The sequence below is a fragment of the Winogradskyella arenosi genome, assembly GCF_003337305.1.
GTDB lineage: Bacteria > Bacteroidota > Bacteroidia > Flavobacteriales > Flavobacteriaceae > Winogradskyella > Winogradskyella arenosi.
Map to the genome: position 1 here is coordinate 173014 of NZ_QPJO01000001.1, position 115343 is coordinate 288356.

Annotated in this window: 92 protein-coding genes and 1 tRNA gene (2 of these 93 only partly in view); 51 read left to right on the forward strand and 42 right to left on the reverse strand. The window is 36.8% G+C overall.

Features of this window, described 5'->3' with window-relative positions; translation table 11 throughout:
- The 11 genes from DFQ08_RS00705 to DFQ08_RS00755 all read right to left on the reverse strand — a co-directional run.
- A protein-coding gene (locus tag DFQ08_RS00705; protein WP_114307884.1) for a RagB/SusD family nutrient uptake outer membrane protein crosses the window boundary here: on the reverse strand, nucleotides 1–1109 show its 5' portion. The gene continues 328 nt to the left of window position 1, outside the view; 1109 of the gene's 1437 nt are visible here — the first part of the coding sequence; the start codon lies at nucleotides 1107–1109; its stop codon lies off the left edge, out of view.
- A gap of 30 nt (nucleotides 1110–1139) precedes the next feature.
- On the reverse strand, nucleotides 1140–4262 hold the full coding sequence (locus DFQ08_RS00710) for a SusC/RagA family TonB-linked outer membrane protein (protein ID WP_114307885.1): 3123 nt from the start codon (nucleotides 4260–4262) through the stop codon (nucleotides 1140–1142).
- 226 nt (nucleotides 4263–4488) lie between these two features.
- On the reverse strand, nucleotides 4489–4836 hold the full coding sequence (locus DFQ08_RS00715; protein WP_114307886.1) for a cupin domain-containing protein: 348 nt from the start codon (nucleotides 4834–4836) through the stop codon (nucleotides 4489–4491).
- Between the two features lie 32 nt (nucleotides 4837–4868).
- A complete protein-coding gene (locus DFQ08_RS00720) occupies nucleotides 4869–7142 on the reverse strand; it encodes an alginate lyase family protein (protein ID WP_114307887.1) in 2274 nt (757 codons plus the stop codon).
- Nucleotides 7143–7179: 37 nt separating this feature from the next.
- Nucleotides 7180–9405, reverse strand: a complete 2226-nt coding sequence (locus tag DFQ08_RS00725; RefSeq protein ID WP_114307888.1) for a heparinase II/III family protein — start codon at nucleotides 9403–9405, stop codon at nucleotides 7180–7182.
- 4 nt (nucleotides 9406–9409) lie between these two features.
- The gene (locus DFQ08_RS00730; protein ID WP_114308633.1) at nucleotides 9410–11716 is read right to left on the reverse strand and encodes a chondroitinase-B domain-containing protein; all 2307 of its coding nucleotides are present in this window, start codon (nucleotides 11714–11716) and stop codon (nucleotides 9410–9412) included.
- A gap of 11 nt (nucleotides 11717–11727) precedes the next feature.
- Nucleotides 11728–12651, reverse strand: coding sequence for a polysaccharide lyase family 7 protein (locus tag DFQ08_RS00735; RefSeq protein ID WP_114307889.1), 924 nt, complete (start codon nucleotides 12649–12651; stop codon nucleotides 11728–11730).
- Nucleotides 12652–12954: 303 nt separating this feature from the next.
- Nucleotides 12955–13341: a hypothetical protein gene (locus tag DFQ08_RS00740; RefSeq protein ID WP_114307890.1), complete on the reverse strand. Its 387-nt coding sequence runs from the start codon at nucleotides 13339–13341 to the stop codon at nucleotides 12955–12957.
- Between the two features lie 12 nt (nucleotides 13342–13353).
- A complete protein-coding gene (locus DFQ08_RS00745) occupies nucleotides 13354–14193 on the reverse strand; it encodes a universal stress protein (RefSeq protein ID WP_114307891.1) in 840 nt (279 codons plus the stop codon).
- Between the two features lie 90 nt (nucleotides 14194–14283).
- Nucleotides 14284–15336, reverse strand: coding sequence for a response regulator (locus tag DFQ08_RS00750; RefSeq protein ID WP_114307892.1), 1053 nt, complete (start codon nucleotides 15334–15336; stop codon nucleotides 14284–14286).
- A complete protein-coding gene (locus DFQ08_RS00755; protein WP_114307893.1) occupies nucleotides 15333–16838 on the reverse strand; it encodes a sensor histidine kinase in 1506 nt (501 codons plus the stop codon). Before DFQ08_RS00755 ends, DFQ08_RS00750 begins: the two co-directional genes overlap by 4 nt.
- A 391-nt stretch (nucleotides 16839–17229) precedes the next feature.
- Between DFQ08_RS00755 and cls the strand changes: the two genes are divergently transcribed.
- Nucleotides 17230–18660 carry a cardiolipin synthase gene (gene cls / locus DFQ08_RS00760; protein WP_114307894.1) on the forward strand — a complete coding sequence of 477 codons (1431 nt, stop codon included), beginning with the start codon at nucleotides 17230–17232 and terminating at the stop codon, nucleotides 18658–18660.
- Between the two features lie 67 nt (nucleotides 18661–18727).
- Nucleotides 18728–19510 carry a patatin-like phospholipase family protein gene (locus DFQ08_RS00765; RefSeq protein WP_114307895.1) on the forward strand — a complete coding sequence of 261 codons (783 nt, stop codon included), beginning with the start codon at nucleotides 18728–18730 and terminating at the stop codon, nucleotides 19508–19510.
- 86 nt (nucleotides 19511–19596) lie between these two features.
- On the opposite strand, the gene DFQ08_RS00770 is transcribed toward DFQ08_RS00765, so the two are convergent.
- A tRNA-Leu gene (locus tag DFQ08_RS00770) sits at nucleotides 19597–19678 on the reverse strand.
- Between the two features lie 144 nt (nucleotides 19679–19822).
- Here DFQ08_RS00770 and DFQ08_RS00775 point away from each other — a divergent pair.
- A complete protein-coding gene (locus DFQ08_RS00775) occupies nucleotides 19823–20764 on the forward strand; it encodes a ribose-phosphate pyrophosphokinase (RefSeq protein ID WP_114308634.1) in 942 nt (313 codons plus the stop codon).
- Nucleotides 20765–20929: 165 nt separating this feature from the next.
- Entirely contained in the window at nucleotides 20930–21541 is a 612-nt protein-coding gene (locus DFQ08_RS00780; protein WP_114307896.1) for a 50S ribosomal protein L25/general stress protein Ctc, read from the forward strand.
- A 67-nt stretch (nucleotides 21542–21608) separates the two neighbouring features.
- Here DFQ08_RS00780 and DFQ08_RS00785 read toward each other — a convergent pair whose 3' ends face one another.
- A complete protein-coding gene (locus DFQ08_RS00785) occupies nucleotides 21609–23846 on the reverse strand; it encodes a patatin-like phospholipase family protein (protein ID WP_114307897.1) in 2238 nt (745 codons plus the stop codon).
- A gap of 50 nt (nucleotides 23847–23896) precedes the next feature.
- Nucleotides 23897–25690, reverse strand: coding sequence for an excinuclease ABC subunit UvrC (uvrC, locus tag DFQ08_RS00790; RefSeq protein ID WP_114307898.1), 1794 nt, complete (start codon nucleotides 25688–25690; stop codon nucleotides 23897–23899).
- A 78-nt stretch (nucleotides 25691–25768) separates the two neighbouring features.
- Here uvrC and DFQ08_RS00795 point away from each other — a divergent pair, with 78 nt between their 5' ends.
- The 4 genes from DFQ08_RS00795 to DFQ08_RS00810 are packed head-to-tail and all read left to right on the forward strand — an operon-like array spanning nucleotide 25769 to nucleotide 28622.
- A complete protein-coding gene (locus tag DFQ08_RS00795) occupies nucleotides 25769–26197 on the forward strand; it encodes an ATP-dependent zinc protease family protein (protein WP_114307899.1) in 429 nt (142 codons plus the stop codon).
- Nucleotides 26194–27069, forward strand: coding sequence for a 30S ribosomal protein S6--L-glutamate ligase (rimK, locus tag DFQ08_RS00800; protein ID WP_114307900.1), 876 nt, complete (start codon nucleotides 26194–26196; stop codon nucleotides 27067–27069). The genes DFQ08_RS00795 and rimK overlap by 4 nt, the downstream gene beginning before the upstream one ends.
- A 24-nt stretch (nucleotides 27070–27093) precedes the next feature.
- Nucleotides 27094–28062: a succinylglutamate desuccinylase/aspartoacylase family protein gene (locus tag DFQ08_RS00805; protein WP_114307901.1), complete on the forward strand. Its 969-nt coding sequence runs from the start codon at nucleotides 27094–27096 to the stop codon at nucleotides 28060–28062.
- Nucleotides 28059–28622 carry a 5-formyltetrahydrofolate cyclo-ligase gene (locus DFQ08_RS00810; RefSeq protein ID WP_114307902.1) on the forward strand — a complete coding sequence of 188 codons (564 nt, stop codon included), beginning with the start codon at nucleotides 28059–28061 and terminating at the stop codon, nucleotides 28620–28622. The genes DFQ08_RS00805 and DFQ08_RS00810 overlap by 4 nt, the downstream gene beginning before the upstream one ends.
- On the opposite strand, the gene DFQ08_RS00815 is transcribed toward DFQ08_RS00810, so the two are convergent.
- From DFQ08_RS00815 to panC, 10 genes are all read right to left on the reverse strand, one after another.
- Entirely contained in the window at nucleotides 28576–29241 is a 666-nt protein-coding gene (locus DFQ08_RS00815; protein ID WP_114307903.1) for a lipoprotein signal peptidase, read from the reverse strand. The two genes, DFQ08_RS00810 and DFQ08_RS00815, sit on opposite strands and share 47 nt — an antisense overlap.
- Nucleotides 29242–29273: 32 nt before the next feature.
- Complete coding sequence (locus tag DFQ08_RS00820) at nucleotides 29274–29939, reverse strand: DUF4097 family beta strand repeat-containing protein (protein WP_114307904.1); 666 nt, start codon at nucleotides 29937–29939, stop codon at nucleotides 29274–29276.
- Nucleotides 29940–30022: 83 nt separating this feature from the next.
- Nucleotides 30023–30403, reverse strand: a complete 381-nt coding sequence (locus tag DFQ08_RS00825; RefSeq protein WP_114308635.1) for a TraR/DksA family transcriptional regulator — start codon at nucleotides 30401–30403, stop codon at nucleotides 30023–30025.
- Nucleotides 30404–30407: 4 nt separating this feature from the next.
- On the reverse strand, nucleotides 30408–33812 hold the full coding sequence (ileS, locus tag DFQ08_RS00830; RefSeq protein WP_114307905.1) for an isoleucine--tRNA ligase: 3405 nt from the start codon (nucleotides 33810–33812) through the stop codon (nucleotides 30408–30410).
- Between the two features lie 136 nt (nucleotides 33813–33948).
- Nucleotides 33949–35307, reverse strand: a complete 1359-nt coding sequence (gene radA / locus DFQ08_RS00835) for a DNA repair protein RadA (protein WP_114307906.1) — start codon at nucleotides 35305–35307, stop codon at nucleotides 33949–33951.
- A gap of 200 nt (nucleotides 35308–35507) precedes the next feature.
- Nucleotides 35508–36695, reverse strand: coding sequence for an alpha/beta hydrolase (locus DFQ08_RS00840; protein ID WP_114307907.1), 1188 nt, complete (start codon nucleotides 36693–36695; stop codon nucleotides 35508–35510).
- Nucleotides 36696–36782: 87 nt separating this feature from the next.
- Nucleotides 36783–37892 carry an alpha/beta hydrolase gene (locus DFQ08_RS00845; RefSeq protein ID WP_245935341.1) on the reverse strand — a complete coding sequence of 370 codons (1110 nt, stop codon included), beginning with the start codon at nucleotides 37890–37892 and terminating at the stop codon, nucleotides 36783–36785.
- An 81-nt stretch (nucleotides 37893–37973) separates the two neighbouring features.
- Complete coding sequence (locus tag DFQ08_RS00850) at nucleotides 37974–38930, reverse strand: lysylphosphatidylglycerol synthase transmembrane domain-containing protein (RefSeq protein WP_114307909.1); 957 nt, start codon at nucleotides 38928–38930, stop codon at nucleotides 37974–37976.
- Between the two features lie 4 nt (nucleotides 38931–38934).
- Entirely contained in the window at nucleotides 38935–39285 is a 351-nt protein-coding gene (panD, locus tag DFQ08_RS00855) for an aspartate 1-decarboxylase (RefSeq protein WP_114307910.1), read from the reverse strand.
- Between the two features lie 13 nt (nucleotides 39286–39298).
- Nucleotides 39299–40150, reverse strand: coding sequence for a pantoate--beta-alanine ligase (panC, locus tag DFQ08_RS00860; RefSeq protein ID WP_114307911.1), 852 nt, complete (start codon nucleotides 40148–40150; stop codon nucleotides 39299–39301).
- Nucleotides 40151–40259: 109 nt separating this feature from the next.
- Between panC and DFQ08_RS00865 the strand changes: the two genes are divergently transcribed.
- From DFQ08_RS00865 to DFQ08_RS00895, 7 genes are all read left to right on the forward strand, one after another.
- Complete coding sequence (locus DFQ08_RS00865; protein WP_114307912.1) at nucleotides 40260–41072, forward strand: glycogen/starch synthase; 813 nt, start codon at nucleotides 40260–40262, stop codon at nucleotides 41070–41072.
- Nucleotides 41073–41080: 8 nt separating this feature from the next.
- Nucleotides 41081–42802: a DUF4270 domain-containing protein gene (locus DFQ08_RS00870; RefSeq protein WP_114307913.1), complete on the forward strand. Its 1722-nt coding sequence runs from the start codon at nucleotides 41081–41083 to the stop codon at nucleotides 42800–42802.
- Nucleotides 42803–42814: 12 nt separating this feature from the next.
- A complete protein-coding gene (gene glmS / locus DFQ08_RS00875; protein WP_114307914.1) occupies nucleotides 42815–44662 on the forward strand; it encodes a glutamine--fructose-6-phosphate transaminase (isomerizing) in 1848 nt (615 codons plus the stop codon).
- A gap of 308 nt (nucleotides 44663–44970) precedes the next feature.
- Entirely contained in the window at nucleotides 44971–47703 is a 2733-nt protein-coding gene (locus DFQ08_RS00880) for a TonB-dependent receptor (RefSeq protein ID WP_114307915.1), read from the forward strand.
- Between the two features lie 10 nt (nucleotides 47704–47713).
- The gene (locus tag DFQ08_RS00885; RefSeq protein ID WP_114308636.1) at nucleotides 47714–49333 is read left to right on the forward strand and encodes an SGNH/GDSL hydrolase family protein; all 1620 of its coding nucleotides are present in this window, start codon (nucleotides 47714–47716) and stop codon (nucleotides 49331–49333) included.
- A gap of 192 nt (nucleotides 49334–49525) precedes the next feature.
- Nucleotides 49526–51034 (forward strand): F0F1 ATP synthase subunit beta, encoded by a 1509-nt coding sequence (gene atpD, locus DFQ08_RS00890; protein WP_114307916.1) that lies wholly within the window; start codon nucleotides 49526–49528, stop codon nucleotides 51032–51034.
- A 76-nt stretch (nucleotides 51035–51110) separates the two neighbouring features.
- Complete coding sequence (locus tag DFQ08_RS00895) at nucleotides 51111–51389, forward strand: F0F1 ATP synthase subunit epsilon (RefSeq protein WP_114307917.1); 279 nt, start codon at nucleotides 51111–51113, stop codon at nucleotides 51387–51389.
- Between the two features lie 72 nt (nucleotides 51390–51461).
- On the opposite strand, the gene DFQ08_RS00900 is transcribed toward DFQ08_RS00895, so the two are convergent.
- Nucleotides 51462–52436 (reverse strand): Gfo/Idh/MocA family protein, encoded by a 975-nt coding sequence (locus DFQ08_RS00900; RefSeq protein WP_114307918.1) that lies wholly within the window; start codon nucleotides 52434–52436, stop codon nucleotides 51462–51464.
- 3 nt (nucleotides 52437–52439) lie between these two features.
- A complete protein-coding gene (locus DFQ08_RS00905) occupies nucleotides 52440–53207 on the reverse strand; it encodes an XRE family transcriptional regulator (protein WP_114307919.1) in 768 nt (255 codons plus the stop codon).
- An 86-nt stretch (nucleotides 53208–53293) separates the two neighbouring features.
- Between DFQ08_RS00905 and DFQ08_RS00910 the strand changes: the two genes are divergently transcribed.
- Entirely contained in the window at nucleotides 53294–56278 is a 2985-nt protein-coding gene (locus DFQ08_RS00910; protein WP_114307920.1) for a DNA polymerase III subunit alpha, read from the forward strand.
- Nucleotides 56279–56579: 301 nt separating this feature from the next.
- Nucleotides 56580–57797: a DNA polymerase IV gene (dinB, locus tag DFQ08_RS00915; protein WP_114307921.1), complete on the forward strand. Its 1218-nt coding sequence runs from the start codon at nucleotides 56580–56582 to the stop codon at nucleotides 57795–57797.
- A gap of 112 nt (nucleotides 57798–57909) precedes the next feature.
- Here the strand turns inward: dinB and DFQ08_RS00920 are convergent, their stop codons facing one another.
- Both DFQ08_RS00920 and DFQ08_RS00925 read right to left on the reverse strand, forming a co-directional pair.
- Nucleotides 57910–58119 (reverse strand): helix-turn-helix domain-containing protein, encoded by a 210-nt coding sequence (locus DFQ08_RS00920; RefSeq protein WP_114307922.1) that lies wholly within the window; start codon nucleotides 58117–58119, stop codon nucleotides 57910–57912.
- Between the two features lie 2 nt (nucleotides 58120–58121).
- Nucleotides 58122–58631: a DUF2975 domain-containing protein gene (locus DFQ08_RS00925; protein ID WP_114307923.1), complete on the reverse strand. Its 510-nt coding sequence runs from the start codon at nucleotides 58629–58631 to the stop codon at nucleotides 58122–58124.
- Between the two features lie 127 nt (nucleotides 58632–58758).
- On the opposite strand from DFQ08_RS00925, the gene DFQ08_RS00930 reads away from it, so the two are divergent.
- Nucleotides 58759–59307 (forward strand): hypothetical protein, encoded by a 549-nt coding sequence (locus DFQ08_RS00930; protein WP_114307924.1) that lies wholly within the window; start codon nucleotides 58759–58761, stop codon nucleotides 59305–59307.
- Between the two features lie 60 nt (nucleotides 59308–59367).
- Nucleotides 59368–59784 (forward strand): putative signal transducing protein, encoded by a 417-nt coding sequence (locus tag DFQ08_RS00935; protein WP_114307925.1) that lies wholly within the window; start codon nucleotides 59368–59370, stop codon nucleotides 59782–59784.
- On the opposite strand, the gene DFQ08_RS00940 is transcribed toward DFQ08_RS00935, so the two are convergent.
- Complete coding sequence (locus tag DFQ08_RS00940; protein WP_114307926.1) at nucleotides 59774–61270, reverse strand: aminotransferase-like domain-containing protein; 1497 nt, start codon at nucleotides 61268–61270, stop codon at nucleotides 59774–59776. The genes DFQ08_RS00935 and DFQ08_RS00940 overlap by 11 nt on opposite strands.
- 118 nt (nucleotides 61271–61388) lie before the next feature.
- On the opposite strand from DFQ08_RS00940, the gene DFQ08_RS00945 reads away from it, so the two are divergent.
- The 7 genes from DFQ08_RS00945 to DFQ08_RS00975 all read left to right on the forward strand — a co-directional run bounded on the left by DFQ08_RS00945 (nucleotide 61389) and on the right by DFQ08_RS00975 (nucleotide 73583).
- Nucleotides 61389–63215, forward strand: a complete 1827-nt coding sequence (locus tag DFQ08_RS00945; RefSeq protein ID WP_114307927.1) for a TonB-dependent receptor plug domain-containing protein — start codon at nucleotides 61389–61391, stop codon at nucleotides 63213–63215.
- A gap of 376 nt (nucleotides 63216–63591) precedes the next feature.
- A complete protein-coding gene (locus DFQ08_RS00950) occupies nucleotides 63592–64230 on the forward strand; it encodes a hypothetical protein (RefSeq protein WP_114307928.1) in 639 nt (212 codons plus the stop codon).
- A gap of 22 nt (nucleotides 64231–64252) precedes the next feature.
- Entirely contained in the window at nucleotides 64253–65683 is a 1431-nt protein-coding gene (locus tag DFQ08_RS00955; protein ID WP_114307929.1) for a flotillin family protein, read from the forward strand.
- A gap of 15 nt (nucleotides 65684–65698) precedes the next feature.
- Nucleotides 65699–66175, forward strand: a complete 477-nt coding sequence (locus DFQ08_RS00960; RefSeq protein WP_147269424.1) for a hypothetical protein — start codon at nucleotides 65699–65701, stop codon at nucleotides 66173–66175.
- Between the two features lie 957 nt (nucleotides 66176–67132).
- Nucleotides 67133–67993, forward strand: a complete 861-nt coding sequence (locus tag DFQ08_RS00965) for a cupin-like domain-containing protein (RefSeq protein ID WP_114307931.1) — start codon at nucleotides 67133–67135, stop codon at nucleotides 67991–67993.
- 60 nt (nucleotides 67994–68053) lie between these two features.
- Complete coding sequence (locus DFQ08_RS00970) at nucleotides 68054–68536, forward strand: DUF6646 family protein (protein WP_114308637.1); 483 nt, start codon at nucleotides 68054–68056, stop codon at nucleotides 68534–68536.
- 250 nt (nucleotides 68537–68786) lie between these two features.
- The gene (locus tag DFQ08_RS00975) at nucleotides 68787–73583 is read left to right on the forward strand and encodes an immunoglobulin domain-containing protein (RefSeq protein WP_114307932.1); all 4797 of its coding nucleotides are present in this window, start codon (nucleotides 68787–68789) and stop codon (nucleotides 73581–73583) included.
- Nucleotides 73584–73638: 55 nt separating this feature from the next.
- Here DFQ08_RS00975 and DFQ08_RS00980 read toward each other — a convergent pair whose 3' ends face one another.
- Nucleotides 73639–74112 carry a regulatory protein RecX gene (locus DFQ08_RS00980; RefSeq protein ID WP_114307933.1) on the reverse strand — a complete coding sequence of 158 codons (474 nt, stop codon included), beginning with the start codon at nucleotides 74110–74112 and terminating at the stop codon, nucleotides 73639–73641.
- A gap of 456 nt (nucleotides 74113–74568) precedes the next feature.
- Between DFQ08_RS00980 and DFQ08_RS00985 the strand changes: the two genes are divergently transcribed.
- Nucleotides 74569–81000: a GEVED domain-containing protein gene (locus tag DFQ08_RS00985; protein WP_114307934.1), complete on the forward strand. Its 6432-nt coding sequence runs from the start codon at nucleotides 74569–74571 to the stop codon at nucleotides 80998–81000.
- A gap of 129 nt (nucleotides 81001–81129) precedes the next feature.
- Here the strand turns inward: DFQ08_RS00985 and DFQ08_RS00990 are convergent, their stop codons facing one another.
- The 4 genes from DFQ08_RS00990 to gdhA all read right to left on the reverse strand — a co-directional run bounded on the left by DFQ08_RS00990 (nucleotide 81130) and on the right by gdhA (nucleotide 88167).
- Nucleotides 81130–83565: a TonB-dependent receptor gene (locus DFQ08_RS00990; RefSeq protein WP_114308638.1), complete on the reverse strand. Its 2436-nt coding sequence runs from the start codon at nucleotides 83563–83565 to the stop codon at nucleotides 81130–81132.
- A 29-nt stretch (nucleotides 83566–83594) separates the two neighbouring features.
- Entirely contained in the window at nucleotides 83595–84314 is a 720-nt protein-coding gene (gene recO, locus DFQ08_RS00995) for a DNA repair protein RecO (protein WP_114307935.1), read from the reverse strand.
- A gap of 4 nt (nucleotides 84315–84318) precedes the next feature.
- Nucleotides 84319–86700 (reverse strand): type IX secretion system anionic LPS delivery protein PorZ, encoded by a 2382-nt coding sequence (gene porZ, locus DFQ08_RS01000; protein WP_114307936.1) that lies wholly within the window; start codon nucleotides 86698–86700, stop codon nucleotides 84319–84321.
- Between the two features lie 123 nt (nucleotides 86701–86823).
- Nucleotides 86824–88167 (reverse strand): NADP-specific glutamate dehydrogenase, encoded by a 1344-nt coding sequence (gdhA, locus tag DFQ08_RS01005; protein ID WP_114307937.1) that lies wholly within the window; start codon nucleotides 88165–88167, stop codon nucleotides 86824–86826.
- Between the two features lie 317 nt (nucleotides 88168–88484).
- Between gdhA and DFQ08_RS01010 the strand changes: the two genes are divergently transcribed.
- Nucleotides 88485–89270: a THC0290_0291 family protein gene (locus DFQ08_RS01010; protein WP_114307938.1), complete on the forward strand. Its 786-nt coding sequence runs from the start codon at nucleotides 88485–88487 to the stop codon at nucleotides 89268–89270.
- A 55-nt stretch (nucleotides 89271–89325) separates the two neighbouring features.
- Here the strand turns inward: DFQ08_RS01010 and DFQ08_RS01015 are convergent, their stop codons facing one another.
- Entirely contained in the window at nucleotides 89326–90486 is a 1161-nt protein-coding gene (locus DFQ08_RS01015; RefSeq protein WP_317048372.1) for a cystathionine gamma-synthase, read from the reverse strand.
- 127 nt (nucleotides 90487–90613) lie between these two features.
- Here DFQ08_RS01015 and DFQ08_RS01020 point away from each other — a divergent pair, with 127 nt between their 5' ends.
- The gene (locus DFQ08_RS01020; RefSeq protein WP_220235568.1) at nucleotides 90614–91333 is read left to right on the forward strand and encodes a DUF3298 and DUF4163 domain-containing protein; all 720 of its coding nucleotides are present in this window, start codon (nucleotides 90614–90616) and stop codon (nucleotides 91331–91333) included.
- Here the strand turns inward: DFQ08_RS01020 and DFQ08_RS01025 are convergent.
- Both DFQ08_RS01025 and DFQ08_RS01030 read right to left on the reverse strand, forming a co-directional pair.
- Nucleotides 91330–92577 (reverse strand): cation:proton antiporter, encoded by a 1248-nt coding sequence (locus DFQ08_RS01025; RefSeq protein ID WP_114307941.1) that lies wholly within the window; start codon nucleotides 92575–92577, stop codon nucleotides 91330–91332. The two genes, DFQ08_RS01020 and DFQ08_RS01025, sit on opposite strands and share 4 nt — an antisense overlap.
- 4 nt (nucleotides 92578–92581) lie before the next feature.
- Nucleotides 92582–93037 (reverse strand): DinB family protein, encoded by a 456-nt coding sequence (locus tag DFQ08_RS01030; RefSeq protein WP_114307942.1) that lies wholly within the window; start codon nucleotides 93035–93037, stop codon nucleotides 92582–92584.
- Between the two features lie 82 nt (nucleotides 93038–93119).
- On the opposite strand from DFQ08_RS01030, the gene DFQ08_RS01035 reads away from it, so the two are divergent.
- A complete protein-coding gene (locus DFQ08_RS01035; protein ID WP_114307943.1) occupies nucleotides 93120–93473 on the forward strand; it encodes an arsenate reductase family protein in 354 nt (117 codons plus the stop codon).
- Nucleotides 93474–93536: 63 nt separating this feature from the next.
- Nucleotides 93537–94670, forward strand: a complete 1134-nt coding sequence (locus DFQ08_RS01040) for a peptidogalycan biosysnthesis protein (RefSeq protein WP_114307944.1) — start codon at nucleotides 93537–93539, stop codon at nucleotides 94668–94670.
- A gap of 161 nt (nucleotides 94671–94831) precedes the next feature.
- Here DFQ08_RS01040 and DFQ08_RS01045 read toward each other — a convergent pair whose 3' ends face one another.
- Entirely contained in the window at nucleotides 94832–95314 is a 483-nt protein-coding gene (locus DFQ08_RS01045; RefSeq protein ID WP_114307945.1) for an acyl-CoA thioesterase, read from the reverse strand.
- A gap of 131 nt (nucleotides 95315–95445) precedes the next feature.
- Between DFQ08_RS01045 and DFQ08_RS01050 the strand changes: the two genes are divergently transcribed.
- The 3 genes from DFQ08_RS01050 to nadD are packed head-to-tail and all read left to right on the forward strand — an operon-like array spanning nucleotide 95446 to nucleotide 97501.
- Nucleotides 95446–96303: a YicC/YloC family endoribonuclease gene (locus tag DFQ08_RS01050; protein ID WP_114307946.1), complete on the forward strand. Its 858-nt coding sequence runs from the start codon at nucleotides 95446–95448 to the stop codon at nucleotides 96301–96303.
- 27 nt (nucleotides 96304–96330) lie between these two features.
- Nucleotides 96331–96921: a guanylate kinase gene (gene gmk, locus DFQ08_RS01055; RefSeq protein WP_114307947.1), complete on the forward strand. Its 591-nt coding sequence runs from the start codon at nucleotides 96331–96333 to the stop codon at nucleotides 96919–96921.
- Nucleotide 96922: 1 nt separating this feature from the next.
- The gene (nadD, locus tag DFQ08_RS01060) at nucleotides 96923–97501 is read left to right on the forward strand and encodes a nicotinate (nicotinamide) nucleotide adenylyltransferase (RefSeq protein ID WP_114307948.1); all 579 of its coding nucleotides are present in this window, start codon (nucleotides 96923–96925) and stop codon (nucleotides 97499–97501) included.
- A gap of 114 nt (nucleotides 97502–97615) precedes the next feature.
- On the opposite strand, the gene DFQ08_RS01065 is transcribed toward nadD, so the two are convergent.
- Nucleotides 97616–97975 carry a YraN family protein gene (locus tag DFQ08_RS01065; RefSeq protein WP_114307949.1) on the reverse strand — a complete coding sequence of 120 codons (360 nt, stop codon included), beginning with the start codon at nucleotides 97973–97975 and terminating at the stop codon, nucleotides 97616–97618.
- Between the two features lie 179 nt (nucleotides 97976–98154).
- Here DFQ08_RS01065 and DFQ08_RS01070 point away from each other — a divergent pair, with 179 nt between their 5' ends.
- A complete protein-coding gene (locus DFQ08_RS01070) occupies nucleotides 98155–98457 on the forward strand; it encodes a hypothetical protein (protein WP_114307950.1) in 303 nt (100 codons plus the stop codon).
- A 400-nt stretch (nucleotides 98458–98857) separates the two neighbouring features.
- Here the strand turns inward: DFQ08_RS01070 and DFQ08_RS01080 are convergent, their stop codons facing one another.
- Nucleotides 98858–99826, reverse strand: coding sequence for a S66 peptidase family protein (locus tag DFQ08_RS01080; protein WP_245935342.1), 969 nt, complete (start codon nucleotides 99824–99826; stop codon nucleotides 98858–98860).
- 228 nt (nucleotides 99827–100054) lie between these two features.
- Nucleotides 100055–100654: a hypothetical protein gene (locus tag DFQ08_RS01085; RefSeq protein ID WP_114307953.1), complete on the reverse strand. Its 600-nt coding sequence runs from the start codon at nucleotides 100652–100654 to the stop codon at nucleotides 100055–100057.
- 115 nt (nucleotides 100655–100769) lie between these two features.
- Here DFQ08_RS01085 and metG point away from each other — a divergent pair, with 115 nt between their 5' ends.
- From metG to DFQ08_RS01150, 14 genes are all read left to right on the forward strand, one after another.
- Nucleotides 100770–102860: a methionine--tRNA ligase gene (metG, locus tag DFQ08_RS01090; RefSeq protein ID WP_114307954.1), complete on the forward strand. Its 2091-nt coding sequence runs from the start codon at nucleotides 100770–100772 to the stop codon at nucleotides 102858–102860.
- Between the two features lies 1 nt (nucleotide 102861).
- Entirely contained in the window at nucleotides 102862–104295 is a 1434-nt protein-coding gene (locus tag DFQ08_RS01095) for a hypothetical protein (RefSeq protein WP_147269425.1), read from the forward strand.
- A gap of 97 nt (nucleotides 104296–104392) precedes the next feature.
- A complete protein-coding gene (locus DFQ08_RS01100; protein WP_114307956.1) occupies nucleotides 104393–104863 on the forward strand; it encodes a lipocalin family protein in 471 nt (156 codons plus the stop codon).
- Nucleotides 104864–104925: 62 nt separating this feature from the next.
- On the forward strand, nucleotides 104926–105633 hold the full coding sequence (locus DFQ08_RS01105; RefSeq protein ID WP_114307957.1) for an OmpA family protein: 708 nt from the start codon (nucleotides 104926–104928) through the stop codon (nucleotides 105631–105633).
- Nucleotides 105634–105719: 86 nt separating this feature from the next.
- Nucleotides 105720–107840, forward strand: coding sequence for a Tex family protein (locus tag DFQ08_RS01110; RefSeq protein ID WP_394347166.1), 2121 nt, complete (start codon nucleotides 105720–105722; stop codon nucleotides 107838–107840).
- A complete protein-coding gene (locus tag DFQ08_RS01115; RefSeq protein ID WP_114307959.1) occupies nucleotides 107840–108742 on the forward strand; it encodes a histone deacetylase family protein in 903 nt (300 codons plus the stop codon). The genes DFQ08_RS01110 and DFQ08_RS01115 overlap by 1 nt, the downstream gene beginning before the upstream one ends.
- Before the next feature lie 86 nt (nucleotides 108743–108828).
- A complete protein-coding gene (locus tag DFQ08_RS01120) occupies nucleotides 108829–109347 on the forward strand; it encodes a ferritin (protein ID WP_114308639.1) in 519 nt (172 codons plus the stop codon).
- An 85-nt stretch (nucleotides 109348–109432) separates the two neighbouring features.
- Nucleotides 109433–109609 (forward strand): hypothetical protein, encoded by a 177-nt coding sequence (locus DFQ08_RS16055; protein ID WP_181858341.1) that lies wholly within the window; start codon nucleotides 109433–109435, stop codon nucleotides 109607–109609.
- A gap of 354 nt (nucleotides 109610–109963) precedes the next feature.
- Nucleotides 109964–110524, forward strand: coding sequence for a cupin domain-containing protein (locus DFQ08_RS01125; RefSeq protein WP_114307960.1), 561 nt, complete (start codon nucleotides 109964–109966; stop codon nucleotides 110522–110524).
- 229 nt (nucleotides 110525–110753) lie between these two features.
- Nucleotides 110754–111596 (forward strand): aldo/keto reductase, encoded by an 843-nt coding sequence (locus DFQ08_RS01130; RefSeq protein WP_114307961.1) that lies wholly within the window; start codon nucleotides 110754–110756, stop codon nucleotides 111594–111596.
- A gap of 50 nt (nucleotides 111597–111646) precedes the next feature.
- Nucleotides 111647–112081 carry a PH domain-containing protein gene (locus tag DFQ08_RS01135; RefSeq protein ID WP_114307962.1) on the forward strand — a complete coding sequence of 145 codons (435 nt, stop codon included), beginning with the start codon at nucleotides 111647–111649 and terminating at the stop codon, nucleotides 112079–112081.
- A gap of 211 nt (nucleotides 112082–112292) precedes the next feature.
- Nucleotides 112293–112568 (forward strand): hypothetical protein, encoded by a 276-nt coding sequence (locus tag DFQ08_RS01140; protein ID WP_114307963.1) that lies wholly within the window; start codon nucleotides 112293–112295, stop codon nucleotides 112566–112568.
- Between the two features lie 20 nt (nucleotides 112569–112588).
- The gene (locus tag DFQ08_RS01145; protein ID WP_114307964.1) at nucleotides 112589–113233 is read left to right on the forward strand and encodes a spermidine synthase; all 645 of its coding nucleotides are present in this window, start codon (nucleotides 112589–112591) and stop codon (nucleotides 113231–113233) included.
- A 39-nt stretch (nucleotides 113234–113272) separates the two neighbouring features.
- Complete coding sequence (locus DFQ08_RS01150; RefSeq protein WP_114307965.1) at nucleotides 113273–113623, forward strand: hypothetical protein; 351 nt, start codon at nucleotides 113273–113275, stop codon at nucleotides 113621–113623.
- Here the strand turns inward: DFQ08_RS01150 and DFQ08_RS01155 are convergent.
- Entirely contained in the window at nucleotides 113620–114105 is a 486-nt protein-coding gene (locus DFQ08_RS01155; RefSeq protein ID WP_114308640.1) for a CBS domain-containing protein, read from the reverse strand. The two genes, DFQ08_RS01150 and DFQ08_RS01155, sit on opposite strands and share 4 nt — an antisense overlap.
- Before the next feature lie 108 nt (nucleotides 114106–114213).
- Here DFQ08_RS01155 and DFQ08_RS01160 point away from each other — a divergent pair, with 108 nt between their 5' ends.
- Complete coding sequence (locus DFQ08_RS01160) at nucleotides 114214–115038, forward strand: Rossmann-fold NAD(P)-binding domain-containing protein (protein ID WP_114307966.1); 825 nt, start codon at nucleotides 114214–114216, stop codon at nucleotides 115036–115038.
- A 92-nt stretch (nucleotides 115039–115130) separates the two neighbouring features.
- A protein-coding gene (locus DFQ08_RS01165; RefSeq protein ID WP_114307967.1) for a hypothetical protein crosses the window boundary here: on the forward strand, nucleotides 115131–115343 show its 5' end (the start). 495 nt of this gene lie beyond the right edge of the window; 213 of the gene's 708 nt are visible here — the first part of the coding sequence; the start codon lies at nucleotides 115131–115133; its stop codon lies off the right edge, out of view.

Genomic DNA, 115343 nt, shown 5'->3' on the forward strand with positions numbered 1-115343 from the left:
AGTAATAAAATATCCGCATATCGAAGCACAATCCAATCGTTTCCGGCTAACTCTGGGTTGGTATCAAACTGGTGTGGGTTTGTGGTCCCACCATCTTCGCCATTAGGAAAATATTTAGCACACTGATAACGTACCGAAGTAAGGTGTAAAGGATCTTGTCTGTAAGAGTATTGCGTTCTTTCGCCTCCAAACTCATTAAGATCATCAACTAAATCATAGGTGGCGTAGTTTAATCCACTAGATACACCAACTTGGTTCATCCATTGTGCAGAAAAGGTTTGACTATCATTTACAGGTTCAAAACCAATAGCAAAGATAATTTCAGAATTTAACTCGTCATAAAACACATCGTAGTAATCTACTAAGCTAAAGTTTCCGCTGTTAATAATTTCTTCACACATTAACTGTGCATTTACATAATCTGGCTCTTCTAAAGACAAGTACACTTTGGCCAATAGCCCTTGAGCTGCGGCTTTAGAAGCTCTTGTTTTATAGGTATTATCTAAACCTGCTACGGCAGTTTGCAAATCAGTCACAATTAAGTCGTACACTAAGTTTTTATCCACTCTTATAAATTGTGTATCCGTTTCAGAAGGACTTAAAACATGGTCTACTAGAGGAATATCACCAAATAATCTTACCAAGTTAAAATAAGCATAAGCTCTAATGAATTTAGCTTCCGCTTCAATTGCAGAGGTATCGTCATCTACGTTAGATAAGTTTTCTAAAACCACATTGGCTCTAAAAATCACTTGATAGAAGCTTGAATAATAATTAGCAACAATACCATTTGTTGGAAGCACATTAAAGGCTTCAAATTGTCCTGAATCTGAAAAATCGTCTGGATCGGCAATTTTAGTCGCTGTATTTCCACTACGCATTTCAGTAATGTAAAATTCGTACTGCACACCGTGATTAGCATCCTTATCGTAATTTCCTTCGCCTTGAATAGCATCATAAGCTCCTACAAGAGCTGTTTCTAACTCATCTATAGTAGAATAATAATTTTCTGATGTGATTGCTGAACTTGGTTCTGGTTCAAGAAAATCGCTGCAAGACGTCGCTAAAACACCTACAACTACGACAGCTATATATTTTATAAATTTCATAATATGTTGTATTAAGTAATTATTTGTTTATTAAAAGTCTACGTCTAATCCTAAAGAAATTGTTCTGTAAATTGGCGAACCTCCTCTTTGGTATCCGTATTGCGTAGGACTTGTTTTATCTAAGGCTTCTGGGTTCCATCCTGTATAGCCGTCTGCTGTTCTATACAATAAGTTTTGTCCTGAAGCGTATACTCTTAATTTAGAGAACCCTAATTTTTCTAGTAATTCTGTTGGAAAGCTATACCCAATATTCACATTTCTTAAGGCGATGTAAGACGCATCTTGAATCATACTATTGGTTAAGTATTTGTCCACTAAGAATTCCGTTTCGTACCCGGCTTCTGCGGCAGCATCGTTTAAGGTTCTGTTATTGTTATGGCTAAATAAATAGTGATCACCTATATTTCTTACCTCAGCCCCATGAGATCCTTGGAACATGAAAGAGAAGTCTAAATTACCAATGGTAAAATCGTTAGATAAACTCCAAATTAACTCCGGGTAAGGATTACCTAAAATGGTTTTATCATCATCATCTAAAACACCATCACCATTTAAATCTTTTACTTTTACCCATCCAAATTCTGCACCAACATGTCTGTAAGGACGATCTCTATATTCAATAGGTACTTCAGATTCTACAACATAACCGTAAAATGATGAAATAGGCTGTCCTTCTTGGTTAATCCATTCTGCTGGACGACTTGGATCTATACTTGTAATTTGTCCGTTAGAATCGGCAAAATTTACTAAGGTATTTTCGTTGGTTGTTGCAATCAATGTTGACTGCCATGTAAAGTTTCTTTTATTAATGTTTCTTGTTCTTAATTCAAACTCAAAACCTTGATTTTTAACCTCTCCTAAGTTTACTAAGGCGGTATTAAAACCAGTTGTAGAAGACACTGGGTTGTTCAATAATAATTGATCACTTGTTCTTTGGTACCAATCTACAGATCCTGTAATTTTATTATTTAAAAATCCGAAATCGATCCCTGGGTTGATTTCAATTAAACGCTCCCATTTTAACTCTGGATTTGCAATATTTAAAGGCGAATATCCTGTAGATAAAGACCCGTCCACAACGTAAGACGTTAAGTCTAGTAATGATAAATGTGGATAATAATCTTGTAATACATTATCTGAACTTAATACCGAAGAGCTTCCTTGTGCATCTGGATTAACACTTCCTGTATTTAAACGGTCATTACCGGTAACCCCATAACTTGCTCTTAATTTAAGGCTAGAAATAATATTACTGTCTTTTAAGAAATTCTCTTTAGCGATGTTCCAACCGGCAGAAGCTGCTACAAAATTACCGTATTTAAAATCGCTACCAAAAATTGAACTTCCATCACGACGCATACTTAAAGACATTAAGTATTTATCATCATAAGCATAAGTAAATCTAGAGATGTAAGAGATGCCTCGTTTTTGCCATTCCATCCCAAAAGTTTCAGAAGCTACAATATTGGTGGCTCCAGAGATTTGTTGCACGATATCATTTTCATAACCGATACCTTTTATTGTAGAGAAGAAATAATCTCTTGTTTCTATAGAGTTACCAAGGGTAATCCCTAACTCATGTTTTCCGAAGCTTGTATTATAGTTTATGAAGTTATCAAAAATGTAATACTGTTCTTTTTGGTTGGTCTCTACCATGTAAGCATCACTTGTTTGCTCTCTTGCTAGTGTTCCTAAGTAATCGGTACGTTTGGTATCTTGAATAGATCCTGATAAGGTTGTGGTAAAGCTTAACCCATCAATAATTTTATACTTTCCGTTAACGCTACCAAACATTTTAAATTTCTTATCCATTCGGTTACGTTCAGTAACTCTTGCATATGGGTTTTGGTTGGTACTATTCCCGATGTTTTGAAGCACATCATTAATTTCACCATCACCGTCTAAATCAAAAATCGTAAAGTGATTTTGTCTTACGTAATCTCCAACTTCAAGACCAGAAAAATCATTAAGATCTACATGTTGTAAGGTTTCTTCTGTATGATAAATTGGCAACCAAGGTTGGTGTCTTGCCACGTTGTGTACCGACTCAGAAAAACGCTTACGTTCCGTATAAGAAGGTGATAAGTTAACCCCTATAGACACTTTATCACTAATTTTATTATCCACTTTTAATCGCGCACCATACTTAGAGTAGTTGTCTAGAAGTAACACCCCTTCATCATCAGAATAATTTAAACTTGCACTATATTTAGTATCCTTGTTTCCACCTCTAAATGATAAGGCATGGCTTGAAATGGTTCCTCCATCAAAGAATACATCTTGCCAAGAGCGGTCTGTACCGGTTTGTAATTGTGCTTGTGTAAAAACAGAAATTTCTCCGTTTCTTTCCATTTGCATATCGGCCCATTCTTGAGTTGTTGTTCCGTAAGCTTCACTTTTTCTAGCTTCCTTAAATCCGGTATACGTACTGTAAGTCACTCTCGTTTTCCCTTCTATACCCGATTTCATGGTAATCATAATGATACCATTAGACCCTTTAGATCCATAGATTGCAGCAGATGCGGCATCTTTAAGAATTTCAAAAGACTCCACATCATTCATATTTAAAGAGCCTAAAAAGTCTGAATCTACAATAACACCATCAACAACAATTAAAGGTGTTGAATCGCCTGCCATAGATCCTACACCACGAATTGTAATGGTTGGGGCAGCACCAGCCTCTCCGTCAGTGGCTTGTATATTTACCCCTGAAACCTGCCCTACTAAAGCATCATCTACACGCGATACGGCAATCTGACCTAAATCGTCATTAACAACTTTTGATATCGACCCTGTGGTATGACTTTTCTTTTGGGTTCCGTAACCAATCACAACAATTTCCTCTAAAGCACTAGCGTCTTCCACTAATGACACATCAATTGTTGTTTGCTCTTTAACGGTTATTAATTGGGTTGCAAAACCAAGGTAAGAGAATTGAAGAATATCACCTTTTTTGGCATTAAGTTGATAATATCCATCAAAATCTGTAGTGGTCCCTTTAGTTGTTCCTACAACTACAATGTTTACACCAGGAACTGGCATACCATCGGTTGTAGAAATCACCTGACCCTTAATAGACATTGCTTCTTGTGCGTTTAGCGAAAAGCACATTAAAACAAAAATAATCAAGGTTGATTTAATTTTTAATTTCATAATGAATTGTTGCTTATTTTAGAGTTATTTAGTTAAAGTGGCCTTCTGGAATTGAACCTCTTTTTTATTGGATGTTCCCCTTAGAATTAGCTCTAATTCTGTAAAAACAAGCACAAAAAAATTGGTTAACCAGATTGGTTAACCAAATATATATAAAATATTGTTAAATACAACGTTTTCGTAAAAGAAACTCTGTTAAAATTTTACTTCTAACAGAGTTAAATCTTTATTCCATAAAGTCCTCACGGATTGGACTAAAGACATCTATTAAGATTCCTGCCTTCGTACATTTAGCCCCATGAAGTACGTGAGGTGGGATATAAACTGAATCGCCATCTTTAACCGTTTTTGTTACACCACCAATGGTAAATTCCCATTCCCCACCAATTGCATAGGTCGCTTGAGAATGATGATGCTCGTGCTCATACCCAATAGCACCTTCTTCAAAATGTACCTTTACAAGCATAATTTTATCATCATAACCCATAATCTTTCTTTTTATACCGCCTCCTAAGACTTCCCATTCTTGGTTTTCGTCTAATAAGAACTCTTTACTTGATCCAAATGATTTCATAATTGTGTAATTTTTATTTGTGTGATTTTAATTTATTGGAAATAATAAGCACCTGTCCATTGGTAGTTATTAGCTCCGATTTTTAAGTTGTGTTCGGTTTCGTTATTGGGATCTAAATTAGATAAAATTAATAATTTAGAAGCACCAGAAGTCATTTTTAAGACGATTGCCGTATAGGCTTCTTCATCTAAAACAACCGTTACAGATTCAAATTGACTATAGGCATTATCTGCAGTTTCACTCACCGCGTTATAAACGCCATGTGGTTCTATAACCGATGCAAAAACGGCTGATGCGGTATTCTCTTTTCTTAAGATCATTGCTGGATCACGACGTAAATTAAACTCCGGATCATTGGCTCCTGTGCGTGCTAAAAGCACTTTATCCTTAGCATGGGTTGCCGAGGTGATGCTATAAAAAATTTGATTGTTTAACCATGTAAACTGAATATGATCTGCATTGGCCGTACTTTCAGCTTCTTTCCAAAGGTGTTGGTAACCATTTTTAGTTCCTAAAGGTTCTAAAGCTTTTGGCGCTTCAGTTTTAAAACTTGTTGCTACAATTTGCCCAAAATAATAATACGGTAAATCGTATTGATGTGCCGTATTTGAAAGCACTTTAAATACATCAATAATATAAGGCTTGGCTAAAGTAGAATCCTTCACCATAACCATGGTTCTATGAAAACTTGTATTTGGGTAGGCATTGTGTTCTTTTGCCCCCATAATTTGAATTTGTGGATTAGACGCATCAAAAACATAACGGTCTGAATGGTGACGACTTCCGGTAACAAAATCATAATCAAAATGCGACGTTTCATCCTGAATCACCGTATTATGAGCAATAGTATGCTTGGCAAAAGTTTTATTTTCTTTTAAATACCCACCACCATTTTTCTGTTCGACATTAACAAAACGCGATAAACCGTAATCTTGAAGCACCTCTTCTCCGTCTTCGTATAATGAAAAGGATAACTTATCATAGTGACCATGGCTTAAACCTTGCCCAGTATACTTCATCACTAAAGTCATTGCCGCATTGTCATCTTGGTGTCTTAAGATGCCAACAGCGCCTTCATCGCCATTACGCCCATCTGTAAGTTCCATAGATTTTTTAATAAAAGGCTGTTCTTTACCTTCTTTTAATCCAATAGCCACCGCTAATCCGGTCGCATCTAATTGCACCTTATTTTGTGCCTTGGCTACCGATAATAATTCTGGTCTTTGAGAACCGTAATAATAAGCGATATCTACAGCCGAAACTAAAGAGGCTGTGTAATACGACATCCCTTTTTGTCCGTCATTTAGCGGAAAAAATTCACCATCAGCATCGGTTAAATTAAGTAAGGCATCCACGGCTTTTAACAAAACGCCATCTTTATATTCAAAAATCTTTAATTCTGGTTTTTTATTGTGAAGTGCTTCAGCAAAAATCATAAACGGATACATTGCGTAACGTTGGTAATACGGCCCTTCTGTGTAAAATCCATCCGGAGAAAACGGACTGTCTAAATTGGCAAAAAAGCCCGCCTTCCCATCTTTATCTTTAATAACTCCACCGTCGTCATCTAACTCGTTAGGGTCTATATTATCGTCTTCTAAACCATATAACGCTCTGTCTAATAATTCATCATCATCCATAACTAAGGCAATCATCCCTACAGCCACATTTCCCCAAGTACTATGGTTATGTACACGGTTAAAAAACTTAGGCGTTTCTACCGATAGGAAATCGGCATAAGGTTTAAACAAGGTGCGGTTTAAATGATCGCTTTGTTCTTTTGGAAGCCAATCGTAAATACAATCGTAAGCCTGACTGGTATAAACTAACCAATTAGAATCGTTAAGACATTGCCAGAAAAACTTACCTCTAGAGTACGAACGCTCTTGTGGGTGACGCCCTAAAGTTGGAAAAAGTGCCGCATATTCTAACAGCATATCTCTAATATAAATGGCATATTTTTCATCGCCTAGCAATTGAAATAGTACACCTGCTTTTTGCATATGGTCGTAATTGGCTTTATGTTGAGTATGGGTATATCCCCCAGCCATATCTTTTGGAATTGGCACATCGATACCTTCTGCGATGGCCAAATCGACTTCTTCTTGAACTTTAGCCAGTGTTGCATCGAAAACCGGAATGCTCCCGAGGTGAGCCTTAATCTCGGCCACACTTTCTTGGGTTAAAATTAAATTAGGATGCGATTTTAAGGTTTCAGATTCTGACACCTCTGTCGTTTTTTCTTCTTCTTTACAAGACATAAAAATCAGTAATAAAAGCGGTATAAGTTTAGAGATTGTTTTCATTGTTTAGCTTAGAGTTTATTTAGTTTAGAGCAGTTTATTAGTTCATGTTGTTGGTCTCTACATGATAAGTTTTGGTTTTAGAGGTTCCTAATTGCGTTATAGTTACCGTCATCTCCTTATCGTGTAACGGCATCATTTTAAGTTCGTTTTTATCGTTTAGCCACACATCAGAGTGTTTGTTAAACGTTATTGTGGTATCTCCGTGTTGCAGTTGTTTTATGTTAAAAAAAATAGATTGTGAATTTTTAGATAAAGAAAGTGGTTGCTCGCCTGTCATTTTCCATTTTGAAGCATTGAGTTGCCAACCTTTAAGCTCTTGTATTGTTCCTGTTTCATCGATACGAGCATCATAAGTTTTAAAAGGAAATACTACCGTAATAAACTGGAAATTATTTTGCTGGTTTTTTGTAGCAATGGCCCACGTTTTTCCACGAGCACCATCGGTACTTACCGTATCAATCGGATGGAGTTGGTAGATATCTAATCCCGATCCATTTTTAAAACTAGACCGCAGTAAATTAGGGCGCTTTTCTAAACTATAATGCCCTTGCCAAATTTGTTTGTATGCATGCGCTTCTTCAGATTTAAAATTATCTTTTACAATCCAAAAGGCATTTTCAACATTTAAAACTTGTCGGCTATAATCTACTCCTATAGCTTCAAAACCATTATGACGGCCAACAAACAGCTCCAATTCTGGACCGGTTTTAAAAACCGTTACTTCCGGTTGTGGTAAACTTTTAAATTTTCCGAAGCCACTTCCACCTTTATTAGAGGTATAAGCTTTCCCTTGTAATTCATTATCGACTAAGGCTACATTTTTTGTCAGAGAGTTTTTAAACAGTTCTAAATCGTCTAAACTGTACCGCACCTGATAATTCGGTAACACAACCTGTCCGTTAGCCATGGCTTGGATTCCCAACATATCACCATGTTGGTGATCGGGTTTATTTTCATCTAAACCTGCTGAAATAACAAGCATGTGGTCCTGAGTCTCCCAACCTTCTCGCATTACATAGTAACCCGTATCTGGAAACGCCAAAGAGGTGTAGGTTGGCGTTTTTTTCTGAATATTTTCTAACTTAAGAAGTTCTGAGGCACTAACATTCCAATAAAACTTTGGACTAAGATCTGAGGTTGAAAAATAACCCATTTCAGGATCTTCAAATAAGAGGTAACCTAAAGTCATAGCACCAGAAATATCATTCTTTTCAGCCCACGGTGTATCGGTATCATCAGATAACACGGGTGCTGATTGATCTGGAAATGCGATTTTTGCCAAGGTTAAAAACATGGATTTCAATTTATTTTCCCAAGTGGCCTCAATGTTTAACTGATTTTTTTTAGCCAATTGGTACACATAGAAATAATTACCGATATCGCTGATATGATAATGAATAGTGCGCTCAAACTGAAACCCATCTGCATTGATCTCCTTATCTAGGTGTTCCCCTAAAAGGGTCATAGCATGCTGATACCATAGCTCTGCACCCTTAAAATCTTTAAGTAAAATAGCAACCATAGCTAAAGCCGATAGCCCGCGTGTTTGGTGATTTCCAAATTTGAAGGTTCTATTATGCTCATACAAATGCTGAGCATGCTGTAATAGTGTTGCTATGGTTTGTAATTGTGCTTCGTCGGAATATGCTTTTTCGCCTAAAAATAGGCTATGCAAATGCAACCAATTTAATATTCTATAACCCGATCGGAAGGCCTCATAGACCCCATTTCCATCTTCAAGTTTTTCATAATCGCCATTAGCAAAGGCCGTATTTAAAGACGCAAGTTGGGTTGTAAAATACTCTATAGAAGAACGCTCTTTTGCATTATAAAAATACGAATACCCAATATCAACCATTTTATGCTGTCTTGCCAAATGACGTAAGGCATACGCATTAACAGCTTCGCCATTTAAGTCCTTATACGGTAATTTCCATTGAGCCTGAGCCGGAAATATACTTCGGTGTGTTGCTGCCCGAGCAGCATGATGCGCTTTTAATGTTGGATAGCGTTTTTGATAATCCTGAAACCGTTGGTCTACCGTTTCCCAATTAAAAAAATAACGTGTTTTAAAGGCCCTTCTAAAATACAACGCGAGTTGCGCTACTGTTACCTCATCATTGCGCTCCATAGCCTCTTTTGCCTCTTCCGTAACGTAATGGCTTAACTCGTTTACCGTTAAAACACGACCCGACGGGATACCTTGAGCTCCTAACGGAGCACAACATATGAGACCAAGTAAAAAGGCTATAAAGTGGTTCATGTAATTAATAGACTAACTTCAATTTTAAATTCTGAACCACTTCAATTTTACCAGAGTTTTGCACGATATTATTTTCTGGCTTTTGGCCCTTTTCTCCCCAAAGTATGGCGGTAAATTTTACCGGATTGTTTTTAAATGTATTGTCTGCAAATTCTACATTGACAATACCTCTTGTTTTAATTAATATGTTTTCGTCATCATCCTGACCCGATTGCGTCACTGTATTTCCTTTAAACACAAGGTTTCCTCCAATAGTAGACTCGTCATAGCCTCCACGATAATAATTTAGCACATTGGCTTTAACATTTGTAAAGCTGTTGTTCTCTACATAGACAAATTCACTATTATAATCGCCTTTATCATTGGTTTCCTTATTAAGCTGAATACCACGTGCACAATCTTTAATAATTGAATTTTTAATAGAAATTGTATCGGCAAATGACCCTTTAGACACTTCTAAAACCTCACTAAAATTACTAATCTCAGTATTGTTTAACCAAAGCCCATAAGCGCTTCTCATGTTTTTATCTAAGGTTTTAAAGACCGCTTGTGTATGATCTCCTTGAAGACTCACATCTTCCATATGCAATACGCCATTAGGATTTAAAGTAAAGGCCGATGCTTTAGATGTAAATTGTAATTGAGCTTTATTTGCTTTGTCTGCAGACGTAACCGTTATATTTTTAGTTACCGGCAGTGTTTCTGTAATGTCGTACACCCCAGGATTAAGACGAATCGTATCTCCAGCATTCGCAGCAGCAAAAGCTTGACTTAATTCCGCTGCATTACTAACCGCAATCGTTTTCGTAACGGCTTCAATTTTTTCGCCATTATACCACGTTGTTCCATAATTAGACGTATCGTATAATTCTTTATGGTTTGTAGCATTAATAATCGCTCCTACAGTATTGTTTTCTGGAGTTCTTTCGGTTCCAAAAATATCGGTCTTTATGGTTTCAAAATCAAACCCTTTGTAGATATCACTTGAGTTTACTTTCGCCACTTTTAAAGCCTCTGTAATTTTTTCAACTTGCATGCTGCTAGTGATAAGCCCTTCAGGTTGAACTTTGCTTTTATTAGCACTATTGCTATAGTTGTTCTTAAATAAAACTCCATCGACCTCATCGTAATTTTCAATAGGAAAATCGAAAGGCGTTTCATTATATAACACATTATTAGCCACGATGGTTCTTGTTGGTCTTGCCGAACGAATTTCTGATTTTGGAAGCACCTCACTCTGACTTACGTTAGACCCCACACTAAAATGAAACGGTGTTTTACAGTCTACAAAAGAGTTGTAGGCAATAACAGCATCGGTAACTTGATTATAACGGTTTTGTGGTGATTTTGGAATACCGTTCATAACCGCTAAAGGCGCTCTAAACGTTTCTCCTTTCAGTTTATAAAAATAGTTATTGGTAATCCAATGTCCGGTATTTATCACTCTAATACCACCGATAAATTTAGAATTATCATTTCCTATAAAAATGTTTCCATCTATAGTCGCATAGTTTCCATGTCTAAGTACAAGAGAGCCTTCACTCTCAAAAAACACATTATTCTTAAAGACGTTATAGTTAGACTTGCTAGAGATAATCTCTACCTCTCCATTACAACGCTCAAACAAATTATTTTCAACATTGGTATGTGATGGTGTCATAGAAGTTCCGCTATCTCCAATTTGCATGGTTTCTCCATGTGGCCCTCCTTTTCTAGGACGTGGCCCAAAATGGTTATTAACAATTTGGTGAAAGTTTCTAATGTGCTCATTACCCTTTAGCATGACCATAATGGTTGGGCCGTAATTGGATTTTCCGGTAATGTAATTATGGCTGACTTCATTATGTCTTCCCCATAATTCTATCCAATGGTCTTTAACATCGCGATCGGGCTGCGTAAAATTTTCAATAACACAATTGGTCACTTTTGAATGATTTGCTACCGCATTATCACTCACTTTAAAACGAATAACCTGACGAGACGGTGTATAACCGTTTCTAAAGTGTAAACCTTCAACCACAAGATAATCACCACCAAGTTGTAAATTAGAAGCTCCTTCTATAAACACTTCCCCTGGCGTTTCTGCCTTTAAGGTAATAGGCTTTCCTTCCTCACCTTGTGCTGTAAATTTTATTTGAATATCCTTATAAACGCCGTTTTTTAAAATTAACTCATCACCTGGTTGCGCTTTTTCAATTGCTTCCTTTAAGGTTTGTGCATCTGCAATGGTTGTCTTTTCAATAACGACAGCAGACTCTTCACAAGCGAAGGTTAGTAAAAACAGACTGAAAATTAATAGATAGTTCTTCATATTGTTTATCATTAGTGGGTAACATTTAGTTCGTAATATTTTACTTTGGAAAAAGCATTATCTGCGGTAGAGCTCAGATAATTTCCAGCTTTGAAATAATTCTCATAAGGCCATTTTTCTAGACTTACATCTTCATAAACTACAGGCGTATTCGTATTAAGTTGCACTTCTAATCTTGCCTCTGACGCTGTGATCTTAAAATCGAAAGGTTCAAAACCAACATAACCCATATTGATTTTTTCATCGGCCCAAGTCGCACTCGAGGTTTCTAAGAGAGCATCTCCAGAAGTATTTTCATCAATTAAAGATTTTTTATAACACCACAAATCGCCATCAATCCACGTTATTTTAATTAAAGGCGGACCGTTATTAGAACTAAACCCATGTGTCTCCATATCTTCTATAGAAATAATACCATGAATTTGCATAACAATGGTACGGTGATAAGTTCGGTTCGTTTCCTGATCTTCGGAAATATCAACCACTTTTAGGCGCCCTTCTAGGATTCCGCCTTCTTGTAGTGACCAATTTTCTCTAGAGGTCGATGGATTTATTAACTCTCTTAATTCGGTTCTAGAATAAGAACTGTTAGTGGTAGAAACCCCCGGTAAGGTGTAGAATTCTATGGCCTGATCGTCTACATCGTCATACATAAAAGGTTGAATAGCGGCGTTGGTTCTGTATAAACCATCAATGAGTGCAGAAGGTTGGTACTCATCTGGACTCCCATTATTATCGGCATCTACGGGTAAGGTCAATTTCCAATTTGAAAAATTTATATCGGCAAAGTTTTCATCTGTAATGTCATCGTCCTCATCGTCGCTTGGGTCCACCACAGTTGTGGGTGCAGAATCTTCTGCATCACCCTCATCACTTGAGCAATTGTACGCAAGGATTGCGAGAAAAAAGAGTGCGTATACAAATTTGAACTTCATGTTATCATGGATATAAAAAAAATTGGTTAACCAGATTGGTTAACCAAAAATATAATAATTTTTCAATTAAAAAAAAGTTATTAAGGTAATTCTGTATACAATATAGTTAATTTTACAAATAAATATAAGCCTTACCCTCGTTAAACAGCCCGTAAACGCTATGATGACGGTAAAACTTTACGGCCCTTATTACAAACGTTAAAATGTTTGTTTTCTCTAAATCTAAAATTCTTGAGATGCTAATGAACGACACCTAACAGCTAGTCTTATCATGACCCCATTTTTATAAAGCGCATTACGCAATTATACCGGCACAATATGATATACTTCATTAAGTAAAAACAACCCAACAAAAAATAACAAGGTATAGATGACTTGCACCATTTTAATATTAAATAACACCAACCACTTTACCGTACGCTTCGGAAACATAAACAGGGCTAAACCAAGAAACAACGCTAACCAACCAATTAAGGTGACAATAAGCTTGTAATTAGGCTCCCAAATATTATGAAATAAGGTATTTAATAAGCCAATTATAATGGCTATAAATGAAAATAGAATGAGGAATTTTTCATCTTTTAAATCATTAAAAACCTGTTTTATGCGCTTCGGATTTAAACTCAATATCAAGAAGAAAATGATAAGATACCATCCCCAAAACTTTGCTAAAAAAATTGACGTATCCATAAGGCAAGGGTTTTATTCATGAAGTACCAAGAACGGAATATCCGTGTGGTAACTGATTTTTTCTACTTTAGAATGAAATAAGATGCTTTGAAAATAATTTAAATTTTTAGCCACCATAACCATCATATCAATAGCCTTAGTTTCTACAAAGGTTTGTATGGCATCTTCGACCTTTCTATTCTCAATATAATCAAAACTAGGGTTATAAGCATCAAAATAAGCTTTAAAAATATCAATATTATTTAATTGTTCTACGCTTAATTCTATATCCTTTTTATGAATATGAAGCATGCGCAAATTAGCTTTTGATGTTTTTAAAACCTCGGATAGCGGCTCTAAGGTTTGCAAATCATAAGACATATTAAAATCTGAAGGAAAGGCAATTTCTTTAAGTGGCCTATATGTGGCAGCCTCTGGAACCACTAAGGTGGTACACTTTACTTTTGTAATAACATCACCGGTATTACTCCCTACTATATATTGCTTAAGACCAGACGCTCCTTTTGTCCCCATTACCAACACATCTATTTTCTGCTCTAAAACCTGTTTTCTAATAGATTCTAGAAAGAACCCATATTCGGTTAGGGTAAAAAAGTGATGATTCTCGTTAATTTTTCCTTCGTCATTAAGCGTACTTAACACATTTGCTAAGCGTTGCTTAGAGGGTTTAACGTACAACTCTTCAATTTGGCTAGCCGTCGGTGTGGTACTACTATCCCCTGCCATAAAGCTATCCATAAGACAGACATTTAAGAGGTAAAAATTACATTTTACGGCTTTGTAAAAATCTATCGCATACGAAATGGCGTTTAAAGAATTTTCGGAAAAATCTGTAGGTAATAAAATATTCATCGCGTAACTTTTATTAGTCACCACAAATCTAGACCTCTGCGTGGTCTTAAAATATGATATTCGTCACTAATAAAAATTACGCCACTATAATTACTGGATATCTTGTAACTTTTGTAAGTCTAGAACCTTGACCGTGCGGCCTTCCATTTCAATGATTCCTAATTTTTTAAAATCGGACATCGTTCTAATTAAGGTTTCTGTAGCAATACCTGCCACACTGGCTAAATCACTTCTAGAAATTCTAATAGGGTCTTCTGGTTTAGCATTTATTTTTTCAGCAAACCTAAGAATAGTAGCCGCAGTTTTGCGTTTTACAGAACTATAAGCCATCTGTAACAATTGATCTTTAACACCTGTAATGTTTTCGGAAAGCAACTGAATAATTTCTAAAGTGATCTTATGATTTTTATCTAAGACCTCTTTTAATTCTGATTTAGACACCCCAACCATTTCCACATCTTTCATCGCTGTAGCACTCTCTTTATAGGGAATATTTTGAGTAAATGAGGTATAGCCAAAAATATCGTCTTCCTTATGAAGTGCCGTAGTCAGTTCTTTTCCATTTTCATCATATTTAAAACACTTTACAACACCTTGTAGAATGAGATAAACATAATTAGAGTTCTGCCCTTCTTGATAAATGGTTTCATTTTTTCTGAACTTAAAAACCGTTCCGTTATCATCAAAAAAGTTCTTTAAATCATTTAAAGTTCTTAATTCTTCTTCATTGTTTTGTGGTTGTACTTGGTGCGCCTCGCGTTCCTCTTTTAAAATAGCGGCTTTGGCAATTCGGCTTTCAATAGCACTTGTTAACTCTTCCTCACTAAAAGGTTTGGTAATGTAATCATCAGCACCGAGATCCATTCCTTTTCTAACATCGTGACGCTCTGTTTTGGCTGATAAAAAAATGAAGGGTATAAATTTCGTTGTACTGTCTTTAGATAGTGCTTCTAATACACCATACCCATCAAGTATAGGCATCATAATATCACAAACAATAACGTCTGGTAATGATTGCTTTGCCGTTTCTACCCCTAAGGCGCCATTAGCAGCCGTGATAACATTAAAGTCTGAAAGCTCTAATAATTCTGCTGTATTTTCTCTTAATACGGTATCGTCTTCTATCAGTAAAACTGTTTTCATAGCTGTGCTTTATTTGGTAATTCTATAATAAAAGTGGAGCCTACATTCTCAACACTTTCAAAAGTAATGCTTCCATTTAAATTTTCTAAATGGTCTTTCACAATGTTTAATCCTATTCCTGTGCCCTGCATTAATAAGGCATTTTCCGCTCTAAAATAACGGTTAAAAATATTTTTCTGATCTACAAGCGGAATCCCAATACCATTGTCTATAACCTTAAAGGTGGTTTTATGGGCATCTTGAAAAATTTCTATATCTATAATAGCATGTTCTGAAGAATATTTAATGGCATTATAAATTAGGTTAGATAAGGATAATTCAACAATTTTCTCATCTTGGTATAAGCTAATGTCATCTACATTTTCAGGATAATTAATATGCTGGCCATCTTTAAGCAACATATTAGCGTTATAAATTACTTCATTTAAGACCTTACTCAACTTAAAGGTGCTAAAATTATAATTAATTTTACCCTTCTCAAGTTTCTCTACAGATAAGAAATCTGTTAAAATAGAATTGAGATATTGTACCTTATCGGTAATGGTTCTTAAATGCTTTTCTCTATTCTCTTGTTGTTCTGTCAATTTATATTTACTCAATAATATAGTCGAGGTTAAAATACCGCTTAAAGGGGTTTTAAACTCATGAGAAACCATAGAAAGAAACTTCGTTTTTAAATCGTTTAGCTCCTTTTCTGCTGCCAAAGCTGTTTTAAGTTCTTCGGTTCTAACCTCTACAGTCTTTTCTAAAGTTTGGGTATAATTTTTTTGCTCTGTAATGTCTAAAATTATAGCCACATAAACATCATTCCCTCCCAACTTAGAATGTTGCAAATGCACACTCGCTGGATACCTTGTTCCGGATTTACGTTGATGGACCGCTTCAAACTCAATTTTATCAACCTCACCTTCACGTAACCCTTTTATTTTTTTTCTGAAATCCTCTTCCGTAAACTCAGGCTTTATATCTAAAGGCGTCATTTTATAAAGCTCATCCATGGTATAGCCCAGGTTTTTTTGAGCTTCGTAATTAACACTCACAAATAATAAACTATGCGCATCAAACACATAGATTTCATTTAGGGATTCTAAGATAATATTGGTTAAATGGTTCCTTTCTTGCTCTAGTCTTTTTCGTTCGGTGATATCAATAACCAAGGCCATGATATATTTTTGATCAAAAAGTATAAACGGATTAAGACTGGCTTCTATTGGAAAAATACTCCCATCTTTTTTAGCACCGTGGATGTCACGACCGTGACCCATACTACGCTTCTTGTTATCTTTTACAAAACCTTTAAAATGCCTGCCGTGCTCTACATGATAATTACGAGGAATTAAAACATTCAAAGGCTGATTTGTTAACTCGTTTTCACCATAACCAAACATCTGTTCTCCAGCTTTGTTGACTTTTACAATGGTTTGCTTATCATTAACAATCACCACACCTTCTGAAACAGAGTCTAATAGAATATTAAAAATTTCTTGATCTTCTGGAAACATCTTTTAAAATTGAGGTTTAAAAAGCTAAAGATAAAAATCCTTAAGAATTTATTAGCATCAAAACGGGGAAGATTTGGGGCCTTTTGCGCATTAAAAATATAACTACAAAAAATGATAACGAAAAAAAACGCACTCCCCATTCTTCCTACCTGAACCCTAGTTCTTAAAGTTCTAGAGTAAAATCCTATCAACCTCTAGCCGTCAAACGCCATGATAAGGCCTTAACACTGATCTATATCATTATTTACGGCCCTAAAAAATTGTAATTTGCAAAATAGCTTTTGCCTATAAACCTAAGAGATCGTTGTATAAGTTGCGTATTTCAGAGAAGCCTTAGCTATAAAACCCGCCTATAAAAGCGGTACCTTACTTATTTTAAACTATAAGATTTATGATGTTTGCGCTCATTGCATATGTTCTAATTGCATTTGTCTTAATGGGGCGATTACTACTTTACGGGGTAAGACCAACCAAAACCTTAGCTTGGTTACTCGCTATTTTTACAATCCCCGTTGGCGGTATGCTTCTCTATTTTATTTTAGGTCGAAATAGAAAAAAGAATAAATTTTATCATTTTAAAAAAAATGAAACTATTTTTGGTTATCTTCAAAAGTATAACGCTCTTCATCAATCCGAAGCGCCTACAACTCCAATTCCTCCGCTTTTAAAACAACATCATCGTTTGGCCCAAATGATGACTAAAAGTTCTGGGGCTTTCCCTACCACAGGCAATTTCTTACAACCCTTAAAAAATGGCCCAGCAACCTTTGACGCCATTTTTAAAACCTTAGAAAAAGCAAGAACGTTTATACATATTCAATATTATATTTTTGAAGAAGGCGATTTAGCCAACCGATTTAGAAGCTTATTGATACAGAAAGCCATAGAAGGCGTAGAAGTCAGATTACTTTATGATGCTTTAGGCAGCCGCGTTTTGAGTAAAAAATTCATTAAAAGTTTAAAAACGGAAGGCATTCAGGTTTATGGTTTTTTACCGATGAGATTGGGCCGGTTCCTTTCTTCTGTTAATTATAGAAATCACAGAAAAATTGTGATCATAGATGGACTCTATGGTTTTACCGGTGGTATTAATGTATCCGATAAATACATTAACGGAGATCCCAATTTAGGACCGTGGTACGATATGCATTTGCAAATGGAAGGCCCTGTTATTCATAGTCTACAAGCCGTTTTCGCTAGAGATTGGAGCTTTGCGAGTGGTACAGAAGAATTATTAAACACCAAATATTTTGCTCCACAAATTCGTGCAGGACAAAGTACCGCTCAAGTTGTATCTAGTGGCCCTGATTCTGATTTTTCTTCCATACAATACCTCTATCTCTCTTTAATTAATAAGGCAAAAAACTACGTTTACATTATTAACCCCTATATTATTCCCGGAGAAGCACTATTAGAAACCTTAAAAATTGCCGCCTTAAGTGGTGTGGATGTCCGACTGCTGCTCTCAGCCAATTCTGATAGCCTTTTAGTGAAATGGACCGTACGTTCTAATTTTGAAAATCTCCTTGCAGCCGGCGTAAAAATCTATTTATATCCCGATGGCTTTTTACATAGCAAAGTGATGCTTTCTGATGACGAATTGTCTACCATAGGCACTGCCAATTTAGACATCAGAAGTTTTGAACAGAATTACGAAGTCAATGTTTTAATGTATGATAAGACGATTACAACCACATTAAAGCACGATTTTTTAAACGACTGTAAAAAAAGCCAACAATTAAACTACCATCAACACTTACAACGTTCTAAACTAGAACGCCTAAAAGAAGGCACCGCTAAAGTATTTAGCCCAATTTTATAATGAATTTAAAATCATTTGGTTGCATTTAAAACATCGTTGTACATTTGTAGGACTTATACTAAAAAGCATGAATTTAGGATTAGTATTATCTGGAGGAGGTGCTAGAGGCGCCGCACATATAGGGACCATTAAAGCCTTAGAAGAGGCCGGCATTTACCCAACACACCTTTCCGGAACAAGCTCAGGCGCCATCGTTGGCGCTCTCTATGCCGCTGGTGTGCATTGGTCTGAAATTTTAAACTTCTTTAAAACCATTCCCCTTTTTAACACCAAGCGCTTTGCAAGACGAAAACCGGGATTTTTAAATTCTGATAACTTTTATGACGACTTAAGTGCGTATTTTCCTGAAGACAGTTTTGAAGCCTTAAAAAAACCTTTGTTTATTCCTGCTACTAATATTGTAGATGGCACTTCAAAAATGTTTAGTAAAGGGCAATTAATTAAGCCCATTATAGCTTCGGCCTCTTTTCCTGGAGTCTTTACCCCTACTGAAATTAATGGAAAGTTTTATGTTGATGGCGGCACCTTAAATAATTTCCCGGTTGAACCTCTAATAGAACCCTGCGATAAAATTGTAGGCGTTTATGTAAATCCTTTAAAAAAGGTAACCATGAAAGACCTAAAACATTCTTTTGCCATTGTAGAGCGTTCCTATAAAATTATGGTTGCTGCAGAATCCATGTCTAAATTCTCACATTGCGATATGGTTATCAGTCCACAAGAATTAGTGCATTACACCACCTTTGGTATGAACCATGTAGATGCTATATTTAAATTAGGATACGACACCACAAAACGGGCCTTAGAAGAAGGACAATTAAACCTCAACTCCGTAGGTAAACCAAGTTAAAAATTAAGAGTATTGATACTGAGTTAGGATATGTCCCTAAAAAAAGCCCTATAAAACAACGTTTTTAGGGCTTTTCTTTTTAATCGTACTCAAGGCGGGAATCGAACCCGCACGTCTTGCGACATTGGATTTTGAATCCAACGTGTCTACCAATTCCACCACTTGAGCAATTTCGGACAGCAAAAGTAATAAATAAATTCGGGCTAAACACCAAAAAATAGTAGGTTTTATAATTTTTTGGCGCAAAATAATTTTCTAAATTTGCCCTCACGTAAAAAACACAACACAACACAACTAAAACCCTATAAACAAATGCCTTACGAAACCACAGAAGCCAAAATTTTCACTTGTGCTCAAAGTCAAGACTTAGCTCAACAAATCGCTAAAGCGTATGGCGTGAAATTAGGTAACGTTATCACATCGACTTACAGTGACGGTGAATTTCAACCTTCATATGAAGAATCAATTCGCGGAACTCGTATTTTTATTGTAGGATCTACCCACCCAGGACCAAAGAATTTAATGGAAATGCTTTTAATGATTGACGCTGCCAAACGTGCTTCTGCAAGACACATTACTGCTGTTATACCCTATTTTGGATGGGCAAGACAAGACCGAAAGGACAAGCCAAGAGTCCCTATTGCAGCTAAACTTGTAGCTAAAATGCTAGAAGCTGCCGGAGCCACTAGAATTATCACCATGGATTTACATGCCGACCAAATTCAAGGTTTCTTTGAAAAACCGGTAGACCACTTATTCGCTTCAACTATCTTTTTACCGTATTTAAAAAGTTTAAACTTAGACAACTTAACCATTGCTTCTCCAGATATGGGAGGTTCTAAAAGAGCCTATGCCTATTCTAAAGCTTTAAAAAGCGATGTGGTGATCTGTTACAAGCAACGCGCTAAAGCCAATGTTATTTCTCATATGGAACTTATTGGTGATGTTACAGGAAAGAATGTTATTCTTGTAGATGATATGGTGGATACCGCCGGAACTTTAACAAAAGCAGCAGATCTTATGATGGAGCGTGGTGCATTAAGCGTAAGAGCAATTTGTACCCACCCTATTTTATCTGGAAATGCTTACGAAAAATTAGAGAACTCTAAGCTTGAAGAATTAATTGTAACCAATTCAATTCCTCTAAAACAAGAAAGCAAAAAACTAAGAGTATTAAGTTGCGCAGATTTATTTGCAGAAGTAATGCAAAACGTTCATAGCAACAAGTCTATAAGCAATAAATTTGTGATGTAAGACCACTATTAGGGCCTGTATTTAATCACAAAAACAAGTCTTAAACCCTTAAAAACAAGCCCTTATCAAAAAACAGAGAACTTACAGTAATATTCTCATATAAAATCTCTAAATTTGCAGCCCTCAAAATGAGGGAATTAAAATTTAACAAACAAACATTTCAAAATGAAATCAATTACAATTAACGGATCTCAAAGAGAAAGCGTAGGCAAGAAAGCAACAAAAGCCTTACGTAATGCTGGTCAGGTTCCTTGCGTTATATACGGAGGAGACAAGCCTTTACATTTCTCAGCACCAGAATTGGCCTTTTCTAAACTTGTATATACAGCTAACGCTCATACAGTTGTGATTGCCTTAGATAACGGTGTAGAATACAATGCAATTATGCAAGATATTCAGTTTCACCCAGTAACAGACAAAATCATTCACATCGATTTCTACCAAATCTTTGATGATAAAGAAATCACAATGGAAATTCCAGTACATACTGTTGGTTCTTCTAAAGGTGTTATGAATGGTGGTAACTTAAGAATGCCTTACCGTAAGCTTAGAGTTAAAGCGATTCCATCTAAACTTCCAGATTTTATTGAAATCGATATTACTCCATTAAAAATCGGTAATAAACTTTACATTACTGAGCTTGAAAATGAAGATTACAAATTTATGCACCCAGACAACACTGTTGTTTGTCAAGTAAGACGTAGCAGATTAGCTGTTATGACTGATGATGACGATGACGAAGAAGAAGATGGTGCAGATGATACAGCACAAGAATAGATCTATTTCTATTGAAAAGCTTTAAAAAAAGACTGTCTCTTGAGACGGTCTTTTTTTTTGCCCTATACTAAAACCAAAATCCTAGATTAAAAAACCAGTAGCTCTTTCCGGTTTCTGGAGAAAATGTATACTTCCCTTCTAGTGGGCCTAAAAAAGTTTCTAAGGAATAGCCTAAAGCATAGCCCGTATAATCAACCTTGCTAATAAACGCCCCGCTCTCAAAGATGCCATCATCAATATTGGCATAGTTGGCCGCTAAGAGAATATGATGCTTCTTAAAAATTTCGTAATCTAAGGTCAATGTTCCTTTTACAAAACTGTCTCCCGATAGTGCGAGGTAGTCATAACCATAAAAGGAAGAGAAATTATTAATAAAATTATTGCCATAACCTCCTATGGCAAACCCTAACGTTTGTGTGGACATATCACCAATTTTAAAACCACCATTGGCTTCAACCTTCATCGCTAATTTATCATTAAAACTAAAGGCATAACCCAAATCGGCCTTAGCTATAGAAAACTCTAAAAATTCATCATTAAAGCCCGATGCATCTAGATACAGATGAAAACTACCGTTAAAATAAAATCCATTTTTAGGAAAATGGTAGTTGTCATAATTATCAAATTTTAGTGTTCCAAACAAACTAAAGTAATCCGTGTTTTCAAAGGTAATTTCGTCCTCCTGATTTTCACCTAAAATCGTTTCTGAAGTAATTTTAAGACGTTTATGCTCTGCCCCTAATCGCAAAGCAAAATCTTTTCTAAATATAGTTTGTAAATAAATCTGATTGGTAAAATCTGCAATCTCGGCATCAATTTTATTTAAACCCGTTAATAGCGGCGAGTCTTCATCTAAAGCTAAGCGTGGATTCACGTTTTTATTAAACTGATTATACCGCGATCTTAAACCTAAACTAATATAAAACCCTTTATCTATAAAGTAATCTAAATTATACCGGGAATGATCCCCTAAAATGACATCTAATGAGGCAATATCATTATTAAAGAGTAATTTTTTCTTGGTAAGATTGGCCAAGAGTGCACTTTTATAAAGGCCGTCATAATGCAAGCCAAGTCTTAAAAAAGTGGTCGTTTCAGACTCTACAATTTTACCTTTAAAATCGTACTCCATTTCATTTTCAGTAGGCTCTAAAAAATACCGAAAGGCATCAAAATTGTTGGTTGCAATAAGATTATTTATCCCTTCTCTAAAGTCTGAATAGCTAATTTTTTCATCGCCTTTAAACTTTAAGCGCCCAATCATATAAGACCTGGTATAACGCTCGTTACCGTCTAAACTCACGGAGCGAATCTTTAAACTGTCTAGAATTTTAGCTTTTGGTCGCTCTACATAATGTGGTTTTTGCGCTTTAAGAGCTTTCAAGGATTCTAATTGTATGAGTGCCGCATTAGTACCATGAGAGATGATATCTTTTCCTTCATCAAAAGAAATAAGCGAAAAATCAGAAATATCAGGCTTAATATAGATGTCCGTTAAGTCGGCCTTCGTTTTCATGGCCTCGATGGTTCGGAAATTACTAATTTGCATTAAGATCTCTGGCGCCGATTTTAAAGCTTCCCGGTCTTTTAAAGCATCTTGTACATCTACACCAATAATAACATCCATGCCCTTGGCGCGTAATTCTTCAACAGGAAAATTATTGGTTACCCCACCATCTATTAAAATATTGCCATCAATCACTACGGGTTGAAACAAAGACGGTAAAGCCCCACTCGCCGCGACAGCCTCAGCCAATTTGCCTTTTTCCATTAAAAGGGATTCGCCAGTTTCCATATTAGTGGCCATGCAAAAAAATGGAATCGGTAATTTATTAAATTCTGAAATATCACTTACCGGCAGCAGTAACTGATACATTAAGTTATAGACATTTTGTCCGCGAGATAAAGCTGAAGGCAAGGCTATTTTAAAGTGATCAAAGGGGAGATTAACCACGTATTTCTCTGTGTTTTCGCGCTCGTAAAATGATTTTGAGGCTCTTGGAAAATCATCATTAATTAAAATATCAAAATCTTGAGCTTCAAAAATCGCTTCTAATTGTTTCCCAGAATAGCCTGAGGCATATAAAGAGCCAATAATAGCACCCATACTTGTGCCCGCCACATAATCGATATTAATTTCTAAGCTATCAATGACTTTTAAAACGCCAATATGCGCGAAGCCTTTAGCCCCACCTCCACTTAACACCAAACCCACCTTGGGTTCTGAGGCGCGAGTATGTTCTTGAGCCTTTGCAGGAAAAAGCACCATTAAAAACAGGACTACTATAACAGGTGTTATTTTCATATACTCAGCGTTCTATACTAAAAAGACAAACCACTCTCATTGACAGAAGGCTATTCTTTATGATAATAATTATATACTTTACGCGCTCTAGAAACTCCAACAACAGCTTCTAATTCGTCTAATTTAGCGTTTGCAATACGCTTCACGGTTTTAAACTGCTTCATTAAATCTACAATCGTTTGTTCTCCAACCCCTGAAATATTTTCCAATTCTGTGGTTAAAGCCCCTTTACTTCTGCGATTTCTATGATGTTCTATCCCAAAACGATGGGCTTCATTTCTTAAATGTTGAATAACTTTCAACGTTTCACTTTTCTTATCTAAATATAGCGGAATTGGATCATCTGGATAAAACAATTCTTCTAAGCGTTTAGCAATTCCGATGATGGCAATAGTACCTCGTAAACCAAGAACATCTAAACTCTTTAAAGCCGAAGACAGTTGCCCTTTACCCCCATCAATAATAATAAGTTGTGGTAACGGCTGATCTTCATCTAACAAACGTTTATACCGTCTATAAACCACCTCTTCCATAGAAGCAAAATCATCAGGACCTACAACCGTTTTTATATTAAAATGACGGTAATCCTTTTTACTCGGTTTTCCATCTTTAAAGACCACACAAGCCGCCACGGGATTGGTTCCTTGAATATTAGAATTATCAAAACATTCAATATGCCTTGGCTCTTCAGAAAGTAGCAAATCGGCTTTCATCTGTGCCATAATCCTATTGGCATGCCGATCAGGGTCTACAATCTTAATTTGCTTCAACTTATCCATACGGTAATACTTAGCATTTCTAATAGACAAATCTAAGATACTCTTTTTATCCCCAAGTTTAGGGACAGTAATTTTAATATCGGCTCCTAGATCTACTGGGAACGGCACATATATTTCTTTAGAGTTAGAATTAAAACGTTGGCGTATTTCCGTAATTGCTAAAGCTAAAAGTTGAGTATCCGTCTCTTCTAATTTCTTCTTAAGTTCTAAGGTATGCGACCTAATTATAGACCCATAACTCAGCTGTAAAAAGTTAACATAAGCATAGCCTTCATCACTAACAATAGAGAACACATCAACATTACTAATTTTAGGATTTACAATGGTAGACTTAGCCTGATAATTTTCTAACACCTCCAATTTTTCCTTAATTTTCTGTGCCTCTTCAAATTGCATGGCCTCTGCATGCTTACGCATTTGGATTCTAAATTGCTGTAAAGAATCTTTAAAATTTCCTTTTAAAATTTCTCTAATGGCAATAATATTACTTTGATATTCCTCTTCAGTTTCATACCCTTCACATGGCCCTTTACAATTTCCTAAGTGATATTCTAAACAAACTTTATATTTTCCAGATTCTATTTTAGCTTCGGACAAATCATAATTACACGTTCGTAATTGATACAAGCCTTTAATTAAACCCAACAAAGTTTTTACGGTTTTCATACTCGTATAAGGTCCAAAATATTCCGAACCATCTTTAATAACACGTCGTGTAGGAAACACTCTAGGAAAACGCTCTTTTTTAATACAGATCCAAGGATAAGATTTATCATCTTTAAGCAATACATTGTATTTAGGTTTGTATTTTTTTATAAGATTATTCTCAAGGAGAAGTGCATCGTTTTCCGTTTCTACAACAATGTGTTTTACTGAAACGATATTTTTAACTAAAACCCGAGTTTTACCATAATCGTGATGTTTATTAAAGTAACTGCTTACTCGTTTTTTTATATCTTTAGCTTTTCCGACGTAGATTAAACGGTTGTCTTTATCAAAATATTGATAGACACCAGGCAGGTGCGGAAGCGTTTTTATTTGTATGTCTAATGAAGATTTTGGCATTTAATCAAAGGTAATAATATATGTGTAATTTAAGACACTTTATGATTACCTTGCGTCTCATTTTTATAAAACGAATACATGACGAAAAAAATTTTAGGTCGCGTTGATAAAGTCGATTTTCCTGAATTAAAACTCAGCACTATAGACGTTAAAATAGATACAGGGGCCTATACCTCTGCCATTCATTGCTCTAAAGTTAGAGAAGAAAACGGCAAACTCTACTGCATTTTTGAGAGCAAGGGTCATCCTAATTTTAAAAGTGAAGAAGTGGTTTTTGACACGTACACTTACACTGATGTGAAGAGCAGTAATGGTTTTAAAGAAAACCGTTATAAAATAAAAACTAACGTTGTATTCTTCGGAAAAACATATAAGATTAATCTTACCCTCAGTACTCGTGCAGATATGAAATTTCCGGTACTTATTGGGCGACAATTTTTAAAACACAAATACTTGGTCGATGTCGATCTTGAAAATGAATCCTATAAACAAACTTTAACTCCATGAACATAGTAATTCTTTCGCGCAATGCCGAACTTTATTCCACCCAACGACTTATAGAAGAAGGCGAAAAAAGAGGTCACAGAATGGAAATTATTGACCCTTTAAAATGCGATATTATTATCGAAAAGGAGAAACCCACCATTTACTATAAAGATCGTTATTTAGATGACGTTGATGCTATCATTCCTAGAATTGGCGCTTCAGTAACCTTTTACGGTTGTGCCGTAGTAAGGCAATTTGAAGAAATGGGCGTATTTACGATTGCATCTTCGGATGCTATAACGCGTTCTCGAGACAAATTAAGAAGCTTACAACGCCTAAGTAAAGCTGGTATTGGCATGCCTAAAACCGTTTTCACCAATTATTCTAGAGATGTTGAAGAGGTTATTGATTATGTGGGTGGTACACCTGTAATTATAAAACTTCTTGAAGGGACTCAAGGTTTAGGGGTTGTTTTAGCCGAAACTAAAAATGCAGCAGAATCTGTACTAGAAGCCTTTAATGGTCTTCAAGCAAGGGTCATTGTCCAAGAATTCATTAAAGAAGCGAAAGGGGCCGATTTAAGAGCTTTGGTCGTTGATGGTCAAGTGGTAGGTGCCATGAAACGTCAAGGGAAAGAAGGCGAATTTAGATCTAACTTACACCGTGGAGGCTCTGCTAATATTATAAAATTAGAACCCGATGAGCTTAAACTAGCCATGAATGCCGCTAAAGTCTTAAAACTTCCGGTTTGTGGGGTCGATATGTTACAATCTACACGAGGACCGTTATTATTAGAAGTTAATTCTACACCCGGCTTAGAAGGAATTGAAGGCGCTACACAAAAAAATATAGCTAAAGCCATTATTACATTTATTGAGCGTAATAGAAATTAATAGGCAAAGCCTTAAAATGTTGAAATGAGCGAACCAGATGTATTACGAATTTTAGGCAAAAATGTAGGCTTAGGCCAAAGTGCTAAAGTCAGTTTTAACGTTGCTAAATTACATACCCAAAACACCATTGATGTCCCGGTAATTATTGAACGTTCTAAAAAACCAGGCCCGGTGGTCCTCATTACTGCGGGTATTCACGGCGATGAAGTTAATGGGGTAGAGATTGTACGTCAAATTATTTCTAAGGGCCTCAACAAACCGAAACGTGGTACTATTATTTGCATACCGGTTATTAATGTTTTTGGATTTATTCACTTAAACCGGGAGTTTCCGGATGGTCGGGATCTTAACCGTGTATTTCCGGGAACCAGCGCCGGATCCTTAGCTAGTAGAGTGGCCAATAAACTCGTTAACGAGATATTACCGCATGCCGATTTAGTTTTAGATTTTCATACCGGTGGTGCCAATCGCTTTAACGCAGCACAAATCCGCATCATAAAAGACGATCCCTATTTAGATGAATTGGCAAATGTGTTTGGCGCTCCTTTTGTACTCTACTCTAAAAATCTCAGTAAATCTTTTAGAAAAACATGTTTTAAATCGGGGATTCCTATCCTTTTATTTGAAGGTGGAAAATCATCTTATATCGATAATAGCATTACAAATACAGCCGTTAATGGCACCAAACGAGTATTGCACCATCTCAATATGCTTGGCCGAAACTTTAAGGTCTCACAACCTAAAAAACCATGTATTCACTTGTTAGACAGCAAATGGATTAGAGCCAAATACTCGGGGATGTTTAAAGCCACAATCAGCATAAATTCTGAAGTAACAAAGGGTGACATCTTAGGAAGTATTACCGATCCGTATGGTAGTTTTAACCATTTTGTAAAAGCGCCAAACAATGGCTACATTTTTAATATTAACGAGTCGCCTATTATTTATCAAGGTGATGCTATTTTCCATATCTCTACAAAAGTTAAACCATGAATAAGGCCCAACTTCGTAAAATGTATAAGCAGCTAAGAGCCAACCTGACCACGGATCAAATTGAAGAATTTAGTTTGGCTATTGCCAATCAGTTGTTAAGCCTGAAGATTTGGAACCATACCTTTTACCACCTTTTCTTAACGATTGAAGAACAAAAGGAAATTAATACCGATTATATTTTAAATATTCTCTCCGGAAAGGATAAAAATATTATCATTTCTAAAAGTCATTTTGAAGATTACTCTATGACGCATTACCTCCTTATGGACAACACCCGAATTAAAAAAAACAAATACAACATCCCTGAACCGGTTGATGGTATTGAGATTCAACCAACGCAATTAGACGTGGTTTTTATCCCCTTATTAGCTTTTGATGCTACTGGACATAGAGTAGGCTACGGAAAAGGGTTTTACGATCGTTTTTTAGCCCAGTGCAAACCCGAAACTCTAAAAATAGGCTTATCCTTTTTTGAGGTTACAGACGCTCCTTTTGAAGTTTTAGACAATGATATTAAATTGGATTACTGTGTAACTCCTGATCAGGTGTATGCGTTTTAGAAGACTCTTTAAAGGCCTTTTTGTTAAACACAATTAAAATTCCAATCCCAGTGCTTATTGCCATATCAGCCACATTAAAAACGGGATCGAAAAAAGAAAAATATTTCCCACCAATCAAAGGCAGGTTTTCTGGCATAACACCACTCCAAATAGGAAAATGTAACATGTCTACAACATTGCCATGAAAAATATCGGCATAACCGCCCTCTTCAGGTAAAAAGCTAGCCACTTGCATAACGCTATCATTAAACAATAAACCGTAAAAAACAGAATCTAAGATATTCCCTAAAGCGCCAGCAAAAATGATAGCAATGGCAAATATTAAGGTGGCTGATTTCTTTTTCTTTATAACATCGACCAACCAAAATCCTATACCTATAACCGCAACAATACGGAATAAGGTTAAGATTAATTTAGCGGTATGATCGGAAATTAAGCTTGTAAAATCACTCAATTTTGTCCCCCAAGCCATCCCATCGTTTTCTATAAAAGCAATTTTAAACCAAGAAAATACGGTAACATCCTCACCCAATTGAAAATGGGTCTTAATATAAATTTTACTGATCTGATCGATCAATAAAACAACAGCAATAATAACCGAAGCGCGCTTTAAAGACATGAGAGGTTTTTAAGTAAAAATAAACTTTAATTTTATTGTTTAACGGAAATATCACCATTAATGGAGGTTAATGTCCAAAGCGACGATGCCTTATCGTTATGGGGCACCTTAATTTCTCCGTGGTTAGAATGGGCATCAAAAGTGCCATTTGTCGTGGTTACAACGATATCGCCATCAATAGTATTTATGGTAGCACTTTGAGCCGTCCCCACTACGTAGCACGCCCCTCTTAATAATTCAATATAAAGCGATTTATACGCACCATCTATGTTAACCGAGGCAATATCACTTAAAATATTAAGCCTAAGCTCCTCCGGAATTTCTAACTTTAAGGTGGCGGCAATAACCTTATGAGCATTACGCTTATCATCAGGGATATCTAACAAAGACAGCTTTTCTAAACTTAAGTATAAGGTCTTATCTTGAGCTTTAAGCAACACTTGAAAATCATTCTGATAGGCTCCATCGACTATAGACGTCGCTTTTATCTCCGTTGTTTTAGACGTCGAAATTTCAATATTAAAGATTTGATTTCCATTAATGGTCACCGCTTCTATACCTTGAGCAGAGCGTTGTTGTTGCCATATGTTCTGGCTGCTAAGACTAAAACTGAGGCAAAATAAAATAAGGGTTAAACATAAAGACCTTCCAGATTTAACAAATCTGAAAGGTCTTTTATTATCAATTACTAAAGTCATAAACAGCATCTTAAAGGCCTTATAATTTTAGTAATGTAAACACATATACAATATGCTGGCGCTTACAACTAAAGCAAATACGCCTATTGCATATTTTTAGCCTCAATACTTAAAGTCGCATGAGGAACGAGCTTTAAACGCTCTTTATTAATTAATTTTCCGGTAACACGACAAATACCATACGTTTTATTCTCAATACGAATAATCGCATTTTTAAGATCTCTAATAAACTTTTCTTGGCGAATGGCCAATGCAGAATTAGACTCTTTACTCATTGTTGCACTACCTTCTTCAAACGCTTTAAATGTAGGTGACGTATCATCCGTACCGTTATCAAAATCATTCATATAAGCACTTTTTATAAGTTCTAAATCGTGCTCTGCTTTATCAATTTTTTCTAAAAGAATAGCTCTAAACTCTTCTAAATCTTTATCTGAATATCTGGTTTTTGTTTCTGTTGCCATAATGTTAGTGTTTTTTAATAAACAATTTGGTATTGACATTATCAAATACAATTTCTATACCATTGTCTAAAGTGTCCGTAATTTCTAATTCATCGGTCAACGTTTCAGATTTAATATACGCTTCATTTGAAGTCACAGCCTTAACAATTGGGTCATCTTTAAGAATTTGTACGTTAATTCTGTCAGTAACTTCAAATCCTGAATCTTTACGTAGGTTTTGAATACGGTTTACTAACTCTCTAGCAATCCCTTCTTCACGTAAATCTTCGCTTATGGTAACATCTAAAGCCACTGTTAAAGCCCCTTCATTAGCTACTAGCCATCCTTCAATATCTTGCGATGTAATCTCCACATCTTCCAATCCTAAAGTAACGTTTTTTTCTCCAATATTTATATCTAATTGGCCATTTTGCTCAATTTTTTTAATATCGTCAGCCGAGAAACCTCTTACAACGTTGGCAATCAGCTTCATATCTTTCCCGAATTTAGGGCCTAAAGCCTTAAAATTAGGTTTTATCTGCTTCACTAAAATATCAGATGCATCTTCTAAAAGCTCTATTTCCTTAATATTAACTTCATGTTTTATTAACTCAGACACTGCAGCAATCTCTTCTTTTTGTTGTTGATTCTGAATAGGAATCATAATTTTTTGAAGCGGTTGACGCACTTTAATCTTCTCTTTAGCACGTAACGACAAGACCAAAGAACAAATGGTCTGTGCATTGTACATTTTACGTTCTAAAACGGTATCAATTACCGTGGTATCTGCGACTGGGAAATCTGCTAAATGCACACTTTCAAAAGTTTCCTTTTTAGTCACGGCATTAAGGTCTAAATACAAACGGTCCATAAAGAATGGGGCAATTGGTGCACCAAGCTTTGCAATGGTTTCCATACAAGTATAAAGGGTTTGATAAGCCGAAATTTTATCGGTTTGGTAATCCCCTTTCCAAAAACGTCTTCGACTTAAACGCACGTACCAGTTACTTAAATGATCTTGTGTAAAGTCTGAAATCGCTCTTGCGGCTTTAGTTGGTTCATATTCCGCATAGTATTCATCTACACGCTGAATTAAGGTGTTTAATTCTGAAAGTACCCAACGGTCTATTTCTGGTCGTTCATTTAATGGAATATCGGCTTCACTATAACTAAAGCCATCAATATTGGTATATAATGTAAAGAATGAATAGGTGTTATAAAGCGTTCCGAAAAACTTACGGCTCACTTCAGCAATACCTTCGCTATCAAATTTTAGGTTATCCCAAGGGTTAGCGTTACTAATCATATACCAACGTGTAGCATCCGCACCATACTTAGATAAGGTTTCAAAAGGATCTACGGCGTTACCTAAACGCTTAGACATTTTTTGTCCATTCTTATCTAAAACCAAGCCGTTAGACACAACATTTTTGTAAGCTACAGAATCGAAAACCATAGTTCCGATAGCATGTAAGGTATAAAACCATCCACGTGTTTGGTCTACCCCTTCAGCAATAAAATCTGCCGGAAAGGCTTCGTTATTATCAATAAGATTTTTGTTTTCAAATGGGTAATGCCATTGTGCATATGGCATAGAACCAGAATCGAACCACACATCAATTAAATCGCTTTCGCGTTTCATCGGTTGACCTGAGGCTGAAACTAAAACAATTTTATCCACTACATTTTTATGGAGATCGATAGTTTCGTAATTGGCTTCAGACATGTTACCGACTTCAAAGTCAGCAAAAATATCTTCAGACATCACACCTGCTTCAACAGATTTTGCTATTTCCTCTTTTAATTCGGCAACAGAACCAATACATAATTGTTCTTTTCCATCTTCGGATCTCCAAATTGGCAATGGAATTCCCCAGAAACGAGATCTAGATAAATTCCAGTCATTTGCATTAGCTAACCAATTTCCAAAACGCCCTTCTCCAGTTGATTTTGGTTTCCAGTTAATGCTTGTATTAAGCTCGTGCATATGCCCTTTAACATCGGTCACTTTAATAAACCAAGAATCTAATGGATAGTATAAGATTGGCTTATCGGTTCTCCAACAATTTGGGTAACTGTGCTTATATTTTTCAACCTTAAAGGCTTTATTTTCTGTTTTAAGCTGAATAGCGAGCTCTACATCTACAGAACGTTCTGGTGCTTCGCCTTCATCATAATATTCATTCTTCACATATTTACCAGCGTATTCTCCCATTTCTGGTCTGAATTTCCCTTGTAAATCTACTAATGGCACTAAATTATCATTATCATCTTTTACTAAAAGTGGTGGCACTTCTGGTGAAGCTTGTTTAGCTACCAAGGCATCATCAGCTCCAAAAGTTGGTGCGGTGTGTACGATACCAGTACCATCTTCAATAGTTACGAAATCTCCAGAGATGATTCTAAATGCATTTTCAGGATTGTCGTTTGGTAAAGCATATGGTAACAACTGTTCGTAAGTAATTCCCACTAAATCTTTTCCAACGAAATCTTTAACCACATAAAAAGGAATCTTTTTATCCCCTTCTTTGTAGTCTAATAATTCAGGCTTCGTCTCTACTTGTTTAAATTTCCCATCAAATTGCTTGTTGACCAAATTCTTTGCCAACACCACATTCATAGGTTTAAACGTGTATTGGTTATAGGTCTCCACTAAAACATATTCAATTTTAGGACCAACGGTTAATGCCGTGTTACTAGGAAGCGTCCACGGGGTCGTTGTCCATGCTAAAAAGAAAATATCACCTTCATTCTGAAGAAATTCTGGCAAGGATTCTGCTTTTGCTTTAAACTGAGCTACAATAGTCGTATCGGTAACATCTTGGTAAGTTCCTGGTTGGTTGAGCTCGTGTGAACTTAAACCGGTTCCTGCTTTTGGCGAATAGGGCTGAATGGTGTAACCTTTGTAGATTAAATCTTTTTCATAAATCTGTTTTAGTAACCACCAAACCGATTCCATGTACTTAGATTTGTAAGTAATATATGGATTGTCCATATCTACCCAATAGCCCATTTTCTGTGTAAGGTCGTTCCAGATATCTGTATAACGCATCACGGCTTTTTTACAAGCTTCATTATACTCTTCTACAGTGATTTTTTTACCAATATCTTCTTTGGTAATCCCCAGTTCCTTTTCTACACCAAGTTCCACTGGTAAACCGTGTGTATCCCAACCCGCTTTACGTTTTACTTGAAACCCTTTCATGGTTTTGTAACGCGGAAAAATATCTTTAATCGCACGTGCTAAAACGTGGTGTACACCAGGTAATCCGTTGGCTGAAGGAGGTCCTTCAAAAAAAACGAAAGGTGGTTTTCCTTCTTTAGAGGTTACACTTTTATCGAAGATATTATTAGCTTCCCAATAGGTACTGATGTCATCTGCAACCTTTGGCAAGTTAAGTCCTTTGTATTCAGGGAACTTTGTGCTCATTATTCTGTTTTATTTTCGAGGAGCGAAATTACAGAATTTTGTGGAAATATAATAAGATAATAAGGGAGAAACATAAGGGGACCTCACGGGCTTAAAAAACCGGTGAGGTCCGTCTAATAAGATCCTTTAAAATTTGTTAGACTAAAAAGCCAACCAAATCCTCAATCTTAGAAATGAGTTGAATTTTAATGCCCGTCTTTTTTAGGGGAATTTTATTGTATTTGGAGATAAAAATGGTTGAAAACCCTAATTTTTCAGCCTCTAAAATACGTTGCTCTACACGTTGTACGGGTCTAATTTCTCCAGACAAACCAACTTCAGCAGCAAAACAATAATCGCTTTCTAAAGCCACATCTTCATTAGACGATAAAATAGCAGCCACCACGGCTAAATCAATAGCTGGATCATCAACGGTAATACCTCCCGTAATATTTAAAAAGACATCCTTTGCTCCCAATCTAAAACCGGCTCGTTTTTCTAAAACAGCTAATAACATGTTTAGTCGCTTGGCATTAAAACCTGTAGCAGAACGTTGTGGTGTGCCGTAAACTGCCGTACTCACCAAAGCTTGCACTTCTATCATTAAGGGTCTTAAGCCTTCTAAGGTTGCAGCAACGGCATTACCAGAAAGTTCACCGTCCTTTTCTGAAATTAAGATTTCTGAAGGATTAGACACTTCCCGCAACCCAGAACCTTGCATTTCATATATACCGAGTTCATTGGTAGACCCGAAACGGTTTTTATTCGCTCTAAGAATTCTGAATACATGATTACGGTCGCCTTCAAACTGCAACACCGTATCTACCATATGTTCTAAAATTTTAGGCCCAGCAATGTGTCCGTCTTTAGTAATATGCCCAATAAGCAAGACCGGCGTTGCGGTTTCCTTGGCAAACTTAATAAGTTCGGTGGTACACTCTTTAATTTGAGAAATACTTCCGGCAGAAGATTCGATATAATCGCTATGTAGGGTTTGAATAGAATCTATCACCACAATATCCGGGTCTAAAGCTTCTATTTGCTTAAAAATATTTTGAGTTTTGGTTTCGGTAAGGATGTAACAATGGTTGTTACTTGGATTTATACGTTCGGCACGCATTTTTATTTGTTTCTGACTTTCCTCTCCCGAAACATATAAGGTTTTATAAGGTAATTTTAAGGCCATTTGTAGCAAAAGCGTACTTTTTCCAATACCCGGCTCTCCACCTAAAAGCGTTAATGAGCCTTGAACCATACCACCACCAAGCACACGATTAAACTCCCCATCACACAGATCTAAACGCGCTTCTTGCGAGGTATCAATTTCATTGATAAGTAAGGGTTTTGCAGCCCGCTTAGAGGGTGTCGTTGGAAGTTTCCAATCGCTTTTTTCTGGTTTTTGAATCACCTCTTCAGCAATGGTATTCCATTCTTTACACGAGGTACATTGTCCTTGCCATTTTGCATATTGACTGCCACAATTCTGACAAAAAAAAGTTGTTTTTACTTTAGCCATATTATTCTTTCCGCCTTAAGAGAACGCTATTATAGAATTTAAAACGCCTAAATTAAAACAATTTTAATTGATGACTTTCTAAGACAGATGAAATGCCACAATAAAAAAAGACCTTTATAAAGCGTACAAAAGCTTTATAAAGGTCAATTTCGTTTACAGCAAAAACACAACATACAACCTGTAAACGTTATAGGTTTTTCTTAGTTTTCTTCAACATCATCGTCTTCGTCAACCTCTTCATCAACATCTGCCACGGTTAACTCGTCAATTTTTGAAAAGATATACTCTTTATCAATATGTCCGCCATCATTTAATGTTAATGCCGACTCGTACAATTTTTTCGCTTTTTTAGTCTTTCCTAAAGCTTCTGCAGATTGTGCCAGATAATAAGTTCCTAATAACGATTCTGGATATAATTTATTGGCTAAGTTCCCTAATTTGGCTAGGGATTTTAAGTCTTCACGTTGCTCGGCAACAAGTGCTACTTTTTCAATTTCAGCTTCACTAATTTGTTTCTTGATTCCAAATAACTTTTCGATACGTTGGTAACGGTCGGTTAAATAACGATCCAAGGTCCCTTCATAAGGAAGCACTTTTTCTTCAAGCTCCTTTTCTCTAAGCGGGTTATAGATATCAAAAATCTTTTCAAAAGATCTTGCCAAGGCACTAGTGACTAACGTGTAATGTGTTTCACTTTCAAAATCATCAAAATAATACGTGAGGTGCTGGTTATCTAAGCTCTTAATTTGTGCATCCGTAGCTAGAATATTTTCTCTAATTTGAGGAATATCTTTATCTGCCGTTGCCATGTAATAAAACACATCATCCTTGAAGAGCGATAAACGTTTTGAAATAAAACTACTTAAAGACCCTATAAAATCTGGACTAATACAAACATAGGCTTGAAATGCTAAATCTGGCTTAAACAAATAAGAATTGATAAAATTCCCCATAGTATCATGCCCTACAGCCACTCTAAATTTACTGGTATTGTATTTATCGTCTATATAAGGTAAAAGTTCGTCTGCAATAAAATCGTGAAATCTAAGTCCTGATTCGGTTGGTAATCCGGTTGCGGGATCATAATAGGCATCGTAGAAACGATTTTCGCCTTGCATCACCCCAACCACAATAGAGCCTGGCATATTATCGAAGTAAGTTTGAAAATCGACTTGTCCTGCAACAGGTTCAAATAAATAATCTCCATCAAACACAATGATCACTGGGTATTTTTCATCGGCCTTAGGATCGTAGCCTTTTGGAAGCTTTATTTTTAATTTACGTTCTGCACTTAAATTTGATGATGCGATTTCTTTATAAGTAACTTGTTGCGCATAGGACGCTGTAAAAATAAACAAGGTAAGAACGGAAAGTATTGTATTCCTCATAGTTAGCAGGGTTAATTAGGAACCCAAACATACTTAAATATTCTTATTAATCGCTAAAGGGTGATATTTTTTCGATGAAATGCACTATTATTTGATTTTTTCCTGAATTTCGTACATTTTATCAAGCATAATTTCTTTATCAACAGTTTGTGAGGGCTCAAGCAGTAAACCCGATTTATAACGTTGTAAAGCCCTTTTAAAATTCCCAATTTTCTCATTATACATACCAGAATAATAAGCGCTTAACATAGATTTTGAGAAATGTTTATTCACTAATTTTGAGAGTTCTTTTAAAGATTCTACATCGCCTTTTTTATTACTTGCAGCAGCGATAGCACGCACATCATTTTCTATCAATTTCTTTTCAAAACCGTAAAAACGTTCAATATCAGCGTACTTTTTCATCAGATATTCAAAAGGTGTCCCTTCATAAGTTAAAACTTGCTCTTTATATTCTTTAGCATTAATGGGCTTAAATAAAGTAAATATTTGATTTAAAGCCTTAGGAATTCCTCTCCCTACTAAGGAGTAATGGTTCGCGTCTTTAAATTCATCAAATTTATAGTGAAACTTTTCATTTTCTACAGTTTTAATAACCGCATCAGCCTCTACAACCGACGCTCTAATGGCTTTAATATCGGCATCAGCAGTAGCCATATAATAAAAGGTTTCATCGGTTAAGATGTTCATGCGTTGCTGCAATCTGTTTACCATTTCTGGAGCAAAATCAGGACTTAAAGTCACATAAGCTCTAAAAATAGGATCGTCCTTAAACATGTAATAGTTTATAAAATTAGCACTTAAATCATGCCCTACAACGATTCTAAAATTTGAGGCATTGTATTGATCCTCGATAAAAGGTAAGAGCTCTGCCGCCATAAACTCATAAAACGCCGCACCATTATGAGAAGGAAAATAAGTTTCTTCATCATAATAAAAATCATCCACCCTAGAACTGGCTTGATTAATTCCTACCACAATACAATCAGGGATATCTTCCCAATACGACTGATAATCAATATTCCCGGCAACCGGTTCAAACAAATAATCACCATCTAGCACGATAATTAACGGGTAAGACCGCTTATCTTCAGGATTATAATTTCTAGGCAACTGAATTTTTAATTCACGTGTTCCTTCAAGCTTATAGGAATCTATGGTCTTATAAATAGCCTGAGCCGGCAATTGTACAGACATGAAAAGAATTAAGAGAAACACATAAAAATTCTTCATATGATATTGGAAATTAAAATTTATAGAAAGGTAAAAAATATTTTATTATGTCCTATCTTTTCTGTTGTAAATAGGTAAATATAACAGAGATAGCCCTCCAAGAAGGATAATCACTAAGGTTTGTGTAGACCACATAATCCAGCCAAAAGCTCTACTGGGGTCTTCTGCTATTCCGAATAATGAAAAAGCAATAACCACAGCTTCAGGGAAAGACCCAATTCCGCCATTGGTCGCAGCAATACTAAAACTAGCCAAAATAAAGCCAATAAGGACAGGGGTAAGAGAAATATGTTCTAACTCGGGCAACGCATTAGTGGTGACGTAAAACATTAACACATACATGATCCATATAAATAAAGTGTGCCCAATAAAGGCCCACTTTTTTTTCATCTTAAAAATACTGAGTGCACCTTCTAAGAGTCCTAAGAAAAATCCCTTCACCTTTAAAGCAAATTTTGAATGGCTTTTTCTCAACCAAATCAGCAACAGCAATGCACACAACAATAACCCTACAGCCCCAACAATTAAGACGAAACCGTTAAACTTAGCAGCAAAAAATTGGTAAATAAACTCAAACTCTAAGAAAAAGGCTATGAGCACCACAGCCAAAAGCATTAAAGTATCTGCAATACGCTCTGCGACGATAGTTCCGAAACCTTTATCAAAAGGAATCCCCTCGTAATTGGCCAAAATTGTTCCTCTAGCCACCTCTCCTGCTCTGGGAATTGTAAAATTGATCAAGTAAGCGGAATACACCGCCATAATACTGTTGGGTAATTTTGGCTTAAACCCTAAAGGCTCTGCCATATACAACCAACGGTAGGCTCTTGAAATGTGACTTAAAACTCCTAAAAATACACCAAAGAGAATCCAAGCATAGTCGGCATCTTTAAAATATTGTACTAAAGTTGATAAGGAAATTTTAGATAAAGAATACCAGACCAATCCTACTCCTAAGAGTAAAGGTATGACCACTTTTAGAATGGTTTTAGGTTGCCCCACCCGTTTATTTTAAGAGATTGGTAGCCTCGTCTGGAAACACTAATGCAGGATTAAAGTCCTTTGCTTCTTCAATATCCATAATACCATAAGTAATAAGAATAAGAATATCACCCACAGCCACTTTTCGTGCTGCAGCTCCATTAAGTGTAATTTCGCCACTATTACGTGGCCCAGGGATACAATAGGTTTCTAAGCGTTCACCATTGTTATTATTAACAATCTGAACTTTTTCACCTTGTATAATGTTAGCGGCCTCCATTAAATCTTCGTCAATAGTAATACTACCGATATAATTAAGGTCTGCTCCTGTAACTCTTACACGATGAATTTTCGATTTTACGACTTGAATTTGCATGCCACAAAGGTAATTAATTTAAAGCGATATTATCTATTAATCTAATATCACCTGCATATACAGCGATAAAGGCTCTATACGTATTTTCTAATGATTTTTTTTCAACTGGCTTTAAGGTTGTTGTATCTGCAATTACAAAATACTCTAGTTTTAAGAGTGTATGATTTTTAAATTGCAGGTTAACCCATTCCGTTACTAATTCTGCACGTTCTGTGCCAAACTTTAATTTGGCAGTCTTAATTGTTTCATAAATAAAAGGTGCAGCAGCCCTATGCGCTTCGGTTAAGCGTGCATTTCTAGAGCTCATAGCCAAGCCATCTTCTTCTCTATGAATAGGACATCCAATAACCTCTACAGGTAGCTTATGAAGGGCTACCATTTTCTTTACGATCTGTAATTGCTGAAAATCTTTTTCTCCAAAATAAGCTCTTCGTGGTTCTACAATTTCAAACAAACGCTTTACAATCGTTCCGACCCCATCAAAGTGACCAGCCCTAAAGGCGCCCTCCATCTCATGCTCTAAACCGCCAAAATTAAAAGGTTCTGAAACCACATCATCACCGTATACATCGGTTTCAGACGGTGTATACACTACAATCCTTTCAGGGTCTACTGTTTGTAATAATTCAATATCTGTAGCCACACTCCTTGGATATTTCTCAAGGTCTTCGGGGTTATCAAATTGGGTAGGATTTACAAAGATACTCACCACGACCACCTCATTTTCACTCAATCCCTTCTCTACTAAAGACACATGCCCCGCATGCAAGGCGCCCATAGTTGGCACAAAGCCAATACGACATTCTTTAGCTCTTAATGCATCTAAATGATGCGACAAATCTGTTTTATTTAAAAATCGTTTCACGGTGGTAACAAAAAATTAACGCGTGCAAACATAATATAATACTAGCAATCTGCCCAAATTTTTGTAATTTTGCATGTTTTTTACTATTAATTCCAAAAGCAGCAGATTTATGAAAGATAAACGAATATTATATGTGTCCTCGGAAGTTGTTCCATATTTACCAGAAACAGAAATTTCTTCAATGTCATTTGAAGCACCTCGGATGGTAAACAAACAAGGAGGTCAGATAAGAATATTTATGCCTCGCTTTGGTAATATTAATGAAAGAAGACACCAATTGCACGAGGTGATTAGACTTTCAGGAATTAACTTGGTCATCAATGATCTTGATATGCCTTTAATTATTAAAGTGGCATCAATTCCTAAAGAAAGAATTCAAGTGTACTTTATCGATAACGAAGATTATTTCAAGAGAAAAGCCACTTTAACCGATGAAAATGGAAAACTATTTTCTGATAATGACGAACGTGCTATCTTCTTTGCCAAAGGCGTTATTGAAACGGTAAAAAAATTAAACTGGGCTCCAGACATCATTCACGTTAACGGATGGTTAGCCTCTTTACTTCCTTTATACTTAAAAGAGTTTTATAAAACCGAACCTTTATTTACAGAAAGTAAAATTGTGACCTCGGTATACAATCAAAACTTCGAAGGAACGTTAGATAAAGACATGATCTCTAAAGTTAATTTTGACGGACTTCCAGCAGAAGCTACAGATCTTTTAAAAGAACCAGATTATGTTAATTTAATGAAAGTAGCGATTAATAACTCTGATGCTATTATTAGAGGTTCGGAAGAACTTCCTGAAGCTTTAGATACTTATTTAAATGATTTAGATAAACCTGTATTAGCTTATTCTCCTATTGATGAATTTGCAGATCCTTATACAGAGTTTTACAATAACACTGTTTTAAACGGTTAATACGATTTATGAAAAACAACAAATTTGCTTTACAAATTTTATCCGTTGGTTTAATTTTCCTCAGTTTTATAGCTTGCGATAGTGATTACGCGACCTTGGATTCTGATGTGCTCAACAGCGATATTGCAACAAATTTTGATATTGATTCATCCCATTACGACATCATCACATATACAAAGGCCTTAAATCCTGTACAAACCAACCAATTAGGGCTAAGCACCCTTGGGGTTTATGATGATGCTTACGGAAGAGTAACCTCTAGTTTTGTAACTCAACTCACACCTTCAACCTATGATCCAAGTTTTGGAGACGAGGTAGAAATTGATTCTGTTGTTGTAACCCTTCCTTTTTACAGTACTGCTACTGATTTTGATGATGATGGCAACCTTACATACACTTTAGATTCTGTAATTTCTGACGGAGATACTTATAAAGACATCAAATTAAGAATCTTTGAAAACAACTATTTTATCAGAAATTTTGATCCTAGTGCCAGTTTTAGTGAAGGCCAAGCGTATTACTCTGATAAATCAGCTTCTCCTACAGAACCGATTTCTACAACGGTATTAGAAGGTGAAGAACTTACGTTTCTTGCTGCACCACAAACCTCTCATACCTCACTAGGAAATACCATTTCTATTAGTGAAGACGTTTTTATTTTAGAATCTGAGAATCCAGATGCGGATGAAGATGATACCGAAACAACCCTTACCGAGCGTGTTGCTCCAGCTATCAGAGTTAAGTTAGACCCAACGTTTTGGAAAAACAAAATCATTGACAAAGAAGGTGATGCCGTTTTAAGTAACCAAAATAATTTTTACAACTACTTTAGAGGACTTTATTTTAAAGCTGAAGCTTATAACGATGATGGCAGCTACATCTTCTTAAACACCGGAAGCGCCAACAACGCCAATGTTACCATTTACTATTCAAAATTAACAGCCTCTACGGTTGATGATGATGAATTAAGAGACACCGGAACTTACGTCTTAACTTTTGGAACCAATAAAATCAACTTCCTTGAAACCGATTATAGTCTTCCCTTAAATGACGGAAATGCAGAAACCGGAGATTCTAAAATCTATTTAAAAGGTGGTGAAGGTGCCATTGCAGGTATAAAATTATTTCAAGGGATAGATGAAGAAACTGGACTTAGCAATTTTGAAAGTTTCAGAAACGAGTACGTTAATCTTGAAAACAACGAATTTGTTAGCTCTAAACGTTTAGTCAATGAAGCCAATTTAGTGTTTTATGTCGATAGAGATGAGTTAGCTATGTTAGGTGCAGATCCTGAAAACGAACCTAACCGCTTATACCTATATGATGTTGATAATAAAGCGCCTTTAATTGATTACTATTTAGACGTAACCAATAGTGCTCTACCTTCCTTTTCTAAAACCAATCATCTTGGCGCTTTAGAACGTGTAGATGATGAAATTGATGGTGAAGGTGTAAAATATAAATTTAAAATTACAGAGCATATCAATAACTTATTATTGAGAGACTCTACAAATGTTGAATTAGGTTTAGCCGTTTCTTTAAATGTAAATATCGAAGACCCTAGCGTTAGTTTTACTCAAAATAAAGAGCAAAATGATGAAGGATTAGATTTAACGGTTCCTGTAAGCTCTATTCTTTCACCTAGAGGCACAATTTTACATGGGAATACCACTCCAGAAGAGAGCAAACGTGTATATTTAGAAATCTATTACACAGAACCTAATAATTAAAAGCGACTATTTATGTGTGGAATCGTTGGATATATAGGGCACCAAGAGGCCTATCCTATTATAATTAAAGGTCTACAAAGACTAGAATACCGTGGTTATGATAGTGCAGGTATTGCATTATATGATGGCAATAATATAAAACTTTCTAAGACGAAAGGAAAAGTTTCTGATCTTAAAACTAAAATTGAGAATGAAATTGCTACCGATGGAACTTTAGGAATTGGACATACCCGCTGGGCAACCCATGGCGTTCCTAATGATGTCAATTCACATCCTCATTATTCTAACTCTGGCGATCTCGTAATTATCCATAACGGTATCATAGAAAATTACGATGCCTTAAAGAAAGAGTTAATTAAGCGTGGGTACACTTTTCAATCCGATACAGACACTGAAGTTTTAGTCAACCTTATTGAAGACGTTAAGAAAAGTGAAAACCTTAAACTAGGAAAAGCAGTACAAATTGCACTAAACCAAGTTGTAGGGGCATACGCTATTGCCGTGTTTGATAAAAATAAACCGAATGAAATTGTCGTTGCCAAACTAGGAAGTCCTTTAGCAATAGGCATTGGTGATGATGAATTTTTTATTGCTAGTGATGCTTCGCCATTTATAGAGTACACTAAAAATGCTGTTTACCTTGAAGATGAAGAAATGGCAATTATTAGACGAGGTCGAAAAATTAAAGTCCGCAAAATTACAAGCGACACCATTATCGACCCTTACGTTCAAGAACTTCAACTTAACTTAGAGCAAATTGAAAAAGGGGGTTACGACCACTTTATGCTTAAGGAAATATACGAACAACCTAGTGCTATTTTAGACACCTTTAGAGGTCGACTTCTAAGTAATGAAGCCATTATAAAAATGGTGGGTGTTGAAGATAATATGAAGAAATTCTTAGCTGCCGACCGTATTATTATTGTCGCTTGCGGAACGTCTTGGCACGCCGGATTAGTTGCTGAATATATTTTTGAAGATTTAGCACGAATCCCTGTTGAGGTGGAATACGCTTCAGAATTTAGATATAGAAACCCTGTTATTACTGAAAAAGATGTGGTCATCGCCATTTCACAATCGGGAGAAACAGCAGATACCTTAGCAGCTATCAAACTAGCCAAGTCTAAAGGCGCTTTTGTATTTGGGGTTTGTAATGTGGTAGGCTCTACCATTGCTAGAGAAACTCATGCCGGAGCTTATACCCACGCCGGACCAGAAATTGGAGTAGCGTCAACTAAAGCGTTCACCACACAAATTACGGTATTAACCTTAATGGCTTTACGTTTAGCTAGAGCTAAAGGAACCATGTCAAGTTCAGAATTTAGACACCACCTTATTGAATTAGAAACGATTCCTAATAAAGTGGAAGAAGCTTTAAAATCTGACGCCTACGTTAAAACAGTGTCTGACATTTATAAAGATTCAAAAAATTTCCTATACTTGGGTAGAGGGTTTAATTTCCCGGTAGCTTTAGAAGGGGCCTTAAAATTAAAAGAGATTTCGTACATCCACGCTGAAGGTTATCCGGCTGCAGAAATGAAGCACGGACCAATTGCTTTAATTGATGAACAAATGCCTGTAGTGGTTATAGCGACCAAAAAAGGACACTACGAAAAAGTGGTGAGTAACATTCAAGAAATTAAATCTCGAAAAGGTAAAATTATCGGTATTGTTACTAAAGGAGATACTAGCGTTAAAGAATTGGCCGATCATGTTATTGAGGTTCCAGAGACCTTAGAATGCTTATCGCCATTATTAACCACCATTCCTTTACAGTTGTTATCCTACCATATTGCGGTAATGCTTAATAAAAATGTAGATCAACCACGTAATTTAGCCAAATCGGTAACCGTGGAATAAACACAGCTTACATTTTTATAAAATAATATCAAGACCTAAACTTTGAGACCTCTCTTTGTTTAGGTCTTTTTTTTACTCAAATCCCAGCCTTTATTTCTTCTCACATCGGGCGTCCTGCCAGACTATATTGAGGCTCGAAAATTTTAACATCACAACTTCTACCAAATACGTCCTTTTGCCAAATATTTATTATTTAGTCAATATTTTATCAATATAATGCTATGCAAGCATAATTTCTAAGAATTTATTTACAAATTATCATATTTTTAACTAAATTGCTATTATAATTAAATAATTAAATCTCTAACATGAAGACAATCTTACAGCTTTTTACTTTGCTTTTTTGTGTGGCCTCCTTTGCGCAAACCACCATTAAAGGTAAAATCTCAGACCATACAGGATTACCGTTACCAGGAGCAAATATTGTAATCGTTGGCACGAGTACCGGTACTGTATCAGATTTTGATGGTTATTACACCTTAACCACAAGTCAATCGCCACCATTTTCAGTTCGTATTACCTATACCGGATTTGAAAATCAGATCATTGAAATCACTGAAAATAACATAACCCTCAATGTTACCCTTGAAGAGGGTAATGAATTGGATGAAGTAGTGATCTCAGCCTCAAGAACCCCAGAGCGTATTTTTGAATCTCCAGTGACCGTAGAACGCTTTGGACTTAAAGAAATTAAAAATACAGCTTCTGCCGATTTTTATGGCGGATTAGAAACCTTAAAAGGGGTCGATGTAAACACAAGTAGTTTAACCTTTAAATCTGTAAATACAAGAGGATTTGCGACGACTGCAAACACCCGATTTATGCAATTGGTAGATGGTATGGACAACTCTACTCCCGCATTAAACTTCCCTATAGGAAACCTAGTCGGACTTATAGAAACAGATGTTCATAGTGTTGAATTATTACCTGGAGCTTCATCAGCACTCTATGGAGCCAATGCCTTTAATGGAATTCTATTTATGCGAAGTAAAAATCCTTTCGATCATCAAGGCATCAGTGCTTTTGTAAAAAAAGGAATTACCACCCAAGAAGCGGCTGGAGATAATGAATATACCGACCTCGGAATTAGAATGGCCTACAAATTCAGTGATAAATTTGCGGCTAAAGTCAACTTCGGATACTTAAATGGTACCGATTGGGCGGCAACCAGCGAAGTCGATAGCGATATGCCGGGTGGTACTAGAGCCACCAACCTCAATTACAACGGAATTAATGTCTATGGTGATGAAGTGTCGGCTAATATTAATGACTTAGCAGGAGGCACAGGGATTGTTCCTGATGTTTTTGTTAGTAGAACAGGATACAACGAACGTTTTTTAACAGAGCACAAAGCGCAGAGTATTAAAGCGGACTGGGGCTTATACTTACGTCCTATTACCGATAGTAATTTTGAAATTCAATACGTTGGAAAAGTAGGTACCGGAACCACCATTTACCAAGGTACCAACCGCTATAACATTGATGGATTTTTTCAACAACAGCACAAACTAGAAGTAAAAAACGACAATTATTTTTTAAGAGGGTATGTCGTTGCCGATAAAGCCGGAGATTCTTACGATATGGTATTTACCGGAATCAATATTAACCGCGCATGGAAAAGTGATGCCGATTGGTTTGGAGACTACATCAACACCTACGTGGCCGCAACTTTAGGTGGGGGTGCAACAGATGCAGAAGCTCATGCTGCTGCAAGAGCCGCGGCAGAAAACGGACGATACGAACCAGGAAGCCCAGAATTTAAAAATGCCTTTAATCAAATTATTAAAAATCCAGATTTAGCTTCAGGTTCGCAGTTTAGAGATGCTTCTAAATATTACCACGCTGACGGTAACTATAATTTTAGTCACCTTACGGATATCGCCGAAATCCAAGTAGGTGGATCGTTCAGACAGTATAAATTAAATTCTTTCGGTTCTATATATACCGATTACGATGGCACTATTGATTACAGTGAATTTGGAATTTACACTCAGGTGCAAAAAGAATTGGAACTTAACGGAGATATGAATTTAAAAATCACCGCTTCCGCTCGTTATGATAAATCAGAGTTCTTTGACGGGTTTGTATCACCACGATTATCTTTAGGACTTACCTTAAACGAGAACCACAACATTAGAGCCTCAGCACAAACGGGCTTTAGAAATCCCACCACCCAAGATTTATTTATAGGTTTAGATGCGGGTAGAGCGATTTTAGTCGGTTCCGCCCCAGACAATCTAGATCGGTATTCACGCGACTTTACCGCGAGTAACGGTACGATGTATACCCAAACAGGAGCCGCAGCTTATAACAACTCATACTCAGCTTCATCCGTTCAGGAATTTGGAGAAACCGGTGATGCCTCCGTATTGAGAGTGGCTAATCCGGATCTGGTATCACCAGAAAAAGTGAGCTCTTTTGAAATTGGTTATCGTGGAAAATTTGACCACCTAACGATAGATTTCAGTACCTATTACAACAAATACCAAGACTTTATTTCTTCCGAAGTGGTTATAGCACCACTTTATGGCTCTGTAAATGATAACTCAGGGATTGCAGCCATTGCCAATAGCGATTTCACCACTTATAGCACTTACACCAATTCTCAAGTCGATGTAAATTCTTACGGCGCCTCTTTAGGTTTGTCTACAAAAGTGTTTCAAGATTTTGATTTAGGTGGAAGTTACACTTTTACCAAACAAGATTTTGACCAAGCGGCAAATCCGAATTTCGAAACTAATTTTAACACCCCAGAGCATAAGTTTAAAGCCCATTTTGGGAATACCGAATTGTTTAAAAACTTCGGTTTTAATATTGCGTATAAATTTAGTGATGATTATTTCTGGGAAGCCACCTTTGGAGATGGTATTGTACCAGAATTCCACACAGTCGATGCTCAAATCAACTATAAAATTCCAAGTTTAAAATCTACCATTAAAATTGGTGGTACAAACATTGGCGGTCAAGAATATTTCACAGTCTTTGGCTCAGGTTACATTGGCTCAATGTACTATGCATCGTGGACCATTAATAACTTATAAAAAACATAGCATGAAAAATATTAGATACATATTACTATCGGCTATTTTCATTGGGTTTACAGCCTGTAATAGCGAAGAAGATTTTGAAGATCTTTTAGACAACCCTACCATTCCTGTAGAATTACCAACACTCACGCCGGGCACCGTAGATTTCTCTACGTATATTGCTGTAGGCGCTTCCTTTACTGGTGGGTTTACAGATAATGCCCTATTTATAGCCGGACAGCAAAACTCGTTTCCAAATCTGCTATCAGAAAAATTCGCATTAGTGGGCGGAGGCAGCTTTACCCAACCATTAATGAATGATAATATCGGCGGATTTGTTTTAGGATCTACCGTTATATTATCACCAAGATTATATTTTGATGGAAGTGGCCCTGCAGAACTACCGGCCACTCCAACCACAGAAATTACAGATATTTTATCGGGTCCATTTAATAACTACGGCATTACTGGAGCTAAAAGCTTTCACCTTGGGGTTCCGGGTTATGGGACATTAAATCCTTATTTCGGGAGAATGGCCTCAACACCAGCAGCGACGATAATTGGTGATGCAGCAGCTCAAAACCCAACCTTTTTCACCTTATCAGAAATTGGAGGTAACGATGTACTCGCCTATGCACTTTCAGGAGGAACTGGCGTAGACCAGACCGGAAATTTAGATGCCACAAGTTATGCCAATAACGATCTTACAGATCCCAATGTTTTTGCAGCGTCATTTAGTGCTAGCGTAGATGCCTTAACAGCTAATGGTGCTAAAGGTGTGGTGGCCAACCTGCCGTACATCACGTCTTTGGCCCATTTTACAACCGTACCACATAATCCTTTAGATCCTAGCAATCCTGCCTTTGGCCCGCAAATTCCTCTTTTGAATTCAATCTTTGGAGCGCTAAACCCTATTTTTAATGCAGTAGATCCTGATCGTGCCATTGTATTTTCAGAAACGGAAGCCAGTGCGGTGGTGATTAAAGATGAAAACTTAACCGATATTTCTACTATTATTATTGAAGCCTTAAGCGCCAGTCCTACATTCCCAGCCTTTATCGCGCAATTTGGTTTACCCCCACAAGCCGCTCCTTTAGTTGCTAATCTTTTGGGCAACACTTATGGACAAACAAGACAAGCTACCGAAGCCGATTTATTAGTCTTACCAAGTAGTTCTCTAATTGGTACCATTAATGAAGACTATGCTGCTGCTTTAGAACTGCAAGGATTGTCAGCAACCTTAGCAGCTCAGTTTGCTGCTGAAGGCATCACCTTACCCTTAGAAGATAAGTGGGTACTGATACCAAGTGAACAAACCGCTATTAAGACTGTAACGGATGCTTATAATGTTACTATTGCCAGTATAGCCTCTAATAAAGGTTTAGCTTTTGTAGATTTTAACGCCATTTTAGCTGAAGCTTCTACAACGGGTTACCCTTCTGGCAATTTTATTTTAACAACCGATTTGGTAACAGGTGGATTAGTTAGTTTAGACGGCGTGCATTTAACCTCACGTGGCTATGCTGTGATGGCTAATGAAATGTTAAAAGCAATCGATATGACCTATGGTTCAAACTTTGAGGCTTCAGGCAATTTGATTGTCCCAGGTAATTATCCAACAAATTTTCCACCGTCATTACAGTAAAAACCATAGAAATACGACAAAAAAAAGCTTGGTAGTTTTAGGTGATTTCAAGCCGCAAAAAAGCCATAAATTTTGATGTGGTATTTAAATTAAAACACATATCTTTGCAGCGCGAAAAACTAAGGTCCTTCAGAAAGATGAAGTTCAAAGTTTTTCAGATTTAAATTATTGCAAAACAAAAACATAAGAGTAATGTCAAAAGTTACAGGTAAAGTTGCACAAATCGTAGGTCCAGTTATCGATGTAGAATTCGCTACTGATTCAGAGCTTCCAAAGATTTATGATTCGTTAGAAATTAATAACCCAGATGGTTCTAAATTAGTACTTGAAGTACAATCTCACATCGGTGAAGGCACTGTACGTACGATTGCTATGGATTCTTCAGATGGTTTAAGTCGAGGAACTGAAGTTATAGCAACAGGTTCTCCGATACAAATGCCTATTGGCGAAGATGTTTACGGACGTCTTTTTAATGTTATTGGTGATGCTATTGATGGACTAGGTGATTTACCTAAATCAGGAGATGCTGGTTTACCGATTCACAGACAAGCTCCTAAATTCGAAGATTTATCGACCTCTACTGAAGTTTTATTTACCGGTATCAAAGTTATCGATTTAATTGAACCTTACGCTAAAGGAGGTAAAATTGGATTATTTGGTGGTGCCGGAGTAGGTAAAACGGTATTGATCCAAGAGTTGATTAACAATATTGCAAAAGGTCACGGTGGTCTTTCTGTATTTGCAGGTGTAGGTGAAAGAACACGTGAAGGAAACGATTTACTTCGTGAAATGTTAGAGTCAGGTATTATTAAATATGGTGATGACTTTATGCATTCTATGGAAGAAGGCGGATGGGATCTTCAGAAAGTGGACAAATCACTTATGAAAGACTCTAAGGCAACTTTCGTATTCGGACAAATGAATGAGCCTCCAGGAGCACGTGCACGTGTTGCCTTATCTGGTTTAACTATTGCTGAATATTTCCGTGATGGTGCAGGTGAAGGACAAGGAAAAGATGTTTTATTCTTCGTTGATAACATCTTCCGTTTTACACAAGCCGGTTCTGAGGTATCAGCCTTATTAGGACGTATGCCTTCTGCGGTAGGTTACCAACCAACCTTAGCAACAGAAATGGGGGCAATGCAAGAGCGTATTACTTCAACAAAAAGAGGTTCTATTACTTCGGTTCAAGCGGTATACGTACCTGCGGATGATTTAACGGATCCAGCGCCAGCAACAACCTTTGCCCACTTAGATGCAACTACTGTACTTTCTAGAAAAATTGCTGAGTTAGGTATTTACCCTGCGGTAGATCCTTTAGATTCTACTTCAAGAATCTTAACAGCTGACATTTTAGGTGCAGATCACTATAACTGTGCACAACGTGTAAAAGAGTTATTACAACGTTATAAAGAATTACAAGATATTATTGCTATTCTTGGTATGGAAGAATTATCTGAAGAAGATAAAATGGCTGTAGGTAGAGCAAGACGCGTACAACGTTTCTTATCACAACCTTTCCACGTAGCAGAGCAATTTACTGGTCTTAAAGGTGTTTTAGTAGATATTAAAGAAACGATTAAAGGTTTCAACATGATTATGGATGGTGAATTAGATCACTTACCAGAAGCAGCGTTTAACCTTAAAGGTTCTATTGAAGAAGCTATCGAAGCAGGAGAAAAAATGCTTGCTGAAGCCTAATTGGTTAATAGTTTATAGGTGTTGGAAACCACGTTTTTCAGCAACCCTTAACTAACAACAAACAACTATAAAGAATATGTATTTAGAAATTGTATCACCAGAAAACACATTATTTAGTGGAGAAGTTACTTCGGTAGCCGTTCCTGGTGTTAATGGCGAGTTTGAAATGTTAACCAATCACGCACCTATTGTATCTATACTTACAAAAGGAAATGTAAAAGTGATGGGGAGCAATATTCAATTAGAAAAAGAAGTAGAAACTAAATTTACAAAGTCTGATAAAGGCGTTTGGTTAGCTATCAATTCTGGTACACTAGAAATGAAAGATAATAAACTTATCATTTTAGCAGATTAGTACATCAATTCTATCATATAAAAAAGGGCGAAATATTAATTTCGCCCTTTTTTTTGTGGATAGCTATAAGCTTTATAAAGTCCCTAAAATCTTATCCATCACCCAAGCAGTATGTACCCCACTTTTTCCTGTAGACGGGTGCTCCCCTTCTCCAATAAGATGCGTATACATGTTTTTGACGTGATTATACTGTATAGGATTAGGATGCGCTATTGAAAGTGTCTTTTTATACGCTGCTGTACTATAAGTTATGGGCGCTTCACTAAACACTGAAAAACACAATTCGCCTTCACTTCCTACAATACGGACTTCATCTTCGCGCTTATAAACCCCAAAATTCCATGTGGCCGCTCCTATAACTCCAGATTGATGTAACCAAGAGGCCGCAACTGCATCTTTAGCACTATAGTGGTTTTGTTGGTTAAGACTCACCCCATTGGCTTCGGTTATATCGCCTAACAAATAAGCAAACAAATCTAAGCCATGGCTCGCTAAATCATCAAAATAACCCGCCGGCGCAATGTTGGCATCCGTACGCCAATTATAAGTCTCCGACACATCAAACGGGCTTGGGGTTCGCGATAAATTCCAGTGCACATAGCGCAGCTCGCCAACAGCATCAGATTCTAACATCGCTTTTAAGGCATTAAATCGCGGTAAAGATCTACGGTAATATGCCACAAATAAGGGTAAGTTCTTCAACTTAAACGCCCTATAGATTTCCAAACAGGCTTTATAACTTGGCGCCATAGGTTTCTCTATACAGCAAATTTTTCCGGCTTCAGACACCTTTAACGCATAAAAACGATGTGTATCTGGAGGGGTAGCAATATAGACGGCATCCACATCCTTGTCTTTTATAAGAGCATCGGCATCATTATAATAGCGCTCTACCTTATGACGTTGGGCATAATCTTTAGCCAAGGCCAAAGTTCTTCGCATTACCGCCACCAATTCAAAACCTTCAACACGTTGGTAGGCGGGTCCGCTTTTAACTTCCGTAACATCACCACAACCAATAATTCCCCATTTAATATGTTCTGCCATCTTTTAAAGTCGCTTTATGGCTTCAAGCTCTACTTTCAGCTCTTGAAACATGGTCATAATACTACTTAATTTTAGTTCCTTTTCATCATATTCTTGCGTATTAATACAGCAAGTAAACTCCCAAATTTCAAGAATATTTTCGCGGGCAATTAAATAGGGCTCATAAGCTCTATTATCAGAACTCAATAATAAATTAGTAACATCATTTTCTGGAATATAAACCCGTTTGTACACTAAGCCATCATCTTTTGTTAGAATAATATAGGTACGTCCACTTTTAACATCAGCAATATTATCTAAAAATTTAGCGACAATAAAAGCACCATCTTTAACCGGTAACATGGAATCGCCTTTAATAGGAAATGCCCGATGCGTTCCGGTAGGCAAAAAAGGCAATTTAATTTTTTGAAGTTGCTCTATATATTCCGGATCATCATAACCTGAAAGATAACCTGCCGATGCCTTAGCCGGTATAATTTCAATGAGATCCTCATTGTCTTCATTAACGGTAACCGGAAACAATACGCGCTTATTTCCAACTTCAATAAAAGAGGTATTTGTCGCTTTACGTAAATCGTTTTTCACTAGAATATCAATAGGAATATTAAAGTAAGTAGACAAATCTATTAAGCGGTCTATTGGCGGCTCAGAACGGCCTTCTTCATAAGACCCCACCATAGAACGACTCCAATTTAATTCGTCCGCAAGACGCTCTTGAGACATCTTCTTTAAAGAACGTAAATGCTTTATATTAACCTGAATTGGTTTCATTTCATATTAGTTTTAACATTATTTACTACAAATGTAAGCAATAAAAACTACACATAGTAGCTAATTTTACAAACCAATTAAGAACTATGTATTTAAATTGCCACACCTATTACAGTCTTCGCTACGGCACTATTAAGCCAGAGCAGCTCTTAGCTATAGCTTCTGAAAACGGAGTTCAAACTTTAGCTTTAACAGATATCAACAGTACATCGGCATGTTTAGATGTGATGCGTTTATCTAAAAAGTACAAGATAAAACCCGTTCTCGGTGTTGATTTTAGAAATGGTGTGCAACAGCAATTTATCCTTATTGCAAAAAATAATAATGGTTTTTTTAATATTAATACTTACCTCTCTAAATTTCTCCATGAGCCTAACTTAAAAATTCCATCACGACCAGATGGCAATTTACAAGACTGTTTTGTGGTCTATCCTTATAAAGATGACCTAACGTTTACCTTAAAGGCTAATGAGTTTTTAGGCATAACCCCACAAGATCTTAATCAATTAAAGTTTTCAAAATGGAAACAACTCAAACATAAATTAGTGATCTTAAAAACGGTATCCTTTCAAAATAAAAAAGGTTTTAATACCCACCGTTTGCTACGTGCTATAGACAATAATACCTTATTAAGTAAACTGCCTAAATCTGAAGAAGGCCTTGAGAGTCATCAAATGCTTCCGTATCACGATTTATGTGCCACTTATGCTGAGTACCCTAAACTCATATCTAACACCAAACAACTTTTAGATGCTTGTTCCTTAAACTTTAATTTTGGTGCTGAAACGCCTAAAAACCAAAAGTGTTTAACCGATAGTGAAAGTTCAGACTACCGCTTACTAAAACAGCTAACCTATGATGGTATTGCTTACCGTTACGGAACAGAAGCCACACAAAAAATCTATGATCGTATTGAAAAAGAACTTACCATAATTAAACAAAAAGGCTTTGTCTCTTATTTTCTTATCAATTGGAAAATTTTAGAATACGCCCGCAGTAAGGACTATTATTATGTTGGTCGTGGAAGTGGCGCCAATAGCATTATTGCTTATTTATTACGCATTACAGATGTAGACCCTATTGAACTAGACTTATATTTTGAACGATTTATTAATCTATTCCGTCAAAATCCACCCGATTTTGATCTCGATTTTTCATGGAAAGACCGAGACGATATAACCAACTACATCTTTAAAACCTTCAAACATACCGCCCTTATTGCCGTATATAACACTTTTAAATTTAAAGCCTCTATACGCGAACTGGGGAAGGTTTTTGGCTTACCAAAGCCTGAAATGGACAAACTTACCCGAGGGAAATTTAACCTCAGCACACTCGATCAATTATCGCAACTTGTCATTAAATACAGCACGTATATTGAAGGGTTTCCCAACTACTTAGGCATCCATGCAGGTGGGGTCTTAATTTCAGAAGCGCCTATTCACAGCTATTGCGCCACATTTATGCCTCCTAAAGGCTTTGCTACTACACAATTTGATATGGTGGCTGCGGAAGACATCGGGCTTTATAAGTTTGATATTCTAAGCCAACGTGGATTAGGAAAAATTAAAGAAGCTGTAGAAATTATTAACGCCAATTACAAAGATCAGCCCGCAATTGATATTCACGATATTAAACGTTTTAAAAAAGACCAACGCATCAAAGAGCTGCTCCGTAATGCTAAAGCTATTGGTTGTTTTTATGTGGAATCGCCTGCCATGCGTATGCTCTTAAAAAAATTACAAGTAGATAACTATCTAGGCTTAGTAGCCGCAAGTTCTATTATTAGACCTGGTGTGGCCAAAAGTGGTATGATGCGCGAATATATTCTGCGTTACCGTTATCCTGAAAAACGTAAAGAAGCACATCCGGTTTTACAAAAAATAATGCCAGAAACTTATGGTATTATGGTTTACCAAGAAGATGTTATAAAAGTGGCGCACCTTTTTGGAGGTTTAGATTTAGGCGAATCGGATATGCTCCGTCGTGGTATGTCTGGGAAATTTAGATCTCGAAATGAATTTTTAAAAGTGAAACAAAAATTCTTCGACAATTGTATAAACGACGGTAAACCTGAAGCTTTAGTGGCTGATATTTGGCGACAAATAGAAAGTTTTGCTGGCTATGCTTTTGCCAAAGGCCACTCCGCATCATATGCTGTAGAAAGCTACCAAAGTCTATTTTTAAAAGCCTATTATCCCTTAGAGTACATGACGGCAACCCTTAATAATTTTGGCGGGTTTTACAGTACTGAATTTTATGTTCATGAAGCAAAAATGCACAACGGTAATATTGAGGCGCCCTGTATAAATCAATCTTTTGCGCAAGCCATCATCAAAGAAAAGACCATTTATTTAGGCTTTATGTTTTTACAGGCGTTAGCATCAAAAACAATCACTCAAATTATTACTGAACGTCAAAACCAAGGAGACTTTAAGTCGCTTGATGATTTTATAGAACGGGTCCCTATCTCTATAGAACAGATTTCAATTTTAATTAAAATTAATGCCTTTCGTTTTACAAAAGTTAATAAGCGCGAATTACTTTGGGAAGCTCATTTAAAAATAAGTAAAACCGTCTTAAAAGAAGATATTATTAATTTATTTAAAACCGAACGGGTACATTATAATACACCCCAATTGCCGAGTACAACCTTAGAAAATGCTTTTGATGAAATTGAATTATTAGGGTTTCCGCTCTGTAATCCGTTTCACTTATTAGAATCACAATCCATTAGCAATTTACGGGCAAAGCATCTTCAAAAGTTAGAAACTAAACTTATAATTATTGAAGGCTATCTCGTAACGACTAAAACCACCAAAACAACTCAGGGTAAACTGATGCATTTTGGAACCTTCCTAGATCGTGATGGTCATTTTTTAGATACGGTACACTTCCCTCCTACCGTTGCAAAATATCCGTTTAGAGGACGAGGTATTTACGCCATTACAGGAAAAGTTATAAATGAATTTGATTGTATAACTATTGAAGTTTCAAAATTAGAACGCTTAGCGATTATTGAAGACCCCCGTTATTCTGAAAAAATGATATCGCCTAAAGAAGCCGTTTAAAAAAATACAGTCCTAAAATCCTAAATCTCCATATGAGTGGCTTACGAGCTACACGTAAAATGTAATGCGAAATTTAACCCTTTGCCAGGAATGCTATATCGTAATTTCTACGGCTTTAGCAATAAAATATAAGCCCCAAACTGAAGACAATTACGCTGTAAATAGAACGCTATAAGGAGACCACCCTCTCTTATAAGCTCAGTATTGCTGAATAATACATCGAAACTACCTTTTACTAATGGTATCCTTAGAGAAAATTTAAGGATACCACTTAAACCTTACAGAAAACCCAAATTAAAAAATGAACAAAAACCGCAGCATCGTACATATGGATCTCGACACGTTTTTTGTGTCTTGCGAAAGGCACATGGATAGTAACCTTAACGGCAAACCTATACTTATTGGTGGCACAAGCGACAGAGGTGTGGTAGCTTCTTGTAGCTATGAAGCCCGAACTTTTGGTATCCATTCCGCCATGCCCATGCGTATGGCCAAGCAACTGTGCCCAGAAGCTATTGTACTACGAGGAAACTCGGGAATCTACACCAAATTTTCTAATGAGGTCACCGAGGTTATTAAAGAAAGTGTCCCGCTTTATGAAAAATCCTCTATAGACGAGTTTTATATAGATTTAACGGGAATGGATAAATTTTTTGGCTGCCACAAATTAGCCTCTGAACTACGCCAAAAAATTATAAAAGAAACCGGACTTCCCATTTCCTTTGGCTTATCCCTTAACAAAACCGTATCTAAAATAGCCACAGGAGAAGCCAAACCTAATAACGAAATTAGAATTCTATCGGGTAACGAAAAGCCTTTTTTAGCGCCACTATCGGTAAAAAAAATCCCTATGGTAGGCCATGTGACTTATAAAGCTTTGTGCGATTTGGGAGTAAAACGTATTAAAACCATCCAAGAGATGCCCATGGAGCTTATGCACAAAGTACTCGGTAAAAATGGCCTTGGCATTTGGAAAAAAGCCAATGGGATAGACAATGCACCTGTAATACAATACCATGAACGAAAATCTATATCTACAGAACGTACTTTTGGTCAAGACACTACAGATGTGGTAAAACTTAAAGGTATGGTGGTTGCCATGACAGAAAATTTAGCCTATCAATTACGACGAGGCCATAAACTTACCGCTTGTGTAACCTTTAAAATTAGATATTCCGATTTTCAGACTTACACCCAACAACAACGCATTCCTTATAGCGCTATGGACCATATGCTTATTCCTGTGGTCTTAGATTTATTTAAAAAATTATACAAACGGCGACTTTTGGTAAGACTCATTGGCGTTAGGTTTAGCCATTTGGTGGAGGGAGGCCATCAAATTAATTTATTTGAAGACAATGAAATGCACCTCAACCTCTGTAAAGCCATGGATAAAATGCGCGAACGCTATGGAGATAGAGCCGTAATGAGTGCTGCTGGTATGGATGCTAAAAGCATTAGCCGTTGGAATCCTTTTAATGGAGAACCTCCACCTTTACTTGCAAATAGACGACGATAGTACGTGAAAGACCTGTTAGGTTTTTATAAAAAAATTTGAACCTTATAAATTATCTCATTTTTACATCCCTAAAGTCCCCTCAAGGGGACAATCTCACGGTTGCGAAGACCCTTTATAAATCTTCTACGTACTCTAAAATAGCACCAGGCTGACAGTCTAAGGCTTTACAAATCGCTTCTAAAGTTGAAAATCGCATAGCCTTTGCTTTTCCAGTTTTTAAGATGGACAAATTGGCCGTAGTGATCCCTACAATTTCAGCAAGTTCATAACTCTTCATACCACGCTCGGCAAGAATACGATCTAAGTTTACTCTTATAGCCATAATTACACCGTTAAATCATTTTCTTCCTTCGCGACTTTCGCTATCTTAAAGACTTCACTTAATACCATAAAAAATAAACCTAAACAGAGCAACATAAGGTAAGGACTTAACCCTAAATAAATTTTAAAAGTCCCTTTAAAAACCAATTCCACTATAACAACTAATAATGACGTCAGTACACCAACACCTGTAAGTAAATACCCGATCTTATAGAAGTTAGCAATAACATCACTATGAAAAGGTTTCACCCTCTGAAAATAGCGCAACGTTTTTCTAAATAAATACAGGCAGTAAATACTAACAAAAGCTAAAGCAATGAATAGCAAAGCAAACAACTGCCCTACCATTGAAAATGGCGCCACTACAGACTTATCCGTATTTAAGATTAACTCTAAAGCTTTGGGCTCAATAAACATATAAACCGTAAAAAAAGCCAACAGTGCAATTGCCGGAATACAAGTAACAATCCAAACAAAATCAATTAAACTTTTTAGAATCACTAGTTTTCTCATGCTAAAAAAATTATCGTTTTACGATAACAAATATATAAAAATTATCGATAAACAATATTTTTTGACTATAATCATTTTGAAGCATGCTTAAATATTGTAAGTTATTTCTTTATACTATATTTGAATTATGACATCGCATACCATCATTTCAGAACGCCCTAGACCTATTTGGCAAATCCCCATTGCAGCCCTGTTTTTTACCATGGCTTTCGGAATTATAGGGTATAAATTTTATCTTTGGATCACCACAAATCAATCTTCAGGCATACGATTGGTAGATTTTCAAGGTCTCATTTATTTTTCTGGTATTGGCGCAGGTTTTTGCTCTAGAAAACGTATCCATATTGATATTGCTAATTCTAGGTTTAAACCAACTATAGAAATTGGCCCTATAAAATTGGGATCGTGGCAAACCATTAAAAATTATAACTACGTCTCCGTTTTTCATCAACCTACAACCAATGGGACTTATGTTTTTGAGGTAAACCTATGGTATGATAACAACAAACATTTTGAGCTCTATGAAGAGCAGGACTATCAAGATGCTTTTATTATAGGTTATGAACTTTCAGAAACCTTAAATATTGATTTGTTAGACGCTACGGTTCCTAATGATTATAAATGGATCGATAAAGCAGAATGGAAAGCCCAAATGGCGCAGGCCCAAACCGCCTAACGCTAAGATATAAACTCTTAAAATTCATAAACCTCAGACCGCTTTTCTTATCTTTACCCTATGCAAGACACCTTTGTTACCATCGCTAAATATCAATATTCCACAGAAGCCGAAATTATTAAGGGCCGTTTAGAATCGGAAGGCATAAGCGTCTTCTTAAAAGATAATATCACTATTGATACCGATCCTTTGGTGAGTCAGGCTATAGGCGGTATTAAATTAAATGTTTTAGCTAAAGACAAAGCACAAGCTGTAGAAATTTTACAAGCTATACAATCCTATTCCATGGATAATGACGGCCAGCCTCTAAAATGTCCTAACTGCGGAAACCACCATATTAGACTCTATTCTACCATCAATAATGTTAAAGCTTTAGTCTCATTTCTTATCAGTTTTCTCACGGGTACGCTTCCTTTTAGTACGCGATATCAATACCAATGTGAAGACTGTAAAACCCGTTTTCCTATTAAAGCTTGAGCACCCTATTATAGGCCTGCTTCAGGTTCCTTATAACCGTTTCTAACGCTTCTTCGGTTAAATGTCCATAACCAAACCGAATGGCACAGGTAGTTTTATCTTGATACAAAATGGTTTTCGGTAAAAACACATCGCACTTTTCAGCTTCTTCTGCCAGTTTCACTAAAGATATAGTCTCATTAAATTGTAGCCAAATGGCCAAACCTCCTGAAGGTATGTTCCAAGTGAGAATGCCTTCAAAATAAAAATTTAAGTAGCGGCACAAGGTATCGCGACGCGCTTTATAAGTGACAATATTCTTTTTTTTAAGACGGTATATTTCACCTTCAGAAATCAACTCCGACAACATCTGTTCTTGTATTAAATCGCCTTGTTTATCTAAGAGTTGTAAATAGTTTTTTGCTTCGGAAATAAAATTTTCCGGCGCCACCACAAAACCCGTATGAAAACTAGGAAATAGAGACTGCCCTAACTTCCCTAAATAAATGACCATACCATGCGTATTGGCACTCGCCATTGGTAACATGGCCGACCCATCAAACTGAAAATCGTAATCGTAATCATCTTCAATAATAGCAAACCCAAAAGTCTTCGCTAGGGCCAACAATTCTAAACGACGCTTAGCACTCAAGGTTACCGTAGTAGGATAATCTCTATTAGCGCAGACATACACACAGCGCACGCTGTGCTTTACAAAATGCTTACGAATATAATCTACATCTAAACCCTCCTCATCGACCGGAATCGTTCGGATGGTCGCCCCGGCTTGCTGAAAAATCATGTTAGACGAATAATTACTCAGCTGCCCAACAAGGACCAAATCGTCTTGTTTAATCAGCAACTGAGAAACCATGTACAGACTCATCTCGGTACTGCGTGTATTGATTAAATTCTTAGCATCAATATGAAAACCCCGAGTAGCATTTAAATAATTGCAGAGTTGGGTTATAAACACAGAAGCTTTTGTGGTCTGGGTGGTATTCCATTTTTGAATAAGCGGTTTCCGTTTCATAGCCGCACTATACCACCTAGAAAATTGATGCACCGGATGCAAACGCAAATCGGGCTGCCCATCATTCAGAATATATTTTACAGTAGTTTCTTGTGCTGTTGATGCCAAATGAAAGGACTTTTGAAAAGGAAATCCTGCCACCTTAGGATAAGTATAAGCATGGTCTATAGGCTGTATGGCGGCCTTAATTTTAGTCATAGAAGCCTCAGGGACCACCACAAAGGTTCCCTTATTCGCCAAAATATCAACCCAACCTTGGGAGGCTAATTCGTCGTAAATTGCTACAGCCGTATTTCTATGAACATTTAATAGCGTACTAAGCACCCGTGTTCCGGGCAATTTACTACCTTTATCTAAATACCCGCGTTGTATGGCATTGATAATTTGCTGTGCCACTTGCACATAGACAGGCTGCACCAAGGTTTTATCGAAGGTAACAAGTTGTTTTATGATTTCATTAACCGGACTATTCATTGTTTTAATACTGGACTATTTTAATCGTCCGGAAAGTTACGACTTTTGCAGCGTTCAACAGCCTTATCTAAAACCCTAAAGTTTTGAACTTTTTAAACAGATCACAAACGCTAAACCAATGAAAACAACGAGCCTTTTTATTACCTTTATTTCTATTGCTTTTTTTAAGCTTTATGCCCAAGAGCAACCCATAAAAACAGATTCTTTAACTGAAGTTATAATCACTTCTACCCGTATAGATTTGCCTTTTAAAGAAAATGCAAGAACCATAAACATTATCTCTGCCGAAGCGATTAAAAATAGTGCCGCTATCACGGTTGCCGATTTATTACAACAAGTTGCCGGTGTGGATATAAGACGTCGTGGTACGGGCGGAAGCCAAGCCGATTTATTTATTAGAGGTGGTGGTTTTGATCAAACACTTCTACTGATTGACGGTATAAAAATGGACGATGTACAAACCGGCCACAACACCTTAAATGCAGCGATTCCAATAGAAGTAATTAAACGTATTGAAATCATTAAAGGCCCTGCAGCTCGTGTTTTTGGCCAAAATGCTTTTACAGGAGCCATTAATATTGTTACAAAATCAACCCTAAACAATTCGGTTTCTGCACAGATTGAAACCGGTTCCTTTGGGCAACTTAACGGTTCTATTACTGCCGGTACAGAATTAGAAAACTCTACCCATATTATCCATATTGATCGTATGACTTCTGAAGGATACCGCAGCAATACCGATTATGATAATGCAAATTATTTCATCAAAAGCACCTTTAATAAAAATGCGCAGGCCATAGAAATGATTACCACATTCTCTGAGCGTAAATTTGGAGCTGAAAATTTCTACACCACCAGTGCAGATTATAATGAATATGAAGAAACCCAGAATAGTTTAATGGCGTTCACCACTAAATTTCAATCTGAAAACTTTAAAATTCAACCTCGAGTGTATTGGAAACGTAACCAAGATATCTTTCTTTTAAAACGTTTTGAGCCTAACTTCTTCAGAAACATTCATATTTCTAATAAAATAGGGGCTGAAGCCAACGCTTCTTACACCTCTAAACTGGGTATTACTGGATTTGGAATAGACCTTTCTAAAACCTATTTACAGAGTAATAACTTAGGGAACCGTAACCGCTTTATGAGCACTGTATTCTTAGAGCACCGTTTTGACCTTTTGGAAAACCGTTTAAGTGTAACTCCCGGAGTGGCAATGACCTATTTTTCAGATTTTAAATTTAATGCCTTCCCTGGCCTAGATTTAGGATTTGATCTGACCAATAACCTAAAAGCCTACGGAAATATTGGCTGGACCTACCGAATCCCAACCTATACCGATTTGTATTATAATGATCCTAGAACCATAGGTAATGAAGATTTAGAGCCTGAAGAAGCCTTTTCACAAGAAATTGGTCTTAAATACCATGCTTCTAACCTACGCGCTAGTGTAGCACTTTTTAACCGCGACGCCACCAATCTTATAGATTTTGTAAGACCTAATACTACCGAAGAAATCTATACGGCAACCAATATTGCTGAAGTGAATACCAAAGGAATAGAGCTTGATGCAGCATACAACTTTAATGTAAAAGGTTATAAGCAAAGTCTTGCACTCGGTTATGCTTATTTAGATGATAATATTTTAGAACAAAACGAAGAATTATCACGTTATGCCTTAAACACCTTAAAGCATCATTTTACCACGACTTTAAGCACTAAACTATTTAAAAACATCAGTCAGAATATCATTTACAAATATGCGGAACGCACTACCGGACAAACCTACAATGTGTGGGATGCCTCAGTAGTCTTCACTTTAAAACAAGTAGAGCTATCGGTAACGGCGAGTAATATTTTTGATGCGGACTATATAGAATCGGGCTACACCCCAATGCCACCAAGTAATGTGTTATTCGGTATGCGTTATAAATTCCTATAAGCTATAAACCTTAAAGGTTCAGCCTAAACAATCTTCTTAAAACATCTGCAGAGTTAATAGTAACCTTGCAGATGTTTTTGTTTTATACACCTTCAATGGCAGTAGAACCAACGTATAAGTGAATTATTTTTAGCTTCAACTGTAACAAAACCTTAAAGTTTGCTACTGATATAGAGCAAACCTTTCTTTTATAGTTAGGTATTCAACTTTAAAATATTAAAAACATTTGGTTAACAAACTTGGTTTTTAAACACAGAAAGAAAACTCTTTAAGTTGAAAAAATCAGGCCCATAAGCTTGAATTTACTTTCAGAAAAAAAATTGTAATCTCTTACAATGGTCGTATATTTATTAACTCAGAATTTAAAGAAAATCTCATGACACAATGGTACTTAAGTTTAGAATTTATTTCGCAAATCTATTGGCTAGTGGCCGTAGTAGGATCACTGATTTTTATCGTAGTGATGATTTTAACTTTTGTGGGTGGTGATGGAGAAGATTTTGGTGATATAGATACGGAAATCGATGGTGATGCAGGATTTCAATTTATATCCTTTAAAAATCTTGTTGCCTTTTTTACCATTTTTGGATGGAGTGGTATTGCTTGTATTGATGCCGGACTTTCAAAACCCTCAACCATCATTATTTCTATTATTTCTGGTTTATTGATGATGGTAATTATGGCCTCCTTATTTTATTTTATCAGTAAACTTTCAGATAGTGGTACTTTAAAATATAAAAACGCCTTAGATGCCGTTGGAGAAGTCTATTTAACCATTGGTGCAGACCGTTCTTCAATGGGAAAGGTCACCGTAAATGTTCAAGGGTCTATGCGCGAGTTAGACGCCTTAACGGATTCTTTAACCGCGCTAAAATCGGGCACCATTATTAAAGTCGTAGAGGTCACCTCTAATGGAATTCTGATAGTCGATAGAACCCGAAAACCTATAGAACCGTCTCAAATACAAAGCAGTCAAGACGCTTTACCTGGCCAATCACAAAAGAAACTTTTATAAATAACACTTAACCCGTATGCAAATGAACTTATTAACCATTCAAGAAACTATTAATGTAGAAGGTCTCGGAGGGCCCATGCTACTTATTTTTGTTGCCCTTTTTATTGTGGTGACCTTATTAATCTTAATAAAACGCTACAAACGTTGTCCTTCTGACCGTATTTTAGTGGTTTATGGTAAAGTTGGCGGAGGCCAATCGGCAAAATGTATTCATGGTGGCGCCGCGTTTATTATTCCTGTAATTCAGGATTATGAATTTTTAGATTTAACACCAATTTCAATTGAGGTTAACCTGGTCAATGCCTTATCTAAACAAAATATTCGTGTTAACGTGCCTTCTCGTTTTACTATTGGGGTATCTACAGAGCCTGGGGTAATGCAAAATGCGGCAGAACGTTTATTAGGTTTAGGCGCTCAAGATGTACAGGAATTGGCTAAAGAAATTATTTTCGGTCAGTTACGTTTGGTTGTTGCTTCTATGGATATTGAAGAAATTAACAATGATCGTGATAAATTTTTAACGAACATTTCGCAATCTGTTGAAACCGAATTAAAGAAAGTTGGTTTAAAATTAATCAACGTAAACATTACCGATATCGTTGACGAGTCGGGTTATATTGAAGCCCTTGGTAAAGAAGCCGCAGCCCATGCTATTAACGCCGCCCGTAAATCGGTTGCAGAGAAAACTAGAGATGGTTCTATTGGTGAAGCTAACGCCGTACAAGATGAAAGAACACAAGTTGCTGCCGCCAATGCACAAGCGGTAGAAGGTGAAAACGCCGCTAAAATTTCGGTAGCGAATTCAGATTCTTTACGTCGTCAGCGTGAAGCCGAGGCAGAACGCGTAGCAATCGCTTCAGAGAAAGTACAGGCCGCAAAAGCCTTAGAAGAGTCTTATGCTGCTGAGCAAGAAGCAGAAACCGCGAGAGCAGAACGTGAGCGTTCATCTCAAATGGCCGATATTATTGTCCCAGCAGAAATTGATAAGCAAAAAGCAGAAATTGATGCTGAAGCAGAAGCGGAACGTATTAGACGTAAAGCAAAAGGTGAAGCAGATGCGATATTATTTAAAGCACAAGCCGAAGCACAAGGTCAGTATGAGATCTTAACCAAGCAAGCGGCAGGTATGGAGCAAATTGTAAAAGCCGCTGGTAATAATAGTAGAGATGCTGTCTTATTATTAATTGCTGATAAATTACCAGAATTAGTACAAGCACAAGCCGACGCTATTAAGAATATTAAAATTGATAAAGTTACGGTATGGGATAACGGAAGTAACGGTGAAGACGGGAAATCGTCTACTGCGAATTTCTTATCAGGAATGTACAAATCAGTACCACCTTTACAAGAAATGTTTAATATGGCCGGTATGGATTTACCTGAGTATTTAAAAGGTAAAGACAAAAAAGAAATTGAAGCGGAAGACGCTAAAATTGAAACTACAGAAAACTAAGCATTCAGATCTATTTTGAAAACCATTAGTTACAACAGACCAAGACCAACACTACAACTTATTTATGGTGTTGGTCTTTTAGTATTGAGCAGTTTTGCCTTAATATCAGGACATTTTTTAGGCATATTATTTGGGGTCGCAGGCTTTTATTTTTTTCGAAATGAAGGTTTGGAAATGAACCTTGAAAATTCCCAATACAGAACCACCACAAGCTTGTTTAATCTCACCTTCGGAACTTGGAATCCACTCCCGGAAATTGAATATGTTTCGGTTTTTAAAACCACACAAACCTCAAGAGTTTGGGTTTCTACAGCTAGCACCCAAGTTACGATATCGTGTGTAAAAGTTAATTTATTCTACAACACCAATAGAAAAATTGAAGCCTACGAAACGGATAATACAGACCAGGCCTTTGCGATAGCAACACAAATTGCTAGCGCTTTACATCTAAAAATTTTAGACGCTACCTCCAAAGATCCGAATTGGCTCTAAACTAAAAGCCATAAAATTCACCAATTATCACGCTCCCTCCCACTCTAAACCCCATCCGTCAGTTCGAGTGATTTCAAGGTACGAAAAATCGTATCGAGAACCCAGCCTTCAACCTAAACCCAAACCCACAACCCTCATAAAAACCAACACAACCCAAACCCCATCCGTCAGTTCGAGTGATTTCAAGGTACGAGAAATCGTATCGAGCACTCTCCTTTCAACCTAAACCCAAACCCACAACCCTCATAAAAACCAACACAACCCAAACCCCATCCGTCAGTTCGAGTGATTTCAAGGTACGAAAAATCGTATCGAGAACCCAGCCTTCAACCTAAACCCAAACCCACAACCCTCATAACAACCAACACAACCCAAACCCCATCCGTCAGTTCGAGTGATTTCAAGGTACGAGAAATCGTATCGAGAACTCTCCTTTCAACCTAAACCCAACCCCACAACCCTCATAACAACCAACGCAACCCAAATCCCATCCGTCAGTTCGAGTGATTTCGAGGCACGAGAAATCGTATCGAGAACTCTCCCTTCAACCTAAACCCAAACCCACAACCCTCATAACAACCAACACAACCCAAACCCCATCCGTCAGTTCGAGTGATTTCAAGGTACGAGAAATCGTATCGAGAACTCTCCTTTCAACCTAAACCCAAACCCACAACCCTCATAACAACCAACACAACCCAAACCCCATCCGTCAGTTCGAGTGATTTCAAGGCACGAGAAATCGTATCGAGAACCCAGCCTTCAACCTAAACCCAAACCCCACAACCCTCATAACAACCAACACAACCCAAACCCCATAACCCTCATAAAAACCAACGCAACCCAAACCCCACCCGTCAGTTCGAGTGATTTCGAGGCACGAAAAATCGTATCGAGAACACAGCCTTCAACATGTCCTTAGCTTTTATTAACTTTGTAGCTTAAATATAAACGCATTTGAAACTCAACCTTCAAGACATTCCACGTGTAAAAACCATCACGAAGGACGACTTTATAAAACAGTATTTTAAACCACAGAAACCTGTGGTCATTGAAAAGTTTATCGAAGATTGGCCTGCCTACAAAAAATGGAATTTAGACTACATTAAGACCGTGGCCGGGGATAAAACCGTTCCGCTTTATGATGACCGACCTGTACATTTTAAAGATGGTTTTAACCAAGCGCACGCCACCATGAAAATGAGCGATTACGTTGACTTACTAAAACGCGAACCAACGAGATACCGTATTTTTCTTTGGAATATCCTAAAGGAAGTACCACAACTTCAAAAGGATTTTAAATTTCCAGATTTTGGACTGCGTCTTATGAAAAAACTCCCAATGTTATTTTTTGGTGGTACAGATTCTTACACCTTTATGCATTACGATATTGACTTAGCCAATATTTTCCATTTTCACTTTGAAGGCAAAAAGCAATGTATTTTATTTGATCAGAAACAAAATCCTTACCTCTACAAAGTGCCTTTTGCCTTAATTACACGAGAAGATATTGATTTTTCTAATCCTGATTTAGACCAGTGGCCAGCCTTAAAAAATGCAAAGGGTTGGGTTTGTAATCTCAACCACGGCGAGGTTTTATACATGCCAGAAGGCTATTGGCACTATATGCGTTACCTCACGCCAGGGTTTTCTATGAGCCTACGGGCTATAGCGCGTAACCCAAAGAATTTAGGAAAAGCCATTTATAACGTTTTTGCCATGCGTAACATTGACAACCTTATGCGACGCTTAAAAGGCCAGAAGTGGATAGACTGGAAAAACAAAAAAGCTATACACAACACACAGCGATTCAGCTAATTTTCTGACATTACTTAAATACTATTTGTATATTTGGCCCTTATATTTAAAATGAAAAACATGAAAAATATTTTACTTGCAGTGGCACTATTAGCCTTTAGTTTTGCTAACGCGCAAGCCTTTGAAGGTAAAGGCGACCAAAAATTTCAAGTGGGTGCAAACCTTCAAGAGTATGCTACCGGTATTAATGTAAGCTTCGACCATGGTTTAGGCCAAAATATCTCTGTAGGGGTTTCTTCGTCTTATGCTTTAGGAGGTTCTAGTGGGATTGAAAATTTAGACTTCGAAGATCGTTTTGATCTTAAAGCACGCTTCAATGCCAATTTAGGAAATGTCATTAATATTGATGAAAATTTTGACTTTTACCCAGGTTTAAACCTTAGTTTAAAAAACTTTGGAGGCCACGTTGGAGCACGTTATTTCTTTACAGAAGGTTTTGGGGTTTATACTGAAGCTTCTTTTCCTTTAGCGAAATATGAAGAAAATTCAATTGATATCCATAATCAATTTGCTGTAAACATAGGGATGAGTTTTAATATCTAAACTCTTACCTTCACGTATAAAAAAACGCCTATTCTAAATTTAGAATAGGCGTTTTTTTTTAGGGCATCAAAAATAAAACCTTTTTTTGACACCAAAATCCTACAAAATATTGCGTACACTCTTCATTTTTCCCTAATTTTTATCGTTAATCGAAATTAATTGCATTTTAAAGTTTTTAGTTTTAAACTCTCTCACATCCTTAAGAATACCTCTAACTTTGCCATCTTTTTTACCCTAGTTGCACCGTTAGATGATTAAAAAACTTATACTAATTCTTTCCGTTTATTTCAGTGTCTTAACACTCGGTTACGGACAAACAGAAATTTTCAATATTACGAGTTATTCAAACCTTCCAGCAAATTGGTCTAGGCAAAATAACATTACATCAAACAACATTGAAAACAGCTCAGGTTTCATTTTAGAAAAGGGGAATCCTAGTGACCAAATTGAAACTACCATATACAATTTAGAAGCTTATGACTCGGCTACTTTTACTGTTGATATGAAGAAATTTTCTGGTGGTGGTCAAAACAAATTACTTGTAGAAGTCTCTACAGATGGCGGCACGAGTTTTACGCAAAGTTCTACAACCCCGAGCACCACAGGAAATTACAAAACACAAACAGTAAATATCTCCGAGGTATCTGCACAAACGGTAATTAGGCTAAAAGTCAACGCCACCAATGGTGCAGATATCCAATTACAAAAATTAATTTTACAAGCTACGGGGGTAGCAACAAAAACCATTACTGTTATTCCTGCTTCCGGTGGTACTATTTCTCCTGGCACAACACAAGTCAGTTATAATGACAGTCAATCTTTTACAGCGACAGCAAGCAGTTGCTATACCTTTAATTATTGGTTAGTTGATGGTATACAAGCCGGAAATAATAACCCATACACCTTCACCTCTGTTACAGACCATCATTCACTTGAAGCCGTGTACAACCAAAGCTCTTATACAATCTCAGCTACTGCTGGAGCTAACGGTTCCATAAATCCAAATGGCAGTACAACTGTTTTTTGTGGTGACACCCTAACTTATAATTTCACCCCGGACGACGGTTATATGGTAAGCGATGTAATTATTGACAATACGTCTTATGGCCCTTTAGAGAGCTACACCTTTACAAATATTGCATCCTCTCATAATTTAAGTGTAAACTTCGCCGTTTATGAAGGGCCCTGTGGCTACGAAACGTTTTCCAACGCCAACCTTCCTAATAATTACAGCGATGGGAATTTTACAGGAGACCAAGGGATTGAATGGATCTATGAAGACTCTAAAACCGCGAGCGGTGATGAGATTGATGGATCGGGAATAATATTTAATAAAACCAATAGTAAACTAACCATTGCAAACGTTCCTGGTGGTATAGGAGACTTCTCCATACAGTTAAAAAAAGTAGGTTCAGATAGTGCAGAACGTAAAATAGAGGTTTTTGTTAATGGTAACTCTAAGGGCAGCTATGCTCTTGAAAATAATTCTAATACCCAAACATTCAATATTTCTAATATTAACATTAATGGTTCCATTAGTTTAGAAATAAAGAATCAGAAAAATAAATCTGTAGTTATTGACAATATAGAATGGACCTGTTATGATGTTTGCACACCCCCTAACACTCCTCAAGGCGTAATTGACGGTCAAACACAGGGCTGCCCGTCTAATACAACGTTAAGCTTTTCTGAAACCGCCCCTAATGCAGTGGCCTACTATTGGCAAACAAGTGCTACAGGAGAATCACAATCATACAATACAACGAGCAACTTAAACGTTACTACCGCTGGCGATTATTATGTAAGAGCCTATAATACAACTGAAGGTTGTTGGTCTTTAGAAGCAGTTGGTCCTTATCATGTAGACATTAATGCTACAGCTCCTGTAATCAACACACATCCTAGCGACATCACTGTGCCTATTGGAGGTACAGCAAATTTTGTTGTGGCAAGCAACAATGCTGAATCATACCAATGGGAAGTCTCTACAGATAATGGAAATACTTGGACTACTATTGGAAATAACACCTATAGTCTTTCAATAGCTTCAGTTACACATGCTGATCACAATAACCTTTATCGTGTGGAGATCAGTAATTCCTGTGGAAGTAGCACATCGGATACTGCAACATTAACCATTAGAGAAACGACACTGCTAAATCCTGGAGAATTAATTTTTGTTGGATTCAATGGAAAAATTAATAACAATAATACTAATGACGAGTATCTTATTGCCAATTTTGCGGACCTCACACCAGGAACAGAATTTTCAATAGTTAACTCGCGTTTTGAAGCAGGAGCACCAGCACAACAGCGTACCTTAAAATGGGGAGGAGCAAGCACAGATGCTAGTGAGGCACCTTATGAAGCTAAAATAACCTATACCGGAACCACAACGATTCCTGCAGGGTCCGTATTACGTATTGAAGTTACAGAATCGGAAACGTTTATTTCTTCCGTAAGCGTTACTGAAGGAAATACAACCACTACAAGAACTGATGACTTTGAGGCCTCAATTACTACCCCTGGACACTATCCTAATTTAGCGACAAATACGTCAGACCAAATATTCCTTATGCAAGGTAATTTTGTTTACGAAGGGAATACAACACCTAACGAAGCCAATTATTACTTTAACGGAACCGTACTTCATGGACTAACAACGTATACTCCTTGGGTTTCGTTACAACAAGCTTGTAGCAGCACCGCCGTAGAATCAAGGATACCACCAGAATTGTATTGTTTTCATATTGAAAGTACCAACTCTCCTAGCGGTTACTACCAAAATAGCCAAGAACATGGAGCTGCAACTCTAAGAAATCTTATATATAATATTTCAGAAACAGCACTTCATTGGACCTTTCAAACCTATAATAGTTTTAACCCTACAAGCAATGCTGCAACGCATGCCGGAAAAACATTTACCATTACACCAAGCCAACCCGCAGGACAATGGGTGGGCGATGCTGACTCTAACTGGTTTAACTGCTTAAATTGGGAAGGGCTTTCCGTGCCTAAAGCCAGCACTAACGTCCGTTTAGATGCTAGTGCCTTTAACACCCCAATTATAGACTATACGGCATTGCATGCAGAAGAACATCACGCCACCGCTTACTCTAAAAACCTAACCCTGTCTGGTCTGAGTTTAACAATGCAAGGTAACAGTAATAATACCTTAGAAGTCCATGGAGATTTAAATATCATTTCTGATGGAACCTTAAAGATGGATGATGCCAATCCTGATTCTGAAGACGGAACCATTATTCTATACGGGAATTGGAATAACGCCATTGGAACTACAGGGTTTGAAGAAGGAAATAGCACCGTGATATTTAATGGTGATTCACCACAAATTATCAATTACAGTGATTCTAGCGGACTTACCTCAACAGAAACTGAGCATTTTTACCACGTAGAATTGTCTAACAATTTTACCACCGCCACCTCAAACAAGCTATATGCCAAAGGTAACCTTACCATAAACCAAGGATATACCCTAACGATCTCTAATGATGATTACATTTTTGTTAATGATGCCCTTATAAATCAGGGCACCTTTTATATTGAAAATAACGGCTCCTTAATTCAAGATGGCAATGGTACAAATCTAAACAGCGGAAACCTTTTTATGGAGAGAACCGCATATGATGTGCACCGTTTAGATTATGTCTATTGGTCGTCTCCCGTGGAAAATTTTAATACTAATGCTATTTCAACCGCAATTTCAAGCGCTCTAATTTTTGCATGGAATCCTACTTATTCAAATTCTAATGGTACACAAGGCAATTGGGTATCTGCAGGTAACAGTATTATGACACCGGGTAAAGGCTATATTTTAAGAGGCCCTAATACGCATACTACAGCTCAAGAATTTACAGCTCTATTTAGTGGCTCTAGACCTAACAATGGTAATATTAGCGTTAGTGTGGCAAGAGGGGATTTTAGCGGCTCAAATTACACCACCTCTAACGGAAATACAGTCACCAAATATGATGATAACTGGAATTTAGTCGGAAACCCCTATCCCTCTGCTATTGATGCTACAACATTTTTACAAACCAATACTCATCTTCAAGGTTATATTAACTTATGGACACACGGTTCTTTACCTAGCGCTAATGTAAGCAATCCGTTTTATGCTAATTTCGTCAGCAATTACTCTACCGATGATTATATTACCTATAACGCTTCAGGAGCGGTTTCTGGCCCTGATACCTTTAAAGGTTCTATTGCCGCTGGTCAAGGTTTTATGGTTAATTTAGAAGATGGAAATGCCTTAGAAACCACTATAGAATTTAACAATAGCATGCGTTCAACAACCTATAACAACACACAGTTTTACAGAAACGCAAGCAGCACAGAGAAACATCGTATTTGGTTAGATTTAGAAGGGCCAAACTCCACAACCAACCGTATACTTGTGGGATATATTTCTGGAGCAACTCAAGGAAAAGACCGTATTTATGATGCCACAAATAGTGGAACTAATCAGCAAAATTTCTATAGTCTTATTAATGATGAAGCCTTTAACATTCAAGGAAGAGCAGTAGATTTTACCACTAGCGATGTTGTTCCCTTGGGTTTTACTGCAGAAACCTCTGGTAGCCATACTATTGCCATACACGCCTTAGATGGTTTGTTTGAAACTGGAAACCAAGCCGTCTATCTAAAAGACCAGCTTTTAAATATTACACACAATCTATTAACGCAACCTTACAGTTTTACTTCAGATTCTGGAACTTTTAATTCGCGTTTTGAACTTGTATATGAAGATGAAATTACCCTCTCTATCAATGATCTCGAAACGACAACTAACACTGTTTCTATAAGAGAACTTGAACACAATAACGTACAGTTTAAAGTTGAAGGGACTGCAACCTTAAAATCTATAGAAATTATAGACCTCAACGGACGTCGTGTGTATTATTTTGAAAACAATACCAGCCTCGCCGTTTACAATTTAGCACAGTTAAGCAAAGCGCCATACATTGCGAAATTAGAACTTTCTAACGGACAAGTTTTAACAAAAAAAGCCATTAAAAAATAAAGGAAGCCTGACTTAAAAACCTCAAAAGGGTGGACAAACATTTTGCGCCACCCTTTTATTTTAAATACGTATTAAGTTTTTCAAAAACCAAGTAGGACTCCCAGCCTCGATACAACAGATAATCGGCTATTTTTTTCTTTTTTTTATACCCATTAGGCTCTTTCACTAAGGCCATCCGTTTTTCAATTAAAGTCTCTAAGGTCTTCTCATAATCGTCTTCATCAATCTCTTTGAGGCCGGCATCAATACTAAATTTAGAAATATCTCTAAATTTAAGCTCGCGGAGCAACCTATTTTTACCCCATTGTTTCATTCTAAATTTCCCCCGGACAAAGGCTTTAGCAAAACGTTCTTCATTAAGAAAATTATGCTGAATAAGGTGCACCATAATAAGATCTATGGCTTCTGGAATCATATGCATCTCGTAAAGTTTAGCGCGCACCTCTTTATGGCAACGCTCTTGGTAAGCACAATAATGCTCTAATTTACGCTTTGCTTCGTCTACAGTATAGGTTTTCCTTGCCTCCATAAGCCTCAAAAGTACAGTTTTGAAATTACATAGGCTTGCAACAGATCTCAATTTTTTAATAGACCAAAGGTGTAAAATCTCAAGGGATTCCCACTTTAAATAAGTAAAAGTAGCCAAAATAGACATCAAACATTGCCCCCAAATAAAGATCGCAATGCAACAACTAAAAGTAGTACTTCAGCCCCTTTTTTTTAGACGTAGAACTAAACTATTAAAACGCCAAACCGCCATTATAAAAAGAAAAAGAGACCTTAGTCTCAAGCTGTTAAAACAATAGAAGAATCGTATCAAATATGCAGAATAGCCTTTTAATTTGTGCATTTTATCGTTAATTTTTGCATTTTAAAAGGTATCGTTAATTATTTATTAATGTTTTCTTAATAAAAACATATCTTACACGCTGTCTATAAAACTAGCCGTTCATCTATTTTTGTAAGAATTTTAATCCCTCTACTTATGAAACAAAATTACCCCCTACTACTTTTCTCATTTTTTTGCATGATTTGGTCTGGTTATGGACAGACTAAAATAGCAGAATTAACTTTTGAAACTCCTGGTGGTTACACTACAAGTGTAACTGAATTTTCAGATGGATCATTAGATTACTTTACTCGAACCGACGGAACTGATATTGGTAACACAATTAATTTTACAAATATCCAAGGAAGTTATTATTTTGCGGCTCATGATATTGATGGTGAAGTTAGTAGTGCTAATCAAAGATTATACTTTACAGGAATTAACATTTCTGGGTACACCACTTTAGAAGTTAGAATTCATATTGCAGAAGATGATGACGGAAGTAGTCAAGATTGGGATGCTGCTGATTATTTTCATTTAAACGGAAACATTGATACTGGTACTGATCAAAACTTAATTTGGGTAGAAAGCTCTGGCGGCACAAATACAACACCTGCTATTGACACGGATTACAATGGGTCAGGTGACGGTACCCATATAACAGATGCATTTGCACAATTTACAAAAAGCATAGCAGGCACAGGTACCAACCTAGACCTCGAATTAATTTTTAATTTAGATTCTGGTGATGAAGATATAGCAATAGATAATATTGAAATTTGGGGAGTTTCAGCAGGTCCACCAACCTATTCTGTTACATATAACGGTAATAGCAACACTGGAGGAGCAACCCCAACTGATAGTAATGCCTATGATCCTGGAGATACAGTAACCGTTTTAGGCAATACAGGGGCTTTAGTAAATACGTGTAATTCTTTTAATGGATGGAACACAAAAGCTGATGGTTCCGGCACATCGTATGTGGCTAGTGACACGTTTACCATTTCAGATAACACCACCTTATACGCACAATGGACTCCTACAGGAAATACAGTAACATATAATGCTAATGGAGGTACAGGTACAATGTCTCCTCAAACAAATTGTAGCGCAACCAATTTAACAGCAAACGCATTTACCAATTCTGGCTTTACCTTTAATAGCTGGAATACAGCCGCAGATGGTAGTGGTGCATCTTATGCAGATGAAGCATCTTATAGTTTTGCTTCGGATATTACTTTGTATGCGCAATGGGATGTTTTCGTTGGACCTTGTGCTGAGGAGAGTTTCAATAATATACCAGCAAGCACAGGGAGCTATACTACACAAAATTGGACCGGAGACGATGGAGTAAACTGGACGGCTACAATTTCTAGAACCGATCAGACATTAAACGGAAGAGCAATTACAACAGATGGTGGTAAATTAACATCTGATACTTTTACAGGAGGTATCGGTAGTTTAACCGTGTCAACTCAAAGAGAATTTGGTGGAAGCTCAGGCACCTTTGATTTAAATGTAAATGGAACTTTTATTGCAACGATTCCGTATGATGATACTATCCAAACTACTACTATAAATAACATTAACGTTGGAGGCAATGTAATTATAGAATTAGATTTAAACACTGGTGATAGAGTTTCTATAGATGATTTATCTTGGACATGCTACACCGCCTGTTCAGCACCAGCAGACCCAGTAGGAAGCATCACAGGAACCACACCTGTATGTACTTCAACAGACTTAACATTTTCTGGCACAGCACCTGCAGGAATTACAAATTACTGGCAAACTACGGCCACTGGAACGGATGAAACTTATAATGCTAGTTCTACATATACCGCAACGACCTCTGGCACTTACTACGTTAGAGCTTATGATACTGCTGGTACCTGTTGGTCAGATGGTAATTTAAGCTACACTGTAGTCATAGAAGAGGGTGTACCAACCTTAACGCAACCTACCGACCAAACCGAAGTGATACCAGATACCGCAACATTCTCGGTGAGCTCTTCAAACACAGACAGCTACCAATGGCAAGTCAATACAGGCTCGGGTTGGAATAATGTTACTGACGGTTCTGGGACCACGACAGACACCTACACCACAATAGCAACGTCAACACCCATGAATGGCAACCAATACCGTTGTATCTTAACTAATATTTGTGGTACTACAACATCTAATGCCGTAACATTAAATTTAAGTAATGATAGTCCTAATAATGCTACAGGTTTAGAGGGGTGTTTAGGAGAAACAAGTATTGATTTAAGCTGGAATGCATCCTCTGGCACCTTAACACCAACAGGCTACATCGTATTTGCACAACCTGGAAGTACTGTACCTACAAGTACAGCTGCTGCTGCAGGTGATGCGTCCGCATATACAGCCAATACCAATTATACCTTAGCAACCACGTATGGCACTTTAGGTAAAGCAGTGTTTAAAGGCAACAGCACCAACGCCACCATAACAGGTTTAACCAGTGGTAACGATTACACCTTTAAAGTTGTGGCGTACTACAGCGAAGACCTAACCGGTTGGGCAACTGGCATCAACAACACCGGGTCTTGGAACGATACCTTTACCATTGGTATGCCAGAGGCCACATTTACAAGTGCGTCTATTGCACCTACATCTTCCGTATTATCATGGACTAACCCGTTACCTACCTCATGTTACGAATTATTAATTGTAGCCAACCAAGGCGGTATCACCAGTTTTACACCAACTAATGGCAATACGTATGCCGCTAACGCAACCTATAGCGGCGCAAATTCTATTGTTTTTGCAGGTAATGGCATTACAACAACGGTCAGCGGATTAACCGATGGTTTGGAATATTGCTATACTATTTTTGTAAGAAATGTAGCAACTGGCGAATGGAGTTCAGGAACGTCTATTTGCCAAACCACTGGGCTTTCGTATTGTGAATCTTCTGGAGGAGACTCAACAGACTCTGGAATTTTAAACGTAAGCTTAAATACCATAGATGAAGATTCAGACTCGGAAGATGCGTATACTGATTTTACCACTGTAACTACCGACCTTACCATAGGAGAAACCTACCCCTTAAGTGTCAATGTAAATACAGGAGGAAACTACACGTCTTATGTAAAAGTTTGGATAGATTGGGATCGAGATGGCTCTTTTAATAGTTCTTCCAACGAAGCTATAGAATTAGGAATTTTAGACGATGACAATAATGGACAACCTTCATTATCTCCAGTTAACATTACCGTACCATCTGACGCTTATATCGGAAATGTAAGAATGCGTGTAAGTTCTAGGTCAGATTCGTGGCCTGAACGTTATGCTACCTCATGTGAAGATTTTGGTTATGGCGAAGTAGAAGATTATATTATAAACATTATACGTCCTGCAGGTGCAGAAATACATGTAGAAGGGAATAACAACACTATTCTTAACGGAGACATTACAACGAGTGGTCTTAACAACACGTCTTTTGGCACTACTAACATAGGTAATACCATAGTAAAAACATTTACTATTGAAAGTCTTGGAGCGGCTACCCTAAATTTAACAGGAAGTCCAGATGTGCAAATAACAGGCACCAATGCTACGGACTTTGTAGTAACGAGTCAACCTACAGACTCTAATTTGAGCTCAGGAGAACACACCGATTTTGTAATAACGTTCACCCCTTCAGGTTCAGGAATTAGAACTGCAACCGTTGAAATAGCAACTAATGACAGTGACGAAAATCCATTTACATTTGCTATCCAAGGTACTGGCGAGTGTAATCCCGCAACTTACGATATGTCTCCAAGCACAGGTCCTGCAGGCACTGTTGTGACTATTACAACAACCAGTGGCTCTAACGCAGATTACGCAACGGCATTATATGACGGTGTCGCCACAACTGTAAACTATATATCGCCCTCTGTATTTGAAATTACAATTCCCAATAATGCCATAAGCGGAAATATTTCCTTTGATGATATTACAGGTTGTACTAGGTATTTACCTTTTACCGTTATCACTTCAGATATTACGAGTTGTGATGGCTTAGGAAGTTTACCTACAGATATTTTTATTAGTGAAGTCACCGATAGAGACTCTTCAGTTGATGGACATTCTTATGTAGAACTCCATAATGCGACAGGAAATGCAGTGAACATCTCAAATTATAATATTGAAATACATAGTAACGGTAGTTCTTCTGCAAACGGAATCATTAACATCCCTAATGGAACTACACTTGCAGATGGTGACACCTACGTAATTTCATTTGGTACAGGATCAACAGAAATAGACCCCGTATCCCAGCATGATTATTTTAGTTCTAATACAATAGGCCTTAATGATAGTGATCATTTAATATTAAATAACGGCACTATAAATATTGATTTATGGGGAGACACTTCTGGAACACCTTTTACTGGAGGGGTAGGTACAGATTATAGTGATGACACACCTAATGGGAGCGATTATACCTATAGAAGAAACTACAGAGATACCTCTTTACCAAGTATGACATGGGATCCTGCAGATTGGACCTTAATTACACCACTTAATTATTCAGATATAGGTAACTACAACTTCTCCATTGGAGACCCACCAATTATTTCTGTTGAACCAACAGATTCCAATTTTGCATGTGAATTCTCTGCAAGTTTTACCATAACCGGAACAGAAAGTTATAACGAAAGTGATGACACTCAAGATTTAGCATATCAATGGTATTACACCGCTCCAGGTGATTCCGGTTGGACAGAAATACTACCAAGTAACTCTAATTACACAGGACAACAATCAGCAACACTGAACGTAATCGACACCGTTAACTTTAACGGATATCAATATTACTGCCAACTTAGGGAAAATAACGAAAGTTGTTTCCAAGCATCCCATGCGGCAAACTTAGAAGTGTTAATCTCAGAATGGAATGGTAGTAGCTGGTCTATTGCACCCACGATTCACCATGCAGTCATACTAGATGCAAATTACAACACTTCTACACATGGAAATTTTAGCGCCTGTAGCCTAGTTATTAATAGCGGAAAAACACTAACGATTACCGATGGCGCCTATGCTGAAGTTTATTACGACGTCAATAATAACGGAACCTTCCATATTGAAAACAATGGCGCTTTAATTCAAATTGATGATACCAGTGTAAACACCGGAAGCATGAGTATGGAGCGTAAAGCCTCCATTAAAAATTATGACTATGTGTATTGGTCTTCTCCAATTTCTGGCTTTAACATTAGTGATATTGCCGGATCGTATTATTTTTATTGGCATCCAACAACAATAAATAGTAATGGTACTCAAGGCAATTGGATTGCCGCCAATAATACAACTATGGACCTCGGAAAAGGGTATATTATTCGCGCCCCTAACGGACAAACCGCTCCCGCAACTCCTGGAGAACTCAACTTTACAACCACCTTTTCTAGTAGTACGCCTGGTGAAGGTGTGCCCAATAACGGTGAAATTGCGGTGACCATAGAAAGAGGAATCAATGCCAATAGCGATGAGGATAAAAACGACAATTGGAACCTTATAGGAAATCCTTACCCGTCTGCGATTTCGGCAAGCGATTTTATAATTGAGAACGCTGCACAGCTGCAGAACATCGATGGGTATATTAATATATGGACCCACGGTACACCACCAAGCACAGCAGAACCTTCACCTTTTTATCAAAATTTTGCCAACAACTATAACAGCGCAGACTACTTCTATTATAATGCGCTTGGCGACTCTAACGGCGATGGGTTTTCAGGCTATATTGCCGCCGGACAAAGCTTTATGGTTAATATGGTCGATGGTTCAGAGGCCGCAACGACCACGGTAACTTTTAACAATAGCATGAGAGACAAAGGCTATTCTAATAGTGATTTCTTTAGAGCTTCGCCAAACAGCAGTAACGAAAAGCATAGATTTTGGTTGAATTTATTGACACCAACCACCCCAACAAATAGAATTCTAGTTGGTTATACGGAAGCCGCAACTATGGGTGAAGATCTTTTGTTTGATGCGGAAACCGTCTTAGGTGAAACCAGCGCAGGGGTTTATTCTATGATTGACGATGATTATTTTTTAATCCAAGGAAGAGCCTTACCGTTTGCCGTTACAGATATTATCCCTTTAAGTGTAAAAACGATTGAATCTGGCAGTCATACCCTAGCCCTACATGCTGTAGATGGGATTTTTGAAACTGATAACCAAACCATTTACCTTAAAGATAACGTCTTAGGTTTTACCCATGATTTAACGGCACAACCTTATACATTTACCTTAGAGCCTGGAACCTATAACGACCGTTTCGAAATTGTATTTATACCTTCAACGCTTTCTATAGATGACCATCAAAGCCTTTCTAACACAATTACCATTACCGAATTAACAGAGGACTTGGTACAATTTAACGTTGATGGCCCACACAGCATAAAACATATCGATATTATTGATATTAACGGACGTTTAGTGTACAGCTTGGAAGGCCATAATAGTACGGAAGTGTACAACTTATCTAGACTGAGTCAAGCCGCTTATATGGCTAAAATCACACTCTCTAACGGACAAGTGTTAAGTAAAAAAGCGCTTAAACAATACTAACCAACCTTAACTTGTTTAATGCGAAAGCCTCATTTTTATATGAGGCTTTTTTTTATGAGATGCTATTAAATGCACTTATGCTATACTCTACTTAGAAATAAGAAATAGCCTTTAGGGAAATACTACTGCTTAAAAACCATAGTTTAAGGCCAAAATAAGGTTTCGGCCTGCTGCTGTGATCCCGGAAGAATAAGGCCGGTAGCGCTGGTCGGTTATATTTTCTAAAGCTACAGTAAAACTCAGTTGTTTATCATACTGGTATTGGGTTCTCAAATTGAGGGTACTCCAAGAAGGTGCATAAGGGTTACCGTCAGCATCTAAAGCATACATATAGCTTTTTTCAATTTCAGAAGGCGCTAATTGTTCAAATCTTAAGGTCTCATTGTATACTAAAAATGTCTCTAAAAGCCAGTTATCTGAGGTCCATGTTAAATGCGTACGACCAAAATTTGGCGCCACATGCCGTACCGGTACCTCAACCCCATTCTGATTTTCAGTTCCACCAACCACATTATATTGCGAACGCAGTTTAAGCTGCTCGGTAAAATTAACCTCTAAACCGGCTTCAAAACCATAAATCCAAGCTTTTGAAGCGTTTTGCATGGCTTGCACCCGACTTAAACTGCCATTATATATAATTTCAGATGCCCCATTGAGCTCATAATCTCTTCGAATTAAAGCCTGATCTAAAAAGGTGTAATACGTCGTGAGATCTAAAATTACACGGGAATTAAAATCGAGCTTTAAACCCAATTCCCCGCTATAAGCATATTCGGGTTTTAAGTTTGGATTAGGCACCACAACAGCGCCGGGCTCGGAATCAAAAACTTTCCCGATATCATCAATATTAGGCGCTCTAAATGCGGTAGAAAAGTTAAGTTTCCATTGCAGCATAGCACTTGGCGACCAGGCTAATCCGGCCGTCCCTGTAAAAGCTCCTGTATGTAATGTAGCCCCTTCAAAAGGAAGGTTTAAAAACTCATTATTGGCGGCAAAATTAGCCCTAGACCAAACCCGATTATAGCGCAATCCGGTTTGAAACACCACCTTAGGACTAGCCTTATACTTCAAACTGGTATACGCCGCAACAGATTGCCAAAGAGCGCCATTAGGATAGCGGGTTACCGCCCTTAAACTTGAAATATCGGTTGTATTTTGTGTTCCGGCATACGAGCCTATGCTATTATAAACATACGCTAAACCGTAAAAAAGAGAAGCCTCAGTTCCCAATCGTTTTTCTAAATCGAAATTAAAAGATCCGACGTTAACCTGGTCTTCACTCACATACCGTAAGGACGAACCAAAATCGCGATCACTTCGGCTTTCTTTAAAATTTTGATAAGCCAAAGTGGCTTTAAATTTGTCGTACCAGTTGGAGTCACTCAGCGATTGAGACCACTGTAAATTTCCCATAAACCATTGCTGTGGTCCATAATTCCATTCGGCAGAACGCAACTGGTCTTCACGGTACCGTAACAATCTATCGTAGCGCGAAAAATCGGAGGTGGTAGAATAATGAAGTCCTAAATCTATAGCCCATTTTGTATGGGGTTGATACCTTACCTTCTGCATCACATTAAGTTGGTTATAAGCCGTTGGGCTTTGCACCTGAGGATTCGGGTTTTCTACCATAACATCTGTACCGTTCTCCTGTATTACCCTATGAGGTCTTAGGTACGCTTCAGGACCATGAGACCCCATACGTAAATCGTCAAAATCCGTATAACTTACACTACTTAAAAATGCCCAATTCTTAAATCCTAAATTAACATCGAAATGTCCTGTATTTTCATTATTTGCAGAAGCATAGCGCGTTAACACCTGACCCCGAAACTGTAATGAATCTGAAACCGACAACTCTGGTTTTTTGGTATAAAAACTCATTACACCGCCTATAGCATCACTTCCATACACCACGGCTCCCGCTCCTAAGGTTACTTCTGTGCGTTGTACAGCAAGGGGATCTATAGCGATGACGTTGTGCAAATTCCCACCTCTAAAGGTCGCATTGTTCATCCGTACACCATCCACGGTTATTAAAAGCCGATTTGTAGAAAACCCTCTAATCATTGGGCTACCCCCGCCCATCTGACTCTTCTGAACATAAACATGCCCGGTCTGTTCTAAGGCTTCAGCACTGGTCTGCGGATGCGCCAAAGCAATAGCTTTAGCATTTGTACTCACAATCGTTTGAGGAATATCACGCTCATTTTGTTTGAATTTTGAAGCGGAAACCACAATTTTATCCAAGCTTGCTACTTTAAGCTGTAGGTATATTACGGTATGAGCTTCACTCTTAGAGATCGAAGCTTTTGAAAATTGAATGGGTTGGTATAAAAAACTGTCTATAAAAATAAGCTCATTCGGCTTAAATAAAGCTAAAGAGGCCTTACCCTTAGCATCGGTAAATACACTTCTGGTTTTATCGGTATTGTATAGGGCTAGGCCAGCAACAGGCGTTTTACTTTCAGCCTCTAGAACCTTTACAATTTGTGCTTCAGCAGACGACAACACAAAACATATTAGAATACTAAAAATTATAAGTTGTCTTCCCTTTAGTGCCATAGTGCTGTTAATTTCACTTAAGGTCAACCCTAATGAAAAACATCATTAAGAATCTGAAGTGATTTTGGTGTTTTAAAACTATCGAGATGCAATTCAAAATAATGCAACAACATACTTAAAAACTCTTGTCGTCTTACTGCCGATAGTTTTATGGTATTAAGCGTATCAAAATTTGTGCCCAAGAGCTGCTTAAGCACTATTAAATTTTCACCAGAAACAGAGTAAACCCCATGATTATAGGTTTCAAAAATTCCGGTTTCTAAGTTAAAGAAAGGGTAATGCGTCTCTAAATTTTCGGGCTGAAACCCTAAGTAACGCGTCAGTTTTAGGAGGAATAAAAGATGAAAGTTAGCATAAGTATCTTCGTTATCTAAATACTGAAGAGCCGCCGAAATAAAATGGTAGAGGTCTTCATTCTTTTCTTCTTCCTTTAACACATGACCGAGAATTTCAGCTAAAAACATAACGATAGAACTCTTATAAATATTCGTATGAAGAGATTTATAGATGTAATTAAACTTTACTTCTTTTATATACTGTAATGATTGGTTGGGCTTATAACTTTCTTCAATTTCTAACTGAGACAGCTCCTGATAGTAGACCATTTTAGACCGGCCTTTTTTAGATTTCAAAACCCCACGCAATAAATAACTCACCACCCCTCTATGCTCTGTGTAACATTTTACAATGAGGTCGTGATCTCTAAATTTTAATTTAGATAAGACAATACTGTTATTTTTAGAAAGCATAGACTTAACGTACTACAAGGACTTTTAACACTTTGGTTTCAAAGGTATCTAAATCGGAAATAAGAATGACATACACTCCCGTTCTCACCACATTATTACCTAAGTTTTTTCCATTCCAAATCGCCGTACCGCCATCAATAGCAAAATTATAATTCGCGCCTGACGATCTTAAATTCACATTGGTTTGTGCTTCGGCAACAAGATTACCTTCAATATCCGTAATTTTAATATTAACACGTTCTGTAAGCCCACTAATCTTAATACCTTTATTAATATCATTGAGATCATTAAAGCCTAAGATATTATATTCTGGACGTACCGGATTAGGATAAACATAAGCATCTTCTAAATTTTCATCAACGGCAGAGCCTCCAGCTTTAAAAGATAACAAACCGTCTGCGGTAGCCATATAAACAATGCCATTATCGGCGTCTATAGAGATATCATTAATTTGATTAGAAGGTAACGGAGAATTATCTGTTGTAAAATGATAAATGGTTGTTTGCCCATCTGGTGAAAAGTAAAAGACCCCAGAATCTAAAGTTCCTACCCATTTATTATTAGAGCCATCAACTTTTATATCGGTAATAACCTCGCCTTCTAGTAATTCTTTAGCAATACCTTCTTCTAAAATAATGACCGAACTTAAGCTTGGGTTAGAGTTTTCGTAAAACCCAGAAGTATTATAAAGCACTCTTAAACCTAAGGTTGTCCCGATCCATAATTGATTATTATTATCAAGAGCCAAACTAATAAACCTCATGTAAGGGTCTACATTTTCAGCCGTACTATTCATATTTCTTAGAGGCGCATTGGAAATATTTTCATTATACGCAAGCAAGCCGTTGGCGTAAGACCCAATCCATTTGGTGCCATTGCTATCAATTTCAAGATCGAAAAACCCATCTTCAGAATTCGGCGGATCTATTAAATCTGAAAAACTATACGAACGCCAAAGGCCAGAATTAGGATCATAAGATTTTAGTGGTGCATCAATTCTACTGGTAATACTCCATAATAAACCAGAGCTGTCAAAGTCCGTTGCAGAGACCCTAATATCTACATAATTAGGATCACCCGTTACTAAGGATTCTAATCCACTATTGGTATTATCATAAAGCGTTGTCGCTTCAAAATTGTTGATTTCAAGGAGTCCATCAAAAAAGGAACTGATAAAAACCTGATTCGGATTAAATATATTCGGTGTAATTTCATTTAACTCCACAGCACCAAATAGACTGTCTACCGGAATATCATGCCATTCCTCATTCGCATAATAATTAATCCCTTTAGAAGTTAAAGGATAAGGGTTTAAAGCACTTGTATACTCCCCGTATGTAGCCCATACCGTTTGGGTGGTGGCATTTAATTTATAGATGCTGTTTTCTAGAGGGCCATTAGGTTTAATTTCAATATAGTCGGCAACCGTAGAAATTAAATTATTTAGCACCCCAAAGTCTTCAGTACCAATATACACCTCCTCATTTAAGGTAACCGCTGTAGTAAAATTGGTATCAAAATCTTCTGTAGGCCCATAACTTTGCAGCAATTGCATCTCTTCATTGTACACATAAACCAAGCCCGTCATGGCATACACCAATTGCGAACTAGACACCGTGGCATCTAAAGGGGTTCCTGGTAAGGTGAAAATAGCTGTGCTCGAAGTGCCATCAATCTCATAAACTGTTCTTGTACTTTGAACCGCATATAATTTATCAATCAATGAATTTACTGCAACGTACTCTCCAAACAAAACCGTTTGCCATTGTTGGTAATCAATAAGGTTAGGATTGCTTAAAGCAGCTTTTTTTAACCCATTCCCACTTCCACAAGCGGCATAAATTTCTTCATTATAAATGGTCACCTGATTTACGGTGATTTGGGCACCGCCATTACCAATAAAATAGGTGTCGCCAAACTCTAAACCTTGTAAATCATAAACCGAAATCCCATAATCTGTAGATATATAAACCAAACCCTCTTTTTCATAAAAATCATTGATAGCTTTATTTACGGGAGTGATGTTTTGCTTTTCCAAAATATCAACAACAGACAGTACAGATTGGTCCGTTTCAGAATACACTTCAATTAAACCCGATTCATAACCGATTAAAAGATACTGATAGCTTTCACTGTAATAAAGGGTTGAAATGTGCTCTCCAGATAAACCTTCTACCGAAGAAATAGTGGTCAAAGCATTGGTCTGTGTGTCATATTTAAAAACCGCATTTTGAGCCGCTGCATAGATTTTTTGGTCTCCTGTTACAACATCTACAATAGCGTTGTAAGAGTAATGCCCTTGCCACAGCGCAGAAAAATCTTGACTATAACCGGATGCCGAGAGTCCTAAAATAAGAACCAGGGTTTTAAAAAAATTACGAAACATGAATGAAAAAGGTTTGTTCAAAGATATTTAATACTAACGATAGTTTTAAGATAAACGCATATAATATCATAAAAAAAGCTTCTGCTCAAAAAACAGAAGCTTCTTATACTATAGGCTTTAACTTTAGACCACGCCTTGCGCTAACATGGCATCTGCTATTTTAACAAAGGCCGCAATATTAGCCCCTTTTATATAATCTATAGCGCCGTTCTCTCCTTCTCCGTAAGACACACAAGACTGATGTATGGCTGCCATAATTTCTTTTAAACGGGCATCAACTTCTTCTTTTGTCCAACTTAAACGTAAGGAGTTCTGACTCATTTCTAAACCAGAAGTAGCTACACCACCTGCATTAGACGCTTTTCCTGGAGCAAACAAAATTTGAGCGTGTTGAAACACATGAATCGCTTCTGGTGTGGAAGGCATGTTTGCACCTTCAACCACACAAGTACACCCCTGCTCTACCAACTGTTTTGCTTCATCTCCATTAAGTTCATTTTGCGTTGCACATGGCAAGGCGATATCGCAAGGCACCGACCATGGTCTTTCACCTTCAAAATATTTGGCCTTCGGATACTGCTCTACATAAGCGCTAATACGCCCTCGTTTTACATTTTTAAGGGTCATAATAAAGTTGAGCTTCTCCGTATTGATACCGTCTTCATCTAAAATATAACCTCCAGAATCGGACATGGTAAGCACTTTAGCGCCGAGTTCAATCGCTTTTTCTGCAGCAAATTGAGCCACATTACCAGAGCCCGACATCACCATACGTTTTCCTTGTAAATCTTTACCTTTTAATTTTAACATGTTTTGAGCAAAATAAACCACGCCATACCCCGTAGATTCTGGTCGCATTAATGAGCCGCCCCACGTGGCACCTTTACCGGTTAACACCCCTGTAAACTCATTTTTTATTTTTTTATAGGCTCCAAACAGATAGCCAATCTCTCTACCTCCAACCCCAATATCTCCTGCTGGCACATCAGTATTAGGTCCTATATGTCTGTAAAGCTCGCTCATAAAGGCTTGACAAAAACGCATAATTTCGCCATCTGATTTTCCCTTTGGATTAAAGTCCGAACCTCCCTTTCCACCTCCTAAAGGCAGCGTTGTTAAGGCGTTTTTAAACACTTGTTCAAAAGCGAGAAATTTTAAAATACTTGCATTTACCGAAGGGTGAAAACGCAGCCCGCCTTTATAAGGCCCAATGGCCGAATTCATCTGAACGCGATACCCTCGGTTGACTATAATTTCGCCGGCGTCATTGACCCAACTCACACGGAATGAAATGAGCCGCTCTGGCTCTACCATCCTTAAAAGAATATTTTTCTCTTTATATATTTTATGTTCAGATATGTAAGGAATTATGGATTCAGCAACCTCTTGAACCGCTTGTAAAAATTCAGGCTCATGACTATTTCTTGCTTTTACTTCAGCTAAAAAATCATCGATCTCTTTTTTCATTGAATTAAAATTTAATGTTGTAAATAAAAATTACAAGGCTGATTTCTAAATATTAATCTATATTTGGCGACAGATTAGGATATTTTATTAAAAATCTACGATTGTAAGAATATTTTGATATATTGTAGCTTTGTTATTATGACTAATAATAAGACAAATATCAATTTTAACATTAAGATATTCTAAATATATTTGATGACTCTAAAAAGGGATTACTTTTTATGAAAATATTTAAAAAACTGCACTTAATCGGTTTTATTGGGTAGTTTATCGAGTTTTTATTTATTTGCTCTACAAGAGCCTCAATTTTAGATGAAATGACACTAAAAATTAAAAAACTACTCTTCTCTTTGCTATTATTCTTAGCAATGCAATTGGGTTATTCGCAATTAGGCTTTTCTCATGAGATTGGCGTTATCGCCGGCCCTGTAGCCTACCAATCTGATTTTGGAGAACGCTACGATTTCGAAACTAACTCTGGTAATATTGGCTTTGGTATTGGTATTGTTTACTATATGAATTTTGAATACCTCCGTTTCTATAGTTACAGACGTCGTAACAGTTACTTTAGAGATCACTTTAAAGTCCGTGCTGAATTATCTTACAACAAAACCACCTTAAACCATTATGGGATTTGGGCCGATAAAACAAGTACTTCTGGCGAGAAACTAAAAGCCCACTCTGGTGAAGCCAGCAATTTAGAACTGGGAGCACAATTAGAATATTACCCGCTAAGTATTAAACGTTTTTCTAGACGTGGTGGCGGAAAATGGGCGCCTTTTATAAGCTTAGGGGCACACTTTGTATCTTACAATCCGTCCGTGATGACCACTTACGGCGATCAAAACATAAACAATATTAATAACTTTTATCCAGGTTGGGAACCAGGTTCTATTACTGAAGAGGCCGGTTCTACTTGGGCTATTGTAGGGAGTTTAGGAACGCGTTATAAACTAACGCCACTTTCTGACCTTATGGTAGACCTTAGAATTCAAAGTTATTTTAGTGACACCACAGACGGCTTAGACCACCAATTGCCGTCTAACAAAACTAACGATTGGTTGGTATGGCTAAATTTTGGTTATATCTTTTATTTCGATTAACAAAACACCTATAAAATTAAAAAGCCAAATCTTCGGATTTGGCTTTTTTTATGAATTAAACTGCTATGGAGTGTAAAGCTTGTTCTAAATCTGCAATAAGATCGGTTTCATCTTCAATACCAACACTTAACCGTATCATTGCATCTACAATTCCTGCGCGCTCGCGTTCTGCTTTAGGGATACTAGCATGCGTCATACTCGCGGGATGCCCCGCTAAAGACTCAACACCACCGAGGGATTCTGCTAAAGTAAAAATCTTAAGCTGCTCTAACATTTTAATAGCCGCTTCATAATTATTTCCTTTAAGGGTAAAGGACACCATACCACCAAAATCCTTCATCTGCCGTTTTGCAATCTCATGGTTAGCGTGCGATTCTAAGCCTGGCCAATACACCTTATCAATTTTAGGATGTTGGTTTAAATATTCGGCCACAGCTTTAGCGTTTTCACAATGGCGTTGCATCCGTACATGCAAGGTTTTTAAGCCTCTTAAGGCTAAAAATGCATCTTGAGGTCCGCAAATAGCACCACTTGCATTTTGAATAAAATAGAGGCGTTTGGCTAATGCTTCATCCTTAACAACGAGTGCTCCCATCACCAAATCACTATGCCCACCTAAATATTTAGTCGCAGAGTGCATTACAAGATCAGCCCCTAAGTCTAAAGGCTGTTGTAAATATGGTGTGGCAAAGGTATTGTCTACAGCAAATAATATTTTATGCTGTTTTGCAAGGGTTGCTATAAGCGCTAGATCTATAATATTTAAGGTCGGATTGGTTGGCGTTTCCACCCAAATTAATCGGGTCTTAGGAGTTATAAATGCTTCGATATTAGATGCCTCAATCATATCTACCAAATGAAAAACAATACCAAAATCTTCAAATATTTTAGTAAATAACCGGTAGGTTCCACCGTAAAGATCGCGAGTAGAAATCACTTCATCTCCAGGTTTTAATAATTTTAAAACGGCATCAATAGCGGCTAAACCAGAGCCAAAAGCTAACCCGAAAGTGCCATTTTCTAAACTGGCCAAAGCTTTCTCTAAAGCGTGCCTTGTGGGATTTCCAGAACGGGCATACTCAAAACCTTTATGAACACCAGGAGAGGATTGCGCAAATGTTGAGGTCTGATAAATTGGTGGCATTACGGAACCGTATGCCGCATCGGGCTCTTGTCCGCCATGAATTGTTTTTGTATTGAATTTCATTCGTTTTATTTTAAACCGATAGGAATTTTAGCGCAAGCCCGTGTGGCATTTCGCCTTCAACAAAATTAAAAGATAATTCGCTCTATTGGAAAGTAAATAATACCTTTATGTCATGTTTAACAAAACAACTATGACATTGAAAAAACTATTCCCGTTTATCATCATATTAGTATTATTGAGTGCCTGTAAAGACGAAGCACAACCTCTAGAGTTTGAAACCCATTATATAGATACCGCATACGAGGCCAATATTACAGCCGCTTACGACACGGCCAAAACCGACAATGCACAAAGTGCCGCCATTAATAAAAATATTGAGGATGCTATTTTGCAAACGGTAAATTCATCGGAAAATGCCACAAGCTTAGAAGCGTTGTTAAAAAACTTTAATGCGGATTATTTAAAGTTTAAATCTGATTATCCTGAGGTCTCAGAACCGATATGGGAACTGAATATTGAAACTGAATTGACCTACCAATCTCCAGAGGTCATTACCTTGGCAATTAGCACCTATGAATTTAAAGGCGGTGCGCATGGAAACGATCAGATCACGTTGCTTAATATAGATCCTAAGACCGGTAAAAACTTAGCCATTGACGCTATAATCAATGACCAAAAAGGCTTTACAGATTTAGCCAAATCAGAGTTTATTGCTGCAATCGAAAAGAATGACGACAACACTTCTATTGAAAACTACTTCTTCGGAAAACCATTTCAGCTTCCTAAAAACATTGGATTTAGCGATGAAGGGCTAATCTTAATTTACAATGTTTACGAAGTTGCTTCTTATGATTTAGGTTATACAGAATTTATGATTTCTTTTGAAAAGGCAGAACCGTTTTTAAAACGCCATTAAGCCTTAGACCGTGTTAAGCGTCTTATCAGTGGCTCAACGGTTAAACCTTGCCCTATAATAGAGACGACAACCACTACATAGGTAATAACAAGGAATAACTCTCTATGCATATCTTTGGTTAAACTCAAAGCCAAAGCAATAGAAATACCACCACGTAATCCACCCCAGGTCATAATTAGATTTGTTTTGGGTACAAAATCTAAACGTTTGGCAAAAAACGTAATGGGGATAAATAAAGAGATATAACGACACAATAATAGTAATGGAATTGCAATAAGTCCGGCGTACACAAATTGCCCTTCTAGAGTTAATACAAGCATCTCCATACCAATTAAAACAAAGAGAATGGTATTGAAAAGGACGTCTACCAATTCCCAAAACTTATCCACATAGAGTTCTGTTGTTTTAGACATGGCCGAATTCCTAACCGTATCATTTCCTACAATTAATCCCGCGGTAACCATAGCTAAAGGCGCAGAGAGATGAAATTGATGCGCTAACATGGTACCACCCATAACCGCCGCAAGCGTTAAGACTACTTCTATTTCGTAACTATCTATGGAGCGCATTAAGCGGTAGGTAATCCAACCTAAAAACATACCAAGCACAATACCACCAATAACTTCCTGACCAAATAAGGTCGCAATATCAGTTAAGGCAATGGCCGCCTCGGGCTTCGCAGCAATAGCAAATAAGGTTAAAAACACAACTACACCAACGCCATCATTAAACAAGGACTCTCCTACAATTTTCGTTTCTAATTTTTTTGGGGCACCCGCTTTTTTCAAAATTCCTAACACCGCAATAGGATCGGTAGGAGAAATAAGAGCTCCAAATAACAAACAGTAAATAAAATCCACCTGTAAGCCCATTAATTTTAAGACATAAAACATCCCTATTCCTACTAGAAAAGTAGAGACTACAACCCCTAAGGTTGCAAAGGCTAAAATAGGCCATCGTTGTACTTTAAGCTGATTAAAATTGGTATGTAAAGCCCCTGCAAACAACAGAAAACTCAACATTATATCTAATAAAACCGTTTCAAAATCAATCCCTGTGATTAAGGCTTTTTCTTGAAGTAATAAGGTATCATCAAATTGCCCAATAGCCACAACAATCACGGTAAAAGCAATCGTAATCACCATTAAACCTATGGTAATGGGTAATTTTAAAAACCGTTCATTGAGATAGCCAAAAAGTGCTGATAGTACAATTAAAATAGTGGCAATTGAATAGTAATCCATAATCTTATAATAATTTTCTGAGGGCTAAAATAGCCCCTAAATGTAAACCTTCGTGATAATTATTGAAGCTTATCGCTTCCTCTACAGAATGTAGCGTTGTTTTCATTCTAACCGTATAGGTTTCGTAAGTTTTAAAGTGCCCTTGGTGATAATCTTTCTGTGTTGTTTCAACGCTAGATATTAATAGTGCGTCAATATGATCGACTTCCGACTGGGATAACGCGCGCTCCGGTTGGGTTCCGTTTTTAAATTGTGTTACCATAGCTTGTGAAACCAGCATTGGGACTCCAGAAAAATGATACACTAAGCGTTGTTGGGTAACAATGGAATGCGCTATATTCCAAATGATATTATTTTTGAATCCTTTTGGAATTTTATTCAAATCCTCGAGGCTATGCTCCCTAATATATTGCTGTAGTAAAGCCCTATTTTTAAGGGTAACACCAAAGGTCCAATCCATAAACTGATATTTTTTTTAAATGTAATTATTTTTCATAATAATTAGGGTTAATTTGCATTTTGAAAATCAGGACATTTCTAAAATGAATAAAATATACCACCTCAGCACTTGTAATACGTGTTCAAGAATTATAAATGAACTTCAACTCCCTGAAGATTTTACTCTTCAGGATATCAAAACAGAACCGATTACTGAAGCACAGCTAGAAGCCATGCGAAATCTTACGGATTCTTATGAAAGTCTTTTTAGCAAACGTGCACGTCTATACAAAGAATTAGGTTTAAAGGACAAAACCTTAACTGATGATGACTATAAAAATTATATTTTAGATCATTACACCTTTCTTAAACGCCCTGTGCTTATCGTTGACGAACAGATTTTTATTGGGAACGCGAAGAAAACTGTAGAAGCCGCTAAAGCAGCTCTTCACGGGTAAACATTACAGCCTTAAATGCTTATCTGTATTTTTGTAAGCCATTCAAAATTTAAATCCTCTTAATTGTCGTTCACTTCAGAAGTTTTTCCAACGGTAGACAACATTCCAACACACTATTGGGAGCAGCTTGCTTGCACGTCCAATATTTATTATACTCCTGAGTTTTTAAAGGCTTTTGAATTGGCTAATACCGAAATCGCATTTCATTATATCTTCATTTTAAAAGACAATAAAGCGGTGGCATTTGCCAATACCCAGATTGTAACGATTGGCATTAAAACCATTACTAAAAACATTAAGATGTCTGTTTACTTAAGGCAGATAATTAACCGGCTCTTTTGCAACAATCACATTAAAGTTCTTTTTTGTGGGAATGTATTTTTGAGTGGCGAATATGGAACCTTTTTAAAAGCAAACGAAGATAAAACTAGCACGTTTAAAGCCTTAGCCACAAGTGTAAAGCATTTGGTAAAACGCACTAAAAAACTTCGTTTTAGCTTTATTAAAGATTTTGAAAATGCTTCCCTTCCTATAACCCATCAACTTGAAAACATGAGCTATACGCCAATGCAAGTTGAACCAAATATGATTATTACGCTACAGCCACAATGGCAAAGCTTTAAAGATTACATCCAAGCTTTAAAATCTAAATACCGCGTAAAAGCGAACAGAGCCGACGCCAAAAGTAAAACCTTAAGGGCGCAATTTTTTACAGAAGACGACATTAAAACTCATAAAGTCGAGCTTCAAATCCTTTATCAAAACACTATAGACAATGCCGACTTCAATGCTCAAGTTTTAAATTTAGATACCTATATTCTCCTTAAGAAAGCCTTTAAGGAGCAGTTTATAGTTAAGGCCTATTTTTTAGACCAGAAATTAGTGGGGTTTTTATCCGCCATGCTTAATGGCACGCATCTCGATGCTCATTTTATTGGTATTGATTACGAGCATCATAAAGATTTAGCCATTTATCCTAGAATTTTAAATGACTATGTTAGATTAGGGATCGCTAAAAACGCGACAAAAATAAATTTGGGAAGAACGGCTTCTGAAATAAAAAGTACACTTGGAGCGCAGCCTGAAACACTCACCTGCTACTGTAATCACCAACGGCCATATATCAATAGGCTATTAAAACCGTTCATTCAGAATGTGCATATCAAATCTTTTAAGCAACATTCGGTTTTTAAATAGCCGCTTAAAACGTTCAGATAAGAAGTGTGGTTTTCATAACGACCCGCAAAGTCCACTTTAAAACGACATCGAAAAATCAATGATAAGTATTCAAGATATCGTCCTGAAACTAGACCTTTAAAGGGACTTTTGGGGTATTAAATGCCTTAAAAAAAATGCTTTTACGACATTTTTAATGGCTTAGGACGTACGCCATGTTTACGCGTATCTTCTTTGGTTAAGACTTTAAAAGCATCAGATTTTGGAAACTTATGCGCCAAATCGAGTAAAATTTTAGGTAAGGCCGATAATTTTCGAGCCTTAAGATCTATCCATCCTCCTTGCATTTCACAATAAGCCAAATGATCGCCTTTTTGGTTGTAAAAATTATGTTCAAACATAAAATACATACCATCTTCGCTAATCCCGGAGACTTCAATTGTTACCGTAATAGGTGCGCCTAAAAATGATTCTTTAAAATAATACATATGTTCGTAAAACACCACTGGTCCTACGTTATGCTTCATTATTTCAGGCATAGAAAACCCTTGCTCGGTAAAAAAAGACATCCTTGCATGACTCATAAAATTGGTGTAGGCAGAATTGGCCAAGTGTCCATTAGCATCAACATCACTCCAACGAATTTCAAACTGTTTTTTATACATCTTTTCTGATTTTCTAGTTTCGAGCAAAGTTAAAAAAGATTCTTATGCATGCATAAGAAGAGCTAAAAAGATTATTCTTACCTAAAACCATTCAATTTTGTACCTTTGCGCAATTAAAAATCATCATCTTAATGATACAATCCATGACTGGTTATGGGAAATCTGTTTTGCAGCTCCCAACAAAAAAGATTTCTATAGAATTAAAATCTTTAAATAGTAAAAATTTAGACCTCAACGCCCGCATGCCATCCATGTATAGAGCTAAAGAGTTAGGCATTAGAAAATTAATTGCCAATCACCTTTACAGAGGGAAGGTTGATTTTTCATTATACGTAGAAATTACAGGTGAAGATACCAGTTCTAAAATTAACCAAACGGTTGTAAAAGAATACATTAAACAACTTAAAGAAGTTGTTGATGGTGACACCACAGAGCTCTTAAAAATGGCCATTAGAATGCCTGATGCCATTACCACTGAGCGCGATGATATAGATGAAGATGAATGGACGTTGATTAATGACGAAATCCATACCGCAATTGCAAACATTGTAGAATACCGTAAGGATGAAGGTGCTATTTTAAAGCAAGATTTTATAGCACGAATTGCCACTTTAGAGCGTTTATTAGAAGCCGTCATTACTATGGACCCTGAGCGTATTGAAGGCGTAAGAGCTCGATTAGAAAAAGGGGTTGCTGACCTTAAAGAAAAAGTTGATGAAAACCGTTTTGAACAAGAATTGGTTTATTACATCGAAAAATTTGATATTACCGAAGAAAAAGTACGTTTAGAAAACCACTTAAACTACTTTATAAAAGCATTGAATTCTGACGATTCTAACGGAAAAAAATTAGGCTTTATCACACAAGAAATTGGTCGTGAGATCAATACCATTGGGTCTAAATCTAATTACGCACCGATGCAGAAATTAGTCGTACAGATGAAAGATGAATTAGAAAAAATTAAGGAACAGCTATTAAATGTGCTTTAAACATTAGCCAGCAAAAATCATTACACTTTGTCAGAGATTAAAAACGAAAAACAAGGCAAGCTCATTGTCTTTTCCGCACCTTCAGGATCTGGAAAAACCACCATTGTTCGCCATTTATTAAACCAGCCAGAACTTAATTTAGAATTTTCTATTTCAGCTACCTCGCGCGACAAACGTGGGAATGAGGTTCATGGTAAAGATTATTATTACCTCTCTTTAGACGAATTTAAAAACCGTATTAAAAACGATGAGTTTTTAGAATGGGAAGAAGTCTATAGAGATAATTTTTATGGCACGTTAAAAACAGAAATTGCTAGAATTTGGGCCCAAGGAAAACACGTTATTTTTGATATTGATGTTTCTGGCGGATTGCGTATAAAGCGTAAATTCCCTGAGCAAACCTTAGCCATATTTGTTAAGCCACCAGATTTAAACGAATTGGTAAGACGATTAAAAGAGCGTGGTGAAGAAAGTGAAGACAAAATAAGCATGCGTGTTTCTAAAGCCCCTGCAGAATTAGCTACGGCACCGCTTTTTGACGAAATTGTAATCAACTCTAATTTAGACGAAGCGCTAGAAAATGCTCATAAATTAGTTGCAGACTTTATAGCAAATTAAAATGAAAGTTGGTTTGTATTTTGGCACCTTTAACCCTATTCATATAGGGCACCTCACTATTGCAAATCATCTTGTTGAGCACAGTGATCTTGATGAAGTGTGGTTTGTTGTCACTCCTTTAAGTCCGTTTAAAAAGAAAAGTAGCCTTTTAGACAATTACCATCGCTTAGACATGGTGCATTTGGCCACTAAGGATTATGATAAATTACGTCCTAGCGATATAGAATTTGGCTTAAAGCAACCCAATTACACCGTTGATACGCTTGCTCATCTTTTTGAAAAACATCCCGACCATGAGTTTGCACTCATAATGGGAGAAGACAATTTAAAAAGTTTTCATAAGTGGAAAAACAATGAGGTGATTCTAGAGAATCATAACATTTATGTGTACCCACGATTATCTGAAGGAAAGGTCGTTAGCGAACTTATTAATCACCCTAAGATTATAAAAGTAGACGCCCCTATTATGGAGCTTTCTTCAACGTTTATACGAAATGAAATTAAGGCCAACAGAAACGTGAGACCCATGCTTTCTAATGGTGTATGGAAGCTTATTGATGACATGGGCTTTTATCGCTAGAGCACTTCATTTTATCTGTAAACACCTTATATATAAAAGGCTAGTTCGTAATGGTTAGCCTTTTTATAATTTTACGGCATTTGGAAGTCATTGTCAATGCTTATTTATTCCGCTTTAAAAATGATAAAAAGCATCTTCATAATGCGTAATCTGTTCTTTGGTTTTATTCTTAAGTACCGCAATAATATCAAAACGGGTTTCTAAATCAATATCATGGTCTGTAATAAAGGCATCCATCGCCTTGACTAACAATTTAATCTTACTGGGCGTCACAAATTCTTGAGGATCTCCAAAAAAATCAGAATTTCGGGTTTTAACTTCAACACAAATCATACGGTTGTCGTGTTTCGCAATAATATCAATTTCGGCCTTTTGAAACACATAGTTTCGCTCCACAATTTTATATCCCTTTTTAGTGAGATAATCCGTTGCGAGTTGCTCTCCTAATTGACCAAGTTCGTTATGTTCTGCCATTATTTCTGGGAAAGTGGGAACCTAAATTCTGCTCATTTTAAATTCAAAATTAAAACCTTATCCTCCGCTTATGCTCTTAAATATAAGGAATTAAATAATTTGCGTCAAAACCTCTTTCTTTCAAGCACATAAAATAAAACAATTAATCTTATCTTTAAGGTAATTTCAAATTTGATAAAATGGCGCGACATGTTAAGTGTCCTAATTGTGGAGTCTACAACACAAATGAAACGTATTGCACCCAATGTAATACGCTTTTGTCTTATAAAAAAAGACGCGAATTAGCCTTTGCTCAAGACAAAAAAGACCGTTTAGAACGCGAACGTCTTCAAAATGAAGCTTCGCCTTCCTTCTATGAAAAGTACAAAGACCATAAATTTTTAATTGTACGTGTTGTTGTGAAAATTACACATTCAATCTGGTTAGGATTTATGGCCATCGGTGTGTTTATCGCTTGGCTAATTACCGCAATTGCAGCATAAAAAACGACAAATGATTAAATAAATTTTATGTGAGCAGCAGAAAACAGTAAGTCTTTTGAAAATTTTAAAACATCCTTTATTCTTAATAAGTATAGGTATCTCTTCTGTTATCTATAGTGTAAATAGATGTGAAATACCACTACCAAATTGGATCTATTTTTACGTGAATGACTTTCTGTGTATGCCAATTGTTCTAAGTTTATGCTTGGCCATTTTACGCCTCTACAAAAAAACAGAAATACTTTACGTGCCATTAGGCGTCATTATACTATTAACCACTTATTTCGCTTTGTATTTTGAAACATTCTTACCAAAAACAAACACACGTTACACCACTGATTTTATAGATGTTGGACTCTATTTTTTAGGTGGGTTTCTATTTTATAAATTTCAAAAAAAGTTATTTTGAATATTTTAAAGTCGACTGTGCTTTACCCACAACCAATTTCACTTCTTTTCCTAATACCAAAGCTCGATTATCCTTTTCATGCCCTGCTGGCATTTGAAATGCAATAGGAAAATTATACTCAGACAATGCATCTAAAATTAATTGTTCTACGGAAGTTCCCCAAGCTGTTGTATTTCTTCGCATTTTGGTCATATCGCCCACAACAAGTCCGCTTAAATTATCAAAGTAACCGGCACGTTTCATACTCTGTAGCATACGATCTACGTGATATTTATACTCGCCTATTTCTTCAATAAAAAGAATTTTACCCGAGGTATCTATACTTTCTTTAGAACCTAACATGGTGTGTAAAATGGTAAGATTCCCTCCCACTAAAACGCCAGAGGCCTCACCTTCTCTATTATAATTAGACCCCTTTAAAGTGTAATCTACAGGTAGACCAAATATAGTTGACTTAAAAGTGGCAACCGTCTCCTTAATTTCAGTTATATCTTTAGGTAAACTAACACACATTAAGGCGTGTAAAGATTGAACCCCTTGCTGATGTATTTGGTTATGTAAAGCCGTAATATCGGAATACCCAATAAGCCATTTTGGATGTTTTTTAAACCTAGTATAATCCAATTGATCTAAAATTCTTACCGTACCATAACCACCACGTGCACACCAAATGGCACTAATTTTTGGATCGTCCATAGCGTTTTGCAAATCTTCACAACGTTGCGCATCGGTTCCTGCAAAATGATGGGCTTTACTAAAAACATGTTTTCCTACCACAGCATGCAAGCCCCAACTCTCTAAAAGTTGTACGGCATGTTCCACCTCATCGGTTCTGTTTTTTAAAATTCCGGATGGCGCTACGATAGCCACCGTATCACCAGCTTTTAAGTAGGGCGGTTGAATTAATTCTAATGAGGTATCTGTGTTATTTTGAGCATTAATATCAGTATTTACAGTCATAAGAAGAATTAAAATTAGATATAGAGCATGCTTTTTCAAAATCATAAAAGAATTTTTGTAAATATAAAAAGTAAAAATCGAAGCTTAACAATTTAAATAACTCATAAAACGTCAAAAAAGTACTTTAATAGTGTATAATCTCTAAGTGACATTAACCGAAATTAATTCACAAAAAAAGAGATGACCTTATCTTAAGACCATCTCTTCTTGTAGCTCTAATTAAAAAAACTATCTATTAAACAACCTTCTCGTTTTTCTTGAATCCGCTGTCGCAGAACGATCTAATTCAGATGAATAATCATAAGATGCTAATGACCCTTCGTAATAACCAGAAAATGAAGTACCATTAGATACAGTTCCTTCAAATTCAAATTCGTAAGACGAACCATCATCTAAAACTGTAAAAGTTCCAGAGTTGATTTCAAATTCGTTAAAATTATCTAATGTACTATCTATAATAACATTAGCATAAGTATAAGAATTAATTTCTATAATATCTCCAAAACTGTAGGTACCTTCTGCTAGGTCTGCAGCGTTATTCGTAAATAATTCAAAATAAACTCCAGAAAAAGTTTCATCTACGGCTTCAGGTTCTCCTGATGTATTACTAATTTCGGAACTAATCAATACGATATCAAAATTATACAAACCATTTGAATATTCTCCATAATTTTCAATAGTTCCCGCTTTCAATTGAATTTCTGTATCTCCATAAACTAATACACCTGAACCACTATTAGAGCCACTATCATTATCATCATCACTTCCACAAGAAAAAGATACTAAGCTAATTGACACTAATAAAATAAGTAATTTTAAATTTTTCATTTTTTAAATTTTGTTGATTGAGTGCTAAATGTAATTTATTTTTGAAATAAGAAGTATCATTGTTCTATTTTTTCGACAAAGCGATTCAACATTTCATTATAATACACACTACAAATTGCGTACTTTTGTAGCTTCAAAAAACAAAATACACATGTCTAAAAGATATACCATAACCGCAGCATTACCATATACTAACGGCCCAATTCATATTGGACATTTAGCCGGTGTTTATGTGCCTGCAGATATTTATTCTAGATACTTAAGATTAACCGGTAATGATGTTGCCTTTATTTGTGGAAGTGATGAGCATGGTGTGCCTATCACTATTAAAGCGAAAAAAGAAGGCGTAACCCCACAAGATATTGTGGATAAATACCACGCTATTATCAAACAATCCTTTATAGACTTTGGTATTTCTTTAGATAATTATTCACGTACTACGGCCAAAATTCACCATGATACAGCTCAAGAATTCTTTAAAACGCTTTACGACAAAAACGAATTTGTAGAAGAAGTTACGGAGCAATTATACGACGAAGAAGCAAATCAATTTTTAGCGGACCGCTTTGTGACCGGTACTTGCCCTAAATGTGGCAACGAAGAAGCCTATGGTGATCAATGTGAAAGCTGTGGATCGAGTTTAAATGCTACGGATTTAATTAATCCAAAATCGGCAATCACAGGAAATGTTCCTACTTTAAAAGAAACCAAACACTGGTTTTTACCCCTAAATAAGCATGAAGAATTTTTACGCGAGTGGATTTTAAAAGGCCATAAAAAAGACTGGAAACCTAATGTTTACGGCCAAGTAAAATCATGGATTGATGATGGTTTACGCCCACGTGCCGTAACTAGAGATTTAGACTGGGGAATTCCGGTTCCTGTAGAAGGTGGAGAAGGTAAAGTACTTTACGTATGGTTTGATGCTCCAATTGGTTACATCTCTGCGACCAAAGAATGGGCTGAGCGCGAAGGTAAAAACTGGGAAGATTACTGGAAAGATGAAGACACAAAACTAGTACACTTTATCGGGAAAGATAATATTGTATTTCACTGCATCATTTTCCCGTCAATGCTAAAAGCAGAAGGCTCTTATATTTTACCAGAAAATGTCCCTGCCAACGAGTTCTTAAATTTAGAAGGTCAGAAATTATCAACCTCTAAAAATTGGGCGGTTTGGTTGCCCGATTATTTAATTGACTTTCCTAATCAGCAAGATGTGTTACGTTATGCCCTAACGGCTAATGCACCAGAGACTAAGGATAACGATTTTACATGGAAAGATTTTCAAGCCAGAAATAACAATGAATTGGTAGCCATCTTTGGTAACTTTATTAACCGTGTGGTGGTTTTAACCAATAAATATTACGATGGAATTATACCAGAACCTTCAGGGTACAATACTATTGACAAAGAAACACTAGCAGCCGTAAAAGCCTATCCATCTGTGATCTCTAGCTCTATAGAACGTTACCGTTTTAGAGAAGCAAGTCAAGAATTGATGAACTTAGCACGACTAGGAAACAAATACTTAGCAGACGAAGAGCCATGGAAAACCATTAAAACTGATGAGGCCCGTACCAAAACAGTAATGTTTGTTGCCTTACATATTGCTTCAGCGCTTGCTGTTTTATCGGAGCCGTTTTTACCATTTACTTCGGAAAAACTAAAAGGTATTTTAAATACAAACGCTAACAATTGGGAAAGCATTTCTACAAAAGATATCCTTATCTCTGCAAAGCATCAAATTGGTAAAGCTGAATTGTTATTTTCTAAAATTGAAGATGCACAAATTGAAGCCCAATTAGAAAAGCTAATTGCGAGTAAAAAAGCGAACGAAGCAGCTAATAAAGTTGTAGAACCACAAAAAGAAGAGATTGCTTTTGAAGATTTCACGAAACTAGACCTCCGTGTAGGAACTATTCTTGAAGCTGAAAAAATGCCAAAAACCAAAAAGCTTTTAGTCTTAAAGGTAGATACGGGTATTGACACACGCACTATTGTGTCTGGTATAGCCGAAAGCTTTTCTCCGGAAGAGGTTATTGGAAAACGTGTTACTGTTTTAGTAAACTTAGCACCGCGTAAATTAAGAGGTGTAGAAAGTCAAGGAATGATTTTAATGACTGAAGACCAAGCAGGTCATTTAGTCTTTGTAAATCCAGATAACACTAAAGATGGCGTAAGCAACGGACTTCAAATTAGTTAATATGATAAAAAGATACCTCCTCGTTCTTGTCCTTATAATGAGCTTAAATCTACAAGGTCAAGAACGTGTTGTATCCTTTAAAAACCAAGACCTATCTAAACGGGTTAACAAAGATTCTTACAGCTTAAGCAATGCCATCACTAAGGATTTAGCGCTTATTATTATAGAACGTAAAACTATTGCCGCTTATCTATTTAATGCAGAGTTTGAACAACTAGAGCAATTTCAAACTACCAATATTAAATCTAAATACAATGAAGTATTAGGCTATAATGTAGAGGGCTCACGCTATAATGTACTTTACACCAATCAGAATCACAAAAAGTTTGCGATCTTTCATTTAGACTTTAGTACCAAAACGAGTTCTACCACTGAAGTGGCTTTAAATCTTGAAAAAGGCGAACTATTTTTAGAGGCCATCACCTATAACAACGAGCTCTATATCTTAACGGGCGATAATTATTCTAATTTAAGCATAAGGCAACTCGATTCAAACTTCACTTTTCAACGTCTTAAAACGTTTCAGCTTGAAGAAATCAATGCCGAAACCTCCCTTATAAGTAGTAAAATGGCCATAGGCGCCTTTATACTAACAGGAAACGAAGCACCAAATATTACTAAGATCGATCCACGCTCACCGAGTTCTATAGAACGTGCCTCTAGCGCTAACAAAATTTATCAAGATGAGCAAACGCTATACCTTACGTTTGATAATAATAAAACCGCTACGCTTCTTTATACTATAAATTTAGAGACTTTAGACCTAAAGATAAAAAGCTACCCTTATCCTAAACCGCGAATTAACGACAGCTTTAAAAAATTCAACTCTTATATTTTTCAAAATAAGATCTACCAAATTGCGAGTTCTAAAGCAGAAATGGCTTTTGAAATAAAAGATTTTGAAGGGCAGCTTATTAAAGATTATTATGTGAGTAAAGCCATGACTATTGACTTTAAAAACTCACCTATAATTCAAGAAGGGGCTACAGCCATTCCGTTTGTTAATACTAGAAAATTAGAACAAACCTCAAAATATCTAAGAAAAATCTCCGCAGGAAACCTCGGGATCAATGTTCAGTTGTCTAATAAGGTCTATTACGTCACCTTAGGCGGTTACCTTGAAATAAATACAAGTGGTATTACTCCGGTAGTAAGTACCCCAACAATGAGTAAAACTGGTTTTATTTCCTTTAATCCTACCTACCAAAGCTACAATTATTATACGGTAACAAAGTCAACGTTTTTCAACACAATTTTAGATTCTAACTTCAACCATATAAAAGGAGCGATTGAAAGCAATGCGTTTGATAAAATTACAGCTTACAAAAGCGACAAAGCTTACCTCACCGCAGAGGATGTTTTCTTTCATAATAATGAACTTTACTTTGGGGTCTTCAATCTAAAAGAAAGTGAATATACCCTCTTAAAATTTTAAGACTAGCGTTACCAATTGCATCAATATTTTTTCCTTTACAAGTAATCTCTCCTCGGGACTTTTGTTAATTTTGATGTGAATCATTACCTAAAAAATCATGAAAAAACTTGCAATATTATGTTTAACGGTTTGCTTTTTGGCTTGTGGAGCCTCAAAAACCGTAAGACAATCTAAAAAAACAATTAAAGGCAATTGGACGCTAACATCCGTGAGCTCTTCAGCCATTGGCGATCTTAAAATTTCATTACTTAATGATGCAGAAAAAGCTTGTTTTGAAAATAGTACCTGGCAGTTTGTACCGAACAATTTCACCGGAACTTATACCCTATCTGGAATAAATTGCCCGTCAGAACAACGCTATTTTAATTTCACTATAGATGAAATTGATGAAACCACAGGACTTTACGACTTCCTATTAAAACCAACGAATGCTAAAGGAAAATCGGAAACTAACGTTGGCTATCGCTTAGAACTTACGGCCCTTTCTGAAACAAATATGCAATGGCAACAAGTGGTTAGCTTAGACGGCAAACCCATCACCATTACTATGAATTTTTCAAAATATTAAACCTCATAAACCCCTTTAAAAAAGAAGGATAATTAATTAATAAGACCTAAAAACATACAGATATGAAACTTTTAAAATATAAAACCCATTTTGCTATAACGCTTTCACTATGCTTAGTGTTAATGACCAGCTGTAAAGCGGTAGATAATGCGAATAACAAACAAAAAGGTGGTGTCATTGGCGCTGCTGGAGGTGCCCTATTAGGGGCTATTATTGGAAATAACGTTGGCGATGGAAACAACAGTGAATTAGGAGCCGTTATTGGTGGTGTTGTTGGTGGTGGTGCCGGTGTATTAATCGGAAATAAAATGGACAAACAGGCCCAAGAAATTGAAGAAGAAATTCCTGGTGCTACTGTAGAGCGTGTAGACAATGGTATTGTTTTGACTTTTGATGAACAAAGTGGTGTTTATTTTGATACTGAAAAATATAACATCAATGCCAAGTCGCAAGAAACCCTCAATAAATTAGCAGCCGTATTTTCAGAATACCCAGAAACTAACATTCTCGTTGTGGGCCATACCGACAGTTCGGGTAACGATGCTTACAATATGACCTTATCTAAAAACAGAGCGCAAGCCGTAACCAATTATTTAATGGGTAAAGGTTTAAGCAGCGGAAGATTTACCACCGAGTGGTTTGGTGAGGAAAAACCCATGTACGATAATGCTACCGCAGAAGGCCGATCTAAAAACAGACGTGTTAATATTGCCATTGTACCTAATGAAACCATGGTACAACAAGCGCAACAAGAAGCCGGATCTAATTAATAATTTTTTCTAAAACTATTCGGCCGTTACAGCGGAGTTAAATATATTACAGACCTTATAATTTAAAACGTATAAGGTCTTTTTTTATGATGATAAAATACATAGCGCAACGCAGCCAAATCGCTGAAACCAATATAAAAAGCACCATTCAACTACTGAATGACGACTGTACCATTCCTTTTATTTCACGCTACAGAAAAGAAGCTACCGGAAATTTAGATGAAGTCCAAATTGGTGATATTGTAAAATACAAGGAGCAATTTGAAGCGCTAGAAAAACGGAAAACCGCTATTTTAAAAGCCTTAGAAGAACAAGGCGTTTTAACAGAAACCCTAAAGCAAAACATCGCAGCGGCTCAAGACCTTGTTGTACTTGAAGATCTTTATTTACCCTATAAGAAAAAGCGAAAAACCAAAGCTGAGACCGCTCGTAAACATGGTCTAGAACCCTTGGCTAAGATTATTATGAGCCAAAAGGCTAAGGATATCGCTTCTATAGCCAATAAATATACCAATAGTGATGTGCCATCTGCAGACGCTGCGCTAGAAGGTGCCCGACATATTATTGCCGAGTGGATTAATGAACGTGCCGATATTAGAACAAGTTTACGACATCAGTTAGAGCGGCATGCGCAAATTGCCACAAAAGTCATTAAGACGAAAAAAGATGAGGAAAAAGCGCAGAAATTCAGAGATTATTTTGATTGGTCAGAATCCTTAAATCGTATTCCATCGCACCGATTACTCGCAATTTTAAGAGCGGAAAGCGAAGGCTTTATACGCTTGAAAATAGAAATTGATGAGATAAGAGCTTTAGAACAAATAGACCGCCGTATTATACGCAGTCAGAATGCCTGTGCAGACCAAATAGAACTAGCCATTTCAGACGCTTATAAGCGCTTGTTATATCCTTCTTTAAGCAAAGAAACCCTCAATAAAGCAAAAGATAAAGCCGATGAAGCTGCCATTACCGTCTTTGCAAAGAACTTAAAGCAATTACTTTTAGGATCGCCTTTAGGCGAAAAACGCGTTTTAGCAATAGACCCAGGATTTAGAACCGGTTGTAAAGTGGTTTGCTTAGATGCCCAAGGGGCCTTAAAACACAATGAAACCATTTACCCGCATGCGCCAAAAAATGACAGTCATGGTGCCATAAAAAAGATTTCTTCCTTAGCCGAAGCTTATAAAATTGAAGCCATTGCCATTGGTAATGGAACGGCATCGCGTGAAACGGAAGCCTTGATTCGGAAAATTCAATTTAAAAACGACATTCAGGTTTTTGTGGTGAGTGAAGCTGGGGCAAGTATTTATTCGGCTTCAAAAATTGCCCGTGACGAATTCCCTAATTACGATGTCACCGTTCGTGGTTCGGTATCGATTGGAAGACGCTTGCAAGATCCTTTAGCAGAATTGGTAAAAATTGATGCTAAATCTATAGGCGTAGGGCAATATCAGCATGATGTAGACCAAACCAAACTTCAAAAAGAATTGGACGTGGTGGTTGAAAATTGTGTGAATACCGTTGGTGTTAATATTAATACCGCCAGTATTCCATTGTTGAGTTCGGTTTCGGGTATTGGACCAAAGCTCGCTGAAAACATTGTTAATTACAGGAATGTAAACGGAGCGTTTACATCGAGAAGCCAGATTAAAAAAGTACCACGTTTGGGTGGAAAAGCCTTTGAACAGGCCGCTGGTTTTTTAAGAATTCGCGATGCTAAAAATCCTTTAGACAACTCTTCTGTACATCCAGAAACCTACAAACTGGTCGAAAAAATGGCCAAAGATGAAGGAATTTCACTCCAAGATCTTATTGGACAAAAAGCCAAACTTCAAAAAATAGATTTAAAAAAATATTATACCGATACAGTGGGCTTGCCTACGCTTCAAGACATTATAAAAGAGTTAGAGAAACCTGGATTAGATGTCCGAGAACAAGCCAAGGTATTTAGTTTTAATCAGAACATAAAAACCATATCCGATTTACACGAAGGGCAATTATTACCAGGGATCGTTAATAATATCACCAATTTTGGGTGTTTTGTAGATGTGGGTATTAAAGAGAGTGGTTTAATTCACGTTTCAAATCTATCGGATAGCTTTGTTAAAGACGTCAATGAACATGTCCACTTGCATCAGCAAATTATCGTTAAAGTTTTAGAAGTTGATGTAGCGCGAAAACGTATTCAACTTAAACTAATCAGTTAATGCTTAAAATAGCCTTTCACCCCATTTACAAACATCATTTACCTGTCGGGCATCGTTTCCCTATGGAAAAATATGAGCTGCTCCCCGAACAACTTCTACATGAAGGCACCTGCGAGCATCACAATTTCTTTACTCCTGAGAAACCTAATGACAAACATATTGTAGCGGTGCATAGCCCAGACTATTATTACGATTTAGTCAATTTAACCTTAGACCAACGCGCTGCTATAAAAATTGGATTTCCTCTCAGTAGAACCTTAATTGAACGGGAAATTATAATCGCAGATGGTACAATTAAAGCCAGTGAATTTGCGCTAACAAATGGTATAGCCATGAATATTTCTGGCGGTACACATCATGCGTTTTCAGAACGCGGCGAGGCCTTTTGTTTATTAAACGATCAAGCAATTGCTGCGAGGTACCTTCAACATAAAGGCTTAGTGAAAAAAATATTAATTGTAGATCTCGATGTACACCAAGGCAACGGAACGGCTGAAATTTTTCAAAATGACGCTTCAGTATTTACCTTTTCAATGCACGGTAAAAGCAATTATCCGTTTAAAAAAGAACAGAGTGATCTCGATATTGCCTTAGAAAAGCACACCGAAGACACCCATTATTTAAGCCTATTAAAAGCCACACTTCCTAAGTTAATTGAAGAACAACAACCCGATTTTATATATTATTTATGCGGCGTAGATGTCATCGCTTCCGATAAGTTAGGCCAGTTGAGTCTCACTATTGAAGGTTGTAAAGCACGTGATCGATTTGTACTAGACCTTTGCCAAAAACACCAAATTCCGGTGATGTGTAGTATGGGTGGTGGTTATTCTCCAGAGATAAAAACCATTGTAAATGCGCATGCCAACACCTTCCGCTTGGCCCAAGAGCTTTTCTTTTAAAAGGTCGAATTTGTACGAAAGCAATTTCAATGAAATATTTTACAATAGGATGAACTATGCTTATCTTTGAAAGAAAACCGCATCCTATGTTATCAAAAACGATTGAAGCCGCCCTTAATAAACAAATTAGAATTGAAGCTGAATCTTCTCAAGCCTATTTAGCAATGGCCATTTGGGCTGAAGTAAAAGGTTTAGAAGGCATCTCTAATTTTATGTATGACCAATCTGATGAAGAACGCACGCACATGCTTAAGTTAGTCAAGTTTGTTAACGAGCGTGGCGGACATGCCCATGTATCAGAATTAAATGCGCCTAACGTTACTTTTGAATCTTATAAATCTATGTTTGAAACCTTATTAGAGCATGAAATTTTTGTTTCTGAAAGCATCAACGATTTGGTTCATATTGCGCTACAAGAAAAGGATTATGCTACACATAACTTTTTACAATGGTACGTTGCAGAACAAATTGAAGAAGAAGCGACTGCCAGAACCATCTTAGATAAGGTAAAAATGATTGGTGATGATAAAGGTGGTTTATACCTCTTTGATAGAGACATTCAACAACTCACGGTAAGTTCGGCTGCAGAAACCCCTGAGGATTAAAATGTTAAATTCTATTTAGATTAAATATAAATAGTTATTTTTGCCCTCGAAATTATAGAGCGCCTCTAAAAAAGGAACGTTAATTATGGGTAAAAAAAAGAAAAACAAGAAGCTTAAAAAAGAACGTCTTAAAATTCTTGAAGCCTCCGGATTAGACCACAGCAGTAAAGTAAAATCTAAATGCTGTAAGAAATTTAAAAAATCTGAAAACAAGCGTTGTAAAAAATGTCCTTGTTTTGATTTGCTCAAAAAAGTCGCTTAAATAAAAAGCCCAAAGTCTAAGTTAAATTTAGACTTTGGGCTTTTTTATGGCTAGTCCTTTCTGAACCCACGAGCCTAAAACAAATTTAAAATGCTTACTTACAAGTCATTAGCACTATAAAATCCTCAGGATTCAAAAATTTTATTGTACTTTTAATTGCTCTTCACACGCAACATACACCAATCATTTTTGTTCTTGTGTGAAACGTAAAAGCCCTCAGAACAACAGCTCCAAAGGCTTCAAAACCGTTTAAGCAGCCCTAATTAAAGACCTTAATCGCTCCTTATGTTTATTAAAAGGGCACTGAGAGTCCCTTAGATAAAGCACGTTCAATCTATTTAAATAATAAACATTATGAACCGAAATGACTTCATCAAATCCACAGCGCTTAGCATAGGAGCATTAGCGACACTGCCAATTATGTCCTCACAAGAAAAGCTAGCAAACCAAAGCACCAATACCGCTTCCCCCTTACAAAAACAGACACCAAAAATTGTTAAACACAAGGAAGGCCTTCTGTTGAATGTTTTAGGCGACCAGCAGAACATTAAGTTAACCGCCAAAGACACCAACGGTCAATACACCTTAATAGTGCAGTATAACGATCCTGGGATTGGTATCCCTGCCCATGTACATGATAATGAAGACGAAGTGTTTCAGGTTTTAGAAGGTGAAGTTGCCATGAGTATTGGAGAAAAAACTAGCACCCTAACAGCGGGCGATCTTATATTTTGTCCTCGAGGCATCCCCCACTCTTGGAAGGTTATAGGCGATCAAAAAGCAAAAGCCATTTTAAGTATATTTCCTGCTGGCCTAGAACAGATGTTTATGGCCTTAGCAGAATTACCGCCCGGACCTCCTAATATGGAATTGGTTAGCAAAATTTGTGCGCAACACGGTGTTCATTTTGTGTAAGTTCCGTATTTGCAAAAAGGATATCTTGTTAAAGGCTCAACCCTTATAAAACCTTACAAAAATGCCTTGTTGTCCTTATTATTTTTTAAATTAGGATCTTCAGATGAGAAGATAGACATCTTATTTAGACCCTATCAGATGCGTTAAAAAGAAGTATCTAATCAAAAGTTGTCTTGATAGCAATCGTCTTCAATACCATCAAACAAATAATAAAAGCTTACATAAAATTATGACCAACAATTTTACATTACACAACGGCATTAGTATCCCCTCCATTGGCTTTGGAACTTGGAAAACTCCTGATGGAGAAACGGCCATTCAATCGATAAAAGAAGCAGTAGACACCGGTTATCGTCATATAGATGCGGCCGCCATTTACGATAATGAAGTGGGGGTCGGAGACGGTATTAAAGCTTCTGGTATTGACCGTAAAGACCTTTTTGTGACCAGTAAATTGTGGAATTCAGAACGCGGATACGATAGCACGATAAAGGCTTTTGAAAAGACCTTAAAAGATTTACAACTCGATTATTTAGACCTTTATTTAATTCATTGGCCTGCTGCCGCTCATCAATTTAAAAATTGGAAAGCCCTTAATACTGAAACGTGGAAGGCCATGGAAAAGCTTTACAAGGACAAAAAAATAAAAGCAATAGGCTTAAGCAATTTTATGCCACATCACCTGGAAGCTTTGCTTGAAGACGCCACGATAAAACCCATGGTTAACCAAATTGAATATCATCCCGGTTTTATGCAAGCGGAATGTGTAAACTTTTGCAAGACTAATGACATTCAGGTAGCAGGTTGGAGCCCTTTAGGTCGAGGTGAAGTCTTAGACCACCCCTTATTAAAAGAAATTGCAGAAGCTCACAACAAATCAGAAGCTCAAATTTGTATCCGTTGGGCCTTACAAAATGGTGTAGTACCACTACCTAAATCTGTTACACCACACCGCATTAAAGCCAATTTTGAGGTTTTTGACTTTGAAATTTCTGATTCTGAGATCAAAGCTATTAATGCCTTAGACACTATAGGAGCTTCAGGTTTAGATCCAGACAGTGTAGAATTTTAACCCTTATAGCCCAAGCTAAAACAACCTTTAATGCGTCCGTTACCTAACCTATGACCAGAAGCAAAACATTTTACAGTAAAATATCTTATGGTTTACTCGTTATCCTATTTTTAGTGTTTTATGGGTCTTTAATTCCAATATATATAACCGATGGCATTACTATAAATATCAGTAGCCTGTTTGTCATGGTAAGCTTAGTTTACGGGTGTATTGTTTATCTATTTTTTAATACCACTTATACAATAACCCCACAGCACCTTATTATAAAATGTGGGTTTATCCGTTATAAACCTATTCCTATAAAAAGCATTACCTCTATGGCTAAATCTTCAAATATTATAAGTTCACCTGCAGCATCTTTTGATCGTATAGAAATTAGATATGGTAAGTTTGATGAGATCATTTTGTCTCCTAAAAACAAATCGGAATTTGCCGCCTACTTAAAGCAATTAAATCCGAAGATTGAAAATCGCATAGAGAATTAAAAAAACCTCTAAAATATTTCATTTCTAGCTTTTTAAGGTAAGAAAAAAACAATATTTAAGTGAAAATAACCTTAAAAATAGGCTTTTTGCGGAGTTCATCCTGAAAAAAGGTTCCTTTACGGTCATTTTGGTTTAATTAAGAATTATTTTATAATTTCGTAAATACAATAGCATCCCCTACCCAAAATGCTAATCCATTAAAAACCCCTATATGAAAACAAATTTAATTAATGTCAGAAAAGAAGTAGAAAGCTACGCAAGCCAATCGAAACTCACCGAATTAGAAGTTGTTGAAAAATTAAAAGACTATTATTTCAACAAAAAAGTCAACGAGAACTTAACCTTATATAAAAAGGGAAAGAAAAAAGTCAGTGAAATTAATAGAGATTTAAAAATTTCATCACGACGCTTCTATGCCATCTTAGACAAGAAAAATATCAGCTACACAAAATACAATAAGTCAAAAAACAAAGAGCAAGTAGAATAAGCCTTACCTTTAGCAGCTCTATGAAACGCATGCTAAGCTATATTTACCCGGTTACAAAAACAATTTCTTCTGCTTACAGTGGTGATTTAGAAATTACCTGGTATAATGGCAAAAAACATCTGAATTCTAAAAATGCCAATTATAGTTATGGCTCTTTACAGCGCATTTTAAAAATTGGACTTCAAAAATTAAATCTTTCAGATGTGCACTCTGTACTTATTTTGGGTATGGGAGGCGGCAGCGTGATAAAAACTTTAAGAGACGATTTTAACTACCTTAGCCCTATTGAGGCCGTAGAAATTGACCCTGTTATTGTAGAGATTGCTAAACATGAATTTGGTATTACCGAAAACAAAAATCTTAAAATACATTGTACAGATGCTTTTGAATTTATAACAGCAAATTCAAAAGCATTCGACTTAATTATTGTGGATCTTTATATTGATTTATCGGTTCCCGATAAATTTTTAAGTGAAACGTTTTGGACACAGATTTTAGCCTCCAAATCGTCTAAAGGTTGTATTCTTTTTAACGCTTCCGTACAGGCTAAAAACGCCTCTAAAATTGACGACTTGGTCCAGTTCCTAAAAACGAAAGTTTACCAAGTTCAAGTTTATAAAAAAGTAAACAACACCAATACCTTAATCATTGCCAATGGTTTATAAGCATTTTATTAGTATATTGTAAACACTTAATTTTACAACATGCGAAGAAAATGTCCGGAATGTGGTGATGTTATTGTCGGCAGAATTGATAAAAAATACTGCAGCGACGGCTGTAGGAATTCGCAGAACAATCGTCTCAACAAAGACTCTAAAAATCTTATTAGGAATACCAATAATCGCTTAAGAAAAAATTACAGAATTCTAGAGGCCCTAAATCCAAATAAAAAGATGAAATGCTCTAGAGCCAAACTTATAGAAAAAGGCTTCGATTTTAATTATTTTACAAGCCTCTATACCACCAAGGCAGGTACCATCTATTATTTTGTCTACGATCAAGGATACCTTCCTTTAGAAGGTGATTATTACGCCTTGGTAAAACGCGACGATTAATAACTCTTCTTAATACTATTATTCCAGTTTTCACCTTTAAGTTGCAAGGCGGCAACTAAAATATCTTTTTGGCTAATTTGCCCAACGAGTTTTCCATTTTCAACAATAGGGAAACGACGCCGTTTCGATTGTAAAAACTTATTAGCAGCATCAAAAACATCCATATTACCATCAATGGTTTCTACATCTACAATCATACGCTTAGCCACCGTATCATGTTCTAAAGGCATATTATAATAACGGCTATCACTCAATTGTTTTAAGCAATCCCCTTCAGAAATAATACCTATTAACTCTTGGCGTTCGTTAACCACTGGACCACCAGAAATTTTGTGTTGAATTAGAGACTCTACAACATCTTGCACAGATTGCTCCGGCCTAAACGTAATTAAATTAGTAGACATATAATCCCTGACGCGTAACGTACGAACTTCGTTAACCTGCTGCTGTTTACGAGCCCCTTGAAAGCTTTTGATTCCCATAATAGTGTTGTTTAAATTGTTAGAGATAAACATAAAGTTACTGAAAATTAATGACTTATAAAAATCAAATTCATAAGATAGAAATATTAACTACCTTTAAAACCATTAATGAATAGACAAGTATTGAAAACTCAAATTAGCATTATGGGCTGCGGTTGGCTTGGCCTCCCTTTAGCCACAACCTTGGTAGAACTCGGATGTGCCATTAAAGGCTCTACGACCTCTGATAAAAAATTAGCGCAGCTTAGAGCGCAAAATATTATCCCTTATCGTTTAGAACTCACGCCTCACACCCTAAGTGCCTCTTATCCTGACTTTTTAAAAGGAAGTGATACTCTCATCATTAATATCCCTCCAGGGTTAAGAAAAAACCCACATAAAAATCATGTGGCTGAAATTCAACTTTTAATTCCTGAACTTGAAAAACAAGCTATAAATCATGTGCTATTTATAAGCTCTACAAGTGTCTTTGAAGACGCGACCTCATGTCCTGTTATTACAGAACATACGAAACCTAACACACAAAGCGAAAGTGGTAAACAGCTTCATGCTGTAGAACAGTTACTTCAGAAAAATAAAAATTTTAAAACTAGTATTTTACGCTGTGGCGGTCTTGTTGATGAGCAGCGGCACCCCGGACAATTTCTTTCCGGAAAAACCAACCTAACAAATCCTGAAGCTCCTATTAATTTAGTGCATAAAACAGATGTTATTGGCATTATTACCGCTATAATTAAACAGGGTCTTTGGGGGCAAACCTTCCATGCCGTTTATCCTAAACACCCTACAAAAGCAGCCTACTATATGGCATATTGTAAAGCCAATAAACTTCCACTTCCCAGCTTTATACACGACCAAAACAGTAAAGGAAAACACGTTAAAAGTACAGAAACTCGCAAAGCATTAAACTATTCGTTTCTGGTAGAGCCCTAGAAATTAATAGATTTTTAAGATCAATTCCTATTAATTTTCATAGATTTAACCCATTATTTTTAATACATCTAAGAACAACAAACTTAAAACAAATGAAGACCATTACAATAAGCCTGCTTATGCTATTTTCTTTAAGTGCATTTGCTCAGAGCAACACCGAGTTAAAAAAACATTTCGAAGCCTACTACAAGCAAATGAAAGCTCAAGGCGATAAGCAAGGGGTAATAAATGCTATGACTCATCTTGACGTCATTGAACCTTCTGTAGCTCGTAAGGATACCTTAGCCTATATTTACCTTTCTGAA

Bases quoted from the DNA above. Each gene is read 5' to 3' on its own strand.
- DFQ08_RS01080 (WP_245935342.1), bottom strand. From the start codon at position 99,826: ATGACTGTAAATACTGATATTAATGCTCAAAATAACACAGATACCTCA.
- DFQ08_RS00975 (WP_114307932.1), top strand. From the start codon at position 68,787: ATGATTAAAAAACTTATACTAATTCTTTCCGTTTATTTCAGTGTCTTA.
- DFQ08_RS00900 (WP_114307918.1), bottom strand. From the start codon at position 52,436: ATGGCAGAACATATTAAATGGGGAATTATTGGTTGTGGTGATGTTACG.
- DFQ08_RS00750 (WP_114307892.1), bottom strand. From the start codon at position 15,336: ATGAAAACAGTTTTACTGATAGAAGACGATACCGTATTAAGAGAAAAT.
- DFQ08_RS00980 (WP_114307933.1), bottom strand. From the start codon at position 74,112: ATGGAGGCAAGGAAAACCTATACTGTAGACGAAGCAAAGCGTAAATTA.
- DFQ08_RS01085 (WP_114307953.1), bottom strand. From the start codon at position 100,654: ATGAAAAATTTAAAATTACTTATTTTATTAGTGTCAATTAGCTTAGTA.
- DFQ08_RS01145 (WP_114307964.1), top strand. From the start codon at position 112,589: ATGAAACGCATGCTAAGCTATATTTACCCGGTTACAAAAACAATTTCT.
- DFQ08_RS00945 (WP_114307927.1), top strand. From the start codon at position 61,389: ATGAAAACAACGAGCCTTTTTATTACCTTTATTTCTATTGCTTTTTTT.
- DFQ08_RS16055 (WP_181858341.1), top strand. From the start codon at position 109,433: ATGGGTAAAAAAAAGAAAAACAAGAAGCTTAAAAAAGAACGTCTTAAA.
- DFQ08_RS00925 (WP_114307923.1), bottom strand. From the start codon at position 58,631: ATGAGAAAACTAGTGATTCTAAAAAGTTTAATTGATTTTGTTTGGATT.
- DFQ08_RS00885 (WP_114308636.1), top strand. From the start codon at position 47,714: ATGAAAAATATTAGATACATATTACTATCGGCTATTTTCATTGGGTTT.
- DFQ08_RS01140 (WP_114307963.1), top strand. From the start codon at position 112,293: ATGAAAACAAATTTAATTAATGTCAGAAAAGAAGTAGAAAGCTACGCA.
- DFQ08_RS00720 (WP_114307887.1), bottom strand. From the start codon at position 7,142: ATGAAAACAATCTCTAAACTTATACCGCTTTTATTACTGATTTTTATG.
- porZ (WP_114307936.1), bottom strand. From the start codon at position 86,700: ATGTTTCGTAATTTTTTTAAAACCCTGGTTCTTATTTTAGGACTCTCG.
- DFQ08_RS00905 (WP_114307919.1), bottom strand. From the start codon at position 53,207: ATGAAACCAATTCAGGTTAATATAAAGCATTTACGTTCTTTAAAGAAG.
- DFQ08_RS00785 (WP_114307897.1), bottom strand. From the start codon at position 23,846: ATGAAAATAACACCTGTTATAGTAGTCCTGTTTTTAATGGTGCTTTTT.
- DFQ08_RS01125 (WP_114307960.1), top strand. From the start codon at position 109,964: ATGAACCGAAATGACTTCATCAAATCCACAGCGCTTAGCATAGGAGCA.
- DFQ08_RS00880 (WP_114307915.1), top strand. From the start codon at position 44,971: ATGAAGACAATCTTACAGCTTTTTACTTTGCTTTTTTGTGTGGCCTCC.
- ileS (WP_114307905.1), bottom strand. From the start codon at position 33,812: ATGAGCACAAAGTTCCCTGAATACAAAGGACTTAACTTGCCAAAGGTT.
- DFQ08_RS00840 (WP_114307907.1), bottom strand. From the start codon at position 36,695: ATGAGGAATACAATACTTTCCGTTCTTACCTTGTTTATTTTTACAGCG.
- glmS (WP_114307914.1), top strand. From the start codon at position 42,815: ATGTGTGGAATCGTTGGATATATAGGGCACCAAGAGGCCTATCCTATT.
- DFQ08_RS00985 (WP_114307934.1), top strand. From the start codon at position 74,569: ATGAAACAAAATTACCCCCTACTACTTTTCTCATTTTTTTGCATGATT.
- radA (WP_114307906.1), bottom strand. From the start codon at position 35,307: ATGGCTAAAGTAAAAACAACTTTTTTTTGTCAGAATTGTGGCAGTCAA.
- DFQ08_RS01035 (WP_114307943.1), top strand. From the start codon at position 93,120: ATGAATAAAATATACCACCTCAGCACTTGTAATACGTGTTCAAGAATT.
- DFQ08_RS00935 (WP_114307925.1), top strand. From the start codon at position 59,368: ATGCAAGACACCTTTGTTACCATCGCTAAATATCAATATTCCACAGAA.
- DFQ08_RS00940 (WP_114307926.1), bottom strand. From the start codon at position 61,270: ATGAATAGTCCGGTTAATGAAATCATAAAACAACTTGTTACCTTCGAT.
- DFQ08_RS00765 (WP_114307895.1), top strand. From the start codon at position 18,728: ATGAATTTAGGATTAGTATTATCTGGAGGAGGTGCTAGAGGCGCCGCA.
- DFQ08_RS00950 (WP_114307928.1), top strand. From the start codon at position 63,592: ATGACACAATGGTACTTAAGTTTAGAATTTATTTCGCAAATCTATTGG.
- DFQ08_RS00865 (WP_114307912.1), top strand. From the start codon at position 40,260: ATGAAAGATAAACGAATATTATATGTGTCCTCGGAAGTTGTTCCATAT.
- gdhA (WP_114307937.1), bottom strand. From the start codon at position 88,167: ATGAAAAAAGAGATCGATGATTTTTTAGCTGAAGTAAAAGCAAGAAAT.
- DFQ08_RS00735 (WP_114307889.1), bottom strand. From the start codon at position 12,651: ATGAAGTTCAAATTTGTATACGCACTCTTTTTTCTCGCAATCCTTGCG.
- DFQ08_RS00825 (WP_114308635.1), bottom strand. From the start codon at position 30,403: ATGGCAACAGAAACAAAAACCAGATATTCAGATAAAGATTTAGAAGAG.
- atpD (WP_114307916.1), top strand. From the start codon at position 49,526: ATGTCAAAAGTTACAGGTAAAGTTGCACAAATCGTAGGTCCAGTTATC.
- DFQ08_RS00920 (WP_114307922.1), bottom strand. From the start codon at position 58,119: ATGGCTATAAGAGTAAACTTAGATCGTATTCTTGCCGAGCGTGGTATG.
- DFQ08_RS00775 (WP_114308634.1), top strand. From the start codon at position 19,823: ATGCCTTACGAAACCACAGAAGCCAAAATTTTCACTTGTGCTCAAAGT.
- dinB (WP_114307921.1), top strand. From the start codon at position 56,580: ATGAACAAAAACCGCAGCATCGTACATATGGATCTCGACACGTTTTTT.
- DFQ08_RS01105 (WP_114307957.1), top strand. From the start codon at position 104,926: ATGAAACTTTTAAAATATAAAACCCATTTTGCTATAACGCTTTCACTA.
- DFQ08_RS00725 (WP_114307888.1), bottom strand. From the start codon at position 9,405: ATGAACCACTTTATAGCCTTTTTACTTGGTCTCATATGTTGTGCTCCG.
- rimK (WP_114307900.1), top strand. From the start codon at position 26,194: ATGAACATAGTAATTCTTTCGCGCAATGCCGAACTTTATTCCACCCAA.
- cls (WP_114307894.1), top strand. From the start codon at position 17,230: ATGATGTTTGCGCTCATTGCATATGTTCTAATTGCATTTGTCTTAATG.
- DFQ08_RS01095 (WP_147269425.1), top strand. From the start codon at position 102,862: ATGATAAAAAGATACCTCCTCGTTCTTGTCCTTATAATGAGCTTAAAT.
- DFQ08_RS01050 (WP_114307946.1), top strand. From the start codon at position 95,446: ATGATACAATCCATGACTGGTTATGGGAAATCTGTTTTGCAGCTCCCA.
- DFQ08_RS01110 (WP_394347166.1), top strand. From the start codon at position 105,720: ATGATGATAAAATACATAGCGCAACGCAGCCAAATCGCTGAAACCAAT.
- DFQ08_RS00730 (WP_114308633.1), bottom strand. From the start codon at position 11,716: ATGAAGAACTATCTATTAATTTTCAGTCTGTTTTTACTAACCTTCGCT.
- recO (WP_114307935.1), bottom strand. From the start codon at position 84,314: ATGCTTTCTAAAAATAACAGTATTGTCTTATCTAAATTAAAATTTAGA.
- DFQ08_RS01010 (WP_114307938.1), top strand. From the start codon at position 88,485: ATGACACTAAAAATTAAAAAACTACTCTTCTCTTTGCTATTATTCTTA.
- uvrC (WP_114307898.1), bottom strand. From the start codon at position 25,690: ATGCCAAAATCTTCATTAGACATACAAATAAAAACGCTTCCGCACCTG.
- DFQ08_RS01155 (WP_114308640.1), bottom strand. From the start codon at position 114,105: ATGGGAATCAAAAGCTTTCAAGGGGCTCGTAAACAGCAGCAGGTTAAC.
- DFQ08_RS00955 (WP_114307929.1), top strand. From the start codon at position 64,253: ATGAACTTATTAACCATTCAAGAAACTATTAATGTAGAAGGTCTCGGA.
- DFQ08_RS01135 (WP_114307962.1), top strand. From the start codon at position 111,647: ATGACCAGAAGCAAAACATTTTACAGTAAAATATCTTATGGTTTACTC.
- DFQ08_RS00740 (WP_114307890.1), bottom strand. From the start codon at position 13,341: ATGGATACGTCAATTTTTTTAGCAAAGTTTTGGGGATGGTATCTTATC.
- DFQ08_RS01115 (WP_114307959.1), top strand. From the start codon at position 107,840: ATGCTTAAAATAGCCTTTCACCCCATTTACAAACATCATTTACCTGTC.
- DFQ08_RS00870 (WP_114307913.1), top strand. From the start codon at position 41,081: ATGAAAAACAACAAATTTGCTTTACAAATTTTATCCGTTGGTTTAATT.
- DFQ08_RS00745 (WP_114307891.1), bottom strand. From the start codon at position 14,193: ATGAATATTTTATTACCTACAGATTTTTCCGAAAATTCTTTAAACGCC.
- DFQ08_RS00755 (WP_114307893.1), bottom strand. From the start codon at position 16,838: ATGTTTCCAGAAGATCAAGAAATTTTTAATATTCTATTAGACTCTGTT.
- DFQ08_RS00710 (WP_114307885.1), bottom strand. From the start codon at position 4,262: ATGAAATTAAAAATTAAATCAACCTTGATTATTTTTGTTTTAATGTGC.
- DFQ08_RS00970 (WP_114308637.1), top strand. From the start codon at position 68,054: ATGAAAAATATTTTACTTGCAGTGGCACTATTAGCCTTTAGTTTTGCT.
- DFQ08_RS00810 (WP_114307902.1), top strand. From the start codon at position 28,059: ATGAATAAGGCCCAACTTCGTAAAATGTATAAGCAGCTAAGAGCCAAC.
- DFQ08_RS00780 (WP_114307896.1), top strand. From the start codon at position 20,930: ATGAAATCAATTACAATTAACGGATCTCAAAGAGAAAGCGTAGGCAAG.
- DFQ08_RS01150 (WP_114307965.1), top strand. From the start codon at position 113,273: ATGCGAAGAAAATGTCCGGAATGTGGTGATGTTATTGTCGGCAGAATT.
- DFQ08_RS00715 (WP_114307886.1), bottom strand. From the start codon at position 4,836: ATGAAATCATTTGGATCAAGTAAAGAGTTCTTATTAGACGAAAACCAA.
- DFQ08_RS01025 (WP_114307941.1), bottom strand. From the start codon at position 92,577: ATGGATTACTATTCAATTGCCACTATTTTAATTGTACTATCAGCACTT.
- DFQ08_RS00815 (WP_114307903.1), bottom strand. From the start codon at position 29,241: ATGTCTTTAAAGCGCGCTTCGGTTATTATTGCTGTTGTTTTATTGATC.
- nadD (WP_114307948.1), top strand. From the start codon at position 96,923: ATGAAAGTTGGTTTGTATTTTGGCACCTTTAACCCTATTCATATAGGG.
- DFQ08_RS00845 (WP_245935341.1), bottom strand. From the start codon at position 37,892: ATGTCTGTACAATTGCCGGCTCAGGCTATTTATAAGACCATAGATTCC.
- DFQ08_RS01045 (WP_114307945.1), bottom strand. From the start codon at position 95,314: ATGTATAAAAAACAGTTTGAAATTCGTTGGAGTGATGTTGATGCTAAT.
- DFQ08_RS01130 (WP_114307961.1), top strand. From the start codon at position 110,754: ATGACCAACAATTTTACATTACACAACGGCATTAGTATCCCCTCCATT.
- DFQ08_RS01100 (WP_114307956.1), top strand. From the start codon at position 104,393: ATGAAAAAACTTGCAATATTATGTTTAACGGTTTGCTTTTTGGCTTGT.
- DFQ08_RS01160 (WP_114307966.1), top strand. From the start codon at position 114,214: ATGAATAGACAAGTATTGAAAACTCAAATTAGCATTATGGGCTGCGGT.
- DFQ08_RS00990 (WP_114308638.1), bottom strand. From the start codon at position 83,565: ATGGCACTAAAGGGAAGACAACTTATAATTTTTAGTATTCTAATATGT.
- DFQ08_RS01065 (WP_114307949.1), bottom strand. From the start codon at position 97,975: ATGGCAGAACATAACGAACTTGGTCAATTAGGAGAGCAACTCGCAACG.
- DFQ08_RS01030 (WP_114307942.1), bottom strand. From the start codon at position 93,037: ATGGATTGGACCTTTGGTGTTACCCTTAAAAATAGGGCTTTACTACAG.
- DFQ08_RS01070 (WP_114307950.1), top strand. From the start codon at position 98,155: ATGGCGCGACATGTTAAGTGTCCTAATTGTGGAGTCTACAACACAAAT.
- panD (WP_114307910.1), bottom strand. From the start codon at position 39,285: ATGCAAATTCAAGTCGTAAAATCGAAAATTCATCGTGTAAGAGTTACA.
- DFQ08_RS01120 (WP_114308639.1), top strand. From the start codon at position 108,829: ATGTTATCAAAAACGATTGAAGCCGCCCTTAATAAACAAATTAGAATT.
- DFQ08_RS00805 (WP_114307901.1), top strand. From the start codon at position 27,094: ATGAGCGAACCAGATGTATTACGAATTTTAGGCAAAAATGTAGGCTTA.
- DFQ08_RS00910 (WP_114307920.1), top strand. From the start codon at position 53,294: ATGTATTTAAATTGCCACACCTATTACAGTCTTCGCTACGGCACTATT.
- DFQ08_RS00895 (WP_114307917.1), top strand. From the start codon at position 51,111: ATGTATTTAGAAATTGTATCACCAGAAAACACATTATTTAGTGGAGAA.
- DFQ08_RS00795 (WP_114307899.1), top strand. From the start codon at position 25,769: ATGACGAAAAAAATTTTAGGTCGCGTTGATAAAGTCGATTTTCCTGAA.
- DFQ08_RS00820 (WP_114307904.1), bottom strand. From the start codon at position 29,939: ATGACTTTAGTAATTGATAATAAAAGACCTTTCAGATTTGTTAAATCT.
- DFQ08_RS00930 (WP_114307924.1), top strand. From the start codon at position 58,759: ATGACATCGCATACCATCATTTCAGAACGCCCTAGACCTATTTGGCAA.